Below are 115,343 nucleotides of genomic sequence, written 5' to 3'. Positions count from 1 at the left end.
GAAGGCGACGCAGCAGGTTTCCCCATGCCGCGCGCGAGGTGCAGGTAGTCATACTTTTCCTTTTTAAGGCAAAAAGTTATCGATATTTTTTATTGGGAAAAAGCAGACTGCCGCGGCGGCGCGCGGGTATCAGGGTAAAGCCAGGGGAAGAAGTGCCAGTGGTTGACCGCCTGACGCGGCGGCTTAACGCGAAGCCTCTGCAGCACCACACTGAGCAGGACGATGAGCGCCAGCATCACGCCAGGGACATGCGCTAACAGCACGCAGTAGCCGCACGCTTCCGCATGGTCGACAGGCATCGTGTGCGGCATATCGCCGTGATGCTCGTCCATCGACATCATGCTCATGTCATGATGCATGCCCGGCATGGCGCTCATGGGATCTTTCTGCAACGAGACGGAGATAAGGGGTGCTACCACGATCAGCAGGATCGCGAACAGCGCGGTCAAAGCCGCTGCGCGTTTCCGGTCAGGCTGATGCAGTACGTTATCCACGTCCCCTCCATTCAAGAGGCAAGCATTGTAAATGATTTATGACGAAAGGGTTAACGCGAGAGGTGCGATAGGATAAAAAAAGGGCCAGCCTTTCGGCCAGCCCTTTCTAACAGGATGTCGCTTAAGCGAATCTTAGTTCAGACGCTCTTTAATACGAGCAGACTTACCAGTACGCTCACGCAGGTAGTACAGTTTAGCTTTACGTACAGCACCACGACGTTTAACAGCAATGCTGTCAACTACCGGAGAGTGAGTCTGGAAGACACGCTCAACGCCTTCGCCGTTGGAAATTTTACGAACAGTGAATGCAGAGTGCAGACCGCGGTTACGAATAGCGATAACCACGCCCTCGAATGCCTGCAGACGTTTTTTGGAACCTTCAACAACCCATACTTTCACTTCCACGGTGTCACCTGGACGGAAGGAAGGTACGTCCTGCTTCATCTGCTCTTGTTCAAGTTGCTTAATAATGTTGCTCATAATTTAATCTCTTATCCTGGGTAAACTGATATTCGGGAGCGTATTACGCATTCCCATCATGTTCATGCTGCTGTTGCGCGTGTTCAGTTTTGAACTCGGCCAGCAACTTTGCTTGCTCTTCAGTCAGAGCCAGGTTTTCCAGAAGTTCAGGTCTTCTAAGCCAGGTTCGGCCCAGCGACTGCTTCAAACGCCAGCGACGTATCTCGGCATGGTTTCCAGACAGTAACACTGCCGGGACCTCCATCCCTTCTAACACTTCAGGACGAGTATAGTGTGGACAGTCCAGCAACCCATCGGCAAAGGAATCTTCCGTTGCCGAAGCTTCATGGCCCAGAACACCCGGAATAAACCGGGCGACGGAGTCAATCAGCGTCATTGCCGGTAACTCACCACCGCTGAGAACGTAATCGCCGATAGACCATTCTTCGTCAATCTCGGTTTGAATTACGCGCTCATCTATCCCTTCGTAGCGCCCACAGACCAGAATCAGCTTTTGATTCGTCGCCAGTTCGCTCACGCCCGCTTGATCAAGCTTGCGTCCCTGAGGTGACAGATAAATCACCTTTGCGCCTTCACCTGCCGCGGCTTTTGCTGTGTGAATGGCGTCCCGTAAGGGTTGCACCATCATTAGCATCCCCGGTCCGCCGCCGTAAGGACGATCGTCCACGGTACGGTGCCGGTCATGAGTAAAGTCACGAGGACTCCAGCTCTGGATGCTCAGCAGGCCATTCTTTACTGCCCGGCCAGTTACCCCGTAATCGGTAATCGCGCGGAACATTTCAGGAAACAGGCTAATTATGCCAATCCACATAGCGCCGTCTTTTACCGTTTATCCGGAGAATTTAAAAACCAGGATCCCAATCTACTTCAATGGTTTGAGTAGTGAGATCGACTTTCTTGATAACCTGTCCATCGAGGAACGGGACCAACCGCTCCTTGATGCCAAATGCATCTTTCAGGTTTGCCTTAATGACGAGAACGTCATTCGACCCGGTTTCCATCATATCGATGACTTTCCCCAGGCTGTAGCCTTCGGTAGTGACTACCTGGCAACCCATAAGGTCTTTCCAGTAGTAGTCGCCCTCTTCCAGCTGTGGCAACTGCGACGAATCCACGACAATTTCACAATTAGTCAGCGCATTCGCGGCATCACGATCGTCAACGCCTTTCAGCTTGATGATGATGTCCTGATTGTGGTGACGCCAGCTTTCCAGCTCGACCTCTTCCCACTTACCGCCTTTCTGGATAAACCAGGGCTGGTAATCAAAAATGCTATCAGCGTCTTCAGTGGAGGAAAACACTCTGAGCCAACCACGGATACCGTAGCAAGAACCCATTTTTCCCAATACGATCGGTTCAACAGGTGCTTTATTGCTCATCATGACCACCGTGACAGATTAAGCTGCTTTGTTTGCTGCTTTGATCAGCGTAGCAACGCGATCGGAAACAGTAGCGCCCTGGCCAACCCAGTGAGCGATACGATCCAGATCCAGACGAGTTTCTTCTTCTGCGCCAGCGGCCAGTGGGTTGAAGAAACCAACGCGCTCGATGAAGCGACCGTTGCGTGCATTACGGCTGTCAGTCACAACAACCTGGTAGAACGGACGCTTTTTAGCGCCGTGACGTGCTAAACGAATAGTTACCATAACATCCTCTTGTGTGAATAAAACAACCGGGCCCCATCGAGGAACGGAGCCCGGGTGTCATATTAAAAGCCCGAAAATTTTACTCATTTTCGGGCAAAAAGCAATCTCAAAAGCGATTAACGCCCTGGAAAACCGGGAGGCATCATCCCTTTCATGCCGCGCATCATCTTCGCCATGCCGCCTTTCTTCATTTTCTTCATCATGCGCTGCATGTCGTCGAACTGTTTCAGAAGGCGGTTAACGTCCTGCACCTGCATGCCGCAACCGGCTGCAATACGGCGTTTACGGGAACCTTTGATGATGTCCGGGTTAGCGCGTTCTTTCAGCGTCATCGAGTTGATGATCGCCTCCATACGCACCAGCACCTTGTCATCCATCTGCGCTTTCACGTTGTCAGGGATCTGGCCCATGCCCGGCAGTTTGCCCATCAGGCTGGCCATACCGCCCATGTTTTTCATCTGACGCAGCTGCTCAAGGAAGTCGGTGAGATCGAAACCGTCGCCTTTTTTCAGCTTGCTGGCCAGCTTCTCGGCCTGCGCGCGGTCAACCTTGCTCTCGATATCTTCGATCAGCGACAGCACGTCGCCCATGCCGAGGATACGGGAGGCAATACGATCCGGGTGGAACGGCTCCAGCGCTTCGGTTTTCTCGCCCACGCCGAGGAATTTGATCGGCTTGCCGGTGATGTGACGAATGGAAAGGGCCGCACCGCCGCGGGCGTCACCGTCCACCTTGGTCAGCACCACGCCGGTTAACGGCAGCGCTTCGTTAAACGCTTTCGCGGTATTCGCCGCATCCTGACCGGTCATGGCGTCGACAACAAACAGGGTCTCTACCGGGTTGATAGAGGCATGCACCTGCTTGATCTCGTCCATCATCGCTTCGTCAACGTGCAGACGACCGGCGGTATCCACCAGCAGCACGTCGTAGAATTTCAGCTTCGCCTCTTTCAGCGCGGCGTTAACGATGTCGACAGGCTTCTGTGCCACGTCGGACGGGAAGAAATCCACGCCAACCTGCTCGGCCAGGGTTTCCAGCTGCTTGATCGCCGCCGGGCGATAGACGTCCGCAGAGACCACCAGCACTTTCTTTTTGTGCTTTTCGCGCAGGAATTTACCCAGCTTACCGACGCTGGTGGTTTTACCCGCACCCTGCAGGCCCGCCATCAGCACCACGGCCGGTGGCTGAGCGGCCAGGTTAAGCACCTGGTTCTCTTCGCCCATCGCCGAAACCAGTTCATTACGAACGATTTTGACGAACTCCTGACCCGGGGTCAGGCTCTTGTTAACTTCATGACCAACCGCCTTCTCTTTTACGCGGTTGATAAAATCACGAACAACCGGCAACGCGACGTCTGCTTCCAGCAGCGCCATGCGCACTTCGCGCAGCGTTTCCTTGATGTTCTCTTCAGTAAGGCGTCCGCGGCCGCTGATGTTGCGCAGCGTGCGCGACAAACGATCGGTTAAATTATCAAACATTGTCTCTCGCCTGAGTAGAAACGTTGGGCCGCCATGAGCGACACATACACAGAATTTTGCCGGAGTATAACATGAAGGCGCCTTTGTTGTTATGCAACGGTTGGAGCAGGCGTCACGTAACGTTATACTGCTTCTCTTTCTTATTAAGACAACTGTCGATGCCTATATGCCTGTTTTCGCACTGATCGCCCTTGTTGCCTACTCTGTCAGCCTCGCGCTGATCGTTCCCGGACTGCTGCAAAAAAACAGCGGCTGGCGGCGCATGGCTATTCTTTCTGCGGTCATCGCACTGATTAGCCACGCCTTTGCGCTGGAATCACGCATCATCCCCGGCGACGGCAGCGTGCAAAACCTGAGCGTCCTCAACGTCGGCTCGCTGGTCAGCCTGATGATCTGTACGGTAATGACCATCGTCGCGTCTAAAAATCGCGGCTGGCTACTGCTGCCGATTGTCTACACCTTCGCGCTGATCAATCTGGCCCTCGCCACCTTTATGCCTAATGAGTTCATTACGCATCTGGAGGCGACGCCGGGGATGCTGGTGCATATCGGCCTTTCGCTCTTTGCCTACGCGACGCTGATTATCGCCGCGCTTTACGCCATGCAGCTCGCCTGGATTGACTACCAGCTGAAAAACAAAAAGCTGGCCTTTAACCATGAAATGCCGCCGCTGATGGTCATTGAGCGTAAGATGTTCCATATCACCCAGGTGGGGGTGGTGCTGCTGACGCTCACGCTCTGCACGGGCCTGTTTTACATGAAGAACCTGTTCAGCGTGGAGAATATCGATAAAGCGGTGCTCTCCATCATCGCGTGGTTTGTCTATATTGTCCTGTTATGGGGCCATTATCATGAAGGCTGGCGCGGTCGTCGCGTGGTCTGGTTCAACGTCGCGGGTGCGGGCATTCTCACCCTTGCCTATTTTGGCAGCCGCTTCATACAGCAATTTGCTGGCTAAGAAACAAAGGAGTTCCCCCTGGAACACATCTCTACCACCACGCTGATCGTTACGCTGATCGTCATGGTGGTCATCTCCGCCTATTTCTCCGGCTCGGAAACCGGCATGATGACCTTAAACCGTTACCGGTTACGGCATCGTGCTAAACAGGGTAACCGTGCCGCCCGTCGCGTTGAAAAGCTGCTCCGCAAGCCGGATCGCCTGATAAGCCTGGTGCTCATCGGCAACAACCTCGTCAACATTCTGGCCTCTGCCCTCGGCACCATTGTCGGGATGCGCCTGTACGGTAACGCCGGGGTGGCGATTGCCACCGGCGTGCTGACGTTCGTGGTGCTGGTGTTTGCCGAAGTGCTGCCGAAAACCATCGCCGCGCTTTACCCGGAGAAGGTCGCCTACCCGAGCAGCTTCCTGCTGGCACCGCTGCAGATCCTGATGATGCCGCTGGTCTGGCTGCTGAACATGGTGACGCGCGTCCTGATGCGGATGGTGGGAATCAAAGCCGACGTCACTATCAGCAGCGCACTCAGCAAAGAGGAGCTGCGCACTATCGTGAATGAATCCCGCTCGCAGATCTCCCGGCGCAATCAGGACATGCTCCTGTCGGTGCTGGATCTGGAAAAGGTGAGCGTGAACGACATCATGGTGCCGCGTAACGAAATCGTCGGTATCGACATCAATGACGACTGGAAAGCCATCGTTCGCCAGCTGACGCACTCTCCGCACGGGCGCATTGTGCTGTACCGCGACTCGCTGGATGACGCCATCAGCATGCTGCGCGTGCGCGAAGCCTACCGTCTGATGACCGAGAAAAAAGAGTTCACCAAAGAGGTGATGCTGCGCGCCGCCGACGAAATTTACTACGTGCCGGAAGGAACGCCGCTCAGCACGCAGCTGGTGAAATTCCAGCGCAACAAGAAGAAGGTCGGCCTGGTGGTCAACGAGTACGGCGATATCCAGGGGCTGGTGACGGTCGAAGATATTCTGGAAGAGATTGTCGGGGACTTTACCACCTCAATGTCTCCTTCCCTTGCGGAAGAGGTCACCCCGCAAAACGATGGCTCGGTGCTGATTGACGGAAGCGCAAACATTCGTGAACTCAACAAAGCCTTTAACTGGCATTTGCCGGAAGATGAGGCTCGCACCATTAACGGGATGATTCTGGAAGCGCTGGAAGAGATTCCGGCCGCGGGCACGCGGGTGCGCATTGAGCAGTACGATATTGATATCCTGGACGTGCAGGACAATATGATCAAGCAGGTGAAAGTCCTGCCCGTTAAACCCCTGCGCGAAAGTATCGCGGAGTAAGGTTATAGGCCGGGTAAGGCGAACGCCGCTACCCGGCACTACGGATAGCGAATTACGCTTTCGCTTTCGCCACGGTTACCATCGCCGCGCGAATGGTACGGCCGTTCAGGGTGTAACCTTTCTGCATTACGCCCAGCACTTTACCGGCTTCAATCTCTTCAGATTCAACCATTGCAATCGCCTGGTGAACGTTTGGATCCAGAGGAACGTCAGTATCGGCAATCACTTCCACGCCAAACTTACGCACCACGTCGAGCATGGATTTCAGCGTCAGTTCGATACCTTCGATCATTGCGGCGTTGTCCGGATTCGCTTTGTCAGCCACTTCCAGCGCACGATCGAGGCTATCGATCACCGGCAGCAGTTCGTTGACGAATTTCTCCAGCGCAAATTTATGCGCCTTCTCAACGTCCTGCTCGGTACGGCGACGCAGGTTTTCCATCTCCGCCTTGATGCGCAGAACACTGTCGCGTTCGCGATTCTGTGCTTCTACCAGCTGGGCTTCCAGATTCGCAATTTTTTCATCGCGCGGGTCCACCTGCTCAGCAGATGCGTCTGGCTCTACAGCCTCAACTTCATCGTGCTGTTCCGTGATAATTTCTTCAGGGGCTTGCCCCTCAGGCGTTTTCTGTTCTTTACTACTCATGAATTTCTCCGCGTTTTTCTGCATTCATCTCGCTAACTTCGCTTATTATGGGGATCAGTTTCCGGGATTCAAGGGAACAAGACAGATTGTCATCATTCATCAGGCACAAGGACCTCCAGAAAATGAATAATCATTTCAGGTGTATTGGGATCGTCGGGCATCCGCGTCACCCTACCGCACTAACGACACATGAAATGTTGTATCGCTGGTTGTGTAGCAAAGGCTATGAAGTGATGGTCGAGCAGCAGATTGCTCAGGAGCTGCAGCTGAAGAGCGTCAAAACCGGCACGCTGGCGGAAATTGGCCAACAGGCCGATCTCGCCGTGGTGGTGGGCGGCGACGGCAACATGCTCGGCGCTGCCCGCACGCTGGCGCGTTATGACATCAAGGTCATCGGTATCAACCGTGGCAATCTCGGTTTTTTAACCGACCTCGACCCGGACAATGCGCAGCAGCAACTGGCCGACGTGCTGGAAGGCCACTATATCAGTGAAAAACGCTTTTTACTGGAAGCGCAGGTGTGCCAGCAGGACTGCCAGAAGCGCATCAGCACCGCGATTAACGAGGTAGTTCTTCACCCCGGTAAAGTGGCGCACATGATTGAGTTCGAAGTCTATATCGACGAAATCTTTGCCTTCTCCCAGCGTTCTGACGGGCTGATTATCTCGACACCGACCGGTTCAACCGCCTACTCGCTATCTGCCGGCGGCCCGATCCTGACCCCCTCTCTGGACGCCATAACCCTGGTGCCGATGTTCCCGCACACGCTCTCCGCCCGCCCGCTGGTGATCAACGGCGACAGCACGATCCGTCTGCGCTTCTCGCACCGCCGAAACGACCTGGAGATCAGCTGCGACAGCCAGATTGCGCTTCCGATCCAGGAAGGTGAAGATGTGCTTATTCGCCGGTGTGATTACCACCTGAATTTGATTCATCCGAAAGATTACAGCTATTTCAATACATTAAGTTCGAAGCTTGGCTGGTCAAAAAAATTGTTCTGATTTTGCATCCAGGACTTTACTGTATATAAAACCAGTTTATACTGTATGAAAACACAGTTATGGTTTTTCATACAGGAAAACAATTATGCTGGCACAACTGACCATCAGCAACTTTGCCATTGTTCGTGAGCTTGAGATCGATTTCCACAGCGGCATGACGGCGATCACCGGGGAAACCGGTGCGGGTAAATCCATTGCCATTGATGCCCTCGGCTTGTGCCTTGGTGGCCGCGCCGAGGGCGACATGGTGCGCATGGGCGCAAACCGTGCCGACCTGTGCGCCCGCTTCTCCCTGAAAGACACCCCTGCAGCCCAGCGCTGGCTGGAGCAGAACCAGCTTGAAGATGGACGTGAGTGTTTACTTCGCCGCGTGATCAGCAGCGACGGTCGCTCACGCGGCTTTATCAACGGCACGGCGGTCCCGCTCTCCCAGCTCCGTGAACTCGGTCAGCTGCTTATCCAGATCCACGGTCAGCACGCGCATCAGCAACTCGTCAAACCCGAACAGCAGAAAGCGCTGCTGGATGGCTATGCGGGTGAGTACGCGCTTACTCAACTTATGGCGGAGCACTATCGCCAGTGGCATCAGAGCTGCCGCGAGCTCGCTCAGCACCAGCAGCAAAGCCAGGAGCGCGCCGCCCGTACGGAGCTGCTGGAATACCAGCTCAAAGAGCTGAACGAATTTAACCCGCAGGCGGGTGAGTTTGAGCAAATCGACGAAGAGTACAAGCGCCTGGCGAACAGCGGGCATCTGCTCTCAACCAGCCAGAATGCGCTCAACCTGCTGGCGGATGGCGAAGACGTGAACCTGCAGAGCCAGCTGTATAACGTCCGTCAGCTGCTTACCGAACTGGTCGGCATGGACAGCAAACTGTCTGGCGTCCTGGATATGCTGGAAGAGGCGGCCATTCAGATCTCTGAAGCTGGTGACGAACTGCGCCACTACTGTGAGCGTCTGGATCTCGACCCGAACCGTCTGTTTGAGCTGGAACAGCGTATCTCCCGTCAGATCTCGCTGGCGCGCAAGCACCACGTTACGCCGGAAGAGCTCCCGGGCTACTATCAGTCTCTGCTGGACGAGCAGCAGCAGCTTGACGATCAGGCTGACTCGCTGGAAACCCTCTCTCTGGCGGTGAGCCTGCACCATGAACAGGCGCTGGCGACAGCGCAAAAGCTGCATGAAATTCGTCAGCACTATGCTCAGGAGTTAAGCCAGCACATTACCGACAGCATGCACACGCTGGCGATGCCGCATGGCGTCTTCACCATTGACGTTCGCTTTGAAGAGAATCACCTGACGGCGGAAGGTGCGGATCGCATCGAATTCCGCGTCACCACCAACCCGGGGCAGCCGCTGCAGGCGATTTCCAAAGTGGCCTCCGGCGGTGAACTGTCACGTATTGCACTGGCGATTCAGGTGATCACCGCGCGTAAAATGGACACCCCGGCGCTGATTTTCGATGAAGTGGATGTCGGCATCAGCGGCCCGACGGCGGCGGTGGTGGGTAAACTGCTGCGCCAGCTCGGCGAATCCACGCAGGTGATGTGTGTCACCCACCTGCCGCAGGTCGCGGGCTGCGGTCATCATCACTTTATCGTCAGCAAAGAAACCGACGGTGAAATGACCGAAACGCACATGAAGCCGCTGGATAAACGTGCGCGTCTGCAGGAGCTGGCACGCCTGCTCGGCGGCAGCGAAGTCACACGTAACACGCTCGCGAACGCGAAAGAACTGCTGGCGGCATAAACTTTTTCGGGATCTCATGGTCATACAGAACAACAAAAACGCCGCCAGACCGGTTTCAAAGTGGGGCAAGGTCTATTATCATCGGCATATTACATATGAGCCGCGTTCTGCTCGGGCCCGAAAAGGAATCAAATCACTATGCGTTGTAAAATGCTGACCGCTGCCGCAGCGGTTCTTCTGATGTTGACCGCAGGCTGTTCCACTCTGGAGAAAGTGGTTTACCGTCCTGACATCAACCAGGGGAACTACCTTACCCCTAACGATGTGTCCAAAATCCGCGTGGGGATGACACAACAGCAGGTCGCTTATGCACTGGGAACCCCGATGATGTCCGATCCGTTCGGCACTAACACCTGGTTCTATGTATTCCGTCAGAAGCCGGGCCATGAAGATGCGACCCAGCAGACCCTGACGCTGACCTTCAGCAGCGCCGGTGTGTTGACCAACATCGACAACAAGCCTGCCCTGACCAAATAATCCGGTGTCAGAAAAGCAAAAAGGTGCTCATTGAGCACCTTTTTTGTATCTGAGTTCTTACGAAGAATCGTAGCCCCGGTAAGCGCAGCGCCACCGGGGAAGAAAGCGCTACTTACTGGCCTTCTCCGCGCGCTGACGACGCAGCTCTTTCGGGTCGGCAATCAGCGGACGATAAATCTCCACTCGGTCGCCCTCTTTCAGCACATCGCCGAGCTTCACCGGACGGCTGTAAATCCCGACCTTGTTCTTCGTCAGGTCGATATCGCTGCGAAGCTCAAGTATGCCGGAAGCACGGATGGCCGCCTCAACGGACGCCCCCTCTTCCAGCGTCACGCGCTGCAGATACTGCTTCTCCGGCAGCGCGTACACCACTTCTACAGCAATCTTATGCGACACTGTAAACCTCTTTGGCGCGGGTGGTGAACGCCTGAACCATATTCGATGCCAGCTCTTTAAAGATGCGGCCAAACGCCAGCTCAATCAGCTTATTGGTAAACTCGAAGTCCAGATGGAACTCAATGCGGCAGGCGTCAGCGCTCAGCGGCGTAAACTTCCAGCCCCCCATCAGGGTCTTAAACGGACCATCCACCAGATGCATCAAAATACTCTGATTGCTCGTCAGCGTATTACGGGTGGTGAACGTCTTGCTGATCCCCGCTTTGGAGACATCCACCGCCGCGGTCATCTGCGTCGGGCCGGACTCCAGAACGCGACTCCCGGTGCATCCCGGAATAAATTCTGGATAAGACTGAACATCGTTCACTAACTGATACATTTGTTCCGCGCTGTAAGGCACAAGCGCAGTACGGCTAATCTGAGGCATAGCATTTCCCATGGTCACACAACGGACAAATAATAACATTTATCACCTGTTAAAAAAACGCTAAGCCTCATCTCGTGCTAAGATAGCGCGTTAGACCTCACAGGACGCAATGAGGTGACTTTTTGAAATCAGATTACCGACGGCTTTACGACACTTATGACGAAGAAAAAAGCACATAAACCAGGCTCGGCGACCATTGCGCTCAACAAGCGTGCTCGCCACGAGTATTTCATTGAAGAAGAATTCGAAGCTGGCCTTGCGTTGCAGGGCTGGGAAGTAAAATCGCTGCGCGCCGGGAAAGCCAACATCGGCGATAGCTACGTGATCCTGAAAGATGGCGAAGCCTTCCTGTTCGGCGCGAACTTTACGCCGCTGACCGTCGCCTCTTCACACTACGTGTGTGACCCAACGCGCACGCGCAAATTGCTGCTGAACAAGCGTGAGCTGGAATCCCTCTACGGACGCATCAACCGCGAAGGTTTCACCGTGGTCGCCCTGTCGCTGTACTGGAAAAACGCCTGGTGCAAAGTGAAAATTGGCGTCGCGAAGGGTAAAAAACAGCACGACAAACGTACTGACCTGAAAGAGCGCGAATGGCAGTTGGACAAAGCGCGCATTATGAAAAACGCAGGACGTTGATTCTGCACACTTATTGTACTATTCAATAAGTTAGCGTTCCGGGCTGGTATCCAGGAAGTGAAATCTGGTATACTCAGTTCAACACTATTGGGGCTGATTCTGGATTCGACGGGATTTGCGAAACCCAAGGTGCATGCCGAGGGGCGGTTTGCCTCGTTAAAAGCCGCAAAAAAATAGTCGCAAACGACGAAAACTACGCTTTAGCAGCTTAATAACCTGCTCTGAGCCCTCTCTCCCTAGCTTCCGCTCTTAAGACGGGGATCAAAGAGAGGTCAAACCCAAAAGAGATCGCGTGGAAACCCTGCCTGGGGTTGAAGCGTTAAAACTAATCAGGCTAGTTCGTTAGTGGCGTGTCTGTCCGCAGCTGGCGTGCGAATGTAAAGACAAACTAAGCATGTAGTACCGAGGATGTAGAAATTTCGGACGCGGGTTCAACTCCCGCCAGCTCCACCAAACATTCATTCATGATGCATCATGAACCTTAAAAAAGCCTGTAACTTCAACGAGTTGCAGGCTTTTTTGTTGCATGTGTGGTCATGATCTCTGTATGAATCTTGAGCTTTTGGCACCACGCTTTTTTAGCACCACGGTATCGTGGGGCTAAAAAAGCGTGGTGCTAAAACATGCCTAAGCAACTGAAACCCTTAACAAATGTGGAGATCGCTGGCGCGAAGCCCCGTAGCACAGACTATGAGCTACGGGACGGTGAAGGCCTGTACTTGCTGGTTAAGACTTCAGGGAGGAAGGCCTGGCATTTCGAGTATTATCATCCCGTCACCAAAAAGCGCACCAAAACCAGCCTTGGCCCTTACCCGGTCGTTACACTGGCGATGGCCCGCGAAACTCGCACGAAATACAGACGACTGCTCTATCAGGGCATCGATCCCCGTCAACACTTAGCAGGAATAGCCGAAGAAAAACGCATCCAGAATGAATGCACACTGGAAAAAGTTGCGGAACAGTGGCTCAAAGAGAAGAAACGGACCAGCGACCTTAGCGAAGATCACGCCAAAGATGTCTGGCGCTCGCTGGAGATGCACGTCTTCCCTTCTCTGGGTAACATGCCCGTCACTGAGATCCGCCCGAAGATGCTCAAGGAACACCTCACGCCACTGGAAGAACAGGGCATACTGAAAACGCTGCGGCGGGTGATCTCACGGCTTAATGAAATCTTTCGCTTCGCCATCTCCGAAGAACTCATCGAGTTCAATCCGGCTGACAACCTGGTCGCCCGCTTCAAGAAACCGAAAAAGCAGAATATGCCCGCCCTTCACCCCAGCGAGCTGGGCAGACTGATGCTGGCGTTACAGAACGCCTCTATCCGCAAGGAAACCCGCTGCCTTATCGAATGGGAGCTACTGACCTGGGTTCGCCCCGGCGAAGCCGTCAGCGCCCGCTGGTGCGACATCGACATGAAAAAAGCGGAATGGCGCATCCCTGACACCTTTATGAAGATGAACCGTTCGCACACGGTGCCGCTCAGCAAACAGGCGCTGCGCGTTCTTCAGGTTATGGAACCCGTCAGCAGCCATCGCCCGTGGGTTTTCCCCAGCATCCGCAAACCACTGGAGCATATGCACCAGCAAACCGCGAACGCCGCACTTATCCGAATGGGGTTTGGCGGCGAGCTGGTCGCCCACGGCATGCGCAGCATCGCCAGAACGGCGGGGGCAGGTCATTTTCCCCGTGAAGTACTGGAATCTGCGCTGGCGCATCAGAAAGAAGACGAGATCGAAGCGGCCTACAACCGCAGCGACTATCTGGAACAAAGGCGACCGCTGATGCAGTGGTGGGGAAACTACGTTGATGCTGCCAGACGGCAGGCGCTGCTCGGTGCAGAAGAACCACTGCAGATCGTGGAAGGAGAATAATGTGACCAGTCCCATTCGTCAGAATCTGTTTGAACGGGAATGTGATATGCCGCTGCTGGAAGCGCGGCATCTCGCCCTTCTGCTTCTCGGCCTCGATGCTTCCCAACCTGCAAACGCCCTGCCGGAAGAACATCAGGAGAATTACCGTATCCTGCACGACGCTATCAGCCGCACCATCAAAGCAACGGGCATGGTCAGCGCCCCGGCGAACAAACGCATGTTCTATGCCGATGAGATGTTCGCACTGGCCTGGCGGCTTATTGATGACGAACTTACGCCGCCAGAAATTAAGGCCCGCAGCCAGAAGGCGGTGATGAAACTGTCGCGTAACAGCCGTGGCCGCAAGTGGCTGAAAACGCTCGGTGACGACGCGCTACCAGATCTCACTACTTCAGCACAACCTTCCCAGCGTGGGATGCATAAACGCGACAAGGCACGTGAGAATACTGCCCGACTCTGCTGGCTATTGGTTCAGCTTCTGGTTGAGGAGACTGACGGACGGTATGGGACGTCTGATAAACCGGCTTCGGATCGGATACTTCGAAAGCTGAAGATGCTGGCTCAGGAGCGGGGATTGTCGTTTGATGGGCTTGGGCGAGGGACGTTTTATGAGGTGTTGAAGATGGGGCGTTAAACATCATACATGACCACAGCCCGTAAAAGGCACATTGTTGCTGCATCAGTTTTTGATGGCATTAACCGAGCCATTCAGCGCTAATGGTGGTACTCCCGAAGACTAAAGCAACCTCCAGCGCAGCCTCTGCTCGGCATACCTTTCGTGGTGAAACAAAGAAACCTGACTTTATTGATTTCCCTATGATTTACCACCTATCAAAACCATCTACTTGAAACTAAAAAAAGAGTTTTACAGTTCTAAACAACTAATATACTGTATATACATACAGCACCAAGATTGATAGGTAGAAGTCAAAGGGGAAATGCAGGATTACATACATCACATAGTGTACGGGGGACGATGTTACAGATTCAAATGCTCCTTATAGCCTGACCCAGTCAGTTCTAGCAGGATTTTTCGTATCTCAAGCGACTATAAGAAAACCAGTACTTAAAGCGTGCAGGCACGGTGAGAATAACGAGGACGCATTATATTGTATTTGAAGGGTTGTTAAAGATGCCGTTTCACAATTAGAATTGTCCTTAAAATCATTCAATTGGAGGCATCATGGAATATTTAAGCGAAATCATTAGCTTTTTAGCTGGCGCGGGCATTAGTTGGGTAGCCACGTTTACTGTATATAGTTTCAAATTGAAACAAATAAATATGAATCAAAGCACTCCCACACAGAATAACAACACAGTAACGAACGGAAGCGTAGTCGGACGAGATCAGACTAATTCTCACTGAGGGAGTGATTGATGTGTTTAGCAAACAAGAACAATCTGGTAACAGGGTTAATGGAGGGAGTATTGTTGGCGGGGACCAAAAAAATTACATAACTAATATTGCTCGCAGCAGTAATCGAACTCTGGATCGCCTGTACCAAAAACTTTCACAAGAGGATGGGGTAAGTAGTGGACAGGATTTTTGTGATAAATTAAAACATTATTTAGCAACAGACACTAACCCTGACATCAGAGATTTAGAAACAAAACTAACAGACAGTGACAGAACCGAACTTATATATTTCGCAACGGACCTTAAAGAAAAGGCGTTTAAGGCGATATTGAAGTGTCAGTCCTCCAAAACTGCACAAGAAATTTATGCGCTAATATTGGATAAAATTCACACTGACTTTATGTTGAAGATCACACCGCTTATACAAGGTGAAGAAGATAGGGTAGTTGTCGATGAGAAAACATCATTAATATTAGAGAATATTAGTGAAATGTTAGGTGATAACTTGTTAGATTTATCAGAAAAAGATCTCTTAGGATTATTATATTTTTTAGGTGGAAATTGTCATATAAGGTGGGATAAATGTTAGTTTATCATCCAGCGTATGATGCCTATCATTGTCTTTTTAGAATGATGGCAATTATCGAAAGAACTGGTGAAGTTGAAATAGACAAGCTTAAAATTTTGGATTTTTATGTTTTGTTTCCATTTTTATTAAGCAATGTAAAAATGCCTCGCCAACATGTAAAAATAAAAAAGACTGCCGAACGGATTTATAATGAATATCATGACCCACTGAATCCAGAGATAATTTTTAAAGAAATGCGACATATTCAGGATGCGGCAATAAAATGTATGCTGGCAGCAGGTTATATTGGCTCCGATGAGCTAAATACAGGTTATGTTGTAAGGACAGATAAGAAATTACCACAAAAACTGGCCTTGGAAATGAAGGAATTCCTGGACAACAAAGAACCTTTTTCATCCTTCATTATCCAAAGCATGGCTAAATTTCATTTGATTGGACCAGATGGACTCAAGTCTAGAACTAAACTCATGGAGCATAGATATGACATTCATTAAGCCAACCCTTATTGTAAATAGACTAACAGTATTTCAGAATGGACATCGTGCATTTGATTGCGAATTTCACAAAGGTGTAAACATTATCCGTGGAAGAAATAGCTCCGGCAAAACCACTATCATGGATATGTTGGCTTTTTCATTAGGCGCGGAAAATATCAGATGGAAACCGCAAGCATTGAAATGTACAAGTACCATTGTTGAGGTATTTTTAAATAATGAGAAAGCATGTTTTAAGCGCGAAATATCGACAGATCCAATGCGCCCTCTGTATATTTACTGGGGGCCAATAGCTAAGGCTCTAGAGGCTGGCGTACATGAGTGGGAGTTATATCCATTCAAACGTTCTGAAAGTAAAATAAGCTTCACTCAGGCTGTTTTCACTGCACTTTCCATGCCGCTGGCGCAAGGGGCTGGCTCATCAAATCTTACGTTGCATCAGGTTTTGCGTGTTTTATACGCTGATCAACCTTCTGTGCATAGTCCAATTTTCCGATTTGATAGATTTGACAATGCACTGACACGTGAAACTGTAGGGGGATACCTATGTGGGGTTTATAACGATGAATTGTACAATGCACAACTCTCTCTCAGAGATGTAGAAACAGAGTTAACAAAGAAAGTTGCCGAATTAAAAAGCATTTTTAACGTTTTAGGCCGTTCTGGTCAAGCTCCTGATATGCAAGGTATTGATGAAAAAATAAAAGACCTGAACGAACTACGAACAATTGAAAATAAAAAGCTTACAGATGGGACAGCATTTTTATCTAATGATAAAGTTGACTCAGAAAAACGTGTAAATTCGTTACGAGATGAACTAAACCATGCTAAAGGCAAAACAGCCAAACTGAAAAACAAAATTCAGTCATTAGAGTTTGAGATTTCAGACTCTGAAATGTTTATATCAGAACTACAAGACAGACTGAAAAATTTGGAACAGTCCGGAGAAACCCGAGGCATATTTGATAGCATGAACTTTGAATTTTGCCCAAGTTGCCTCACGAAAATCGATACTATTAACAGTAGTCATACATGTCATTTATGTAAATCAGAACAATCAGATGATAAAGCGACAAATCAGTTGCTGAGAATGAAAAATGAACTTACGCTTCAAATAAAAGAATCTCTTCAACTGATGAGTAGAAGAAGAGATGAATTAGCTCGGTTAAAGCGAGAAGTTCCTTTAGCAGATAGTGAACTAAAAAGACTTGAACAAGAATTTTTCAAGGAGTCGAACTATTGGGCATCCCCTCAAGAAGCAGCTATAGGTGAAATATATAGGGCAATCGGACGACTAGACGAAGAAATAAAAAGAGCTTACGAGGATAAGAAACTTATTGTCGTAATTAATGAATTACAAGAACGACGTGATGAATTACAGGCTGAAAAAAACAGACTAGATGATCTTATAGATTTATATGAAAAAGCTGAAGAGCGACTTAAAGATAAAATCTATGACTCTGTAAGCACCATCGCACAAGAATTATTACAAGAAGATTTACCTTTACAAAAAGAGTTTATCACACCCGAAAGCGTAGAATTCAGTTTTACCGATAACAGTGTTTATGTCAATGGTAGCAAAAATTTCTCCGAAAGCTCGGCAGTGGTTCTTAGACATATTTTCCATTTAGCACTTCTTTCTGCAAGTATGGAAAATCATTCAATGAGACTCCCAAGATTCATGATGCTAGATGGAATAGATGATGGCGGCATGGAAAAAAATAGAAGTCATAATTTACAAGAGATAATAATCAATGAGTGTTCTCATTATGAACATGATTATCAATTAATATTTGCAACATCTGAGATTAACCCTAAATTCACTGAAAGCGAATTTGTGGTCGGAGAGTATTATTCCCCGAACAATTACTCATTAAAAATAATTGAGTGATCAGAAGTGTGGCTGTGTTTAAGCAGCCACACATAATATCTCTTAAATGCCTGCTGTCATTACTACCAAGTGGTAGGGTACAACTTGATTGCGCCAGTGATTGTAAGATGCTCGAAGTCGTGCGTAGCCATCCATGGACCTGAAGATATTTGAATCCGACAGATTCAAATCGCAATTAAACCATTTATTTTCAATAAATTAATCTAACACCATCAGTTTTGATGGCAAAGAATATCCTCTCGGACTCATTACTTTCTTTCTGGACTTAAGTTTTTCACCCGGACCTATACCTCCCCTTCCCGTTCCGCGCTATAACCGCTCCGACACTCTGTTCCCGTGAGGTGCAATCATGAAAACCCGTGCTGACATCAACGATGCTTTTCCCGAAAGCGGCAATGTGCGTATGCGGCAGGTGGTCCAGTTTCTGGCGATGAGCGAATCGTCGGTTTACCGCCTGATTAAAAACACCGACTTTCCCCGCCCCGTCCACCTCTCTTCCCGACTGGTGGTCTTCGATGCTGCTGAAATCCGCCAGTGGCAACAGCGCCGCGCCGCTATTCGTTAATCCACGCTCAGGGATGAGCCGACCGATACCTCATCATGAAACGCGCCCCTTTTCTCAACAAGCAGTCTCCCGACCGCACACTCGAAGTGGTGATCCTCGCCGGAAGCCTGGCATGGGAGACCTCACGCGCCTGTCGAAAAGATCCCGACCGGGAAGATGATGTTCCCCCGGTGGTACTCGGCCCGGATGAACTGGCCGATCTGAGCAATCTGACCATTATCAGGCCCGACACACTCTACGCCCGGGTACTTCGCACCGGCGATATCCGCGAAGAAGATCTGCTGAAAATCGCCGTAAAACTGGCGCACGCGGGTGTGCAGATGGCCCGGCTGATGAGCCACGACGGTGAGTTACTGGAGAACTGGAGCGGTCAGCTTGCACGCCTGCGGCAGGAAAGGCCTTCTGACATCCTGCCGGATCACTTCCGCCTCGATGAAGAAGCACTGTGGTTTGACAAGCTCACCGAACGCCGCGACGGGGAAAGCGACGTCCAGCCCCAGCGCATCTGCTCCCCTCTGTGCATCACCGCCATCACCTGCGACAGCCATGACGGCAGCTATGGCCGCCTGCTGGAATGGCACACCACCACCGGGCAATTGCGGCGCTGGGCTATGCCGATGGCGATGCTTAGCGGCAACGGCGAGGAGCTGCGGCGCATCCTGCTGGAGAACGGCCTGACCTACATCGCCACTCGCCCCGCCCTGCGCAGCCTGCTGTGCGAGTACATCTCACGGTCACTCCCCGGACGCCGGGTCACCTGCGTGGAGAAAACCGGCTGGCACAACGGCGTGTACGTGCTGCCGGATGAGGTTATCGGTCCCGGTAGCGACAATGTCATCCTTCAGGGCAGCCACTACCTGACTGGCGGCTTTGCACAATCCGGTACGCTGGCGGAATGGCAGGAGCAGGTCGCCGCACTCTGTGCAGGCAACTCACGTCTGCTCTTTGCCGTCTGCTGCGCGCTGGCCGCCCCGCTGCTGCGCCTGACCGGAACGGGCGGCGGAGGCTTTCATCTGCGTGGTGAGTCCACTGACGGTAAAACCACGGTGATGAAAGTGGCCGCTTCCGTGTGTGGCGGTACCGACTACTGGCACTCCTGGCGAGCCACCGGGAATGCGCTGGAGGGGATTGCCAGTCGCCACAACGATGCCCTGCTGCCGCTCGATGAACTGCGCGAAGTGGACCCGCGGGAAGCCGGAATGATTGCCTATATGCTGGCGAACGGCCAGGGCAAGGGGCGCGCCCGCACCGACGGCGAAGTACGCAACCGCAGGCACTGGACACTGCTGCTCTTCTCCACCGGGGAGCTGTCGCTGGCGGAACACACCGAACGCGCCGGAGAACGCCTCTACGCCGGGATGGACGTGCGCATGGTACAAATCCCCAGCGACACCGGGCAGCATGGCGCGTTTGAGCAGCTACACGGCTTTGCCAGCGGCCAGCAGTTCGCCGATGCCCTCTGCGACCGGGTCGCCCGCTTCCACGGCACCGCCTTTCGTGCCTGGCTGGCCTTCCTCACCCATCACATGGATGCCAGCACCACGCTGGCGAGAGAGTTACTTCGCCGCTACCAGACCGCCCTGATGCCGGAGCATGCCGGAAACCAGGTGCAGCGCATCGTGGCCCGTTTTGCCCTGCTGGCGGTGGCCGGAGAGATGGCAACGTTGCACGGCATCACGGGCTGGCAGAAAGGCACGGCGTATGAGGCAGTGCAGATCTGCCTGCATGCCTGGCTGAACGAACGCGGCCATATTGCCAACCAGGAGGATGAAGGCGTGCTGGCGCAGATCAAACGGTTCATCACCGCACACCAGTACAGCCGCTTTGCCTCGTGGGATGGCCCGGACCGCCCGCTGAATATGGTGGGCTTTCGCCGGGTGGAAAAAGATCCGCTGACGGGCGAGGAGCACACGCTGTTTCACATCCTGCCGGAGGGCTGGCGGGAAATGTGCCGGGGATTCAGTCCCGCCAGAGCGGCCAGATTATGTCTGGAAGCGGAATGCCTGCTGCCCGGCAGCGACGGGAAATACCAGTCGCAGGTTCGCCTGCCGGAGATCGGCAAAACCAGGGTCTACCGGCTCACCTCCCGCATCCTCAGTATCTGAGTGCCATCTCGCGTGTCTTAAAAAAAGGTGGTACAGGGTGGGACAAGTGGTACACGCAGGGCTGGCGCGGGTTTCAGCGTCCCACCTTAGAGAATTTGGTTTAAAAAAAGTGGTACAAGGTGGGACAGCCGTTGCTGAATCTGTCCCACTTTTCCGACTGGTATTTTTCAGGTGGTACAGCGCAAAGCCACGGCTGGCGCGGTTGTACCACTTGTCCCACCTGTACCACCTCAAAAACAGAAGAACTGAAAATGGCGAAAAGGGGCTGAAACGGCAAAGGCTGAAAGGAAGGGAGAATAAGGGGAACGGGCCTGCCCTTTAAAAGGGGGAAGTTCATATCATATAACAAAAAATATAACTGCGCTAAAAGCAAAAAACTCAAATCAACATTAATACTCTCACATAATGTAAGAGCATTAATGTTATAAAAATGAGGTATTTTATCTTTCTATTAAATTAGTTTTCAATTCATTCAGTAGTGACATTAATCTTTCTTCGTTTTCATCTTTAGGTTCTTCAATTAAAATCCTATCAATATCACCAATTAATACGTCAATAGATTGATTGATACTTCTTAATGTCGTCGAGTATTCTAAATTTTTAAGCTTTAACAAATCATAAGTATTACTTCCTAAATGATCTATTTTAGAAAAATTCAAAGATAGGATCACTTCATTACCATGTATATTCATTTCCAAATGATTTTTATAATGAAAGCCAACTGAATTTGGGTTTATTATATCACTAAACCTGTTAGGTTTATCCACTCCTGAAGCTTTCCTATAATTACAATCTACACATGCAAGGGTGAAGTTTTCAAGCAGAAAAGTAGCATTACGATGATGTTGCTTACATTTTATATGTTCAATATGCCAACTCCAGCCATAATTCCCCATAGGCCTTTTGCAATAAGAACATCTATTTAAACATATTTTTGCAAGGTATTTAGTCAGTTTTACTTTGGCACTTGCAAGAGAATCTTTTTCTATTTTACTAAAAGTGATATCATGTTTATTTCCTAAATCGTCAGATATTTTTCGTGATAATTCTGGCCGAGAAAAGCAACTCCATATATCTGATGTTTTATGAGTGGGATTATTAGTAACATAATCAACTAATCTTTTAATCACGCCTCTCTCATTAGAGTTCAATCCAAGAAGGTTAGTTGTATTCATATCCTTTACTCCCCCTTAATTAAGTTAACGCTAAGTTTTGATATAAGGTTGATTGCCTCATCTATAAGGGTAATTTTATTTTGTATCCCTTTGACGTTCTTTTTTAAACTTTCCAATTTAGAAATAGAATCATCTACACTTTCAGTTTCATTTTTGAAACTTGTGATAATCCTTGCTATTTCTTCATCTATAGCTATTGATCGATATGTTGCAGTATTAAAAAAATCCAAGACAATGTTTTCAAAATTAGCATTTGAACTCTGTTGAACATTTAAATATTCATGATTTCTCCCTTGCCCGCCTAATATAATTATAGTACTTACATTTTTATCCTTATAAGCTTCTGATACAAGTATAGGTGAATGGGAGGCGATGAAAATCGAAACGCCTTTGTAGGAGGATATCAATCCATTAAGAAAAGCATGAAAATCTATTTGCCAATGCAAATGAAGACTAATCTCAGGTTCATCAATAACAATAACACATTTATTATCTATATTAGACAAAACCTTTGATGACAGAAGAATTCTATTCTGTTCACCAGAACTCAAATCTTCAAATAGGAACTTACCATTATCTTTTTTCACCTTTAGCTTAATGCTATTAGGATTTAAGGGTAGAAATTTCTCTAAAGTTACAATTTGCTCTTCATTAAGTTCTTTAAAATTAATTTCATGCCCAATCATATCTAGGAATATGGTTATTTCTCGTTCAGAGAGTATATCTGATATATGCTTATTCTTTGTTTTCCTTTTATCATAATATGATCCTATATCATTTATTTTCTTTCCACTTTCGAACACGATGGAAAATTTCATGTTTAAGTTTTTTTCCAGCTTGTTTAGCGTATTTTTATTAATGCAATGTAACAGAAAGCCACATAATGTTCGCTCAACAACACTAAAAAAAATCGCATTATTTACTGTACGCAATCCTAAGTATATAGCCTTATCATTTTCAAGTTTAAACTTATCATATAGCGTATTAGAAATACATAATACTTTATTTACCGTTTTATCTTGACTGGCTTTATTTGCAATTTCATTTAGAAGCATGCTTTTACCAGTTCCGTTATTCCCTATAATATAAAAAATCTTTTTTCCATCATTTTTAGTTGTGGTAGAAATTTCTTGCATCAGTTCGTTAATTAGCATTTATAGTTCCATTGTAAAAAAAAATTGCATGTGCAATATAACATCATAGGTTCTTTTTTAATTATTCCTTTTGTGTATATAGCATATATAATTGTAATATTTTTTCTGCAAAGCCATCATCAACAGTATAAAAATAACACTCCGGTACATCAAGCACTCGCGCAAACTCACACACCAACTCAAATGTCGGCTTATGCGTACCATTCTCATAATGCGACAACCGCGAGTAAGCCGTAGCCTCTTCTATACCTGCAAGTACACCAAGCTTTTCCTGGGTCAGCTTTGCTCGCAAACGAGCTTCCTTCAGTCTTTTGGGGATCATACCGTGCACCTTATAGGGATTTCACGGTAATCTTTAGCATTGCTCAAGTTCTTTTATCTTTAGACTTCATAAAGATAGAAACCATAACATTAAAGGAAGTACTAACACGACCAATTAACTTATTATGCACCTTTTCCACTGCACCCGCTTTCCCCCATATAGCTTCAGCATTGCATCTGCAAAGCTGTCATCCAGCGTGTAGAAGTAACCTTCAGGCAAATTGAGAACTTCAGCAAATCGACAAACCAGTTCGAATTTAGGTTTATGCCTCCCATTTTCGTAATGGGACATTCGCGAATAACCCGTTTCTTCTGAAATGCCTGCTGCAATAGCCAATTCCTCTTGCGACATATCGGCTAACTCTCTCGCAATCCTAAGACGCTTCGGAACCATAACCCTGTCCTATTAGTGGTTATATTGACAGCATCTTTAGCATTCCTTAAGATGAGTTATCTTTAAACTTCCTAAATAATAGGTAAGGGATTGTCTTGACTGGTTTTAGACCTGAGAGAGGTAAACGGAATGACTAAAAAAGACTGGCACCCCGCCGACATCGTCGCCGCTTTACACAAGCGCGGTACCAGTCTGGCGAAACTGTCGCGGGAAGCAGGCCTGGCCTCGTCGACGCTGGCGAATGCCCTGAACCGCCCGTGGCCGAAAGGTGAGTGGCTGATTGCCATCGCGCTGGACGTGCATCCATCAGAGATCTGGCCCGCTCGTTACCTCAATGCCAGTAACAAACGTGAACCCCGAAAACCGCTTCACCCGATGACAACAACCGACAACTCCGGGACATAACGACCCGCGCTTTGAGTGGCAGGACGCATTAACCAACGATACCTGACAGGAGAGTTGTTTATGCACACCGAACCACAACCATGCACCATCGCACTGAGTACAGGAGGCCGCCATGTTTCTGGTCTCCCTGGCTGAAGGTTTTATCCACCTGTTCCAGGCCGCAGGCAAAATCTTCCTCGACATGATGACCGGGCTAATCCCGATGCTCATCTGTCTGCTGCTGGCCATCAACTTCCTGATGAAGCTGGTCGGCACCGTCAGAATGGAGAAAGTCGCCGCCCTGCTGGGCCGCTCGCGCATCCTCACCTACGGCGTGCTGCCCGTACTCGGCTGGTTCTTTATGAGCAGCCCCGGCGCACTGACGCTTGGCAAGCTCCTTCCCGAAAAGAGCAAGCCCGGCTATGAGGATGCCCTCGGCACCACCGCCCATCCTCTCACCAGCCTGTTCCCCCATGTGGTGCCGTCGGAGCTGTTCGTCTGGCTCGGCGTCGCCGCCGGGGTTAAGGCGCTCGGTCTGCCCGTCACCTCGCTGGCGCTGCGCTATATTGCCGCCGCCATGCTGATTGGTTTAATCCGCGGGATTATCACCGAGTACCTGTTCCTGCGGCTCAGCAGGCGGGGGAACGAACCATGATGACCTACTGCGCGCGTATCGCCGCCATCGGCCTGTTTGTCGCCGACGGCCTCACCGACAAAATACTCATCACCTTCGACAGCAACGGGCCGAAGGACTGTCTGGACTACTCCCTGTCACTGGAACCGAACATACGGGAAGAAAATCTGTTCATTCTGCCGGGCGATACCCTGTTACTGGCCGGATACAGCTACCTCATTACGGCTGTGGGCAGAGAAGCACAGCAGTCGCTGTTTGAACTCGGCCATCTGACGATAAAATTTGACGGCAGCCTGAATGCCTTCCATCCCGGCGTGGTCCATCTCTCCGGCCCGGTGCCTTTACTTTCCGCCCTGCACGGCGAACTGATGATTGCGGAGGGACGCCCATGAACACGGTGCTTATTCCTCCCGGTCCCGGTGGCTACGGTAAAGGGCTGTGGCTGCCCATAGGGAGCGGCAAAAAGGTGCTCTCACTGACCGGACGCGAGATTCATCCCATCGCCATTGAAATCGGTGCACTGACCGAATCGGAAATCGTCAACGGCTTCTCAGACATTCCGCCGGATAACGACATCCTGTGCGTGGTGATTAACTGCGCCGGGTCCCTGCGCTGCGGCCTGTACCCGCAGAAAGGCATCCCGACCGTCAACGTGCTGCCCACCTGGCGCTCCGGACCGCTGGCGCAGTTTATTACCGAGGATAACTACGTTTCCGGCGTGACGATGGAGCAGCTGGTACTGGTGGATACTGCCGAAGCCCCGGACGGTGAACCGGAATCCGTGCCTGTCGCTACACCACGGGTTATCACCACGCCACCGCCTCCACATGGCGCGGAGAAACTGGTGCGCATGGTCGAGCAGACCGGCACTACCGTCGGACACGTTATCGCCCTGCTGTTCGGCGCCAGCCGTGAAGCGGTGGACGTGTCGCTGCGCAACGTTATCCCGTTTATGGCCTTTGTCTCACTGCTGATAGCCCTGGTGCAGGAAACTGCGCTCGGCAGCCTGATTGCCCACGCCCTGACGCCGCTGGCGAACTCGCTGTGGGGACTGGTGCTGCTGTCGCTCATCTGCGGCATTCCGTTTCTCTCCCCGGTGCTCGGGCCGGGGGCAGCCATCTCGCAGGTCATCGGCGTAATGATTGGCACCCAGATTGGCGCAGGGGCGATATCTCCGGCCTTCGCCCTGCCCGCGCTGTTCGCCATCAACGTGCAGGTGGGCTGCGACTTCGTACCGGTTGGTCTTTCGATGCAGGAGGCAAAGCCGGAGACCATCGCGAAAGGTGTCCCCGCCTTTCTGCTCTCACGTCAGTTAACCGGGCCGCTGGCGGTAATAGTCGGCTGGTTGTTTTCCCTGGGCTTATTCTGAGGACTCAACGATGAACAAAATCAGAGCCGCCGTGGTCGGCGCGGGTATCTACGGCAAACACCATATGAACGCATACCGCCATAATCTGGACACGGTGCTGGTCGCCATCTGCGACACCGACGCAGAACGCTGCGACGACCTTGCCATGGCGTACGGCGTAATCGGCTATACCCGGCTGGAAACGCTGCTGGAAGAGGAAGCTATCGATGTGGTCTCCGTAGCAACACCGGACCCGTACCACACCGAATCCATCCTCACCGCCCTGCGCCACGGTAAGCATGTGCTGGCCGAAAAGCCGCTCGCCACCTCAGTACGCGAGTGTGAGCTTATCGTGGAGATGGCGCAGCAGCGGGACCTGCTGGTCGGCGTCGATTTCCACAAACGCTGGGACCCGGCGGTGATGCGCATTAAGGCTGAACTGGAGAAGCCGGAAGCCGGGCGCATACTGCGGGGGCATATCAGTATGGACGACGTGATTAGTGTCCCGACGGAGTGGCTGAACTGGGCGGGCGCAAGCTCCCCGGTGTGGTTTCTCGGCTCACACTGCTTTGACCTGGTGCGCCATCTTTCCGGGCAGGAGGTGGTATCGGTGTACGCCGTCGGACAGAAGCGGCTGATGGTCGAATGCGGCCTCGACACCTTCGACAGCGTGCAGAGCTTGCTGACAATGGCCGACGGCAGTTCGTGGGTGGTGGAAAACTCATGGGTGCTGCCGGAGGGCTTTCCGAAGGACAACGACGGACGTATCGATATTCTCTGCGAGGCAACGTATATCCGCAGCACTTCACAGCATCGCGGGCTGGAAATCACTACGCCGGGCATGACGCTCACGCCCAACAGCTATTTCATCAACTACCGCAACGGCGTCGCCAGCGGTTTTGGTATCAACCCGATCAATGACTTTGTGCGGGCGGTCAGGAACCGGTCTCCGTACCCGGTGACGGCAGAGGACGGGCTGGCGGTAAGCCGGATTTGCGAAGCGGTGCATCGCAGTCTGGAGAGCGGTAAACCTGAATGCCCATAATGCCATAACTTTAAGGGCGGTACCTTTCTGCTACGTCAGATTGGTAAAGCCCTTAACCCAGCAAACCAGTCAAAGCACAGGAATGATTAGAAAGCATGGTCAGCTTTGAGCGAAGAGCTGACATAGATACTTATATACGCTAGCCATTGGAAGCATACTAACGAGAGATGAGCTATATCTTTATGTGTATTTCTACTATGATGGTAAACCGAGAGTTAAGAAATGATTTTTTATAACTTTCGTCTCTTTACGACGAGATTCATTTTTCACCAAGTCTAAAACTGCTTCAACACTTGGTTGCATTCCCCCGGAAAGCATACCGCCGAATAATGTCATAAAGAAAGTTGTTTTCAAATCTCCAGTTACTATTCCTGATAACGCACCTGAAACAGCGCCAATGCTTATATTTTTACCAGTGTTAATCAATGATGAATTAGAGAATGCCTTACTTAATCGATTATTTACTCTCATTTCTAAATTAGAAAACTCACTCCTCACCTCAGATAAAAACTCATTATCCAGATCAGTGTAGTCAGAAGAATGGTTGTATAGTTCCCTAAATGTGGAGTTTAAGAAACCTCTCCATTCCGAAAATAGCTCTTCTTGCTTTCTCATGTAACAAATATCTTTAATCGAAATGTTGTTCATATTCAATAAAGAAATGCTACCGATAACATTAGTTCCAAAAGGTGTTATAATCTCATTGCGAGTAAATTTTTCTTGCTGAATCTTCATTATTTCTTTAAGGACACTAACATGCTCGAAACTTGGGTAAAATGAATCTATATTATTATGAAACTGTTTTTTCCTAAATTGTTCTCTTAAAACAAATGCAGCAAGTTGGGGGATTGTGTCATTTTTATCGATTATTCTTTTACTTAACTCTTTTAACAAGCTATCTTCTGGATAAGGTACTTCATTATCCGAGTATTGGGGTTCAGAAACTGGGAAAACAATGCCAGACCTTATTAAATCGGAAATATCACTGTACTCCAGAAGCAACGAATTTATCGCTGGCAGCCTCGCTAATGCATGCTGATTGTTAGAACTACCGGGTCTAAAATAGTCTAAAAGATAAACCAAAGGGTCTTCTATCACTAAACCGTGACAATATAGTAAATACTTTTTTAGTTCTCCTGTGAACGCACCTTGGAACTGAGAGACATCATGTATACGACTAACATAGTTGAAACCCAAATCGTATATTGTGTCAAGTCTTGGCGATATAGAAGGCCTCAAATCAGTTTCTTTTTTAATTGGTAGCTTATATTGATTATTAAAATCATTAAGAGCCATGCCAAGATTTTCTAATTCTTTACTTCCCACAGGTCTTTTAAGTAGCTCTTTTTTTAACAGTGGTCTACCGATAGTATTTTCAATTACGTCTATAAAATTAGTTGAAAGTTTAGTGTCCATCATCCTTCCCCGTATAGCTATAAAGCATTTATCGTTAATTCTTCATCATTTAGCAATTATCAGAATAGTGCAATACGTCAAACAACGTCTTTAGACAAAAAATGCGTGAACAGCCTCACACACATTACTTGTTATGAAGTTTGATACGTCCGCTCCTGGCATGGAACGGACAAGCTAACTTAGCCAAAGGTCCGCTGTGGGTGAGGAGCGGACATTAACACCTCGCGCATGCGCATCTATGTAGTGTAGCGAAGCCGCAACGAAAATTTCTCAGCAGGACGACGTTGTCATTTAACATGTCTGAAAAAGTCATGATGGCTCCTTGTGTAAATTGACGCTTGTAGTTGCTGCAGGTACGGAGCACAGCGTAGTACTTATCCGACAACCTGCACTTGTTAGGCTACCAATATGGATACGTATAATGAGGGTTTGCAAGTACTTGAGCCCCTTTAGATGTGTTACACGATTCACATGTGAGTTGAAAATTTGTCGGATCGTTGGTTCCTGATGCATTTAACGGAACCATATGATCTATGTGTCTAGACTCTGTTGGCACTAAAATATTAGTGAGATCACAACCACAGAGTTGGCACCTTCCTTTGTCACGATGAAATACTGCGTTTTTTAACCATACGGGGAAGTATGATCTCTTGATAACTCCCAGGCTAGCAATGCATTGATGCTCATTGGGCTGTAGCCGAGCAATAAATGGCTGAATAAACAGACTAAATTCATATAAAAATGTTCTATCTGCAAATAGCAATTGGAAGGCTGCTTCAGTAATTGTTTCGGTGGCAGTCTCCATGATTTCTCTCAATTCAGGTATATGATCGCTAACATCTTGTTCCGTAAACCATGTTGGGCGTGGAATGTTTGCCCCATCAAGTAATGCTCCATAGTCAGATATGATGATTTCCGCATCAACCTTTCCGAGGTAGTGCTGTATTCCGAATCCATTTACGCTGGAAATAAAGGTATGAAGCAATGTGTATTTTTTTGGCTTCTCAATTTGCTCAAAAAAATTCAGGGTTCGAAACTCAAAGAAATCAGCAATTATGTCACCTGTTCCAATTCCTGATGGGTTCCGCACAGCAGAAACAACAGTATCAGCAAAAGAATAGGCAGCTGAGTAATTAATTTGTTTTATATTCAATAGCTACTACTCCGTGAATGATGCCTTATTGAGCCGACACGTTTTATCTGGCTCTACCAGATTAACATCCGACGTTAATTTATTGAAATTCAAAAAACCACTGTTAACTCCTGTCCAAAGCATGCTGGCACATTATTACTTTTGTTTGGCCTATAATTTTAAGTCAGTCCACCCTAAGCTTCTAAACTAGAATATTTTTTCTTTTTTAGCAACAGATAAATGCTCCTGTTAATTTGCTCAAAGTGTACCTATTTTATGGTGAAAGCAAATAACACTGTATATTTGCCCAGACGTACAACCAATGTCCGCTTTTGGCACTAAGCAGTCGGTCATTCTGGTCTACTATAGTACGTAACATCAGGGCATGTTCCTGCAAACGGTCGTAGAAAGTGCGGACTCAGCCGTTACCTGGCCGAGGCCGGTCTCGGTTAGTTCTTCTGGCTGCTCGAGTACAAATGCGCCTAGCGCGAGATGAAGCTATTAAAAGTGGGCAGGTGAGTAAACGCTGCTGTTCTTGCGGTGAATTCAATGCTGAGTTGACATTGGCCATGCGAACATGGGCATACACCCCAGCTGCGGCTCCGGGTTTCACTGATAGCCTTGGGCATATCCGGGAATCCTTGTCGGGTATGTAGGTTGAGTAAAACCACCGGCGTGGTTGCGTTCTTTGTCGTCATAGCAACAACGTTGGGAAATTGAAGCGTTGTTGAATTTGACTTATTAGATGGCCTTGCTTCGATATTCAATTTCTAATATCGCCTTTGTCATTGCCGCAATAGCTATAGCATCTGCCATAGTCAATTCAGGCTTGTCTAGGCTTCCATGTCCAGCAGTAGGTAATTTGTTACGCAAATCATAAATATCTTTAATCGCAACAATAAGGTTATTAGATAGGTTTGACTTTTTCTTGAACTGTTCAAAAAAACCACCCAATGATTGATTTGATACATTTGGGTTTTGAGAAATATCTTTCGCCATTGTTTCTAAAATATTAGAGGCGGCGTGCAACGCTCCTGCCGGGTCATTGGAATCTAAACAATTATTCATTCTACTTATTTGCTGAACAATATTGGGGTGCAATCTTTTTAAGTAATCATTCCCCAAAGTTTCATTGAACTGTTTAACATGACTAAAGACATCGCAATCCAAATAAAACCTAGGAGTAACGGTCATCCATGAATACTTCCAGTCATTTTTTATATTATCTTTTTTCGCAATACGCACACCTGTATCCTGATCTATTTCATCGACATATTTACACATGTAATCAGCATAATAGTAAAAATACTTATATGATATTTCAGGGCAAAAATTACTGATCGATGAAACACCTCCGTTTTTATTTGAACAAACTGAGGGTAATTCTTCATCACATAAAGATGAAAATTTGGTTCTTTCCCAATACTCACTCAACTCCTCTTCTTTTGTATCCGTTATGCCCGCTATCATTTTGCTACGTTTAAGCAGAACTACACTGTCATGGTATCGAGGGCAGCTATGCGAATTCGCGTATGGGCATACAGTTGCTGCATTTCGATTATGACTCTCGTTATCCCACCAATTTTTATCAGGAATAATTCTTTGCATAATTTGACTGTTATCTCGCGATTAAATGAATTTTGAACTCTATACATAGCTTATCAGCTCTACCATACCTGCCGCCACTGTACGTATCCCTGCAAAAAGAACCATCAACTTTTAGAGAGTCTCTGGCCCTCCAACTTCCACTGTTGGCACTCTGCCGACATTTGAAATTTACCCTCTCTCGTACACCTGAACCTGGCTTTAGCATGGATTGCAGTCGCTAAATAGCGATATCCACCTCGGGATTTGGCTATTGCCTGCCTCTCCGATGATACTTTTACTCCGGCCGTGTAAGCGACCGGAGCATAAATTTAACCCCTGTCAGAATACTCTTTCAACATGGTAAGAACCGCCCATCGTGCCGCATCATCTGCGATATTTTCAGGCAAAGCATCAGCCCGCAGATTGATATAAGCGTCAACAGCCATTCTGATGGCAACACCGGCGGAGTCACGATCGTGCGTTGCCAACGTGGAAGTCAGCAGACCATCAGGATCAATGCCGTAGAATTCAATGCGGCGAACCCCACGTTGCGGTAGATTTGCGCGACGGTACAGCATTGGTCCCAGCACCTGCTCCCGGAAGAATGCCAGCATACCAATCGCCTCAAAGAGTTCGCCCCTTCCCAGTTTAACCACTGCGTAATGAAGCCAGATCCAGGCTCGGGACTCAAACCACTCCGGCGTCATGTTGGGCCAGTGAGCACTAAATTTTGCCAGTTGTCGCTTCAGAGCAGTGTTATCACGGGTAAATAACACCGCTGGCTCCTCAACGCGTTGAGTGAGCATGTCCAGGGTGACAAATTTCAGATCGACATGGAGGAGTTCAGGGCCATACAGGCATATAAGCAGGCGAGGCTCTCCCACATGTTCCCCGGTGAAAGCATGCAGCAGATGGCCTAATGTTCCGGCAAGTTCCCTACGCTGCGTCATAATTTCGTCATAGTAGAGAGGATCTACGACAACGACAAAAACCAGATCGGAGTATTTATCAAATCCGCCATGAATCATCGAGCCGCCAGCAAGAAGGGAATGAATTCGCGAATCTGACTGAAATTTAAGTTTGAGTTGCTCTGCAAAACTTCTGTGTAAATCGGGTAACGTACTCAGCATACTTTTTCCTGTTCACAAAAAATACAAAGCATTTCAGAATATCGAGTAGTTTATATTCAGCCAGATATTTTTTGCAGGAACAGTTATGCCCTTAGAAAATTTACTCACTTAACCGCATGTCCACTATTGGTCGACATCTGGCACACAGTCGCGCCAGATGCCGTTCTGTTCGTCTAATCTCAGTGATGCTGCAACAACACCTGTGAAATCTGCCTCGCTTCACCTGCCGGATCCGCCGAATGCGTGATCGCCGCCCCCACAATCACCACATCCGGGCCTAACAACGCATAGTCCTTCACCGTCTGGCTGCTGATGCCGCCTGCCACGGCAATCTGGGCTTTCCGGCGCGCCTTAAGCATCGTTATCAAATCATCAATCGGCTTGCGCCCTGCTGCCTGCTGGTCGGTGCCGGTATGTACCGCCAGCATATCCGCCCCCGCCTCTTCCAGCAGGCGAACCCGCGCGGGCAGTTCGTCGACGCAGATCATATCCACCACCACCTGCTTTCCGGCCTCTTTTGCCGCGAGGATGCAGGACTTGATTGTCAGCACATCGGTCACGCCTAATACCGTGACATAGTCTGCCCCGGCGTCGAAAAGCAGCTGCGACTCAAAATGGCCGCCATCCATAATTTTCGCATCCGCCAGCACTTCCTTATGCGGGTATTTCTCTTTAATGGCTTTAATTGCATTCACGCCTTCCCGAATAAGAAAAGGTGTACCCACTTCAATAATATCAACGTCGTCAACCACCTTATCAATAAATGCCAGCGCTTCAGGCAGGGTTAACTCGTCCAGGGCAAGCTGTAATTTCATGTTGGTTTCCTTGTGTCGAATGACTATTCGAGGTTGGCGTGCAGCGCAAAGCCTTTGGTTAAGTGATATCCCGTCGACTGCGCCAGACTCACAATCATGGCATCGCCCAGCACCATGACGGCCTCTTCAAACAGGCTGCCGCCGGGCAGAATACCTTTCACGTTATCGGGTCCATCCGGCAGTTTGTCGGTATAGGCCGGGATCCTGACCACCACCTCCGCCAGATTCCCCAGCGTGGACTCGGGGAAAATGGTCAGCAGGGCCACTGTGCCACCCAGTTGCTTCGCTTTCGTAGCCACATTCACCAGCGAAGCCGTTTCGCCCGATGCGCTAGCCAGCAGCAGCAGGTCGCCTTTTTGCAGCGCAGGCGTCACCACATCGCCGACAACATGCACCTTCAGGCCGATATGCATCAGGCGCATCGCAAAAGCTTTTAGCATCAACAGCGAACGGCCTGCGCCAAAAACAAATATCGCGTTCGCGTCAGCAATGGCCTGCTCCAGACACGCCAGCGCAGCGCCATCAATCCGCGACATCGCCTGATTCAGGTCGCTACAGGCAACGCCTGCAACAGATTGCGTTTCCATCATGCGTCCTCCTGACAGAGCGGGAATAAATCATCCTGATACTCGAGCATCCCCATGATTTCCCGGACATAGTTATCGACATGCCCCAGAAAGTGAAAACGTTCCGGCGCGGCGCGGTAGCGCTGGTAAAGCGGCGTATCGAAGGTGATGCCAAGATGCGGATTCTCTTTGACGGTGGCGAATTTGATGTGCGGAATATGCGGATAGTAGTGATTTTTGCGCACGCACAGTTGCCCGTTCTCTTCCACGATGTAGCAGGCCATACCGTGGTAAAACTGCACCGTGTCGTAGTGAACCGCACAGGGTTTATACGCCAGGTTGCTGAACACCAGCGGCCCGACGCCGATATTGATGGAGCAATGGCCGTAATTCGGCGGCACGATAATGCTCTGCCCCTCCTTCACGACGGCCACGATAAGATCGTCCACCAGCAGATCTTTTGGCGCGACGGCAAAATCCGGCGACTTTTGCAGGATATACGCCGCTGTCCCCTTAATCACTTCGTACACTTCCGGATGGGTGTTGCGCCGCGTGTCGTTATAGCCGTGATAGTGACCGCTGGTTTTCTTGCGCTCATGGCCAATCGTCCCCGGCATGATGATGGTGATGTCGTACTGGTACTGGTCAGCGGCAAGCCGTTCCTGATCCTCCGCAAAGCTGAGCCCGCGGTAAACATCGTAAGCCGGTTCATCACGCTGCACTTCGGTGAATTCCGGTAAAACCACCGCCATCTGCCCGGCGCTTTTGCGGCCAAAACCGAGATAGTTTAGCGGGGGTTTCAGCGCCATCACGCCGTCGTCATCGAGATACAGCGGCAGGCCGCTGTGGTGTAGCTGTTTCATTTTGCCTCCTGTATACACGTCATACTTCAAGTTGTTGCTGCGTTGGCTGCGCGCCTTCATCCCGGTCACATAGTTATCTATGCTCCCGGGAACTCACGCGCTTGCCGCCTTGCTACAACTCGAATTATTTAGTGTATGGGTTCACAATGTCCGGAAACCGGATGCGCTTTAATCGCGCGGATCGCCTCTTTCAGCCGATCGGATTTCATGCCAAATACGCTCTGGATGTTGTTCCCGACCTCGACGACGCCCGCCGCGCCAAGCTGTTTCAGCAGCGCCTTGTCCACCAGCGTCTTATCCGTCACGTCAATGCGCAGACGTGACATGCACGCTTCGATGCTGGTCATATTCCCCAGCCCGCCATAGGCCAGAATGATGCCGCTCACCAGGTCGTTGTGTTCGCTTTCCTGCACCACAGTGCTTTCTTCGACTTCACGCCCCGGCGTCAGCAAATTCCAGCGACGAATAGCAAAGGTAAACAGGGCGTAGTACAGCGCGCCCATCACCAGCCCGACCGGGAACACCATGTACCAGTGAGGCGCGCGCGGCAGGACGCCAAAGAACAGATAGTCGATAAGCCCGCCGGAGAAAGAGAGCCCGATATGCACGCTGAACCACTCCATCAGCAGGAACACCAGCCCCGCCAGGACGGCGTGAATGCCATACAGCACGGGCGCAACAAACAGGAAGGAGAACTCAATCGGCTCGGTGATACCGCAGACAATGGAGGTGATCGCGCCAGAGAGCATAATGCCCTTCACCCGCGCTCTGTTTTCCGGGCTGGCGCAGCGGTAGATCGCCAGCGCAATCGCCGGAATACAGAACATCTTGATGGGCGTCAGCCCGGCCATAAAGGTTCCGGCGGTAATCGGCACCTGATCTTTCAACTGGGCAAAGAAGATAAGCTGGTCGCCATGCACCACCTGCCCGGCTTTGTTCACGTACTCGCCAAACTGCAGCCAGAACGTCGGCCACCAGACATGGTTAAGACCAAACGGGATCAGCAGTCGCTCGACAAAACCGAACAGGAAGGCGGACACGCCCGGCCCCTGCACCGTCATGGTATTCGACAGGCCATTAATCAGATGCTGAACCGGCGGCCAGACCACCGCCATCACCAGCCCGACAAACAGCGCGGCGAAGGAGGTCACTATCGGCACAAATCGCTTGCCTGAGAAGAACTCCAGCCACGAAGGAAGCTGGATGCGGTAATAGCGTTTATACAGCCAGGCGGCAATAATCCCGATAATGATGCCGCCAAACACGCCGGTCTGCAGCGAAGGGATGCCCAGCACCATCGTGTAGTCACGCACCTGCGCCACCGACTCGGGCGTGATCCCCAGAAACTGGCCGATGGTGACGTTCATAATCAGAAACCCGGCGATCGCCGACAGCCCGGCAATCCCCTGATCGTCACTGAGTCCTACCGCCACGCCGACCGCAAACAGCAGCGGCAGGTTAGCGAAAATCGCACTGCCCGCTTCCGCCATCAGCTTCAGCACGTGAACCAGCCAGTCAGCGCCGAGAAACGGCAGGCTGGCGACAATATTGGGATCCTGAAAGCTGACGCCGAAGGCCAGCAAAATACCGGCGGCAGGCAGCATGGCAATGGGGATCATTAACGATCGCCCGATGCTTTGTAACATTTGCAGAAGGTTGAATCTTTTCATCTCGATCTCCTGAGCGCGTCTTTATGACAGGGATTCGCACAACAGCAGGTTCTGCTCCGAACACCTTCAGTATCCGAACCGGAGATGATTAAAAAAACAGCAACCGACGACGAAAGTTATTTCCGGTTTTCGCTTAAAACCGGAAAATTTATGAGGGCAATCACGCCGGAAACCGTCAGAAAGGGATAAAAGAGGAAATCGCGTTCGGCGGGAGGCCATCATATGAGTATCTTCGAGGCGCATTTTCGCAGGCTGTACGCCCGCTACGGCGCAGGCCAGACGCACGAATTACAGATGCAGGAGATCGCCGCCATCTTCGGCTGTTCAGTGCGTAATTGCCGGAATGCGCTGAAAAAGATGCATCAGGAAAAATGGCTCGACTGGCAGCCCCAGCGCGGGCGCGGCAAGCGCTCACGGCTCCACCTGTTAACCTCACCGGAAAAGCTGTTCAGCCAGAACGTCAATAAGCTGCTGGAGAAGCAGGATTACGGCAACGTGCTGCGCTTTATCGGTAACGACAAGTATCTGCTGGATCGCCTGAGCCTGTGGCGCTTTGGGGTACAGGATAAAAGCAGCGAAACGCGGGTGCGCATCCCCTACTACCGCAATCTGGATCCGCTTAACCCGCTCGTTCCCCTGCGGCGAACCGAACGCCACCTCCTGCGCCAGTGCCTGAGCGGGTTGACGCGCTATGACGCCGTTCAGGGCAAGATCGTCCCCGATATCGCCCACTACTGGACCCACAGCGAGGACTTTACCCGCTGGGAGTTCTGGCTGAAATCCACCGCCCGCTTTGCCGATGGCGGCGAGCTGGATGCCAGTGCTGTTGAGCGCTGCCTGCTCGCCGCCAGCCAGAGCCCGCAATTCGCCCCGCTTTTCAGCCCAATCAAAACCATCACCGCTGACGCCCCCTGGCATCTGGTGATTGAAACGCATCACCCGGTCAGACGGCTCGACTGTCTGCTCGCCACCCAGCCGACGATGCTGTTTGATTACCAGCGCGGACACATCCGCTGTACCGGCGCTTTCCACCTGCAGGAGCACAGCGACAACTTTATGGTCCTGCGGCGCAATCAACACTGGCACCAGGCGCGGCCCGGACTGGATGAAATCACCATTTTCACCTGGGCGCCAGAACATATCAGCATGAGCTTTATTCCCCTGCTGCGGGGCGAGGAGGCGCAGGATGACCGCCCACTCAACGAGCGCAGTCTGGAGCAGGGCTGCTGCTTTGTGCTGCTCGACAATGACGGGGCCTTTGCGGATGAAGCCGGAAGACGGTTTATCAATTACCTGCTGCAACCTGTCGAACTCCTCAGCCAGACGCAGCTTCCCGACGAATATGCGCGCATCCTTTCGGTTGCTCAGGGCATGCTGCCGCAGTGGAACCACCGCCCGGTGGATTTCGGCGGGATCACCGCGCCGTTTAACCTGCGTCAGCCGGTTATCATCAGCACCTTTCAGCAGCCGGAACTGGTGGAACTTGCCGGGGCGATTCGCATCTTGCTTGAGCGCTGGCATATTCGCGCCGAAATACGGATCGACCCATTTGACCACTTCAACAGCCAGCCGCGCCCTCCTGCGGATATCTGGCTCAGCAACTTTATGCTCGATACCCTTTCGGTTCCGGCGTTTCTGGAATGGCTGGCTTCCACCACGCTGTTTACGCGCTTGCCTGAAGCCCAGCGACGAAACCTGAACGCGCTGCTGCCGACGATTCTTAACAGCAACGATGAACAGGCATTCGCAACCATTGCCGCCTTTTTCCATGAGATTACCCACCAGCGATATGTCATTCCTTTGCTGCATCACTGGATGGAATTTGCGACCGAGAAGTCATTTACCTGGCGGGATTTAAATACGCTAGGATGGCCGGATTTTAGCCAACTTTGGCTCGAATAATGCACGCCCGCAAAAGCTCGCTAAAGGGCCTTTAAAGGCCTTTAAGGGTAAGGGAGGGAAGTGCGGGATTTGGGTTCGGAGAACGTTTGGTCATCTGCATTGGCTACGTCCTCACGACGGAGACTGTTCAAAGGCCTCTGTACTGACGCCCCAAGAAAACTTTACCTCCAGCTCCGATTGCTGAACAGGTCAATGTCATCGAAGATATCTGCACGATCCAGATCCTGGGTTTTGTAGGCCCGTTTTCTGATGACTGCTTTTTCAGTGAACTGAAGCAAGGTCGTGGGGCATGCTCTCGCTGTAGCGGAGGTCACCACTGTGCTTAGATTCAGCTTATGACGTCAGTCGATAGTGCGATTGCACCAGACCTGAAGGGAAGCTGCGGCTGGATAATAGCGTCAGATCGATATCATGGGGCAGTACTCCGAACAGCGGTTTTCCCGAACCGAGCAGGACAGGAACGGTAGTGATAACGATATCGGCGACCAGACCCTCGCGCAGGAACGACTGTATTAACTGCCCACCATCGATATAGACCCTGTGCACGTTTTTCTCCATCAGGTCAGCAAGAGCCTCCCCTGGCGTGCGGCATGAAAACTGCACTTTGCCCTTCAGCGCCTCTGGCACGGGAATATCGGTTAGCTGTCGGGAAAGCACCAGCACAGGTTGATCATAAGGCCATTCGTCAAAAGTCAGCACTTTCTCATAGCTGCCTCGCCCCATAATGATCCAATCTTTGTCCGCGATGAATGCGGCATAGCCATGATCTTCTGTCGGGTCATCGCGCTTCAACAGCCAGTCGATATCGCCATCCTGTCGAGCGATATAACCATCAAGACTGACCGCGATGAAAACATGTGTGGTAATCATCAAGTGCTCCGTATTCAGGTTGCATATATCTCGTTGAGTTTAGCAATGTAAACGATATTGATATGCTCCGATAAAGCCACATCATAATGTTCTCAACGTCCGTTCTAGGCACGAAGCAAGCAAGTTATCTAAGCTGAAGGTCCGCTGTGAGCGAGAAGCAGACATTGTGTTCATGTGGAAAACCGGAAGATTTAGCATCCGGTTTTCCGCACTCTTGGATTACATTAATGATCTCCAGCATCTCGTGCTGGCACCGCAGCAGCTTGTCGCACTTGACGACGCTGATTTCTTTTTTCCCACTTTGCTCGTAACCATTCGCTATATGCCGGCATGTTAAGGTATAACTGCTGTGTCATATCGGCCAGAACGCGAAGATTATCTGTATAGCCGAAGTGTCCCTTTCCCATTTCAGCATGGCGGCCACCTGCAGCATCCCAGGCTTGAGAAAGCGAATATGGTGCGAACAGCTCTAGACCAGTTAAGAGTATTACAGGAGCCCTTGTTTGTCGGCGCTCGTGGATGTATTCACGCCCCCAAGACGCGAGTTTTGTAATTCGCTGAATTTCGGCCGGGGAAAGATCTCCTGCCTGCTTCATGGTTGCAAAAACCAAAATTGCGCCAGGGAAGCGGATAGCAAGTTGTTTCATTCTTTCTACATCTTCAACTTCAAATGCATCAGCAACAGCTTTTTTCTCTTCGGAATTCTCGCCCCTAAAGCTTTTTGCCTCTCCAAATACGAGTTCTGCGTGGTGATCCAGCTCATTGAAAACTTTGCGTCGGTGCCAGAGTATTAGGTCAGCTTCAATATATTGTTTTGGGGCCAATGTCAGTATTTGGCCAGTTGACCATGTAATCGTGGCATCATGATTTCCAAATGTGTTGGCGAGAAATCTTAGCGTTAGGGATGCGGCGTATCCCCCACGAGCATAATCGGGAAGTGCAAAGGGGCCTATCAACCTGTAAGCCCAACGGGACAATTGACTCGAACTTGGATCGATCATTGGAAAGCTAAACTTATTTAGGCAAAGGCCGCATGCTACTACAAGATCCAGTTCGCGTAGCGCGTGCCATCCCCAAGTAGAGCATTTTGCACACTTTAACTCCAAGCCAAGCTCAACAGCACCAAGCTCAACTAAAGTTTCAGCATTTTTATTTCGCCATATATCACCCTTCACCACATTATTAATTTTGTTCTGAAATTCTTGGTGTTGAATTGAGGGTGAAATGGGCCGTCGAGAAATTTTATTGAGAAGTTTCACTATCTCTGCATGAGCAAAACTACTAATTCCCCTGAAACCTCCGAGCGTATTAATAATTTGCTGTGTAGCTTGTCCTGCATCGGAGATTTGGCTTTCAACTCCATTGTTTTTTAGCCATTCACTTATCGCCGTTGTGCCGTCACTCAAACGCCAGAGATCGGACATATTATGGAAACGGCAAAATACAACAAAACCTTCAGTTGTAGATAAGATGCTTCTCTGTATTGACTGGAAACGTGGCATCTTGGGCGACCTGTAATTACAAGGATAAACGGTTGCAGCCCGACTGGTATTTGACCAATTTTTTAATTTCACTACGTTCACCCAGCGAGCATCATTGGCACCATATCTTTCAGTGAATTCTGGATGGAGATAATCAAATCGAACTTCGGTTCGGTCACCTTCGATTTGTGTGTCAAACGTTTTTTCTGCACAGGATAGAGTAGGTCGAGTACTGCGAACTGTAAAACCAGATGATGGTCGCCAAATCGGTGGATACCAATCTTGACGCCTATTTGCCTCATCTTGATTAACCCGCAAATAGTCGGCGTAAAGTTGTTCGATATTCGCAGTAGGGATAGATCTTGCAAACATTACGGTAGCATGAGTCATTAAGCCAAATTGATTCCCTCGAACGGGGCGATGGCAATCTTCAATGTATTCTCTGCAGTATGGGGAAAGCGCATCAATCCATTGGAGTGGAATTGGTCGGACATATTTCCGCATAGCGCGAAGGTTCCAGAAGTCAATAAGATCGCGCGAGTCATGTGCATCCATGACAAAGAGCGTTGGATCCGCATTGTCATGATAATTAACCTCAATATTCGAGTGACCGATTTGTAGTGCTGAATTAAATCCATCCTTGTACAGGTCTACTAGAGCTTCTGGGGATAATTCAACCTGTTTGGGATCAAAAGCATCACAGAACCCTTGGCCAAAATATTTAAGGTCTTCATCCTCAGGGAAGCTGCCAGATAGGCAAGCACAGAACGACTTCAATGCATTCGTCCGAGGTATGAGTTCCACGATATTGTGCTCATGTCGACGCACGAATTGAAATTGTTTCTTATACAGATCTTTATATAGGTCGAAGACATCAAGCCCAGCTTGACCCCGCAGTTCATCAGATCGCCTTAGCATGGCTGAAAGTTGCAGTACTCGGTCTGGGTCATAGCCAAACCCTTTAGCCAGCCCTGCTTCAGCTTCTACAAGGAAATCAGGTTCGAAAGCATCAAGATAGCCATTGACGATCTGCAAAGCGCTCTCAGGTTTGTAGTCATCCCTATCCCACCATTTAGGCACATGGCCAAAAATTGGAATGATAGGGTTAAATTTACCGCCCCAAAGGCATGTGTTTATTTGGAAGATTTCCAGTAACCGTTTACTGTCATTAGGTTTAACGAGGAATGCGAATCGAATTGGTCGTAGGGTTACGACGGCGCTGATATGAGCCATAATTCTTCCTGTCAGAATGTAGTACGTTCACTTTGAGGTTGCATAACCGATTTGTCACGCACCGCGTAACTGAGCGTTTACAAGCATTCTACTTTGATTTACCTGCCGTTTAAAAATGGTTTAAGCATTATGTTGTGTGGAAAAAGAGGCTATTGATCTACACCTAAAATTAAATCTACGTTCAGTTAATAACGTCCGCTCTTGGCACAATGCTGACGGGACATGAGCACTCTCGGAGTTCGGACCAGAAATGGAATGGCCTGAATAAGAAGGGTAAGTCTTATAACGAAAAGGCCGCGAAAGCGGCCTTTTTTTAGTCCGATGCAACCTAACTAGACTGTTGAAACGGCAGGCTTTGAAGTAATCTCACGCAAGACGTTAATCAGCTCGCGGCCACATTTTAAGTGCGGCATTACCTAGCAACACACCACGGGAGAGAATTTGTTCCTCATCCCATCTGTCTTTAACGGTCAGAGGCACGTTCAAACGCAGGCTGGTATGGGCAAGAAAAGCATCGCGTTTCTTTAGAAAATCTGAGTGTTGGAGGGATCGATTCACGCTGAGGTTAAGTAACGTAAGATTTCCCAAAGTTGCAATTACTTGCTGCCGTTTCCGCACCAGTTCCTGATCAGGCGTCAGCTCCGCCCCTGCAAGAACTATCTGAGCAACCGCTGATGCTTCTGTATCCGTAACAGATTGCCCATTTTCGAGAGGCCAGTGAGAGAACCACTGTTGAGGCATAAGGTGATCGATATCAAGGCTGGAAAGTTTAGGAACATCTGGTTCCTCTGTTTTAACCTGACGGCGCAGTTCCCCTTCAAGCTCTGTCAGCATCATACGCATCTTCGGCGTATCAAGCCTGCCAGGATAAAGCTGTGCGGTGATACAGGCATTAAGGAATTCTGAGTCAGTCGGCCAGCGAGAAGCCTCGCCATTCAGATTCTTAAGGCTGTAGCGTAGCTCAATACTAGAAACGGCAGTTTTAGCCAGGTGCCGTAAGACAGCCATGAATACGTTATTGTAGTTCTTAGGTGTCAACCCACACACGGCTCTTCGTACAACATATGAGACTAGATCATTAAACATGATTGTCTTTTCGGTATCAGAGATATCAGTGACTGAAATCAGGAGCGCAAGAGGATGAATAGTCGTCACGTCATAGGCTGCAATACGACGGCCAAAGCGCGCGACAGGAGTCGTACCACTATCTCCGATCAGTTCTTTATATTGATTAGCATAGCGAGTGAGAAGCGCGACCTGCTGATCGGCGCGGCGCGCAGGCATATCCTTAGTCACAAAGTCCCGGAATTCATTGTAAAGGCGCGACAAATCCACCTCACTGCGTTTTTCAGCCTGTAGCGTGGCGTGAATTAACCATTCCAGTCGGGGTTTATAAATACGACCACGGCGTTGATTTTCAGTCCAGTAGGGATCTTCAAAAGGCTTCCAGTCATTCTCATACAACATCGCAGCATCAATATCGTCACTTACAGCGCGCATAAAGATGTAATTGCGAATGAGATCAGTTGCATGAAGTTCTGCCCCACGGCCATTTAACGTTTCAAAAATGATTTGAGCATCATCTCCTTCCTCCAGGGTGATGTTGATCATTTTGAGGTCAGTCAGGACTGCATTAATCAAAGCCTCTGCATTTGAGGCTACAGGGTGCCCTTCCGCGTTGATGAACTGAATAAAAGCGTCACTAAAGAACCATAATGCTTCCAGTGAGGGTGGGTGGCTGAAATACTTACGCAGGGTCCCGTGTTGTGTGAAGTTTTCCGGATAGACCTCGCGAAGAGCTTCGACTGAGTCAACGTTGAGACTTTTAATAAAGTCTTTTTGATCACGGAATGTCGGCCAAAGTTTGAAACGTTCAACGTCTACATTACGCATAGTCTCTTCGTTTATGTTGCGTAAACAAGGCAATACGATCTTCTCCAGGCCGGAAAGTCCTGTTGCCCGAAGAGCAAGACGGATGGAAGCAAGAACATACTGAAGTGTGGTGAGTCGCTGCTGGCCATCAATGATGTGTGACGTATCCACCCCCAATAGGCTGTCTTTGGATTGTGGTTCGAGCACGATGGCCCCGAGGAAGTGAGGCGTTGGTTTTGTTTTAGAAAGTCTGCTCTCAGCCTTATCGATAATATCTTCTAATAAAGCTGACCATTGGTCTCTTAGTGTCCATACATAGGCTCGTTGATAAAATGGAACGCAATACTGCCGACGATTCTGGAAGAGTTGATTGACGGTAAGCGGCTCTGATTTCATGGGGTTCCTATAATAACGTTAAGTATTTTAAGAGCTTAAGAAACGTAAGGTTGCCACCACCTATTCAGGTAACAAGCTCCTGTAGAAGTCAGTTAAGATATCGAAGATTATTGGTAAGCGTAAAGTGATAGCCGCATTGACGGCTATCACTTTACGCTTACCCTGTATCGCCGTCGATTATTAGTATGTATTTGATGAGCATGGTCTACAGGCCAGAAAATTAAAGAGAGTGAATTATCCGACAGAAACGCTCACTTTCGGAAACGAACGACAAGCCTATAGCGTCCACCAGAGCCTAAACTAGCACGGAAAATCCCGCTCCCAACAATCAAATTAAAAATCAAACAGATACAAAAACCCCTTCCATATCAACACCATCGCCACTCTTTTTGCGCCTTCCCTTTCTCGCAAAAAATCAAAATCTCCAACAAACTCAACCACCTCCCCCACCAATTACAAGGACGCCAGCCACCAAAATTCTCCATCGGTGATTACCAGAGTCATCCGATGAAGTCCTAAGAGCCCGCACGGCGCAAGCCCTGCGGGCTTTTTTGTGCCCTCAATTTGTCCCGCGAAGTCCGAAGAGAACTAATTAAATCCGAACCTTTTAGGCCCATTGATAGGCCCAACGAAAAGCTCTATTGTTTTCGTTGGGCCTAAACGCATGGAGACTCCCCATGGCAAGAAAAACTAAGCCGTTAACCGATACGGAAATCAAAGCAGCTAAACCTAAAGATGCCGATTACCAGCTGTATCACGGCGACGGGCTTACTCTGCTAATCAAGGCCAGCGGTAGTAAGCTCTGGCAGTTCCGTTACTATCGCCCTCTGACCAAGCAGCGAACCAAACAGAGCTTCGGTGCCTACCCTGCCGTCTCGCTTTCTGATGCACGTAAACTCAGAGCTGAATCTCGAGTTTTATTGGCGAAAGACATTGATCCTCAGGAACATCAGAAAGAACAGATTAGAAATTCTCAAGAAGCCAAAATTGAATCGCCACAGGTTTAACAGACACCTCAGAGTCATTTAAGATGACTTAAAAAGAGGTGCAGCAGTAAGCGTTATCCCGAAGAGTTTAAAATTGAAACAGTCAAACAGGTTGTTGATCGTGGTTATTCTGTTTCCAGCGTTGCAACACGTCTTGATAACACCACCCACAGCCTTTACGCCTGGATAAAGATGTAGCGGGGGTTACAGGCCATCCCTCGGTGAGTGAGGACCGCCAGCACGTTGCAATGCGGACAGGTGGTGTCCGGTATTAACAACGTGGCAACATGAAACGCTTACTGCAGCTGCGTGAGCATCGCTTCCGCCATCACCCATAGTGCCCGGTTAAGTTTCACGTCCCCGTCAATACCGCGAACGGCACGGGTATATGACCGTCCTCCTTTGGCGTTACGCCCACTGAGACCGCCCTTAATCAGGTTCTCCTGAATACGCTGGTACGTAGCCCACAGGTCATTGCTCTCATCCTGCCAGCGGCGTGGGGAGAGTATCTGAGGTGCTGTCACCGGCTGGTGGTCCTCACCGAAACGGTACGTCAGTGCAGCCTGTGACAGAGCTTGTTGTGTAGGCGGGGGCAGCATCAGCGACTGCATGGCATCCCGTTTTTCTTCCACACGGTCAAAGATCCCCAATACTTTATACGCCCCCTCAATCACCTGACTCACGACATCTCCTTTGTGCGGCACCCGCACCTCGCCAAACGACTCACCACAGACGAGCCCGTTCTGACAAACCGCACGAAATAAACCCGGCAACATCTGGTACGAACTGGTGCCATCGTGAGAGTTGAGCAGGATAATTTCCGGCGCCTGTTTACCGGTAATCTGCCCCTCACGCCGCAGCGCAGCATATGCTTTGTATGTTCACGACGACCGGGGTCACGCACGCGGGTCTGACAGGCAAAGAATGGCTGGAAGCCTTCTCGCTGTAGGCTGTCCAGCAAAGAGATGGTGGGTATATAGGTATAACGCTCACTGCGGGATTCATATTTGTCTTCGCAGAATACACTGGGCACCACGCGAAACAGCTCCTCGCGGGTTAACGGACGGTCACGACGGATAATGTTTGCAGCGCCAAAGCGCGAAGCCAGACGGGCCATAAGCAGACTCCTCATAATGGGAAAACAAATAAAAGAAAGCCCCGTAGCATCGGCGACAGGGTCAGGGAAATAACAGGGATGGGTTAAATACTCAGAAGAAGAAATCCCAGACGGCACGGGCCACTGACACCACGGTGGTGCGCACGGCCTGAATGACGGCCCGCACCGGAGCCGGCATGAGTGGGAAAGCACTTACCGTGTCCAGTACCGCGCCGACCGTTCCACCAAAATCGTCACGCGCTTTTTTCTGGACTACCGTCGTGCGAAAGGAAGGCTGGAGTTGCGACGCCACCGGGCTGGTGGCTTCACGTGGCAGGCTCTTAATCATTCGTTCAGCCATCACCCGCAGCCCCCACTGCAGGCGGACAGACACGGCGCATACCGGATGTACGGGCTGGAAAAGCTCATGCAGCAGACAAATTTTGCGGCTGATATTCTGCTTCTGCTCTGTGGACAATGGCCCCCCACCGCTGGTGGGCTCGGCCTTATCCGACTGGCTGATAACAAACAGCACCTTATGCCGGAATGCCTCACCAATCACCTGATGATAAAAGTGTTCATCCGCTGCCAGCGCCCGGTCATCGGCCTTAATCAGCCACAGCACTAGGTCAAGCCGGGGAAGCTGTTCGCGGTACAGCGCAGCATATTCGTTATCGCGAGCGCCACTTTCGCCCACGCCGGGCAGGTCCACCAGCGTCATATGGCGGTCGCCAACCTGCAGACGAAAGCGTAAAGGTTCACGGGTGCAGGCCGCCACATCGCTGACTGGTGATACCTCACTGGCAAACAGTGCATTACACAGGCTGGATTTCCCGGCTCCGGATTTACCCATAACGCCAATAACTGGCTCGTAGTTTGTTAACTGGTTTATTTGCTGCAGAATCCGCTCTGATACCCACTGTGGCAGACCAGCAAGCGATTGCTGAAACGACTTCAAACCTTCAGAATAGTTCATTACTACTCCTCTGAAAAATAATAAAAAATGGCAGAATCGTGAGATTCCACCGTTAATCGTGTATGTTCAGAGGAATGATATATATCTGAATACTTTTATAATGCTGGCAGCCCGTTCTGCGCCAGATATAGTCATTCGAACCCTGAGAGTTACACTTTTAAGTGATTCAGGGTATGCGCTTACTGGTTACGAATATTGTGCCAGAATCATGTGATTTGATGATTGCCGCTTTGCTTTCGAGCCAGTAAGTGCCCCACGTTCGCTAACAAATACTCAGCGCATGCAGAAAACTGCTGGCTATATTTCTTTCGAAGAACGTCCACTTATCTCGTCCTGCGGAAATCATCCACTAGCAAACAACAAAATGGTAAGCTAGCGTAATCCAATCAGAGTGGGCACTTAACCAGTACCAAGCGAGCCCCTCGCTTATCAATACGAGACATCGTTGATAGTGCCGTCTGCGGTGCGCCACGCCACTATCATTCTCATCAAACAGGGTACGGCTGCAAAGGCCTGATAACAGGCTTACAGCCTTTGTCATCACTTCCAGCGAGTCTTTTGCTCTATGTCCCTTTCCCAGCACACCAGCACAGCACCCGACCTATCAGATACTCTTAAAGGGGAAAATGCCGCCCGACTTATCATTGATAATGATCCTGCAGCAGCACATATTCACGATCCCCGAACCACTGAGTTTGCGAACGCCATGATGGATACTGCGGCCAGCGAACTTAAAAATGCGGCCGGCATATTTAAAGATCTGGTTGAACGCGCAACAGCAGGCGCAGAAGATCTTGCCGTGGCCACCTTTCAGGGGATCATCGAAGTGATACAGAACGCCGATGATGTCAGGGCCACACAGGTATGGTTTGCACTCAGGCAGACGAAAACAGGTAAACAACTTTTGCTAGTTCACGACGGTGCCCCGGTTACCTGTCTTAATGTGCTCGGCATGGTCCTCCCCTATCAGACTTCCAAGACTAATCGAACCGATCAGCGCGGGCGTTTTGGTATCGGTATGAAAACCCTTCTCCGTATTGCCGACACGCTTGCAGTGCACTCTGCCCCGTATCATTTCTCCTGTAATCAGTTAGATTTTGACCGCCTGCCACCAGAACCGGCCCTTCCCGGATTTTACGACCCGATGCAGCATACGCTTATTGTTGCGGACCTGAATTCTGCCTTTGATGAGTCAGAGCTCACCGCATGGTTTGATTCATGGCGCCACGACGGGTTGCTGTTTCTGGCTTCGGTAAGCCAGTTAACATGGTGCGAGCTCGATGGCAGCATAAAAAGCCAGCGTGCACTGACTTTTTCAGACTGGACAGATACGGGCTATACATTACACCACTCAGGAATGCACAAACTCCAGTGTAGATTCACCAAAGCACAAGAGAATGACTGGACCATCTGGCGAGCATCAGTCGCAGTTCCTGAACATTTACATCCAGCGCATAAAGCGCGCAGCGAAGTTACCGATATTTCCATTGCTATTTCGTCACAGCGAACCCAATCCGGGGTCTATATTGGTTTTCGTACTGACATTCCCACAACCCTCACCTTTTCACTGGATGCGCAGTTCGATCCAAGTACCTCCCGCGAATCTATTATAGAAAACGACTGGAACCGATGGCTCATTGAGCGCACCGCCGAAGTGGTGGGAAATATTGCAGCGGGAATGCTCGCTACCGTCCCGAAAAGCGCCTGGCGCCTCATCCCGCTCACTACCGAGCTTGTCGATCCAGAGCGTAACTCGGTACTTAACCGCTGCTTTTCAACTGCACTGAATAAAACCCGTACCTGGTTAGCTCAGCATGCTGTAGTCCAGTTACCCTCTGGCCATTACCCTTTTTCAGCACTGAGTTATGAAGCGCAAACGTTGAAAGCATTTCTTAGCGAGGACGATGTCGAACGTATCCATCAAGGACAGCATGCTCTGCACAGAAGTGTCCGGGATACTCAGGACCGCTGGCGCGAAGTCATTAAAGAACTAAACGTCTCAAGTCTAGTCAGCACAGATGAGTTACTTGACTCCCTGGAGAATAAACTCTTCAATTTTAAACCTGCACCATGGTGGGTCCGGGCGGGCGCACTCTTGGTGGAACATCATGAAGAGAGTGAATTATTTGACCGCGCTTTCTTACTCTCGCATCTTAATGAGCCGATTTCTTGTAGCTCTGATGATGTAACCGACATTCCCCTGGTGCTGAACCCACCTTCTGAATTTGCGCAACGCTGGCAACTTATACAGCGCCTGCATGTGGCATACGAGGATGGGGATGCAGGCGAACAGGTTACCACCTGGTTGGATGCTAATGCCGCCTTTGTCAGTCAAGCTAACACGGTGATTGAGCTCTCAGCCTTTGCTGAAAAATTTGAACAAGACAGCATCGAAATATCAGAAGACGATCTTCGCTCGCTGCGGGACATGTTTGATAAACTGCGGGATACAGAAGCAAAAGCTTTAGGTATCAAAATAGGCGCGATTCTTAAGCTGGATGGTTATGTCTATAAAAACGGCAAGATCGTACGGCAAAAAGTGCGGCTTTCAGAAAGCTACCTGTGTAAAACTCTGGATAGCGAAAACTCTACCTGGCCTGATGCAGCAGACAACACGCCGGGTATCCAGTGGGTTGGAGCAAAATACGAAGCCATTTTAAAAACCAACATAACTAGAGGAGCGAAGCGCAAGCGCGAGGATGGAACACAATCTCGTGGTGCCAGAAAGTTCCTGTTACTACTTGGGGTTGAATATTCGCCTCGGGTACAAAAAATTGATGAACATCGTTACGGAGTAACTGAACGTCGGAGAGCAGAACTTCGGGCTAATGGTGCCGAACTGGTTTATTACGACTTCGAATCCCCGGATCTCGAACGCGTGATTCAAAGCATCAAAGCAACAAGCAAACAACACGCAAAACGGCGGAGTCCTGCCCTACTCACGACTCTCACCAAAAACTGGCAACGCCTGTATGTTCCAACCTCATCGGTTCCTTCCGCACACAAAGCCATTAAATACTTTTATCCTAAAGCGAATGTAACCGCAGCGTGGCTGAATACGTTAAGAGATGTAAGTTGGGTTGCAGTCGGTAAAGGGGAAACGGTTTTACCCCATTCCGCCGTGCTGAAAACACCTGAAACTCAGACGCTTTATCAGACCTTCATCTGCGGCGTGAATGCAAAAGACCTCGATAAGGAATTTTTACGTGTTTTAAATATTATTACGGATGTCAGGATTGGGGACTTGTTGACCGCACTGGAAACGATACGAACGAACGAAGAAATTGTTATTCAGGCACAGACACAGCAAATATACAGGGCCATTGCAAAGCACTGCCCCGCAACGATTACCTTCGCAACACGAGTCGGCGAATTGAGTATCCAAGAACTCAGGACCCGATTTCTTGAGGGGAGCGGGTTAATCTATGTTTCTGGCAGAGGCTGGTCCAGACCCAATGAATTGTTCAGAGGACTCGATATTTTCCATGGAAAGCGGCCATTTGTACCTGGAGGTACGACATCGCATTGCCAGAACCTTTGGTATGCCCTGAATATTCCCGAACCGAGTCTTGCTGATTGTATTCAGTACTGCCGTGAACTGTCTCACAAGCCGTATAGCACCGAAACAGAATCCCAACTGATGGACGTTTATCGTTACATGGAGACACGGCTCGAGAAGGAGGAGCGAGACCCAAAAGATAAATTACGCACGTTACCACTCTTCTGCTCTTCAGGCTGGGTGACACAGCGGCCCATTTACTCGCTTGATAACCCAGAACTCAGAGAGCAATTAGGCAAAGCGCTTCCCGACCTCCAGTGCTGGGTGCCTCCTTGCGATATCCAGTATTTTCCAAGACTGGTTAAAGCACTACGTGTTGTGGAACTGAATCCCAAGCTTCAGAGTGTCAACGATAATACCGACTCGAAAGAGCGTGGAGAGCAGGAAAGATTGCGCTTTGGCCACGCAATTGAGCATCTTTCAAATGAACTAGCAAAAAGTATGCCTGATCTGCGTGATAAGCTGCCTATCAGTTGGGATAAGTTCAAAAATACAACGCTCTATATTTACGATTCACCCGCCACCATCCGCGCTTTAGCACCAGAATTCCCAGGCGGATTTGTTGACCTTTCGCTCAAAGCCGTGAGTTTAGATAATTCTCAGGCTTTCCATTTTTATCAGGATGCTATTGGTGACCGCGATTTCGGTGGCCGAGTCATCGCTTCACTGTTTCCATCGAAAGAACGTCGACGCATTGATGCGGAGTGGACTATCGCATGGAAAAAGAGTCTCGATTCAGTCGCTGAGCCAATCCGGCTGGCAAGTGATGAGGCACGTACTGAAGCCATGGAAGATATCGCTACAAATATTAATGCCGCATTAAAACACAAAATTAACGTTACGGCCCCCAAAAGTCGTTCTGCACAAGTACAACCAAGAACACTGAAACCATCAGTTGGTGCGATGGTCCGTGCCTCTGTAAAAACAGGTACAGGAACGGCTAAGACAACCACCACCAGCAAAGGCGCTCGTGGACTGAAAACGACACCGCCTCCGGTAAAATCAGGAACCAACACGTCAATTTCCACTCCAGTGGCTTATACCAATGCAGATCTTGAGCAGAGAGGTTGGGAGCTACTTTCCCAGGCACTGGACACGACCAACGACCAGAGGATTATTGACTTCCGGCGCAATCATGGTGTCGGCGCCGATGGCGTTATTGACTGGAAACTGTTCATCGAAATGAAAGCCACTGGGCGTGGTCCTCAGAGTCAGATAGAGATGTCTAACAATGAGTATCAGCGAGCAAAAGAACGGGGTAATAATTTCATTCTCGCCCTGGTATCAGGGCTTGAAACCGGCCAGACCGATGAAATCAGGCTCATTTTTGATCCGGTTAATTGTGCCAATGTCATCCCTACCAATGGGATCAGGTTAGGTGGATTGCTTGAAGCGCCGTCCGTTGTCATACAGTTTGAGACTGATGTGAATGAATAAACCCAAGAGACTTACATAAGGATATTTATGTATTTAGGTAGACTAAAAATTTCGCGGTTTCGGTCTTGTGATGATGTGACTGTTAGTCTCCGCCCAGATTTGACTGTATTGGTCGGTGAAAACAATGGTGGAAAATCCAATGTTTGAATCGCCACGGATAATCTAGACACTTCCGAGCCGTTGATAATACTGGTTTTCATATTCAGTCGGTGGCATCTAATCACTCGAACCATGCCGACACTTACTGTTATAAAACATTTCAATGTAATCAAAAATATCGCTGCGAGCTTCTTCCCGCGTTCCGTAGAACTTTTTCTTTATCCGTTCACGCTTCAGCAACTGGAAAAAGCTTTCTGCAACCGCATTATCGTGGCAGTTACCGCGACGGCTCATGCTGCCCTCCAGGGCGTGTGATTTCAGGAACGACTGCCACTCATGGCTTGTGTACTGACTGCCCTGATCAGAGTGAACCAGCACCTGTTTTTGGGGATTACGCCGCCATACAGCCATCAGCAATGCATTCAGGACAATGTCCTTTGACATCCGGGATTGCATTGACCAGCCGATAATTTTGCGTGAGAACAGATCAACAACCACGGCAAGATACAGCCAGCCTTCGTGGGTCCTGATGTAGGTTATGTCCGTTACCCAACGCTCATCCGGAGCATCCGGATTGAACTGTCGCTGGAGCCTGTTGGACGATACGATACTGACCTCGCCTTTACGTGCCCGCGGGCTCCGGTATCCGACCTGAGCCTTTATCCCGGCACGTTTCATCAGTCGCCAGACTCTGTTGATTCCGCACTGTTGCCCGCTATCCCGCAGATCCAGATGGATCTTGCGATAACCATAGGCGCATCCCGATTCCAGCCAGAACTGTTTAATCTGTCCTGTCAGTCTCAGTTCTACCTGATGGCGTTGTGAATGCGGCTGCTGAAGCCAAGAATAAAAGCCACTGGGATGAACATCCAGCACCCGACAGAGCAGGCGAACAGGCCAGCAGCAGGTGTTGTTACGGATAAAGGCGTACCTCAGTTGGACAGTTTTGCGAAGTACGCCGCTGCTTTTTTTAATATGTCCCGTTCGTCGGTAACCCGCTTCAGCTCTTTCTGGAGACGGCGGATCTCAGCCTGAGCATCTGACTGTTCTTTATTAGTGGAAGCATCCGGACCGTACTTCTTTATCCAGGCGTAAAGGCTGTGGGTGGTGATATCAAGACGTGTTGCAACGCTGGAAACAGAATAACCACGATCAACAACCTGTTTGACTGCTTCAATTCTAAACTCTTCGGGATAACGCTTACTGCTGCACCTTCTTAAATGACTCTGAGGTGTCTGTTAAACCTGTGGCGATTCACACATCACTAAACTGCTTTTTAAATTCATCGAGAATAAGCCAGTAAAATAGCTCCTCTTTGTCGACGCTCATTCCCTCAAAGAAGTATGTTCCGTTTAACTGTTCGGTCGTATCCATAGTCTTTCCCTGTATAAGCTAACGAACTAAATCCTAATACTGGCCTTAGATATCGTCCAGAACATACACCACAACGTTATCCTAAATTTGGATTTAGATGTTGCCGCTACAAGGAATGTTGGGGAAGGATGCAAACCAAGTTCCCGTTATGAACAACTTTGCGCGTCTTCAGGCTTCAATGGATACCAGAAATTGCCAGACGGCCTTATCATTCAATAGGAGGCGTTGGCACAAGTGGTACTACTGGTACGGTTGGCACAACTATCGGTGGCTTCGTCGGCGGCGCGCTTGCCGCATGGGAAAGAGGACGTTTGTGGAATTGATTATGCAACAGGTTAATTCAATAACATTGGTTAAGGTTAGTGAAGCTACCGATGTATCCCAGGCTCAATCTGACGTTGTGCTCAATGGTAAAAGCACCGGCATTATTGTACCGGGGCAAGTGCTTGAAGCAGCGGTCCAGGTTAATGAGCAGCGTTACATCCTGTTTCTGACGGATGACATTATTTTTGAAGAATCCCTGACAATTGTCCTTATTGACGTTCATTACGGGCTTAAAGAAATTGTTCGTTTGGGCAATGAGTACTCTACAGGAACTTTTGCAGATCTCCAGGTCACTGACGATAGCGTGGATTTCAGGTTTATTGGGAATTATATCTGGACACTAAAAGTATCCGATTCACCTCGCTTACGGCTTCCTTTCGTTTCCGATCCCAAAGGGGTTAAACGGGAGTCTGGTCTGAAAAAGTACATAACGATATCTGCCGCACCGGCGTCGGAAAACGTAAGCTGAAGTCACTATTTATCAGAATGAAAAGGCTTTCCGCTGAGCTGGATAAATGCTCCTGAGAAGTATGCAGACTTCGCATCCGATGAAGTCCTGAAAGCCCGCATGGCGCAAGCCCTGCGGGCTTTTTTGTACCCTCAACATGTCCCGCGAAGTCCGTAAATTTTCCCGGCGACACAGCAACTTCACGCCATTAAACATTGTTTTTCTCATGCTCAATAAGCCATTCTTTGCGTGAAATCCCCCCTCCATAACCTGTCATCGTCCCATCTTTTCCAATTATCCTGTGACAGGGGATCACAATCGCAATCCGGTTGGCACCGTTAGCGGCAGCGACGGCGCGCACGGCATTGGGCTTATTAAGCCGTAGTGAAATGGCCTGATAGTGTGAGGTCTGTCCATAGGGAACAGCACGCAAAGCATGCCAGACGGATTGTTGAAAATCACTGCCCGGAGCATCTAAAGCCAGATCAAACTGTCGGCGCGTTCCGGCAAAATACTCGCCGATCTCTTTTACTGTCTGCCGGGTATGGCTGTTTTCGCCGGTGACGATTCTGGCGTTAAATAAACGCTGGATATCGCGGAATTCTGTTTCCAACATCCGGCGATCGGTAAACTCCAGCAGACAGACTCCCCGCTCTGTCGCGCAGACAAACATCGGTCCAAGCGTCGTGGTAAACCGGTGAATGACTATCACCTGGGTTGCCTGAGTCGGCGCTGCGCCAGTAAGCCGCTTGTAGGTATAACCAAAGCCGCTAAGCGATTCATAGCCATTGTCCAGCGCAACGTCAGTCGCCGGTCGTCCACTTTTTAGCTCCTGCAGGGCAACGTTCACCCGCTGCATTCGCTGGAAAGCCTGAAAAGTGATGCCGTGATGTTGCAGGAACCAGCGCCTTACCCGCTCCGGGCTGATGCCATGCTGACGAAGCTCCGCGTCTGCTACACGGGATTTGATATCGCGCCTGACAAGCGCAAGCGCCTGCTCAACGAATAATGGCGCGCTGTGCGCATTTTCCGCAGGTCTGCAGACTTTACAGGGACGAAAGCCGTCCGCCAGGGCAGATTTGGCATCTTTATAAAATTCAACATTTTCGCGCTTGGGCTTTCGCGCCCGGCATACCGAAATGCAGAATACGCCAGTGGTTTTGACGCCAACAAAAAACACGCCAGTGTAGTCTGAAGCACGTTCAAGTAATGCCTGATACCAGATATCACACAGATTTTTATCGGTTATTTTCATCGCCAAAAAGTCCTTCAAACGTCTGACGAGATCGGATCGCATGCATGATATCAGTCAGCGTTGACTGCATCGCTGAATGAACAAAATTGCCCATTGAAATACGGCTTACCCCTGCCCATTTCAGCCTGTCGAATGACGGAAGATCGGGCATACACATGACATTCAAAGGCAATCCCGTTGCCTCTGCAATGAGGCTGATGTCTTTCTCTGACGTCAGGCAGGGAACAAAAAGGCCGTCAGCACCTGCAGCTTTATAGCGTTGACCCCGTAATATCGTCTCCTGCAACGCGTCTTCATGCCCGAGCAGGTAAGTGTCAGTCCGGATGTTCAGAAACAGGCTGTAATTTTCGCTTCTCAGCGTATCGCATACTGTTCTAAGGTTACGGGAAAAATCAGAGGCATCGTCAAGCTGACGAACCCCGTTTATGACTCGGCTGTCTTCGAGGTTAACGCCTGCGACGCCTGTCTGAGCAAGACGCCGCAGATTGTCTGCTATCTCTTCGGCTGAATCACCATACCCTGCTTCCATGTCAACGCTCAATGGCAGGCTGCTGGCAGCCCGGATCCGGGTGACCATATAAAATAACTCATCAAACGGCACTCCCTGCCCGTCATCATATCCCAGTGTGGACGCTATAGCTGCACTGGACGTTCCCAGAACCTGGTAGCCTGCTTTTTGCGCTGCGACAGCACTGGCGGCATCCCAGACGTTGGCGATAAGAAGAGGCTCATGCTGATAGTGGCGTTCTGCAAAGTTCATATTCATATCCTCTCGATAGATTGAAAATGAATCTAAGCACTCAGGAAGAACCTCACAACCGAAATTCAGACGACCATTTTTTAGCAAACGTCGTCTGAACATGGGTGCGGAACAGACCAAACCTTTTAAGGTCAGGTTCTGGCTTCGAGCATGGCAATAACCACCCAACGTGCCGCATCGTCTGCGATATTTTCCGGCAGCGCATCAGCCCGCAGAGTGATATAAGCATCAACAGCCTTTCTGATGGCCATGCTAACGGAATCACGATCGTGCGTTGCCAGCGTCGAAGTCAGCAGGGCATCAGGATCAATGCTGAGGAATTCGATGCGGCGAACCCCACGTTGCGGTAGATTTGCTCGACGGTATAGCATCGGCCCCAGCACTTGCTCCCGGAAGAATGCCAGCATGCCTATCGCTTCAAAGAGTTCTCCCCTTTCCAGCTTCAAGACCGCGTAATGAAGCCAGATCCAGGCTCGGGACTCAAACCACTCCGGCGTCATGTTGGGCCAGTGAGCGCTAAATTTTGCCAGCTGGCGCTCCAGAGCCAGGTTATCACGGGTAAATAACACCGCTGGCTCCTCGACGCGTTGAGTGAGCATTTCGAGGGTGACAAATTTCAGATCGACATGAAGAAGTTCGGGGCCATACAGGCAGATAAGCAGACGAGGCTCTCCCACATGTTCCCCGGTGAAAGCATGGAGCAGGTGACCCAATGTTCCGGCGAACACAATACGCTGAGCCATGATTTCGTCATAATAGAGAGGGTCTACCACAACGACAAAATCGAGATCGGAGTATTTATCGAACCCGCCATGAACAAGCGAGCCGCCAGCGAGAAGGGAGTGAATCCGCGAATCAGCCTGAAATTTAAGCTTGAGTTGCTCTGCAAAACTTCTGTGTAAATCGGGTAACGTACTAAGCATACTTTTTCCTATTCACAAAAAAGACAAAGCATTACAGAGTATCGCGCTGTTTATAGGCAGGCCAGATATTTTTTGCAGGAACAATAATGTCCTGAGAGGGTTCTCCCGATGCGTTATATTGCCCTGTAAACTCGGAGAAATTTCTTACCATCGTCGATTACTCGGATATCTGACTAACATAGTCGTACCAGTAAAGGTAACAAAGCAGTCCTTATGAGATTATGACACGGCCCTCTGCGTAGCCCTTGCTCTGCAAGAACATATGCAAACGAGTAAACATTGTTATATGCTTTTGGCCGGTGCTGGCATAACGCGTTCATGAGGATATATATGGACATTTCACTGCTTACAGGACAACAGACAAACGCATGGTCAGCGACCATGATTAATCTGGAAGCACGTAAACTCATTAATACCGCAAATAGGGTAGCTGCTGACCATCTCAAAGATGGGCTCACCAGAATTCAGTTTATGGAAGACATTAAGTCTTTTATCACTGAGCAATTTTCTCTTGCCCGCAGAGCGACATCCGACGAAGAAGGGATTTCCTATATAAAAAATCTCAGGGCAGAGAACGAAAATCTTCTTGAACAAGATCGCCTGCTCAGAACAAAAGCAGCGCAGCTTTATGCAAGGGTTGAGTTCATTAAGGAAAACAATAAAATTGTTGGCTATGTCATTTCCGCTGTACAGGTTGTTTTTGCTGGGTTACAAGCCGCAGGTGGATTACTCCTTGCGAGCTCGATGACGCCTGTCGGTGTGTTGTTAGGTGCCACACTGGTGATTGATGCGGCTAATACCGTATCCAGAGAAGTGAATAATCAATTACTGAACAAACCTGATTCGCAGGGATTTGTTGCTGACACAGCAATGTCGGTTGCAGAGTTTATGGGATTTCGCGGTGAGACTGGTCTGGCTGCGTATAAAACGGTAAGCCTTGCTGCAAATGCGTACAGCGTATTCGGCTTACTTCGCAAACCGGGTTCCTGGCGTCTTTTTTATTTTATGCGCTCAGATTTTTACAGAAAAATGGACTCTATGAGTCGGCCAAAACTCACCATGAAAATCATCGGATATGGCATAAACGCAAAAATTGTTTTTGACTTGCTGTCTATTGATAATAATCCTGCTTAAAACGCCAGGCTTTATACGTTAATTTGAGGGGAGTCATCCAACAGAAGATACCAAAGATAAATACTACAGCAATGCCTGATGAGATGATATTTTCTCGGGAAGAAAAGCATACCGCCAGGATGAACAGAACCGTAAGTACGACGGAAAGAATGATTGTCCCTTTAAACCGATTTGAAAGCGCAGGAAGCAAAATATCCAGCGTCGAATGCTGAGTATCCACATAACGTTTAAGCTTTTGCAGCTCTTCTTTTGTGAAACCCGACCTAAGCAACGCTTCTTCTGTTATCGCCATGACATTCCTCTCCTTCTAATCAGAGCAAGTATACCGTGATCTTTGCAAAAAAAAACCGACCTACGGGCCAGTAGTTGTATTGTTAACCCCATGACATTGACAAATATCAACACCCTCTTCCTCCCTCCTGTGCAAAATTACCCACACCACCCCGCGCTACGGAATAGCCTCTCAACCCGGAAGGAATCCCACCATGTACAGACCCATAACCGTCATCATATTCATTCTTCTGACGCTCGCCGCCCTCGCGGAAATAGGCGTTTTATCCTTTGGATAATCCTCAGGCTAAATACCTCTCATCTGGGCATGTTGATCTCATTACAGTTTTTTCCTAAAGCCATCCCGTTTCGCCTGTGCCATGCTGAATCACGCTCATAACCGATAACGTTAAATGAGGATATTATGAAAAAAACAATTATCGCATTATCTGCCGTTCTGCTGGCTTCCCCAGTATTTGCTGCGACCACACATGCAACTGACGATACCGTCGCGGCGGCGAACGCAAACGCCAACGAGGCGAAGCAAAAACTGCACGAAGAGCAGAACAAAGGTGAAGAGTTGAAGCTGAAACAGAAGCATGCTGCGGAAGGCAAGAGCGAGAGCCTGGGCAGCAAGGTCAGCGAAGATTCCCAGAAAGCCTGGCATAAAACCAAAGAAGGCACCGAGAAAGGGTGGGATGCCACCAAAGAAGGCGCTGTGAAAGGCTGGAACAAAACCAAAGAAGGTGCCAGCGAGCTGGAAAAGAAAGTCACTGAGTAATTAGTTATACTCACGAAAAGGTCGCGCTTGCGGCCTTTTTTATTTCTTCGAATATAATTAGCACCTCAGGCGTTTACGCAGTGCGCACTTATCGGAGAAACCACTATGTACCGCCTTTTGGCCTTTCTGACCGTTCTGCTGTTGTGCCCTTCCCTGCATGCTGCCCCGAAAAGCTACCTTATCGATACCGATAACACCGCCATTCGGCTCTCGTGGCATGCCTTCGGCGGCATCCTCTCCTGGGCAACGTTCAGCGGCGTAACGGGTGCCGTGACGCTCAATCCGGATAACGACGTTGACGACCACATCCACGTCACCATTCCTGTGGCAACCCTGGTGGCCTCAAACAAGCTGCTCACCTGGCAATTAAAAAGCGACATGTTTTTTGATGCGGAGCACTATCCGACCATCGAGTTCATCAGCTCTCGCGTGGTCGCCCAGGGCGCCGGACGGTTCAGGGTGTTCGGCACGCTGACCGTACGAAATATTGCCCGGCCGGTGATCCTGGAGGCCGTGGTGAAAGACCCGCATGCGCAGGCCCCCACGCTGGACGCCACCACGGCGATCTCGCGCGCGTCCTATGGGATGGATAAGTTTGCCCTGGTCGTGGACGATCGTATTGCCATCGCCATTGCGATTCAGACGAACAAGGTGCCGTCACCCTGAGATCAGGCGCTGTAGCTGCTCCGCGTGTTCCCGCAGATAGGACGGCGGGTTGCGGCCAATCAGGACAAACTGGTAGCCTGCCTCCTGCCACCACGCCAGGTTCATGCTGTGCCGCTGCTCCTGTTGGAGCGAGGCCGTCGCCTTCTCATCAACAGGCGAAATACAGAGGGCCATCGGGCCGTAGTCGGCGCTGATCCAGGCAATCTGCGCGATAGACGTCGTTTCATAGCGCAGCATGCGCACCATTTTAAGCTCTGCCCCCTGCAGGGTAAGCTGCGACAGGTTTAGCGTCATGCCGATGTCCTGCGCGGCCCGTTCCAGCCCGCGCTGCAGAACCGGCGTTGCGCTGTCCATATCCAGCAGCGTCTCGACGCTGTACAGGGACATATATTGCGCTTCGAGGTCGCGGATATGGGCATTCTCATCCTCTGGTGCAGCAGCAGGCCGCAGCAGGTAGCCCAGCCCGGAGCCGACCAGCAAGAAACTGACCGAGGCGGCGATCAGCGCCCGTCGGCTGACGCCAGTCGGCGTGGCGGACTGCGGGTCGGGAAGTGCCGCAAGACGCGCCTGCATCGTCTCAAGAGGCGCGTCATCCAGCAGGGAGGCAAACGCCCCGGCGTAATCCTGGCTGCTTTTCATCAGTTCATCGGTTCGTCCGGCGAGGCGTTCGTCACACTTTAACTGTTCTTCAAACTGCTGCGCGTCGGCGCGACACATCTCGCCATCTATCCAGGCCACGATGGCGTCGTCGTTATAGGGCGGTGTAAAACGGTGCGCGTTCAAGAGCGGTTCTCCTTTACCGGAGGGAGTGCGTCAGCGGATCTGGCAAGCCGAGCCCTCGCCGTCGCCAGCCGGCTCATCACGGTACCGATCGGCACCGCCAGGGTCTCCGCCGCCTCCTGGTAGGTAAAGCCTTCGACATAAACCAAAAATACCGCGTTGCGCTGGGCTTCAGGCAGCGCGTTAACGCGCTGCATTACCTGAAGGTAATGCAGGCGCGTCTCATTCTGTTCGTGGGTGTCCGGCGCCAGCAGCTCGTCGCTGGGAAAAAATCCCTGCCCCTGTCGAACGTGTCGTGCCCGAAGCTCAGAGATCCAGATGGAGTGCAGGATCGCGAACAGCCACCTGTCGATGCGCGTGCCCGGCGTATACTGGCTGCTTCTTTCAAGCGCACGCACGCAGGTGGACTGAACCAGCTCTTCGGCGATATCCCTGTTTCGCGACAGCACCAGCCCATAGCGCCAGAGACGCGGCAGGAGTGCGGCGAGCTGTTGACGAACCTCACGGGTTGCGATGGGTTTTCCCTCCACGAGAAGATCAGGATTCGGGGTGTCCATTGATGGCGGCCTGCAGGTCACGGTACTCCTCGCAGGACTGGCCACAGATACCGGCAATCACCTTCAGCTGTTCTTTCGCGAGGTCCGGGCGTCCTTTCACCATCCATGCTTCACCGAGATACTCCCGGGCTTTGGCATAATCCGGCGCGATAGCCAGCGCGCGCTGGTAGTAACCAATCCCTTCGTCCGTGCGGCCCAGTTTGCGCGTGGCGAACCCGCGATAGTTCCACGCTTCAGCCGTATTGCCATTTTTCAGCGAATCAAGCAGATTCAGCGCCGCCTGGTACTCCCCTTTCTTCGCGAGATGGTACGCGTAGTTGGTTTTGTCCTGGTCGCTGAGGCTGCTGCTCTTGTCCGGCACGCATTTCTGCGTGGCGCTGTCATACACCTGTCCGGAAGGACAATCAGGCGTTTTGCTCTCGGTACTATTATTGCCCATGGCCAGCGCCAGTGGAGACAGCAGGGAAAAAATCAGCACCGGGATCAAACGAAACGAGGTCGTGTTCATACAAAACTCCAGGGTAAGTGGGGAGTGACGTCAGTAAACGTCCGGCTGACGATTTTTATTCATTCTTCGGTGAATTTTTTTACTGTCCTGAAGTCCTGCCCGCGCCTCAGTCCCAAAGAAAATAAATCAGCATATTTTCTCTTTGCTTGCCCGTTATTATTGCTTACGCGTGATAGCAGAGTTTTAACCCTGTACAAGAATATATTTTATTACCTCAATGACATAATATATCTTACATCAAAAACGTTACCCTAACTTAAACACACGTTAAGCCCGCTTAAACAATAACGCTTAACATGTTATTTAAAATGCTCCCTACCAATTATCATACTGGGTCGTAAACGTTAAATAACAGAGTCATTACATTAAATAAAAATCATTCAAAAACAAAAAGATAACAAATATGAATTATAAAACACATCAATAGATTAATGCCACCTTCATTGTTTCCGCCTTTATTTACGAAAGCTTAATTTGCACAACACGCATTTTCTGTCTATATCATTTTTATATTCCAGAAACCAATTCCTCTATTAATTACAGGGTTTTATAAAATACAAAACACCCATTAAAACGTTTTTTCATCAGTCATTAGATTCGCTCTGATGTTGCCACTCTGACGCATGGCGGGCATCGTGCGCGCTGAATTCTACGGTGAGAGCTGCTTTATAACAGCAACTGCGCCGGGGGCGCCCTTTACCTTCAGCAGAGATGGCTCGTCTTGCTCGCCGTTCATGACACTTCTGCTGGAGTAATAACAAAATGAGCCAAATCTCTGTTATTTCAAAACTTACTGGCGTAGAAACGACCCTGGAAGGTACACAGGTTACGCTGAACCATTCCTCTGTCGTTGAGCTTCACGTCGAGCGAGCGAGCGTCTCCCACTTCGCGCGAAGCGGTAACGACCTGCTGGTGACACTGCACTCCGGCGAAGTGATCACCCTTAAAAATTTCTACGTCGCGGATGCGCAGGGCGTGAGCCAACTGGTTCTGCAGGACAGCAACGGCGCGTTATGGTGGATTGAAGATCCGGCTGGTGCCGCCACGTACGAATCTATCGCGTCCACGGATGTGCTGCTTGCAGCGTCAGGAAGTGATGCCGGTGGCGCCGCCATCTGGCCGTGGGCTCTGGGCGGTATTGCGGCTGCGGGCGGCATCGCGGCCGCGGCAAGTACTGGCGGAGGAGGTGGTGGTGGCGATGACGGTAATAACAACAGCACCAACCCCAACCCCCCTGTCGACCCCGCCGATCCGGATACGACACCGCCGAATGCGCCATCCAGCCTTCGTTTCTCGTCAGACGGTAAAACCGTCACCGGTTCCGCGGAACCCGGCAGCACCATCACGCTGAAAGACGCGAACGGCAACGTCATTGGTACAGGAAAAACGGGCAGCGACGGCAACTTTAGCGTCTCCCTCGGGACACCGTTGACCAACGGCGAGCAGGTAACTGCCACCGCAACGGATAGCGCCGGGAATACCAGCCAGGGTTCAAGCGTCACCGCACCGGATCTCACCGCACCCGATGCACCAACGATTGGCAGCGTAATCGACGATATCGCCCCTCAGACGGGGACGGTGACCAACGGCGGCAGCACCAACGATCAGCGACCGCAGCTCTCCGGCACCGCCGAAGCGGGCTCCACCGTGACGATTTATGACGGCGGAATAGCCATTGGCACCGCGGTCGTCGCCAGCAATGGCACATGGACATTCACCCCGTCCGTCGACCTGAATGAAAGCACCCACCAGATTACCGTACGGGCAACCGACGCCGCCGGCAACACCGGACCAGCCTCACCGGTATTCACCCTCACCGTCGATCTCACCCCTCCGACAGCGCCCACCGCGATTGTGCTGCTCGACGATACGGGCATTATCCGAGGAACAATCACGTCGGGCGTGCCTACCGATGCCTCGCAGCCGATTCTGGCGGGAACGGGCGAGCCCGGTGGAACCATCACTATTTACGATAACGGCGTGGCGATTGGCACAACGACGGTGCTGCCTAACGGTACCTGGAGCGTTACCCCAGGGGGCCCGCTTCCGGACGGTACGCATTCGATCACCGTCACTGAAACCGATGCCGCCGGAAACCAGAGTACGGCCTCTGAACCCATCACCTTTACCGTGGATACCACGCCGCCGTCTGCCCCAGGAAACCTCGTGGTGTCAAATGATGGCGGTACCATCAGCGGTATCGGAGAAGCAGGCAGCACGGTGACCATCCGTGAAGGCGATTTCACCCTTGGCACAGTGGTTGTTGATAGCCAGGGGAACTTCAGCCTGACGCTGAGCCCGCCGAGGATCAACGGCGAAATCCTGACCGCTGACGCCACCGACACGGCGGGCAACACCAGTCCAACCACCTCCGCAGCGGCACCGGACATTACCCCGCCGCAGACCCCGGTCATCCTGTCGGTGATTGATGACGTGCAGGCCACCACCGGCCCCGTGGCCCAGAATGGGCTGACCAACGACCGGGCACCGACCCTGAACGGCACAGGCGAGGCAGGCTCGACCATCACGATTTATAACGGCAGCGATGCCCTCGGTACGGTGGTTGTTCCCTCCTCCGGCCAGTGGAGCTTTACGCCGCCCACACCGCTGACCGATGGCACCTGGGTGCTGACCGCGAAGGCGACGGATCCCGCCGGTAACCCGAGCGGGATATCAAATGCGTGGACAATTAACGTTGACGGGACGGCGCCTACCGCCCCGGTGATTTTACAGGTTGCAAACGATATCCCAGGGCAGGCCGGCGCGATCGACTTGAACGGGACCACCAACGACGCCACCCCGACGCTCAGCGGTACCGCTGAAGCAAACGCGACGATCAGCCTGCGCGTGGACGGTGTTGAAATTGGTACAACCGTTGCCAATGGCCTCGGCGTATGGAGCTTTACCCCTTCCTCCTCAATCGGTGAAGGCCCCCACGCCCTGACCGCCGTCGCAACCGATGCGGCAGGCAACCCCAGCCCCATCTCCAACACCTGGACCCTGACGGTTGACAGCGTCGCGCCTGCGGCGCCGGTCATTACCCAGGTGCTGGATGATGTGCCGGAGCGCCTCGGCGCGCTCAACCCCAACGACAGCACCAACGACACCACGCCAACGCTCAACGGCACGGCTGAACCGGGCTCAACCGTTACCATCCGCCTGGATGGTGCCGATCTTATTACGATCCCGGTCGACGGCAGCGGCACCTGGACCTATACCCTTACCACGCCGCTTGACGAAGGTCCTCATACCTTTAGCGTCGTCGCCACCGACGCGGCGGGTAACACCAGCCAGCCGTCAGACGACTTCACCCTGAACGTCGATATCACTGCGCCAGCGGCGGCCACCATCGCCACCGTGATCGACGATGTCGGCAGCGTACAGGGTTCGCTCAACAGCGGCGATACCACGGATGACACTCGCCCCCTGCTGCAGGGCACTGCCCCTGCAGACACGGTGATCACCGTCTATGACGGCACGACTCTGCTTGGCACCGCCATCCTCAACGGCAGCGGCAGCTGGAGCTTCACGCCCGTGCCCCCGCTCACCGACGGTCCGCATTCCCTGACGGTGCACGCCACGGACGCCGCGGGCAATACCACCATCTCAACGCCATTTGAACTGACGGTGGATACCGTTGCGCCTGCCACGCCGGATATCCCGGCCATTACCGTCAATCCTGACGGCACAGCAACGCCGCTGAACCCGGGCGAAATCACCCGCGACACCACGCCGACCCTGAGCGGTACCGGCAATCCGGGTGATACCGTGACGATCTACAACAACGGCGTCAAAATCGGCGACGCTGTCGTGGACAATACCGGCAACTGGACCTGGACACCGCCATCCCCCCTGGCTGGCGGCACCTATGACATCACCCTGACCGTCACCAACGTGGACGGCACGGGCAACGAAAGCGCCCCGTCGCAGCCAGTCACCATCACCATTGACACCGAGGCGCCGGCTACGCCTGCAGCACCGGTCATTACTGACAGCGTCACCCAGATCACTGGCCCCGTTCCCGATGGCGGCACCACAAACGATCCGCGCCCGGTGCTGAGCGGCACCGGTACGCCGAACGACGTTATCAACATCACTGACACGGTTAACGGCGGCACGCCAACTATCGTTGGTACCGTCACGGTAGACAGCAACGGCAACTGGAGCTGGCGCCCTGACAGTAATATTGCGGAGGGCAGCCACGTCTATACCGCCACCGCCACCGATGAAGCGGGCAACGTCTCTGACGCTTCCCCGGCGATCGCGATCACCGTTGATACCGTGGCACCGGCTACGCCAGCGATCAGCGCCGTGGGCGGTGAACCGAACGGGGGCTACATCACGGATACCACGCCGATAGTGGGCGGAACCGGCGTTAACGGTGAGACGGTGATCGTCTACAACAACGGCGTCGAGCTGGGCCGTGTCGCGGTGGTGAACGGAGAATGGAGCCTGACGCTTCCAGCGCAAACGGACGGCCCGCTGAACATTACCGTGGCGGGCGTGGACACAGCGGGCAACGTCAGCGCGCCGAGTTCGGTCTTTACCGTCACGCTCGATACCGTTGCGCCAGGGATCCCGCAGATCAGTGCCGTCTCAGACAGCCAGCTCACCAACAACGTGCTCTACACCCGCGACGGCACGCCGACCCTTACCGGGACAAGCGAACCCGGCACCACCGTGATTGTCTCCGTCGACGGTATCCCGTCAGGGGTGCCGGTCACGATCCAGCCGGACGGCAGCTGGAGCTGGACCGCAGGCACCACGCTCTCAGAGGGTCCGCATACCTTCACTGTCTCCGCTACCGATCCTGCGGGTAACGCTTCAGGAAGTTCAGCCCCGCTGAACGTGACGGTGGACACCCTCACCCCGGACGCCCCTGACAATCTGAACCTGGCACCAGAAGGTACGCCACTAACCGGTAGTGCCGAAGCGGGAAGCCTCATCACGGTGAAAGACAGTAATGGCAACGTCATTGGTACCGGGGTTGCCACCGGCGGCAACTTCTCCATCGCTGTCAGCCCCGCTCAGCAGGATGGCGCGACCCTGACCGTGACCGCGACAGATGCTGCCGGGCATGAAAGTCCCGTTGCGAATTACACCGTCACCGGTACGGAGCCGAATCTTCCTGATGTACCCGTCATCACGGCAATCAACGATGACGTCGACCCAATCATTGGCGATGTGAAAGGCAAAACCACCAACGACACCACCCCAACCCTCACCGGTACGGCTCAGGCGGGGAGCCAGATCGCTATCTACCTGGACGGTAGCGCGACGCCATTGACGACGGTCACCGCTGACGGCAGCGGCAACTGGAGCTACACGCCAGCCGCGCTTGGCGAAGGGCTGCACACCTTTGAGGTGACCGCCACCCTCAACGGTCAGACCAGCGGTCGCTCTCCGGCGGCCAGCGTCACCGTTGACCTTACCGCGCCGGGCACGCCGACCATCGGCGCCGTGATTGACGACGTTGGTCCGGGCACCGGCCCGCTGACCAGCGGCCAGACCACCAACGACAACCAGCCGACCCTCACCGGCACTGGTGCGGTGGGTGATACTATCTCCATCTACAACAACGGCGTGTTGCTGGGGACCGCAGAGGTCGGCATCACCGGCACCTGGAGCTACACCACGCCTGTCCTGGCAGAGGGCAATCACGTCCTGACCATCCGCGAGACCGATCCGGCAGGGAACCAGAGCGGTCCTTCGGCGGGCTTCACCGTCGTGGTGGATTCCGTTTCCGCCACGCCGGTCATCACCAACGTCACGGATAATGTGGGCAATGCCGCCACCACGGTGGTCAGCGGTGGTCTCACCAACGACGCCACGCCAACCCTTTCGGGGACAGCTGACGCAAACAGCGTGGTGACCCTTTTCGACGGCGGCACGCAGATTGCCGTAGTGACAGCTGACAGTACCGGCGCATGGACGTTTACTCCTGATACCGCCCTCGGCGAAGGCTCGCACAGCTTCACCGTCCAGGCGACCGACCCGCAGGGCAACCTCAGCGCGGTCTCCGCACCCTGGAGCGTGGTGATTGACCTGACGGCACCGACGGTTCCAACGCTGGATACGGTAAATGACAACGTCCCAGGCGGTGTCCAGGGCAACCTCACCAGCGGGCAGGTGACCAACGACAACACCCCTACGATTGGCGGCACCGGGCAGGCAGGCAGCACTGTTCACATCATGAACAACGGGACGCAGATTGGTACTGCAACCGTTGACGGAAGCGGGAACTGGTCCTTTACCCCAACCACGCCGCTGGGCGACGGCAGCTACGCCCTTCGCGTTTATGCAACGGATGCGGCAGGCAATGCCTCGGCTAACTCATCGGTCTTCGCCTTTACCGTGGATACCGCAGCCCCTGGCGTACCAGTAGTCACCAGCGTGGTTGACGATGTCGGTCCGGTCACCGGGACGCTCACGTCGGGCAACAGCACTAACGACGCGCGTCCGACCTTCAACGGCACGGGCGACGTCGGTGCCACAGTGCACGTGATTGTCGACGGGAACGAAATAGGTACGGCGGTGGTGAATGCCCAGGGCAACTGGACCTTCACCCCGGGCACCGATCTGGGCGACGGGTCCCATACGATCACCTTCAACGCTACCGATGCGGCAGGCAACACCGGCACCACAACGGCACCGTTTAACCTGACGGTGGATACGGGCGTGCCGTCGGCACCGGTCATTTCGACCGCGGGTGACAACGTGGGCAGTATTCAAACCCCGCTCTCTTCCGGGCAGAGCACCGACGACACCACGCCGACCCTGAACGGCACCGCCAGCGCCAACGCCACGGTCACCGTATATGAAAACGGACAGCCGGTCGGCACCGTGCTAGCGGACGGCAGCGGCAACTGGAGCTTCACGCCGTCAACGCCGCTGTCCAGCGGCAGCCACACCTGGACCGCCACGGTCACCGATGCAGCGGGCAACGTCAGCCCGGCGTCGCCAAACTTTACCCTGATTGTCGATACCACAGCACCGAATGCGCCGGTTATCAGCCAGGCAATCGACGACGTGGGCAGCCTCACCGGACCGCTCACGTCCGGGCAGACGACCGACGACACCTTACCGCGGCTTGTTGGAACCAGCGAGCCGTTTGCCACCGTGAAGATCTATGAGGGAACCACCCTGGTCGGAACGGGCACCGCGGACGGCAGCGGGAGCTGGAGTATCTTGCTCACCACCACGCTGGCGAGTGGCCCGCACAGCTTCACCGCGCAGGCCACGGATGCGGCAGGCAACACCAGCGTGTCGTCGACCAGCTTCAGCCTCACCGTCGATACCACGCCGCCTGCGCTGCCGGTGCTGACCAGTATTCTGGATGATGTGGGCAACGCGGCGACGCCGGTTGCCAACGGCGGGTTCACCAACGACGCGCAGCCGACGCTCAGCGGCACGGCGGAAGCGGGGTCGACGGTGAAAATCTTTGATAACGGGGTCCAGATCGGCAGCGTGACGGCGACCGGCGGCGCGTGGAGCTTTACGCCATCTCCGGCGCTGAGCAACGGCGCGCACACGTTGACCTTTACCGCCACCGATGCGGTGGGCAACGCCAGCGCGCCCACCGCCGGGTACGTGATTAACGTCGATACCCTCCCGCCAGCCGCGCCGGTCATCAGTTCGGTCATTGATGATGTCGGCAGCGTCACCGGCCCCGTGACCGGTACGAACCCGACTAACGACACCCGCCCAACGCTGAGCGGGACCGCCGAAGCGAATGCCACGGTCCGGATCTACGACGGCATCACGCTGGTGGGTACGGTCACCGCCGATGGCAGCGGCAACTGGACCCTGCCACAAACCACCACCACGCTGACGCAGGGCACGCATAACTTCACCGCCACAGCCACCGATGCGGCGGGCAACACCAGCGTGGCGTCAGCCGTGACGACGATTATCGTCGATACGACCGCGCCAACGGCACCGACCGGGACCTTCAACGCCGACGGTAGCGTCCTGACCGGGAGCGCAGAGGCGGGCAGCACCGTCACAATCCGCCTTGCGGACGGTTCAACGGTGACCGCCATTGCGGGCAGCAACGGCACCTACAGCTACACCTTCACGAACAAGCAGATCGAAGGCCAGACGCTGCAGATCACCGCTACCGACGTCGCGGGCAACACCTCCCTGCCGGGCTCCGCCCTTGCGCCGGTGGTGCCGCTCTCCGCCAGCAATAACGTTGAGGAGCTGAACCTCAGCACCACGGCGACCGTGACCAACAGCCAGTACAGCGACTACGGCTTCCTGCTGGTCGGCGCCGTGGGCAACGTCCTGACGCTGATCGGTAATGACACCGCGCAGGTGAACTTCACGGTAGGCAACGGCGGCAGCGCGGATATTGTGGTCAATGCCAACGCCACAGGGGCGGTGCTCTCTCTGCTCAATACCCTTGAGCTGGTGGTGCAGCACTACGTCAACGGTGTCTGGACAACCGTGGTGGATACCGGCCAGCCGCAGTTTGCCGATCTCCTGACCCTCGGCGCTACCGGCGTCTCGCTGAACCTGACCGGGCTGGCCGACGGCAACTACCGCGTACTCAGCTATAACACCAACCTGCTGGCGACCGGCTCCTACACCAGCCTCGACGTGGCGGTGAAAGAGACCGGTCCGGGTACGGTCACGGGCGATACCAGCCTCAACGGCAACGTGATCCTCGATACGGACCCGACCGCCGGCAGCGACAATGCCCCGGCCGGAACCACCATTTCCACGGTCACTAACGCGCAGGGCGTGACCACCAGCGTGAACGCCGACGGCACGGTGATCCAGGGCAAATACGGTACGCTGACCATCAACCGCGACGGCAGCTACACCTACAACCTGACCGACACCAGCGCCGCGGTCATTGGCCGGACGGAGAGCTTCACCTACACCATCACCCATAACGGCGTCAGCGCGTCGGCGAACCTGGTACTGTCTCTGGGTGCCGGTACGGTACTCAACGGCATTGTGGCGGTGGACGACACGGCCTCGCTGACCTTTGACACCACCGTAAGTGAGATTAATAACGGTGCCTCGTCTCAGGGTGGCTTTACCGTGGTGGGCATTAATCTTGGCAGCACGCTGGGGCTTAACCTGCTGGACGACATGACCAACCCGATCATCTACAACGTGGAGGAAGGCACGACCCGTACCATGACCATCCAGGCCTCCGTGGGCGGCGTGGCGCTTGCGTCGGTGTTCGATCTGTACGTCTATAAGTTCAACAACGCGACCCAGACCTTCGAGCAGGTCCGCGTCGAGTCGGGCTGGCTGCGCGCGCCGCTGCTGGGGGGAACGTCACCACAGCTGACGCTGAACCTGCCTGCCGGGGAGTACCTGTTCCTGCTGAATACCGCGTCCGGGATCGCTGTACTGACGGGTTACACGCTGAGCGTCCTGCAGGATCATGTCTACAGCGTGGCAAGCATCAGCGAAACGACCACGGGCGACGTGCTGGCGAATGATCCGGTTCCGGCGGGCACGCTGGTCACCGAAGTGAACGGCGTGGCGGTCAACAGCAGCGGCACCACCACCATTCAGGGGGAATACGGCACGCTGACCATCAATGCGTCCGGTCAGTACACCTATACCCTGAGGAGCGGCGTGGGCGCGGACCATATCAGCACGCCGGATACGTTCGTCTACACCGTTACCGCGCCTGACGGCTCGAAGGATACGGCATCGCTCAACATCACTCCAACCGCGCAGGCAATGAATGCGGTCAACGATGTCAGCGCCACGATGGACCTCACCTCGGTGCACCACACGTCGGCGTACTCGGATACCACCGTGGGCACCGCCAGCTGGACGACAGCCCTGTTCTCATCAACCCAGGGCAGCGGCAGCGGAACCTTCGTTGTCGACCCGAATACCGCGCTGCACAACGCGTCGCTGCACTTTAACGTGGCCTCGCTGCTGTCCCTGGGCGGGCTGACGGTGAACTGGTCCATCAGCGACGGCTCGAGCGTGATCCGCAGCGGCTCCTTCAGCGGCGCCTCCCTGCTGGGCGGCAGTATCGACATCGCGCTGACCGGGCTGGATCTCAACGCCGGGACCTATACGCTGAACTTTACCGGTAGCGTCCCGGGGCTCAGCGTCGGGACCATCACCATCACGCCAAGCGTAAACGGCACCACCTACTCGCTGAGTAATTTCGACGTCACCGGCAGCCACACCGTCAACGGCAATATCTTTGACGGTACCGACTCTGGCGGCGTGCTGGATCAGCTCCACTCGGTGGATACCCGTCTGAGCGTAACCGGCTACAACGGCGTGACCACCACGCTGGATCCGTATACCGGCAGCGCAACGGTGAACATTGTCGGCCACTACGGCACGCTGGCGATCGGCGCTGACGGCCATTACACCTATACCCTCAACAGCGGGGTATCGCTCTCAACCATGACCTCGAAGGAGACCTTCAACTACACCCTGACCGACTCTGCCGGAAGAACGGACAGCGCCACGCTGACCATCAATATGGCGCCGCAGTTCATCAGCTCGGAACATAACGACGCCATAACCGGTACAGCCTACGGCGATACGCTGATTTACCAGGTGCTGAACAGTACGGTGGGAAATGCCACGGCGGGTAACACCAGCAGCGCCGGAGGCGATCACTGGACCGGGTTCTCGCTGGCGCAGGGGGACAAGATCGACATCGGCGATCTGCTGGTGGGCTGGGACGGAAATACCGCCTCGTTGGGGAATTATATCCATGTCACACAAAGCGGTAGCAACACTGTGATCTCCATCGACCGTGATGGTGCAGGGTCCACCTACACTAATACTGCACTCGTTACGCTTGATAACGTTCAGACCACGTACGACGAGCTCGTTAACCAGCAACACATCATTACCTGATAGCACCTGCAAGAGATGACCCGGGCGCACAGCGCCCGGGCATTAATAATAAAGCTGTACTTTTTTATTAGGGACATGACATGGGAATGAAGATGCCTTACTGGTGGCTCTCGTGCTGCCTGATATCTGTGCCCGCTTTCTGCGCAAATCCGGCGGCAACCATCAATACCGGACAGCTTCGCGAAACGCAGGAACTCCCCTCACTCAACGGCCGCGTGGCCCCGGTGGCTGGCAACGCCGCTCCCGGTTCATTACAGCTTGGCGAAGCCGTTAACCGTGCCGTCACGTGGCACCCGGCCATCAGCGAAGCCGTGGGCAAACTCTACCAGCAGAGCGAAGAGGTGGACGTCGCGAAGTCAAAATACTATCCGCAGATTAATGCCGGCGTGGACAACGGGTATTCCCACGACGGCGACCAGAATGGCTTTACGCCGTCGCTGGTGCTTTCTCTCTCTCAAATGCTCTATGACTTCGGCAAAGTGGCCAGCCAGGTGCGCGCCGAGAGCGCTGGCGTTGCCCAGCAGCAGGCCAACGTGCTGGTGAGTATCGACACCATCGCCCACGATACCGCCGTCGCCATGGTACAGGTGCAGACCTGGCAGCAGATGGTCGACACCGCCAAAGAGCAGCTTGAGGCCCTCTCCTCCATCGGCACGCTGACCCGCCAGCGTAACGACGAGGGCGCCACGTCGCTCTCTGACGTGGTACAGACCGATGCCCGTATCGAAGGCGCGCGCGCCCAACTGATGCAGTACCAGGCCAGCCTGGAGAGCGCACGCGCGACGCTGATGAGCTTTCTCGGCTGGAACAGCCTGAACGCGATCAGCAACGACTTTCCGCAAAAGCTGGCCCGCAGCTGCGATGTCGCCGAGCCGGACGACCGCCTGGTTCCTGCGGTGCTCGCCGCCTGGGCGCAGGCTAACGTCGCCCAGGCTAACCTCGACTACGCCGACGCGCAGATGACGCCAACCGTCTCGCTGGAGCCGGAGGTGCGCCATTACATGAACGATCGCTACGCGGGCAGCGACACGCGGGATCGCACCCAGTATTCCGCATGGGTGAAAGTGCAGATGCCGCTCTATCAGGGCGGCGGCCTCACCGCCCGGCGTAACGCCGCCGGACACGCGGTGGAAGCGGCACAGTCCACCATTCAGCGCACGCGCCTGGATGTCCGCCAGAAACTGCTGGAAGCCCGCAGTCAGGTGATGAGCCTGCAAAGCACGCTGCAAATTCAGGGCCGTCAGGAGGCGCTCAGCGCCCGCACCCGCGAACTGTACCAGCAGCAGTATCTTGACCTCGGCTCGCGCCCGCTGCTCGACGTGCTCAACGCCGAACAGGAGGTTTATCAGGCGCGCTTCACCCAGCAGCAGACCCTCGGTCAGTTGCACCAGCTGCAGCTCAACTGCCTGTATAACACCGGGCAATTGCGTCATGCGTTCGACCTTGATAACCGCACCATCCAGACCGTGGAGATCCAGCCATGAAGCAGCGTGATATCCCGCAAGGTGAAAACATGACGGATGAGGCGCTGGCCCAGTGGGCGCAGGCCTTTGGCTTTATCGCCACGCGCTACCGCGTCGCCTGCTCGCCCGGCGCGCTGATCGCAGGCGCACCGTGGCTGAAAGGCAAACCGATGGTGCCCGCCCTCACCCAGTTGGCGCGTGAGGCGGGGCTGTCGTTTCAACTGCTCACCGCTGACCAGCAGTCGATCAACAGCTGGCGTCTGCCGGTGGTGGTGGCGCTGAATGACGGCCGGGTCGGTGCGATCGAGCACTTCGACGGCGACGACACGCTGGAAGTCAGCTTCTTCGACGACCAGACCTACACTAACCGGCTGTCGATGACGGCCATGCTGCCCGCCATCCGCCACGTCATTGCCCTGCGACCACTCGCCGCGCTCAAGGACAGCCGCGTGGATGCCTATATCTCAAAATATCGCCCGGACTGGCTCTACCGGCTGGTGATGCGCGATCTCCGCCCCTACAGTTGGGTAATGCTGGCCGCGCTGTTTATCAACGTGCTGTCGCTTTCCGGGATCGTCTTTTCCATGCAGGTGTATGACCGGGTGATCCCCGCCCAGTCCTACCCGACGCTGTACGTCCTGACCATTGGGGTGCTGATCGCCACCCTGTTTGGCTTCGTACTGCGCGTGGCGCGCGGCCACATTATGGATCTGCTCGGTAAGCGCTCGGATATGCGCGTCTCGGATCGCGTCTTCGGCCACGCGCTGCGGCTGCGCAACAGTGCGATTCCCCGCTCCACCGGCAGCTTTATCTCACAGCTGCGCGAGCTGGAGCAGATCCGCGAGATGGTCACCTCGTCCACCATCTCAACGATTGTCGACCTGCCCTTCTTTTTACTGTTCGTGGTGGTGCTGGCGATCATCGCCCCACAGCTGGCGTGGATCGCCCCGGTCGCGGCGGTGATCATGGTCCTGCCCGGCCTGCTGCTGCAGAAAAAGCTGGCGGAGCTGGCAAAGCAGTCGGCGCATGAATCAACCCTGCGCAACGCGGTACTGGTGGAGAGCGTGCAGGGGCTGGAGGACATCAAGCTGATGCAGGCGGAAAACCGCTTTTTGCAGCAGTGGAACAGCTATATCCAGATCACCGCCGAATCCGGCCTGCGCACCCGCGAGCTGACGCAGAACCTGATCAGCTGGGGGATGACCATCCAGAGCCTGGTTTACGCCGCCGTGATTGTGGTCGGCGCGCCGATGGTGATCGACGGCACCCTGACCACCGGCTCGGTGGTCGCCGCCTCGATGCTGGCCTCCCGCATGATCGCCCCGATGGCGACGCTGTGCGGCGTGCTGGCCCGCTGGCAGCAGGTCAAAGCGGCAAAAGAGGGGCTGGACAGCATCATGCAGCTCCCCACCGAAAACCAGCGCGAGGAGACGCCGATCCGCCAGGACGTGCTGCGCGGTCACTACCTCTTTGAACAGGCGCAGTTCCGCTATCAGCCGGACGATCCGCGCATGGCGCTGCGCATTAACCGCCTCGAGATCGTGCCGGGTGAGAAAGTGGCGATCCTCGGGCGCAACGGCGCGGGCAAATCGACCCTGCTGCAGGCGATGGCGGGCGGGATGGATCTGGCGGCGGGCGAGCTGCGGCTCGACGGCTTCAGCCTGCCGCATCTCGACGTGGCGGACGTGCGGCGCAACGTCGGCTTTATGACCCAGAACGCGCGGCTGTTTTACGGCACCCTGCGCGAGAACATCACCCTCGGCATGCCGCGCGCCACCGACGAAGAGATCTTTGAAGCGCTGGAACTGACCTGCGCGGCAAGTTTCGTGCAGAAGCTGCCCAAGGGGCTGGACTACCCGATCATGGAAAACGGCGTGGGGCTCTCCGGCGGGCAGCGTCAGTCGATTCTGCTGGCGCGAATGCTGCTGCGCGATCCGAATATCGTGCTGATGGATGAACCCACCGCCTCGCTGGACGAGCACACCGAGCGGGAATTTATCCAGCGGCTGGGCGACTGGCTCGGGCACCGCACCCTGATCGTCGCCACCCATCGCGTACCGGTGCTGGAGCTGGTGGAGCGCGTGGTCGTGTTGAAAGATGGGATGCTGGTGATGGACGCGCCAAAAGCCCAGGCGCTGAGCAACAGCCGTATGCAGCAGCAACAACAGCAGGCAGCAACCGGACGGGAGTGGAAAAATGAAAATCAGTCAGCGTGACGTGGCGGCAATGGACGATCTGGATAATGCCCTCGACTCCGAAAGCGGCTACACCGGCGCGCGTCGGATCGTGATCTTCTCGCTGCTGATGTTTGTGGTGCTGGGCATCTGGGCGTGGTTTGGCGTGCTGGATGAGGTGTCAACCGGATCGGGGAAAGTGATCCCCAGCTCGCGTGAGCAAGTTTTACAGTCGCTGGACGGGGGGATCCTCACCGAGCTGAACGTCCACGAGGGCGATCAGGTGCAGGCCGGACAGGTGCTGGCGCGGCTTGACCCTACCCGTTCCGAATCAAACGTCGGCGAAAGCGCGGCGCGCTACCGCGCGTCTCTGGCCTCCAGCGCCCGCCTGTATGCCGAGGTGAACGATCTGCCGCTGAAGTTCCCTCCTTCGCTGGCGAAATGGCCGGATCTGATTGCCGACGAAACGCGGCTGTACAACTCGCGCCGCGCTCAGCTGGAGGATACCCAGCGGGAGCTTCGCGCCGCGTTAGATCTGGCGAATAAAGAGCTGGCCATTACCCAGAGGCTGGTGAAGACCGGGGCCGCCAGCCACGTGGAGGTGCTGCGCCTGCAGCGGCAGAAAAGCGATCTGGAACTGAAGCTCACCGACGTGCGTTCGCAGTATTACGTCCAGGCCCGCGAGGCGCTCTCCAAGGCCAACGCGGAGGTGGATATGGTTTCGGCGATCCTCAAGGGCCGTCAGGATTCCGTCACCCGTCTGACGGTAAAATCCCCGGTGCGCGGGATCGTCAAAAACATCAAGGTCACCACCATCGGCGGCGTGATCCCGCCCAACGGCGAGCTGATGGAGATTGTGCCGGTGGACGATCATCTGCTGATTGAAACCCGCCTGTCGCCCCGTGATATCGCCTTTATCCACCCGAATCAGGAGGCGCTGGTGAAGATCACCGCCTACGATTACGCCATTTACGGCGGGCTGCACGGGGTCGTGGAGACGATTTCGCCGGACACTATTCAGGACGAGGCCAAGCCGGAGGTGTTTTACTACCGGGTATTTATCCGCACCAGCCAGGATTACCTGGTCAATAAGGCGGGCAGGCATTTCTCGATTGTGCCGGGGATGATTGCCACGGTGGACATTAAGACCGGAGAAAAAACGGTGCTGGATTATCTGATTAAGCCGTTTAACCGGGCGAAAGAGGCGCTGAGGGAGCGGTAGTCAATCGCCGGGTGGCGGCTTCGCCTTACCCGGCCTACATTGTGAAGCTCAGCGGGACGTGGGGAGGGCATCAGACCGCAACATCGCCCACTGCCCCGGTGTTTTACCGGTCCATGCTCTGAAAACCTCAATAAATGCGCTGACGCTGCTGTAGCCGCAGGACAGCGCAATCCACCCTACCGGCTTCCCCGCCGCCAGCCACTCCATTGCCTGCATGACGCGCGCCAGCTGCCGCCAGTTAACAAAGTTCATTCCAGTCTGGGCACTAAACCGACGATTGAACGTACGCACGCTCATCCCAGCATGAATAGCATGACTCTCGACCGTCTGGTTATCATCGACAAACTGCAGCAAATGGCTGACCACGTTCTTCAGACGCGGATCCGTCGGCACGGGCAGAGAAAAGTGAACCTGGGGCGTCAGGGCAAGCTCATCCAGCAGCAAAGTCAGCTTTCGCGGATCGTACTCGTTCTCTGCACCACATAAACGGGAAAACAGTGCATGAGTGAGATCGTCGGGCTCGAACAGCGCGGGCGCATCGGGAAGCCCTGCACAGCAGGCGGGGTCAAGATAGATGGCGCAGCCTTCTATTGCGCTTTCAGAAAAGGCGGCATGCTGCTGACCTGGCGGGATCCAGCCGATGTGTTTTGCCGGTACGACCGAGCGCGCCTGCTGCGTCTCAATGACCAGCAGACCCGTTGCAATGCGCCACAGCTGGCCGGTGCGATGACTGTGCCACGGTGTTCGATACCCGCCGGGATGACGGAGCGTTTCAAAACTGACCATCTCATTTTGACCGAAAATCGTTATTCATCGACCTATTACAGAAACCACGTCTTCAGCTGTCAAGGATAATGGGGACTCAACCACATAAGGAGCCCGTATGAGCATTATCACCTCCCTGGTAGCCCAGCCTGACAACGCCGCGCAGCGCGAAAAAATGGCGTGCCTGTTAACCCGCTTATTCAACGGCGATATCGATCCGGCAGAGGTATTTACGCCCGATTACCAGCAGTTTACGGACGGTCACGCCCTTGACTACCGGGGTTTTATTCAGCACCTGAACCACGTTCGCTCGCAGATCCGCGCGATCGCCTTTAGCGTGGCGGAGATAGCCTGTCATGACGAACTTCTGGCTGACCGGCATATCGTGACGGTCACGTATCCTGATGGTCGTCAGGCAGAGATAGAGGTTTATCTGTTTGCCGCGCTGCGTGAAGGGAAAATCTGGCGGATCCATGAAGTCACGCGAGCCCTCAGCGGCGATGCTTCAGATCGCACCCTGGCACACGCGACAGAATAACGTCACTCCGCCGGGCGCGGCGCGGTACGGCTAAACACCTCAACATACCGCGTAAACTTGCCGATAAACACCCCGGCAAACAGCCCGCCGGAGACAATCGCAAGGGCGCTGATGGCGGGCTGCTGCAGCGTCTGCGGCGCGATGGCGCTCATTACCCCCAGCACGTATTTCACCGCGAACGCCAGCATCATAAACGGCAGCGCGGTGTAATCCGCCTGGCGGCAAAGGGTACGCGGCGCGGCGGCGCGAGTTACCGCCGTCGGGCGAATCAATGCGTAACCCAGCGCAGCGCCAGCCAGAATGCCCGCAAGCCACATCGACAGCGTCGCGACGCTGAGGGTGCGGTACATCACCAGATCGTAAATATCCCATAGCAGAAAAATGGCCGGGATTATCGCCAGTTTTTCCAGCGTGACCGTGGCGGGCCGGCGGGCCCGGAGCCCACGAGAAACCAGAAACACAAACAGCACCCAGACCCAGATGGGGGTGTGCGTCAGAATACCAGTCAGTTGTTCGAACATAGCTGTTTACCGTGGGTATCACGCGGCCGTTATCGCGCGGGATTAGTATTACGCAAAATAGCCCGCGCGCAATCCCCACTTTTGTTACTTGAACGTCACGGTAAAGGTGGCTGTCGCACTGTAATCCCCAAGCTTCGGCGTCGTGGTCGTCCATATAAACCCTGCGTGATAATCATGCGTGAGCCGATCTCCACCGATCGTTCCTATCTCCTGAGGCGTGTTCAGCGCAATGCGCGGCTCCATCAGGCTGCTGGCGGAAATGATAAACCCAAAGCCGCTGTCTGCCGCGGGCATGATGATTGCCCCGTCTTTGACCGTATTCGTCGAGCTTAACGTCATCAGCAACGTCTCCCCCGTGCAGGTTTTACCGCTGGCTTCACGCGTCAAATCGACCTGTAGCGTAAAGGGTTTTGTTTTTTCAATCTTACCGGGCGTCGCCCAGCTGCCGTTGATGACGCCAAAGTCGAGGGTATCGGGTACCAGCAGCACTTTTGGCGTGCAGGCCAGAAAGGTGATTTTATCCAGCCCGGTAATGGTCAGGTTAAAGTTACCGTCCTGAGTCACCGTGCCGCCTCGCAGACCGCCCACGCCATCTACCTGAAAGAGCGACAGGCTGACATCCCCCATCACTTTGCCATTGGTGGCCGCCGGAAGGCCGGTGGTTTTGATGTAAACCTGATAGGTGAGCGTGAACGTCTGCGGGGCCGCCGGGGAGAGACAGCCTTTGTTGCCGTTAGGGCGGCACACGGTACCTGGTCCAATTTCTATTTTATCGCCCTTCTTCAGCTTGTAATCGACGTTCCTGAAGGTGATGCCAATCTCCAGAGAGTTGTGCACGTTTTTCACCGCATCTTTCGGATCGAGCCATAAATAGGCGCTCTCGCCGTTTGGATAGGCGTCCGTGTCAGAGCAGGTAAACGTCGCCGTGATCGGTGACGATACCCATATTTTGGTGTTGGTGCCGAAGTCGCCGATTGACGCTTTGATGATGCTGTTAATGGCAACGTACTGGCTCACCGAGCCCTGGGCTTTACAGGTCAGCGCCATAACGGTGGAAGAAAACAGGCCGAAGCAAAAAATCACCGCGGCGTACAGCATATGTCGTCCCTGAAATTGCATTGTCCTCTCCTTTATCGACAAATTGCGCTGATCTCGCGATAGCCCGCGGTATCCTGTTCACGCCGTTCCTCATCCGGAAGCTGGATGCGACACTGTTCGTCATCCCCCTCCCCCCAGCGAATGGCGATCGCTTCGCCCGGCAGCACGCCTGAAACAAAAATATCCCCGTCAGGCCCGACAATGCCGTTGTTACGCTCGCCCCGGCTGTAGGCCTGCGCGCCAACCGGCGGCACGCTGTTGTCGGGTCGTTTGCTGTGAATCAGCACGCTGTCGCCCCGATATGTTTCAAACGTCACGCGCGTAATCGCGCCGCGGGTAGGGACGTTATTCTGGGTGGCAACAGGCACGTCGAGCCCCTCCGGGAAGTCCTGGGTGTTCAACGACCAGGTATTGTTGCGATAAGGAATCGCATGCGGGGCAACGGCATAGCCCGCAGCGTCGATCCGCACTCCGGCCTGATTCTCTACCCTCACCCCCTGCGCATCCTGAGCCTCAATCAGGGTAAAGGTACTGCCCGGTGGCTGGGACAGCGTCACGCCGCCAGCGTGAGCAAGGATACCGCCGCTGAGGTTCATGCTGCTTTGCTGCACATCTTCCGCTCTGGAATAGCCCAGCCACAGATTTCCGGCGCCCCCCTTGTAGCCCATGCTCAGATCGCCCGCCGTCCCCTCAGCATCGTTTTGCTGCACCTGCATGGCGTAGCTAAGGCGGTTATCCTCAAGCAGGGAGCCACTCAGCCCCGCGGAGGAGGACACGTTTCCGGCACGATCGGCGTGAAGGCCTGTCGTCGCCGTCGCCGGGTGGCTGCCAAAACTGAGCGGCAGGGACAGGCGCAGGTTAATGCTGCTGTCATGTGCAATGTAGTGGTTGCGCGTATTCTGGTAGTACAGACTCCAGGTCACATTGCCCAGCCGTGAGGTAAAGCCAGACTGAACCGTGGTATCAGAACCGGCATCCTGCCAGTAGCTTTGCTTGCTGAAGGTGAGATAAAGCTGGCTGATCTCACCTATCTGCTGGCTCATTGAGATATCCAGCCGCGCTTTTTTGGTTGCGTAGCGGCTGTCGTAATGGATTTCAGGCTTTGACGCGACCCAGTCAGGGTTATCCTGATCGGCGTCATCCCAGTAATAGGTTTTATATCGGCCATTATCCCAGCGGCGACGTTCCTGAACCGACTCCTGGAAATCGTAATAACCGGACGAGGAGTAACGATAGCCCGCCACCTGGAAATCGGTGCGGGAATCGAGAAAGGATTTCGCGTACAGGAAGCGAGCGCTCCCCCCTTGCTCATCGTCGCCCCGCGCCAGCCGCGTGTCGGATAACGCCAGATCGACGGACACCGCGCCAAAATGCCCCATGTTTTTGCCCACGCCCATCGCCGCGCTGCGGTAGTGTTCCGCCGAAAGCAGGCCGCCCGACAGGGTCACCGTATCGCTCATCCCTCTGGCGAGCTGGCTTTCAACAAACGCAGGGGCATAGCCGTCGGCACCGTCATGATATTTTGCGGCCGTGATTTCATAGTTCCACTGCCCCTTGCGAACCAGTCCCGGGAGCACGGTATAGGGGATCACCAGATTGGTTTTCCGTCCGTCGGTTTCAATGATGGTGACAAACAGATCCCCGCTCTGACTGACCGGCACAATGTCATCAAACGCGAACGGTCCCGGCGGCACGTTGGTGGAGTAGATCAGATACTTATTCTGTCGAACCTCCACGCGGGCATTGCTTTCCGCCACGCCTCTGACGACAGGGGCATAGCGCGACTGGCTGTCTGCACGCATCATGGGCTCCGAGGCCAGCTGCACCCCACGAAACGGAATACTGTCGTAGAGGGTTGTTCCGGTACTCCCTTGTCCCAGCAGCAGACGACTCCTGAGTGACGGAAGCGCCCTTTCAGCCCACGACGAGACATTTTTCCAGTGGCCCGTTTCCCCATCCCGCTTTGTCAGGTTCGCCATCTGGCGCAAGCGCCACGCCCCTATATTGATGCCGTTATTCAGGTAAAGGTAGGCGTACTGGCTGTTTTGCCCGTAGCTTCTGATGGTGTTCGCCGCCAGGTTGTAGTTCACAAAAGCGGCATTGATGCCCTCGTCGTAACGCGTGGCGGGTACCGTTCCGCGCGGTTGCGTCAGCATATTGAGCTGGGGAACCTGAATATCCAGCCGGTGCTCGGTCATCGTAACGTTCATGGACGCCCCCGCAATCCGGCGCTCGAGGGGATAGCACGACTCGTCATCGTCAGCGGGAAGAGCGACGGACCACGCGCGTAGCCGATCGGCGCTAATGCACGGGTGCAGCGCGCTGTCGGGCTTATCGCGGACGATCTCAACGTCACGCTGTTCAACGAGCTTTCGGTTAACGTAAACATCGAGGGAATAGGTTCCGGGAATAATGCCGGAATCAGGGTCGATCAAATTAATGAACGATTGCTCGCCCGTTCCATGAAAAAATGCGGTGTTATATTCACTTTGCGCCAGACATTCGCTGCCGGAAACCAGTAAAGAGGTAAGCGCGCACAGGGGGATCCATGTTCGTTGCATAATGATTCATCCATGACATTATTTAATAATCTGCAACGGTGGGCTTAGTGCATTTTCACGTCGGCAACGCCGCCGTAATCGTTAATGTACGTTAAGCCAACCACCCGCGAGCCTTTGGGAAAAGGAATCGTTTCGCTGCCAAAGGGAGCGATCATCGGGGCCGTTATTTTTTGTTCTTTTCCCTGCGGGGTTTTAATAATTAACTGGCTCAGGCTAATATGCAGAGGCCCCGGATTGCTGACGACCAGTGCCTCACTGCTTTTCGTCAGCGTTAACTGACCTATCTGCTCGTCCAGTTTTGCCTTCATCCCAACCGGGCGATAAAAAAGCTTAAGGCGCGTTCGAATCGCCAGCTGCATCACATTAGGCTCGCTGGCCCGGGGCGGTATTTCCTGAACGTTAATCCAGTAAACGCTTTCTCTGTCGGTCGGTAATCCTTTACCGGAATAGATAAAACGTAACACGGCGGATTGATCGGGTTTCACCTTCATAATAGGCGGCGTCACCACCATCTCTTTTCCGGGCTTGTCTGAATCTTCGTCCAGCCAGGTCTGGATAATATAATTTTTTTGCGACGCGTTATGCAGCGTTAACGAGGCCGATTTATTCTCACCGGAATAAATCACCCGTGAACTTTCAATCTGAATAGCTGAAATAGCCGATGCGGAGTACAGCGCGAATAGCGCAATAATAAGTGACTTCATCATACCACCTTAAAAGCAGGCCCGAAGGCCTGCTCCTGTTATTGTTGAACAATGGTGAAGGTGGCCGTTGCGTTTGCTTCCCCGGTGGTGACCGCATCTTTGTTATAGGCGTAATAGTTCGCTTTCAGGAAGAACGTCCCGCTGCCCGAGGTGTCGCCTTCAGCAATGGTGATGCTGGCATCGGATTTATCAAGGGTTTTGGATAAGGTAATGTTCTGGTCGGAGATATCTTTAATCTGAATCCCCACCCCTTTTGCCGTGGTGCTGGCGGTCGCGTTATCCAGGTCCAGCACGTTCGGCTGACCGGACGGGCTGACGCCGTCAAGAACCAGATAATAGGTGCCCGGCTGACAGCCCGTCAGGTTAATGGCAAAGCCCACCTCCGGACCGTTAGCATCTTGTTTTAAGGTTTCCATCGGAATAGTTCCCATCGGAACCGTAATTTCGGCAGTGCTTTCCCCGGAGAGCTTGCAGGATGATGAGCCAATTTGCCCTACAAATTTTAACTTACCGTCTGCCGCATGGGCAAAAGAGGTAAAAAGCCCCAGGGCAACCATCGCCGCGCAAAGAGATTTCAATTTCATATACAGCTCCTTCTGTTTATACAACATATTATGAATAACAGTGCATCGTTTCTGCCTGAATACTACACCCGCATAAAACGCTTCATTTCCCGGCGAACGTTATGTAACCTTTATATCCGTTGTCAGATAATGATAAAGCCCGGTAAGACTCTCAACCTGGAGTTTGGAATAAATGTTACGCCGGTGAATACTGACCATCTTCTCACTAATATCGACCTGCCGGGAGATCTCTTTATTACCTTTCCCTGTAATAAAAAACGGCATCAGGTCTAATTCCCGGTGGGTGAGATTTGAATTTTTCTTAATCATCGCCCAGGTTTTATTGGTCACGGATTTTGAAATAATCTGGCCAGCCTTATCTTTGACCATAAAAGTGCTGAGTTTATCAAATGATTCGCTGTTATCAATTAAGATATCCGCAACCGAGTCCAGCAAAATATTTTCAGTCACTTCCACAATTCGCGCATTAGTCGTAATAATAAGTATATTGTCAAAAACATTCTGGCGCTTCATCTTTAACAGTAACAACAGTAAACCGTGGTCAGCAATATAATAGTCAATGATTATCGTGACCGGTGATCTCATTACCATCGTGCTCAGCGTTACGCTGGCTTTTTCAAATGCTAAAAACTTCAGTTCCTGCTTATCTCTCTGGCAATTTTGTATGATTTCACTCAACCCAATTCTGAACCAGACATTATCAGATACACAAATAATCATCATCCGTAACCTTATACTGATCCATGTATAACATTCCGGGAATAGAGCCTGTGAAGTGATTTAACCCTGAGCGAACGCTAAAAAATCATCCAACGACTGCGCTTATTCCATGAGACATTATTCAGATCAAAATGAATGAGATGCAAATAAGAATATGGGCAACAAGTGTAAGAGCAATCCGAAAAAGGATAATACAAAAAATGCTTTTCTTAGAAGAAAAGCATTAATAATTAATGAGTTAGATAATGTTAATTTTGGTATTACTTTTCGAATACAATCCAAAAACATGGCCCGGGTATGATCCTGCGCAAGTTAACGTGAAGTTCCTGATCTGCATTTTCAGCTTCACCGCTTAAATAACGTCCAGAATCATACCCCACCATTCTGTTATAAAGAGGCTTTCAGGCGTCGAACGGCCTCTTTCAGCTCTTCATCCGTTGGCGTGACAAACGACATGCGCAGCGTCGCTGGGTCCGGCTCATTGCAGTAGAAAAATTCGCCCGGCACAAATACCACGCCGTTACTTAACGTTTTTTCCAGCCAGCGGGTGGTGTTCATGCCGTTGTTCATTTTCGCCCACAGGAACATGCCGCCCTTCGGCTTGTGGAACGACATCACGTCGCCCAGCTCGGCTTCCAGTTCCGTGGCGAACGTCTGGTATTTCTGACGATAGGCTTCGCGGATCGTTTTAATCTGATCGGCCAGACGGCCGGTCTTCAGGTACTCATACGTCATCAGCTGCGACAGCGTGCTGGTGTGCAGATCGGTGGTTTGCTTCAGGTTCACCACCGCGCGCTTCAACCATTCCGGCACCACCACCCAGCCTACGCGCGTGCCCGGCGCAAGGATTTTAGAGAAGGTGGAGGTATACACCACATTCTCTTCGTTGCCGATATCTTTGGCATGGGCAATTAACGGGCGGAAGACTTCATCGGTATAATTAATTTCGCTGTACGGATCGTCTTCAATGATCACGAAGTCATAGCGCTTCGAGAGTTCCACCAGCTGCTTACGGCGCGCTTCGGAAAGCGTGACGCCGCCGGGGTTACCAAACGTTGGAACGATATACACCGCTTTAATGGCTTTTTTGGCCACCAGCGCTTCGAGCTCATCCACCTTCATGCCGTCGCCGTCGGTGCCAACGGATTCAAAATTCGCCTGCGCCAGGCCGAATACCTGCAGGGCGGCGAGATAGGTTGGACGCTCGACGACAACAATATCGCCCGGGTTAATTAACGCGCGCGCCAGCACGTCGAGGGACTGCTGTGAACCGGAGGTCACGACCACGTCATCGGCCTTACAGCGAATGCCACGCCCCTCGCAAATGCGCTGAATCTCTTCCCGCAGTCCCAGTACGCCTTCGGTCAGGCCATACTGAAACGCCTCGCCAAAATGCTGAGATAATACGGCATCAGCAGCGATTTTCAGCCCTTCGCGATCGAACAGATCGGGATTAGGAATACCCCCGCCCAGCGAAATGACGCCGGCCATTTTGCTGTGTTTTAATAATTCACGGATGGCAGATGATTGCAGGCCCTGCGCGCTGCTGGCGAGTTTACTCACGGACATTCTTTGCTTACCTTCTGTTTTTATAGTGTGCTCAATCTTAGCAGAATATGGGCGATAAATTCCGTCAGCTTAGGCAGTGGCCGCAAATCCTGGCGCCACAGTAGATGCACAGGCCTTGGCGCGGGCGTGAACGGTTCCATTACCCGCACCAGTCTGCCGCTTGCCAGTTCTTCCGCCACCAGCACTTCCGGTTGCAGCAACAGCCCCGCCCCGGCTCGCGCCGCCATGCGTAAGCCGTAGCCGTCGTTACACCGTAATACGGCATCCCGTTTCCAGCGCACCTCCCCTTCCACGCCCGGCAGCCGCCACTCGTTGCGTGCCGTCCACACCGTGTGCGAAAGACAGAGATGATCCACCAGATCGTCTGGCATTTGCGGCGTGCCGTGTCGCGCTAAATAGTCCGGCGCGGCGCAGATCACCATGTTGTAGGGGCACAGGTATTTCGCCACCAGATCGTCGTTGCGAACGTCGCCAATGCGAATGGCCAGATCGACGCCCTCCTCCACCAGATCGACCATTCGGTTGGTGAGATCCAACTCGATGCGTACCTCCGGGTAGCGCTGTAAAAAGGTGGCCGTCAGCGGGGCGATCACGCAGCCGCCAAACGACGTGGGCGCCGTGACGCGCAACGTTCCGGCAGGTGCAGCACGGAGCCGCTCGACTGCATTCTCAGCAATGGAGACCTGCTCCAGCACCCGCTTCGCCTCGTCGAAATAGACGCGTCCGGCATCCGTCAGGCTCTGGCGGCGCGTGTTACGCTCCAGCAGGCGGGTGCCAAGCTGGGATTCCAGCAGCGCAACGTACTTCCCCACCATTACCGCCGAAATCTCCAGCCGCGCCGCCGCACCGGTGAAGCTGCCGCTTTCCACCACGGCAATAAACGTCTCCATGCTGCGGAGCTTATCCATATTCCAAACCTCTGGTTAGCAATCTTCTAACTTTAGCCCAGTTTATCCGCATTTTAATTTATTAAAGAATGAAGGCTCACAACATAAGGAGTCGGCTATGAAAATCGTCATTATTGGTGCCAGCGGTACGGTCGGTCGTGCGGTAACGGAAGAGCTGAGTCGTCGCCACGAGGTCATCCGCGTCGGTCGCACGCAGGGCGACGAGCAGGTGGATATCACCTCGCAGTCAAGCGTTCAGGCGCTGTTCGAGAAAATCGGCCAGGTGGATGCGATTGTGTCCGCCAGCGGTGGCCTCTACTTCGGCCCGCTCGCGACCATGAAAGACAGCGACTTTAACCAGGGGCTGCAGGATAAGCTGCTGGGGCAGGTGCGCCTGGCGCTGACCGGCCAGCACTACCTGAATGAAGGCGGCTCGATTACGTTGATAAGCGGGATCGTGGCACACGAGCCGATTGCGCAGGGCGTGAACGCCACCACGGTGAATGCCGCGCTGGAAGGGTTTGTTCGCGCGGCAGCCTGCGAACTGCCGCGCGGGATCCGCATCAACCTGATCAGCCCGACGGTGCTTACCGAATCGGTCGACACGTACGATGGCTTCTTCCCGGGCTTCGAAAGCGTGCCTGCCGCCACGGTGGCGCAAGCCTATCGTCGCAGCGTGGAAGGCGTGCAGACCGGGCGCGTATACAAGGTCGGCTACTGATCCTTGCGGGCGGCGATCAGCACCAGCATCGGGCGCTCCGCCTCCTCGGCCAGCGCGGGCCAGGCGTCAATCTGCGCCTGCGTTGGTCCCCACTCGTTGACGTTGCTTATCGTTAATCCGGCCTTGATCAGCGCGTTAAGCGTGGTGCCCAGCGTGCGGTGGTATTTGATCACCCCGTCCGCCAGCCAGTTGCTGACGCGCTGGCCTTCGTCCTGATAATGATTCACGCCCCAGAACCTCTCGCCGTTATCGTCGGTCAGCCAGCCCTGACGCGAGGCGCAGGTATATATCGGGTGCTCCATCGAAAAGACCAGGCTGCCGCCGGGCTTAAGCGCGCGCTGAGCCTCGGCAAATACCGTGTCCAGTTCCGGCAGATAGTGCAGCGCCAGCGAGCTGTAGACCAGATCGACGCTGTTTTCGTCGAGGCTGAGAGAGTCCAGATCGCTACGCTGATAGTGAATCAGTGGGTCCGCGGTAAGCTCCGCTGCGCGGGCGAGCATCTTTTCTGAGATATCGATCCCCGTGACGTGAGCAGCACCCAACTCGCGCGCGGCGCGGCAGAACCAGCCGTAGCCGCAGCCGAGATCGACAACCGATTTGCCGGTTAAATCGGGCAGCAGGCTTTTCAGCGCGGGCCACTCCGGCGCGCCGTCCAGCCCCTGCACCGAACGCGGAAGCTGGGCGTAGCCTTCAAAAAACGCCGGGTTGTCGTAGATGTTTTGTGCCATGGCAGATCCCTCTTTAAGAATGTGCACAGCAGTATACTGCATTGTCGGGTGGCGGCTTCGCCTTACCCGACCTACAAAATCTCCGAACCGTAGGCCGGGTAAGCGCAGCGCCACCCGGCAACCCATTAGCCCACCGTACCCCAGACCAGATTTCCTTTATGGAACGTTGCGGTACGCGGGGAAATGCGCGCCACGGCTTCGGCGGAACAGGAGGCGTCCACCAGCACAAAGCTGGCGTCATCCTGCACTTTCGGCCACACGCGTTCGCCTTTGTCGTTCAGCGGCAGCACGTCGCCGGTCGCAATCCCCAGCGCACGGGAGAGCGTTTGCTCGTTCGGGCGAATATAGAGCTGGGCATAGAGATTGGCTTTCTCCAGCATGTCCCCCAGACCGTACGGCGACCAGTGGTCGATCACGCTGTCGGTGCCGGTCATCACAAACACGCCCTTGTCCCGCAGCTGCTTCAGCGGCATATGCAGGGTGCCAATCGGCACGGTGGAGGCGATGGTTACCTGCTGCGCCGCCATGCGGGTGGCAATCTCATCCACCTGCTGTTCGTTGAGCGTCGCCAGCGCGAAGGCGTGGCTGATGGTGAGTTTCCCCTTCAACGCCGGCGTTTTCTCCACGGTTTCGACCATGTAGTTCACCGCCGCCACGCCCGCCGGGCTGGTTTCGTGCAGGTGAATGTCCACCCCTTTGTCGTAGTCCAGCGCAATCTGGAACATCAGATCGAGAGATTTCTCCATCGCGCCGTCGACGTTGGTCGGGTCCAGCCCGCCAACGTAGTGCGCCCCGGCCTGCATCGCCTCGCGCATCAGCTTTTCAGAATTCGACAGCAGCAGCCCGTGCTGCGGGAAGGCGACGATTTCGCAGTCAAAACCAGGTTTGCGGCGCGCCAGGACCGCCTGCAAATTTTCCAGGTTTTTCAGGCCGGAAACCGGCTCAATGTTGCAGTGGCTGCGGGCGATGGTGGAGCCTTTCGACTGGATCAGGTCGATCAGCTTTTCCGCACGCTCCTGGGTGTAGGGCTGCAGCTCAGGCAGCAGCTTCTGTTCCAGGCGGATCATATCCTGAATCGTGGTGCCCGCCGGGCGGTTGAGCGATCGCCACGGGCCGCCGTAGAAGGTTTTATCCAGGTGGATGTGCATGTCGCGCATTGCCGGGAGCATCAGCTTGTTGCCCGCATCATAGTGCGGCAGCGTGGCGTCGGCGTGGCGCTTGTTGTCGTGCAGGGCGACGATCTTCTCGTCCTTGATCTCCAGCGTTTTCAGCTCGGTACGGGTGCTCGTCGCCACACCGCCGTCGAAGTTAAACCCGGCTTCGAGCAGCACGTTGTCCAGATAGTAATGTTTCGCGGTGATATTCATAGGCTTACCGGTCTCGCAGAGTGGCTTTGCGGAGTCAGCAGCATACGCGACGGATCCGGTCGCGCCAAACAGCGCGCAGGCGGTCACCATTTTGCCGCTCTGGCTGATAAATTCACGGCGGCTTTTGTTTTCACTCATCTTATCTTCCTTCATTCACAATATGGGTACCGGTTTCCCCGCGCAGCGCGGCGGGCAGGCAGTCTGGCGAGGTGATGATCACCCGCTTGCCGCCGTGGTGTAAAAATTCCAGCGAGGCGACGATTTTGGGCAGCATGCTGCCCGCCGGGAAGTGGCCTTCTTCCCTGTAGCGCGTCATCTCCGCTACGTTGACGGTGTCCAGCGCCTGCTGGTTTGGCTTGCCGAAGTTGACGCACACCTTCTCCACGCCGGTGGTAATCACCAGCACGTCGGCGCGGATCTCGCGCGCCAGCAGCGCGGTGGAGAGATCTTTATCAATCACCGCGTCGACGCTCTGGTAATCGCCCTGCTCAGTGCGCACCACCGGAATACCGCCGCCGCCCGCGCCGATCACCACAAACCCTTTTTGCGTCAGGGTCTTGATCGCATCGGCCTCTACAATGCGCAGCGGCTGCGGCGAGGCCACCACGCGACGATATCCCCGGCCCGAGTCCTCAACAAAGTGCCAGTCCGGGTGCGCGCGCTGCAGTTCGTCGCGCTGCGCCTCGCTGAAGAACGCGCCGATCGGTTTCGTCGGGTGCGTAAAACCAGGATCGTTTTTATCCACTTCCACCTGCGTGACGACCGTGACCGCTTTTTGCTCCCCGCGTGCGGCCAGGCGGTTGTTCAGCGCCTGCTGGATCAGGTAGCCAATGCCGCCCTGGGTGTCCGCCACGCAGTTTGCCAGCGGCGTGAGGGGAAGCCCCTCCCGCTCGTGGGCAATTTCAGCCCGGCGCAGATCCAGCCCCACCTGAGGGCCGTTGCCGTGGGTAAGCACGATGTCATAGTCGGAGGCCAGCATTTCGAGCACTGACTCTGCCACCGCTTTAACCGCCTGCGCCTGATGTTCAACCGACTGGCTGGCGTTGTCTTTGATAATGCTGTTGCCGCCAATGGCGACGACCATAAGCTCTTTCATACGTGCTCCTTCGCAACAGTACCCGGCTCAGCGCTCGCCGCTTCGCGGCTATCCAGCACATGCTTCACCACAAACATGCCGCCCATCATCAGATACGCGGTGACGAACATCAGCGAACGGCCTTCGGCAAAGCCCACGACCGGAGCGTGGATCACCCCGAACAGCGCCAGCAGCGCCCCGCCCGCCGCAGCCACGGCACCGCGCAGCGGTTTGTTGATGATGGCGAAAATGGCGATACATCCCCACAGCATGCTGGCGAGCGGTGCCCCGTTCCCCAGATGGACTAATCCTTCGTAGTAGATCCCTTTGCTGTGCAGCACGTCGGTGCCGATTTTGGCGGCATTCGTGCCCGCCGCGCCCATCACGCTGTTCATCATGGTCAGCGCCCAGTTGGCGATCCACGGGAACAGGCAGATGAAGATCACGGGCACTTCCACCTTCGGCGTTTCCCTCACCACCTGGTTGGCGGTGACCACGCCGATAAACACCAGAATCGGCACGATGGCAGTCATCGGAATGATGGCGAGCATAAACGCCCCCAGCCCGAACAGCGGCACGATGAACATGGTCACGCCGGAGGCCAGCGTGTAGCCGATGCTCGCACCCATCGCTTTCCAGCCGGGATGGCCGACGTAGACCGTCACCGGGAACGGGTTGCCCATCAGGCAGCCGAGCATGGAGGCCAGACCGTTCGCCAGCATGACTTTACGCGTCGGGTATTCATCCCCCGCCGCGTGGGCGCTTTCGATGTTCTCCAGGTCAAAGATGTAGTTCGCCAGACCCAGCGGTACGGCAGAGGCAAGATACGGTAGCGCGTGCGGCAGCCCCTGCAGGAAACCTTCCACGTGCACCTGCGGCGGGTTAAAGCCGAAGGATGACATGGAAGCTTTAATCGCCTCCGGGCTCTGCAGGCCGGAGATCCACGCCAGGGCCGTACCGGCAATCAGCAGCAGAAGACCGGTCGGGATGCGGGCAAAGATCGGTTTTTTACCGAACCAGTTGATGAAAATCAGCAGCAGCACGATAAACGACACGGTCGGCGCCTCGAACGCCTGCAGCATCGGGTTCATCGCCAGCAGCAGCAGACCCAAACCGGACAGGCACGACAGCAGCACGGTACGCGGGATCATCTTGCGGATGGTTTCCCCTAAAAACGAGCCACCCGCCAGGATCATCGCCTCCACGAAGCACCACACCAGGCCAATCTGGATAGCGAACTCCGCATCACCGGTCTGCTGATAGACCGGCATCAGCACCAGGAAGGTTACGGTAAAAATAGACGGCGCGCTGGGGCCGGACGGCAGCGCGGTGACGTCCGTGCGCCCGGTCTGGCGCGCCATCTGCATGCCAAACCAGGCGTAGCAAATACTCGCGGTCAGCACCGCCAGCCCGAAGGCTGGCGCAATGCGTCCATAAACAATCTCCTTCGGGATGCCGACGACAAAAATGAGCAACCCCATCATGGTCAGCGAATTGGTCAGGTTGTTGGTCATCAACCCGAAATACGCCGCCCAGTCACCTCTTTTCCACTCCAGTTTCATGTTTTTCATGGATGCATGCCTTATAAAAAGTAGCGATCGCGGAAGGTCAACAGCGCCTTTTCAAAACAGCTAAACGGCGGGTGAACGATGCCCGCCCCAATCATGCCGATGCCCGCATCTTTATGCGCAATAGCGGTGTTAATTACCGGGAGAATGCCGCTGCCGGCGACTCTGGTGATGTCGATGGCGGTCGGGATCCCCATAAACGAGAGCAACGGAATAGTGACGTTCGGGTTTTCGCCGAGGGTGATTTCGCGCATCTGACGGGAGAAGTCGATAGCTTCCTCCACCGTGCCGCCCACCAGCGCAACGATCGCCGGGGCCGTCGCCATCGCAAAGCCGCCGATGCCGTAGGTTTCGGTGATGGCGCTGTCGCCGATATCCAGCCCGGAGTCTTCCGGCTTATAGCCCGCGAACATCGGGCCGATCACCTGCTGCGCCGGGCCGGTGAACCACTGCCCCGGAAGGCCGGAAACGCGCAGGCCGAACTCGTAGCCGTTGCGCGCCATGGTGGTAACCACGGTGCTGTATTCAATGCCGTGAGCGGCATCCAGGGCGGCTTTACACATCGCCATCCACGTCGGGCCGGAGAAGTAGTCGCTGCTGGCGACAAACTCGAACACCTCGCGCTGCTGCTCAACCGGATAGCCCGCCTGGATCAGCCCCGGGGTCAGCGCCTGGATCAGCAGCGTGGTGCCCGCATTGTTGCGGTTGTGGCACTCATCGCCCATGTGCAGCGCCTGGGCCAGCATCAGGCGCAGGTCGATTTCGCCGATAATCTTCATCGCGTCGCGCAGCATCGGACCGAGAACGTCGCGCATCCAGTTCAGGCGGTCGATGACGCTCTGGTCGTTGGCGCCCATGCGCAGGATCTTCGCCATCTGCTCGCTGAGGTTGGTGAAGGCGCGGTTGCCGTAGGTTTTGTTCTCAACAATGTGCATAAACATCGACGCAGAGGTAACGCCCGCCATGGAGCCCACGCAGTCATGCTCGTGGCACGGCGAGAAGGTGATCTCGCCGGAGGCGGCAAGCCGTGCCGCGTCGTCCAGATCTTTCGCCAGCCCTTCAAACACCAGCGCACCGGTGACCGCGCCTTTCATCGCGCCACACATGTTTTCCCAGGAGACTGGCGGACCAGCGTGCAGAATGGTGGTGCGGGTCATCCCCGGCACGACGTTAATCGCCTGGTCATAGCCCACCAGCACCGGATGGGACTGAATAATGCGCTCAAGGGCGATTTGGTTGGCGGCGGCGATCTTCTCCGCCAGCGGTTTTTCCGCCAGCTGATCCAGCGCTTCAACCACCTGCATATTGCCCTGCCCCGGCGGCGTCCAGTCGAGCTGGGTCACGGGAACGTGCTGCTTTTTAAGATCGTCGCTGAACATCGCGATACCCACGTTAATGACGTTCAGCGGCTGGTTAAATAAGGTGGTCATTATGCGTTCTCTCCTTTGCAGACAAATTCGCGTGCCAGTAATCCGGTATTGGTGCTGCTGCTGGCCCAGATGACGCCTGCGTCGGTCAGCATCTGGCACTGCTGCGCCAGCGACTGCGGATCCTGATCGGTGCCGAGCACGTATCCGAGGATCTCAAGCGGACGGTTATCGGCCTTCGCGATGGCCTGCGCCTCTTTGATCGCCTCGATCATCACCCCCACCGGATCCTCGTGCGCGCCGAAGCCCAGCACAAAGTCCATCACGATGACGCCCACTTCCGGATCGCGCGCCTCCTGAAGCAGTCGGCTGATGCGGTTGGTCGGGTCGATCATCGGATGCGGCTTGCCGTTGGTGAAATCGTCGTCGCCAAAGTCGAGGAAGGTGTGAGCTTTACTGACGCTGACGTCCGGCAGGCGTTTAGCGGGATCCGGCTGGATATTGCTGTACACGTCGTCGAACTTCTCCAGCGCGGCAAACATCGCTTCGTCGCACAGAGTGCCGCCGCAGAACAGGCCGCGAATGTACTTCTGCTGCGGGGTCAGGCGGGCGCGCACCTCTTCAATCAATGGCCAGTTGAGCGGGTGCAGATCAAGGGACTCTTTTTTGATGCCGGTGAGCAGAACGGCCTTCAGCGCCGCCTCTTTGGTGCCGCGCGCAAACTGCAGTCCGTCCTCATCGGCGGGCGGTTCATTGCGCCCGAGGAAGCAAACAACCACCGGCTTGCGGCAGGCTCTGGCGCGGGCCAGCACCTTTTCTGCCACGGCAGGAGCCGCTGGTTTGGAGATCAGCGCGATAACCTGGGTGCCCTCGTCGGCTTCCAGCATGTCGATGGCGTCCAGCATCATCAGGCCGCCAATTTTCTCGCTGAGATCGCGCCCGCCGGTGCCAATCAGCTGCGACACGCCGCCGCCGAATTCGTGGATGCGCACGCTCAGCTCCTGGCTGCCGGTGCCGGATGCGCCGACGATGCCAATCGGTCCGCGACGCACCGCGTTGGCGAAGCACAGTCCCGCGCCGTTGATGATGGCGGTGCCGCAGTCCGGCCCCATCATCAGCAGTCCTTTCTGGTGCGCCAGCTGCTTCAGCGCCAGCTCGTCGTCGAGCGAGACGTTATCGGAGAAGAGCATTACGTTGAGATCGTTTTCCAGCGCCTGACGCGCCTCGCGGGCGGCGAAGGTGCCATTGACGGAGATCACCGCAAGGTTGCTCTCCGGGCGATGGGTTTTAGCGCTGGCAATCGTCGCGTAGCGCGCTTCATGAGAGCCCGCGCTCTCTTTACGCGTGAACAGCGCTTCAATAGCGGCCAGCGTTTCATCATTCGCCGCGTCACCTTTAATGACGATCATCAGGTCGCCGTTTTTCGCCTCATTTAATTCCGGCGTTAACAGCCCGAGGTTTTTTAATACGCCCTTATTCATTTCCGTTGCCATGGCGACAAAGGCCTGTTCAACGCCCGGCAATTTATTGGCTTTAGTGGAAACGGACATTAATGACACGGAGTCAAAATAGGTGTTCTTTTTTATGACAATTTTCGTTGGCATTATTTTCTCCTGAAAGCGGATAAAAGGGGGCCGCCGTCGTGCACAATGCACGTCGGTAAAAAATGCTTTATTTAATTAGCGGCCAGCCGGGACGGGCTGACCGATTGTTTTACGCGCCCGCCGCCAGCAGCAGGTCGGCAATCTCAGTGAAGCCTTTCTCCCGCGCCAGTTCGAGCGGGGTTTTGCCGTATTTGTCGGTCATATGCGGGTTCGCGCCGTGATCCAGCAACAGCTTCACAATCTCTTGCTGTTTCGCACCGCCGTCGTTTAACACAATGGCTTCCAGCAGCGGCGTCCAGCCGACAAAGTTGGTGTGGTTAACGTTGATATCGGTTTTTTCCAGCAGCTCGCGCACGATCTCCACGTGCCCTTTTTCACTGGCAGGCGTAATGCCCACGCCGCCAAAACGCGTCAGGCGGTCGAGATCCGGATTCGCGGGTAATACCAGCCGCAGGAGGGTTAAATCATTCGTCAGGCAGCTAATGAGGAAAGGGTTAAAGCAGGTCTGATCCTGTTTATCAATATCTGCCCCGGCGGCAATTAAAAATTCTACGCAGGAATAGTGTTTTTTCAGGCTGGCAATCGTAACGGCGGTTCTTTTCTGGCGGTTAGTGGCGTTAATATCCACGCCTTTCTCCAGACAGGCTTTTAGCGCATCGCTATTGCCCTCTTCTGCCGCCAGCAGAAATTCGGTAACCAGTTCAGTTGCAGACATATTCAGACTCCCGATGTTTTTCTTTCTGTTGACCTGAGAATAGCAACAGCCTGGTCATAAAAGAATCCGCTTAAAAATGATTCATCGACAGTCAATTCATTGTTGAGTTAAATTCAACAGTTCGGTCAAAACGTGCGTCTGTGCAACCTTTTTCTTATGTTTAACCGCTTTTTAGCGCATCAAAACGCATTATGCTTATGTCTGATAAAGCCTTATGCACCAGGGCTTTCGGCAAAGCGTCAGAACTGTGATCGGCTTCAAATGCGTTGTAACAGCGTTGTTAAAATATGTTCAAAACTGATGTCTGACGGAGCCGTGATATGAATTCCATCTTTACCGAAGAGAACCTGCTGGCCTTCACCACCGCCGCCCGCTTTGGCAGCTTCAGCAAAGCCGCCGCCGAACTGGGCGTCACCACCTCCGCCATCAGTTACACCATTAAGCGCATGGAGACCGGGCTGGACGTGGTGCTGTTCGTGCGTAACACGCGCAGCATTGAACTGACCGAGTCCGGCTTTTACTTTTACCGCAAAGCCACCGACCTGCTTAACGACTTTCACGCCATCAAGCGCGGGATTGATACCATCTCACAGGGCATCGAGGCGCGGGTGCGCATCTGTATCAACCAGCTGTTGTATACGCCGCGCCATACGGCGCGGCTGCTGCAGGTGCTGAAAAAGCAGTTTCCCACCTGCCAGATCACCGTCACCACCGAGGTCTATAACGGCGTATGGGACTCCATTATCAACAACCAGGCCAATATCGCCATTGGCGCACCGGACACGCTGCTCGACGGCGGCGGAATTGACTACACCGAGATCGGCGCTATCCGCTGGGTGTTTGCCATCGCGCCGGCGCACCCGCTGGCGTTCGTTCCGGAACCGATAGCGGAAAGCCAGCTGCGCCTGTACCCCAACATCATGGTGGAAGATACCGCGCACACCATTAACAAGAAGGTGGGCTGGCTGCTACACGGACAGGAGGCGATTCTGGTGCCGGACTTTAATACCAAATGCCAGTGTCAGATCCTGGGCGAAGGGATAGGTTTTTTACCGGAGTATATGGCGCGGGAAGCGGTGGAAGACGGGCTGCTGGTGACGCGGCGTATCAATAACCCGCGTCAGGATTCGCGCATGCTGCTCGCCACGCAGCATGCCGCGACCGGCCAGGTCACGCGCTGGATCAAACAGCAGTTTGGCCCCCAGGGCGTACTGACCGGGATCTACAGCGACTTACTCTGGCGTGCTTAGCTCTTACTCTGAACCCAGAAAGCGTGGATAAGACCCGGGATGTAGCCCAGCAGCGTCAGAATAATGTTGATAATAAACGCCCAGCCGAAACCTTTGCCCAACAGCACGCCCAGCGGCGGCAACAGGATGGTAAAAACAATACGCCAAAAACCCATATCAAAACTCCGTGCAAGCTAATCCATTGAAAATAATAAAGAGAACTATCTCTAAGCATAGCCAGTTTACCTGTCTGCGCCAGTTCTCTCCCCTGCGTTTACCCTCTTTTACGCTTTTGACGCTGGCGTAATGCGCAGAATTATTTTAGCATTAACTTAATTAAGCAAATACTAAACTATCATGACCGAACTCGAACAGCTTCAGGCCAGCGCAGAGCAGGCCGCAAACCTTTTAAAAGCGATGAGCAATCCGCGTCGCCTGCTGATCCTCTGCATGCTGTGCGGCGCCCCCGGCACCAGCGCGGGGGAACTGGCCCGCGCGACGGGGCTGAGCCCTTCCGCCACGTCGCAGCATCTGGCGCGCATGCGTGAGGAAGGTCTGATTGACAGTACCCGCCAGGCACAGCGCATTCGCTATTTCATTAAAAACGATGCGGTGCATCAGCTCATCAGCACCCTGAAAACCCTTTATTGCCCGTAAGGAGCCGCCATGTCACTTCCCCTTATTTCGCCGCGCGAGGCCAGCGCCCGCATCGCTGAAGGTGCAAAGCTGATTGATATTCGTGATGCCGACGAGTACGCCCGCGAGCATATTCCCGCCGCGCAGTCCATGCCGCTGGATACCTTACCCGGTGGACTTAAAACGCACGCGGGCGAAACGGTGATTTTTCACTGCCAGTCTGGCGCCCGCACCTCAGGCAATGCCGAACGCCTTGCGCAGGCCGCCGCACCCGCTCAGGCACTGGTGGTCGAAGGGGGCATTCAGGGCTGGAAGCAGGCGGGTCTGCAGACTGTCGAAGACAAAACCCAGCCGCTGCCGCTGATGCGTCAGGTGCAAATTGCCGCCGGGCTGCTCATTCTCTGCGGCGTGGTGCTCGGCTATAGCGTCTCCGGCGGCTTTTTCCTGCTCAGCGGCTTCGTAGGAGCCGGGCTGCTGTTCGCCGGTGTGACCGGTTTTTGCGGCATGGCGAGGCTGCTCAAGGTGATGCCCTGGAACCGTCGTACCTCATAAGCAGTAATCGCTGAAATACGCTGTACCCGCCGTCATACGTGGGCTAAGGTGAAGATCGCTAAAACGATGAGGAGGTAATATGTTTTCTGTCGGTGATTATGTACAACCGCGTAAAGGCGGCCCGAAGCTGAAAGTGCTTGAAGTGAATGGTGACAGCGTTGTGGCGGTACAGGCCAGCAATGAGCAAGGCGAGAAATATACCCTGAAAGCGGCCGATCTGGCGCCGTATACTGAAGACGGTGATTTCGGCGTCTGCTGAAAAAATGCCGGGCGGCGTGTTCCGCCCGGTTTACCTGTTTAGATCAGAAAATCTTCCAGTGATTTGCCGTTTGCCAGCGCGCTGGCAATAGGCTTCGGCGTGCGGCCCTGGCCGGTCCACGTTTTCTCTTCACCGTTCTGGTCAATAAAGCGATATTTGGCATCACGCGGCTTGCGCTTTTTCACTGGCTTACCCGCCTGCCCCAGTTCAGAGCCCAGCAGATCGGTCGGTGAAATACCATCGGCTTTCATTCGTTCCAGCAGGGCATTAATTTTCTCCTGCTGTTCAGCCCGCTGCTGCTCTAATTCCGCCAGCTCACTACGTTTCTCTTCAGCAACGACCCTGACCTTTTCCAGCATTTCCTCAAGAACGTCCAGGGATAATTCGCGTGCCATGGCGCGCAGAGTTCGGATATTATTAAGATTCTGTAACGTCAAAGACATATTATTTGAAAACCTTCTCTTTAGGGTAAATAGATAAATCACCGACAGAATAATTCATTTCCGCTGAAATATCTACCCGCGGGGCGTCCCTGCCAATAGCGTAAATATGTTTTACTGCCACCCTTAATATTATCTTATAACGCCTGTGGGATACGCATGGATTCAATCACCCAATCAAAATAAATGGTCATTCTTAATCAAAATTTCAGCATCCTGCGCTTTCCAAAAGCGGGTTGACGCCCTCGTCAGTGCGAAGAGATACAACCCTATGATTTACATTAAAAAATCATCACACGAGACACATTATAACGAAGCGAACAAAAAACCATCAATTTTAGAGAATTTTGTGGACAAAACGCGTTTAAATAAAAATTAATCACTAGTTGTTAGTTCAAACATAGAGATATACGCTATACACGTCAAACAAACCAACCTAAAGCACTAATCGCTTCGGGAAAATCGTTTCTTTTGTGTTCTTCTCAAGGAGTTCAGACATGTTCTCACCGCAATCACGCCTTCGCCATGCCGTGGCGGATACTTTCGCGATGGTTGTCTACTGTTCCGTTGTGAACATGCTGATCGAAATATTCCTCTCCGGAATGACCTTCGAGCAGTCACTTTCTTCTCGTCTGGTGGCGATCCCGGTCAATATTATTATTGCATGGCCTTACGGCTTATACCGCGATGCCGTCATGCGTTTCGCACGTCGTATCAGCCCCGCAGGCTGGGTGAAAAACCTGGCGGACGTTCTGGCCTATGTGACGTTCCAGTCGCCGGTTTACGTGGCTATTCTGCTGACGGTGGGCGCGGACTGGCACCAGATCGCTGCGGCGGTCAGTTCGAATATTGTGATTTCAATGCTGATGGGGGCGGTGTATGGCTATTTCCTCGACTACTGTCGCCGCCTGTTTAAGGTCAGCCAGTACAGCCAGGCAAAAGCGTGATGTGAAGCGACTGGCGCACGCCAGTCGCAAATTTACTGTACGTCGCCAAACAGTCCCTTCAAAAATCGTTCCAGCGCCATACGCGAGCTGAAACCATGCGGAATACCATAATGCTCATGCGTCTCTCCGCCTAAATAGAGCGGAAATTGCTGATAGTGATCGCAGGTTTTAATATCCGAGGCAGGCTCAGCAAATGACAGGCTTCTGTCTTTCAGCGTCGGGTGAATAATGAGAGCGGTACGTCCCATTCTTGCTTCACGATTAACGTAAACATAATTCTCGCCACGGCGATATCCATACGCTTTTGGCGTCACCTCATCCATGGTGAATCCCTCTTTTTCAAGAACGCGCGCCACCTCATCAGGTCGTAAATACATATCTTTTCCTCGTTATCTTTTCCTGCCCGGCAACCTTACAGTATTCAGCATTAGCAGGGCTTTCAGAATAGTCCATAAACTGCCGGATAACGCGTGATGCGCTTCAGATATTAAATTTCTGAACTAAACTGAACGGGAACGCAAAATTACGGAGGATCGTATGTTTAACAGACCGAACCGAAACGATATTAATGACGATGCGCAGGATATTCGTAATGATGTCAGCCAATTAGCGGACACGCTGGAAGAGGTGCTGAAATCCTGGGGAAGTGACGCGAAGGACGAAGCGGATGCCGCAAAACGTAAGGCTCAGTCTCTGCTCCGTGAAACCCGCGCGCGCTTAAACGGCCGCACGCGTACGACACAGGCTGCCTGCGATGCGGTCAGCTGCGCAACGACCTTCGTGCGCGAGAAGCCGCTCTGTACGCTCGGCACGGTAGCGGCAGTCGGTATCTTTGTGGGCGCTCTGCTTAGCCTGCGTAAATAACCCGCTCACGCACCGTTATCTGCCCCGGTGGTCAGTGGCTGCCGGGGCTTTTCTTTGCCTTCTCGCCTGTAAAACCCGTATAGCCTGCCCTGCCCCGCTGAGCTCATCATCGTGACAACATCAATCTGAATTTCCCATATCTTGTATGGTTGAAACTTAAGATAACTACATCTAGTATTCCTTTTAGCAAGACACACACAACCTGACGCGATGATTCGCGCCGTTCTCTCATTTTAAATGGAAATACGAATCATGGGCATTATTATTTACACTCGTAACGATTGTGTTCAGTGCCACGCAACTAAACGGGCGATGGAAAGCCGCGGCGTGGCGTTTGAGATGGTGAATATTGACCAACAGCCCGAGGCCGCCGATACCCTTCGCGCGCAGGGTTTCCGTCAGCTTCCGGTGGTGGTGGCCGGGGAGACCAGCTGGTCTGGCTTCCGCCCGGACATGATCAACCGCATCGCCGCACAGGCCACACGGGCATGAGCAGACTGGTGTTCTTCTCCAGCAGCTCGGAAAACACGCTCCGTTTTATTGAGCGCGTCGGGCTGCCTGCGGTGCGCATTCCGCTTAACGAGCGGGAGCGGATCCGGGTAGAGGAACCTTACATTCTGGTGGTGCCCAGCTATGGCGGAGGCGGCACGGCGGGCGCAGTGCCTCGCCAGGTGATCCGCTTTCTGAACGATCCTCATAACCGGGAGCTGATCCGCGGCGTCATTGCGGCGGGGAATCGCAACTTCGGCGACGCCTTTGGCCGCGCCGGAGATGTCATCTCTCAAAAATGCGGCGTGCCGTATCTCTATCGCTTTGAGCTGATGGGGACACAGCAGGACGTCGAAAACGTGCGTAAAGGAGTGAACGAATTTTGGCAACGACAACCGCAGAACGGGTAATACAGGCGACGCCGGATTACCACGCATTAAACGCGATGCTTAACCTCTATGACCGGGAGGGACGCATTCAGTTTGATAAAGACCGTGAGGCGGTGGACGCCTTTTTTGCCGCCCACGTGCGGCCCAACAGCGTGACCTTTACGAGCCAGGATGAACGTCTCGACCACCTGGTTAACGAGGGTTACTACGATGCGCGCGTCCTCACCCGCTACGAACGCGCCTTCGTCGTGAAGCTGTTTGAACGCGCCCACGCCAGCGGCTTTCGTTTCCAGACATTCCTTGGCGCGTGGAAGTTCTACACCAGCTACACCCTGAAGACCTTTGACGGTAAGCGCTACTTAGAAAGCTTTGAAGATCGCGTGGTGATGGTCGCGCTGACCCTGGCGCAGGGCGATGAAGCGCTGGCGCAACAGCTCACCGACGAGATCCTCTCCGGCCGCTTCCAGCCCGCCACGCCCACCTTTCTCAACTGCGGCAAAGCCCAGCGCGGTGAGCTGGTCTCCTGCTTCCTGCTACGTATCGAAGATAATATGGAGTCGATTGGTCGCGCGGTGAACTCGGCGCTGCAGCTTTCCAAACGCGGCGGCGGCGTGGCGTTTTTGCTCTCTAACCTGCGCGAAGCGGGCGCGCCGATCAAGCGCATCGAAAACCAGTCCTCCGGCGTGATCCCGGTGATGAAGATGCTGGAGGATGCGTTCTCCTATGCTAACCAGCTTGGCGCGCGCCAGGGCGCGGGAGCGGTTTACCTGCACGCGCACCATCCGGACATTCTGCGTTTTCTCGATACCAAGCGCGAAAACGCCGACGAAAAAATCCGTATCAAAACCCTGTCGCTTGGCGTGGTGATCCCGGATATCACCTTTAAACTGGCCAAAGAGAATGCCGAGATGGCGCTCTTCTCGCCGTATGACGTTGAGCGAATCTATGGCAAAGCCTTTGGCGACGTGGCCATCAGCGAACTTTATGACGTGCTGGTAGCCGACGAGCGCATTCGCAAAAAATATATCAACGCCCGCGATTTCTTCCAGACGCTTGCCGAAATTCAGTTTGAGTCCGGCTATCCGTACATCATGTACGAAGATACGGTAAACCGCGCGAACCCGATTGCCGGGCGCATCAACATGAGCAACCTGTGCTCGGAGATTTTGCAGGTCAACAGCGCGTCCGGCTATGACGAGAATCTGGACTATGCGGAGATCGGCAAAGACATCTCCTGCAACCTCGGGTCGCTGAATATCGCCCACACCATGGATTCCCCCGACTTTGGCCGCACGATAGAAACCGCCATTCGCGGGCTGACGGCGGTGTCGGACATGAGCCACATCCGCAGCGTGCCGTCCATCGAAGCGGGCAACGCTGCGTCGCACGCTATCGGGCTGGGGCAGATGAACCTCCACGGCTATCTGGCGCGGGAGGGCATCGCCTACGGCAGTCCGGAAGGGCTGGACTTCACCAACCTCTATTTTTACACCGTCACCTGGCACGCACTGCATACCTCGATGATGCTGGCGCGCGAGCGCAACCAGCGTTTCGCGGGCTTTGAGCAGTCCCGCTACGCCAGCGGGGCGTATTTTAGCCCGTATCTTGAAGGCGACTGGCAGCCGAAAACCGAAAAAGTACGCGAACTGTTTGCTCGCGCCGGAATTGTGTTGCCGACGCGCGCGATGTGGCAGCAGTTGCGTGATGACGTGATGCGCTACGGCATCTACAACCAGAACCTGCAGGCCGTACCGCCAACCGGTTCGATCTCCTACATCAATCACGCCACGTCGAGCATTCACCCGATCGTGTCGAAAATTGAAATTCGCAAAGAAGGCAAAACCGGACGCGTTTACTACCCTGCCCCGTTTATGACCAATGAGAACCTGGCTTTGTACCAGGACGCGTATGAGATCGGCCCGGAAAAAATCATCGATACCTACGCCGAGGCGACGAAACACGTGGATCAGGGACTCTCGCTGACGCTGTTCTTCCCGGATACCGCCACCACGCGGGACATCAACAAAGCGCAGATCTACGCCTGGAAAAAAGGTATCAAGACGCTCTACTACATTCGCCTGCGCCAACTTGCGCTGGAAGGCACCGAAATTGAAGGCTGCGTGTCCTGCGCGCTGTAAGGAGAAAGGATGAAACTGTCACGCGTGAGTGCCGTTAACTGGAACAAAATCCAGGACGATAAAGACCTGGAGGTATGGAACCGCCTGACCAGCAACTTCTGGCTGCCAGAAAAGGTCCCGCTCTCCAACGATATTCCGGCCTGGCAAACCCTGAGCCACGCCGAGCAGCAGCTGACGATCCGCGTCTTTACCGGCCTGACGCTGCTCGACACCATTCAAAATACCGTCGGCGCACCGGCTCTGATGAGTGACGCGCTGACGCCGCACGAAGAGGCGGTGATGTCGAACATCAGCTTTATGGAGGCGGTGCACGCCCGCTCCTACAGCTCGATTTTCTCCACGCTGTGCCAGACCAAAGACGTGGACGCGGCCTACGCATGGAGTGAAGCGAGCGAGTCACTACAGAGAAAGGCGGAGCTGGTGCTGACGTATTATCGGGCCGACGAGCCGCTGAAGAAGAAGATCGCCAGCGTGTTTCTGGAATCCTTCCTCTTCTATTCCGGCTTCTGGCTGCCCATGTACTGGTCGAGCCGGGGCAAGCTCACCAACACCGCCGATTTGATTCGCCTCATCATTCGTGATGAAGCGGTGCACGGGTATTACATTGGCTATAAGTATCAGAAAGGCCTGGAAAAGGTCAGCGACGCGGAGCGAGAGGAGCTCAAAGGGTTTGCGCTTGATTTGCTGATGGATCTGTACGACAACGAGCTGAGCTATACCGAAGAGCTCTACGCTGGTACCGGCTGGGAGGAAGACGTGAAGGCCTTCCTCTGCTACAACGCCAACAAGGCGCTGATGAACCTGGGTTACGAGGCGCTTTTCCCACCGGAGATGGCGGAGGTGAACCCGGCGATTCTGTCCGCGCTGTCGCCCAACGCCGACGAAAACCACGATTTCTTCTCCGGGTCGGGTTCATCGTACGTGATGGGCAAAGCGGTGGAAACCGAGGATGAAGACTGGGATTTTTAATGAACGTTAACGTTCGTTAATTTAATATAAACCCAACAATTTCCTCTCTAATATTTACAAAGCAACTACACTGTCATTTCTGCGTCATATTCGCCTGAATCACCCGATTCAGGCGAAATTCTCCTGCGCCACAGCAAAAAATTGAGAAAAATTCAGATCACGCTCAGCCCTTTACTCATGGGAAATTCAGCCGTTTCGCTTCCCTGAAAATTCACGTCATAAGCAAACCCAGGGTTGTCTCAGATTCTCAGTATGTTAGGGTTATGCCCGTTAACAATTTACCATGGTAATCATATCGACATAAACAAATAACAGGACACTCTCTATTGCATGGCAATTAAATTAGAAGTGAAAAATCTTTATAAAGTATTTGGCGAGCATCCGCAGCGCGCATTCAAATATATTGAGAAAGGCCTTTCGAAAGAGCAAATTCTGGAAAAAACCGGGCTATCACTTGGCGTTAAAGACGCCAGTCTGGCCATTGAAGAAGGCGAGATTTTTGTCATCATGGGATTATCCGGTTCGGGTAAATCCACTATGGTTCGCCTTCTCAATCGCCTGATTGAACCCACCCGCGGACAGGTACTGATTGACGGCGTGGATATCGCCAGAATATCAGACGCCGAGCTTCGCGAGGTGCGCAGAAAGAAGATTGCGATGGTATTCCAGTCATTCGCGCTGATGCCGCACATGACGGTGCTGGATAATACCGCTTTCGGCATGGAATTAGCCGGCACACCCGCGCAGGAACGTCAGGAAAAAGCCCTTGATGCCCTGCGTCAGGTAGGGCTGGAAAATTATGCGCATGCGTACCCGGATGAACTTTCCGGCGGTATGCGTCAGCGCGTGGGATTAGCCCGCGCATTAGCCATTAATCCAGACATTTTATTAATGGACGAAGCTTTCTCCGCCCTCGATCCGTTAATTCGCACCGAGATGCAGGATGAGCTGGTAAAATTACAGGCTAAACATCAGCGAACCATTGTCTTTATTTCCCACGATTTGGATGAAGCCATGCGTATTGGCGACCGTATTGCCATTATGCAAAACGGTGAAGTGGTGCAGGTCGGCACGCCGGATGAAATACTCAATAATCCGGCGAATGATTATGTCCGCACCTTCTTCCGCGGCGTGGATATTAGCCAGGTCTTTAGCGCCAAAGATATTGCCCGTCGAACGCCAAACGGCATTATTCGTAAAACCCCAGGCTTCGGCCCGCGCTCGGCGCTTAAGCTGCTGCAGGACGAAGACCGTGAATACGGTTATCTGGTTGAACGCGGCAATAAATTTGTCGGCGTTGTCTCCATCGACTCTCTGAAAACCGCGCTCAGCGAAAACCAGGGGATCGATGCGGCGTTGATTGACGCTCCGCTTGCCGTGGACGCCGAAACGCCGCTCAGCGAGTTGCTCTCTCACGTAGGGCAGGCGCCGTGCGCCGTGCCGGTCGTGGGTGAGGAACAACAGTACGTCGGCATCATCTCAAAGCGGATGCTGCTGCAGGCTTTAGATCGCGAGGGGGCAAACAATGGCTGACCAAACTAACCCGTGGGGTACCACTGAAGCGGCGGATAACGCTGCACAATCCGCCGACGCGTGGGGTTCCACGCCAGCACCCGCCGACGGCGGCGGCGCGGCAGACTGGCTGAACAGCGCCCCCGCGCCTGCGCCAGAACACTTCAACATCATGGACCCGTTCCATAAAACGCTGATCCCGCTGGACAGCTGGGTCACGGAGGGGATCGACTGGGTGGTGACGCACTTCCGCCCGGTGTTCCAGGGGATCCGCATCCCGGTGGATTACATCCTGAACGGCTTCCAGCAGCTGATGCTGGGCATGCCGGCACCGGTGGCGATTATCCTGTTCTCCCTGATCGCCTGGCAGTTTGGCAGCGCCGGCATGGGTGTCGCCACGCTGATTTCGCTGATTGCCATCGGCGCGATTGGGGCCTGGTCGCAGGCGATGATCACCCTGGCGCTGGTGCTGACCGCCCTGCTCTTTTGCATTGTCATCGGCCTGCCGATGGGGATCTGGCTGGCGCGCAGCCCGCGGGCAGCGAAGATTATCCGTCCGCTGCTGGATGCAATGCAGACCACCCCGGCGTTCGTCTATCTGGTGCCGATTGTGATGCTGTTCGGCATCGGCAACGTGCCGGGTGTGGTGGTCACCATTATCTTTGCCCTGCCGCCGATTATTCGTCTGACCATTCTCGGGATCAACCAGGTGCCTGCGGACCTGATCGAAGCGTCACGCTCGTTCGGTGCCAGCCCGCGCCAGATGCTGTTTAAGGTTCAGCTCCCGCTGGCCATGCCAACCATCATGGCGGGCGTTAACCAGACGCTGATGCTGGCCCTGTCGATGGTGGTGATTGCCTCGATGATCGCCGTTGGCGGTCTCGGTCAGATGGTGCTGCGCGGCATTGGCCGTCTCGACATGGGGCTGGCCACCGTCGGCGGCGTCGGGATTGTCATCCTCGCCATTATTCTTGACCGCCTGACCCAGGCCGTTGGTCGCGATTCACGCAGTCGCGGCAACCGTCGCTGGTATTCCACCGGCCCTGTCGGGTTACTCACCCGCCCCTTTAGAAAATAAGGAACAACGATGCGACATAACGTCCTTTTTGCCACAGCGTTTGCCACCCTTGTCTCCACCAGTACGTTCGCGGCTGATCTGCCAGGCAAAGGCATTACCGTGCAGCCGGTGCAGAGCACCATTTCGGAAGAGAGCTTCCAGACCCTGATCGTCAGCCGCGCGCTGGAAAAACTCGGCTACACGGTTAACACGCCGAGCGAAGTGGATTACAACGTGGGCTATACCTCGATTGCCTCCGGTGACGCCACCTTCACCGCCGTGAACTGGCAGCCGCTGCACGACGACATGTATGCCGCCGCCGGTGGCGACAAGAAATTCTACCGTGAAGGCACATTTGTCACCGGCGCGGCGCAGGGATATCTGATCGACAAGAAAACCGCCGACCAGTACCACATCACCAATATCGAACAGCTGAAGGATCCGAAGATCGCCAAACTGTTCGACACCAACGGTGACGGCAAGGCCGACATGATGGGCTGCTCGCCGGGCTGGGGCTGCGAAGCGGTAATTAACCACCAAAACAAGGCGTTCGATCTGGCGAAAACGGTCGACGTGAGCCACGGCAATTATTCAGCGATGATGGCCGACACCATTGCCCGCTTCAAAGAGGGTAAACCGGTGATTTACTACACCTGGACGCCATACTGGGTGAGCGACGTGCTGAAGCCGGGGAAAGACGTGGTGTGGCTGCAGGTGCCGTTCTCCTCCCTCCCGGGCGAGCAGAAAGATATCGACACCAAACTGCCGAACGGCATGAACTACGGCTTCCCGGTGAACACCATGCATATCGTGGCGAACAAAGCCTGGGCCGATAAAAACCCGGCCGCGGCGAAGCTGTTCTCGGTGATGAAGCTGCCGCTGGCGGACATCAACGCCCAGAACGCGATGATGCACGCGGGTAAATCGTCTGAGGCAGATGTCAAAGGCCACGTCGACGGCTGGATCAAAGCCCACCAGCAGCAGTTTGACGGCTGGGTGAAAGAGGCGCTTGAGGCGCAGAAGTAAAAAACAAAACCCTACCCCTCATCCTCTTCCCAAAGGGGAGAGGATGAGGGGATAACCGCACAAACACACACATAACAATCCCCCAACATTCACAATCATTCGCTATTATGGTTTCCGGAAAAATAATCACTTAACTAACGATTCCTGAAACCAATGACAAAAACAACTCAAGGGCTTAGCCCCGCACTCATTCTTTTAATGTCCGTGGCCACGGGTCTGGCCGTCGCCAGCAACTATTACGCGCAACCTCTTCTCGACACCATCGCCCGCGCGTTTGACCTTTCCGCCAGTTCAGCAGGCTTTATTGTCACCGCAGCCCAGCTCGGTTATGCCGCCGGGCTGCTGTTCCTGGTGCCGCTCGGCGATATGTTTGAACGCCGAATGCTGATCGTCTCCATGACCCTGCTGGCCGCCGGTGGGATGCTGATCACCGCCAGCAGCCAGTCGCTGACGATGATGATTATCGGTACCGCGCTGACGGGGTTGTTCTCCGTGGTCGCGCAAATCCTGGTTCCGCTCGCAGCGACCCTCGCCTCCCCGGAAAAACGCGGCAAGGTGGTGGGCACCATCATGAGCGGCCTGCTGCTGGGGATTTTGCTGGCGCGTACCGTTGCCGGGCTGCTGGCAAGCCTCGGCGGCTGGCGCACCGTATACTGGGTGGCGAGCGTGCTGATGGTCGTCATGGCGCTGGCGCTGTGGCGCGGGCTGCCAAAAGTGAAGCAGGAAAATCACCTGAATTACCCGCAGCTGCTGGCCTCCGTTTTCAGCCTGTTCACCCAGGATAAACTTCTGCGCACCCGCGCCCTGCTGGGCTGCTTTACCTTCGCCAACTTCAGCATTCTGTGGACGTCGATGGCGTTTCTGCTGGCCGCGCCGCCGTTCAATTATTCCGAAGGGGTGATTGGCCTGTTCGGTCTGGCCGGTGCCGCAGGCGCACTGGGCGCGCGTCCCGCAGGCGGGCTGGCCGACAAGGGCAAATCCCACCTGACCACCTCCGCGGGGCTGATATTACTCCTGCTCTCCTGGGCGGCAATCTGGTATGGGCACGTCTCGGTGCTGGCGCTGATCGTCGGAATCCTGGTGCTCGATCTCACCGTGCAGGGCGTTCACATCACCAATCAGACCGTCATCTATCGCGTGAAGCCAGAGGCGCGTAACCGCCTGACGGCCGGGTACATGACCAGCTACTTCATTGGCGGCGCGGCGGGCTCGCTCATTTCCGCCTCGGCATGGCAGCATGCCGGCTGGTCAGGGGTATGTGCGATCGGCGCCATCGTCGCCACGCTTAACCTGCTAGTATGGTGGCTCGGCTACCATCGTCAGGATGCAATTCATTAAGTTTTACATTGCGTTGGCCTCTTAGGGTGTTAAGAGGCCCTTCACTCTGTTAATGTAAACGTAATCATTTATCCCAGAAATTTTAATGTGGGTGACATATTTACAATTGGCATGAATAGTTCAGACCCCCGTCCTCACATCCTCTCTTCAGCGGGTTCACACCCTACGCTTTCTGTGCTCACCGGGTCACGGACTTACCCGGCGCTTTCTGATGGTGACATTAATTTGGCGGATATAACCGCACAAATAATTCATTTACATTATTTGTCACTATCGTTACTATATCGGCTGTAATTAATGAGGTTATGCCCAAATGGATAGTTCGTTTACGCCCATTGAACAAATGCTTAAATTCCGCGCCAGTCGCCATGAGGACTTCCCGTACCAGGAAATCCTGCTGACTCGCCTGTGCATGCACATGCAGGGTAAGCTACTGGAAAACCGTAATAAAATGCTGAAAGCTCAAGGGATTAACGAGACATTGTTTATGGCGTTGATCACGCTGGAGTCTCAGGAAAATCACAGCATTCAGCCTTCCGAGCTGAGCTGCGCGCTGGGCTCCTCCCGTACCAATGCGACCCGAATTGCCGATGAGCTCGAAAAGCGTGGCTGGATTGAGCGCCGTGAAAGCGACAACGATCGCCGCTGCCTGCATCTGCAACTGACCGATAAAGGTCACCAGTTCCTGCGCGAGGTGCTGCCACCTCAGCACAATTGCCTGCACAAACTCTGGTCCGCCCTCAGCACCGCCGAGCGTGACCAGCTTGAGCACATCACTCGCAAGCTGCTCACCCGTCTGGACCAGATGGATGAAGACGGCGCCGTTCTTGAGGCGCTGCGCTAACGCGACGACACGCTCACCATTCCAGATTCATAAGAAAACCGACAGGCCAGCACGTCACACTGCTGGCCTTTCTGACAACAGGTCGGCTCAGCCGATGTGAAAATAAGAAGATCGTGGAGAACAACAATGAGCGCAAATGCGGAGAGCACTACCCCGCAGCAACCGGCCAACAAGAAAGGCAAACGTAAGAGCGCCCTTCTTCTGTTGACCTTGCTCTTTATCATTATTGCCGTGGCATATGGGATCTATTGGTTTTTAGTACTGCGTCATGCTGAAGAGACTGACGACGCGTACGTGGCAGGGAACCAGGTACAAATTATGGCGCAGGTGTCGGGCAGCGTGACGAAAGTCTGGGCTGACAATACCGACTTTGTGCAAAAAGGCGATGTGTTGGTGACTCTCGATCCAACCGACGCCCAGCAGGCGTTTGAAAAAGCACAGACCGCGCTGGCCTCCAGCGTCCGTCAGACCCGCCAGCTGATGATCAACAGCAAGCAGCTGCAGGCCAACATCGACGTGCAGAAAACTGCACTCGCACAGGCGCAGAGCGACCTGAACCGCCGCGTGCCGCTCGGCACCGCCAACCTGATTGGCCGTGAAGAGCTGCAGCACGCCCGCGACGCCGTCGCCAGCGCTCAGGCACAGCTGGATGTGGCCATTCAACAGTACAACGCCAACCAGGCGATGGTGCTGGGCACCAGCCTGGAAAACCAGCCCGCTGTTCAGCAGGCGGCGACCGAAGTGCGCAACGCGTGGCTTGCCCTGCAGCGTACTAAAATCGTCAGCCCAATGACCGGCTATGTCTCCCGTCGTTCCGTTCAGCCAGGGGCGCAGATTAGCCCGACCACGCCGCTGATGGCGGTCGTACCGGCAGACAACCTGTGGGTCGACGCCAACTTTAAAGAGACGCAGCTTGCCCATATGCGTATCGGCCAGACCGCGACGGTTGTCAGCGACATCTATGGCGATGACGTGAAGTACACCGGGAAAGTGGTGGGTCTGGATATGGGGACCGGCAGCGCCTTCTCCCTGCTACCTGCGCAGAACGCCACCGGTAACTGGATCAAAGTCGTACAGCGTCTGCCCGTGCGTATCGAACTGGATGCCAAACAGCTGGCGGATCACCCGCTGCGTATCGGCCTGTCAACGCTGGTGACGGTTGACACCGCCAACCGCGACGGTCAGATCCTGGCAAGCCAGGTGCGTAGCAGCCCGGCTTATGAAAGTAACGCTCGTGAAATTAGCCTCGATCCGGTCAACAAGCTGATCGATGACATCGTGAAGGCAAACGCCGGTTAATCCGAAGGTGAGCGTTATGCAACAGCAAAAGCCGCAAAAACCGCTGGAAGGCGCGCAGCTGGTCATTATGACCATTGCGCTGTCGCTGGCGACATTCATGCAGGTGCTGGACTCCACCATCGCAAACGTGGCGATCCCAACCATCGCCGGTAACCTTGGTTCGTCGCTGAGCCAGGGGACATGGGTCATTACCTCGTTTGGGGTGGCAAACGCCATCTCCATTCCGATCACCGGCTGGCTGGCAAAGCGCGTCGGTGAGGTGAAGCTGTTCCTCTGGTCCACGGTGGCGTTTGTACTGGCCTCGTGGGCGTGCGGCATGTCCAGCAGCCTGACGATGCTGATTTTCTTCCGCGTCATTCAGGGGATTGTCGCGGGGCCGCTGATCCCGCTTTCCCAGAGTTTGCTGCTGAGCAACTACCCTCCCGCAAAACGTTCCGTCGCGCTGGCGCTCTGGTCGATGACCGTTATCGTCGCGCCTATCTGCGGACCGATTCTGGGCGGGTACATCAGCGATAACTACCACTGGGGCTGGATCTTCTTCATCAACGTACCGATTGGCGCCGTCGTGGTATTGATGACGCTGCAGTCGCTGCGGGGACGAGAGACGCGCACCGAACAACGGCGTATCGACAGCATCGGGCTGGCGCTGCTGATCCTGGGTATCGGCAGTCTGCAGATCATGCTCGACCGCGGTAAAGAGCTCGACTGGTTCAACTCGCAGGAAATTATCATCCTGACCATTGTCGCGGTGGTGTCGATCAGCTTCCTGATCGTCTGGGAGCTGACGGACGACAACCCGATAGTCGATCTCTCGCTATTTAAGTCGCGAAACTTCACCATCGGCTGCCTGTGTATCAGCCTCGCCTATATGCTCTACTTCGGCGCGATTGTTTTGCTGCCGCAGCTGTTGCAGGAGGTGTATGGCTATACCGCCACCTGGGCGGGTCTGGCGTCAGCACCCGTTGGGGTGATCCCGGTCCTGCTGTCGCCGATAATTGGCCGCTTCGCCCATAAGCTCGACATGCGTCGGCTGGTGACGTTCAGCTTCATCATGTATGCGGTGTGCTTCTACTGGCGTGCGTATACCTTTGAGCCGGGAATGGACTTTGGCGCCTCGGCGTGGCCGCAGTTCATTCAGGGCTTTGCGGTGGCGTGCTTCTTTATGCCGCTGACTACCATCACGCTCTCTGGCTTACCGCCCGAGCGTCTGGCAGCCGCGTCGAGCCTGTCGAACTTCACCCGTACGCTGGCGGGCTCCATCGGTACGTCGATCACCACCACCCTGTGGACGAACCGCGAATCGATGCACCACGCGCAGCTGACCGAAGCGGTGAACCCGTACAACCCGAATGCTCAGCAGATGTATAGCCAGCTTCAGGGGATGGGAATGACGGAGCAGCAGGCGTCCGGCTGGATTGCCCAGCAGATCACCAACCAGGGGCTGATTATCTCGGCCAACGAGATTTTCTGGATATCGGCAGGGATCTTTATCGTCCTGCTGGGGCTGGTGTGGTTTGCCAGACCGCCGTTTGGTGCCGGTGGCGGCGGTGGCGGCGCGCACTAGTCTTGTGCGCGGGTTGCTCGTTCTGTGCGACGGTTGCCCGGTGGCGCTACGCTTACCGGGCCTACGAACGTAGGCCGGATAAGGCGTAGCCGCCATCCGGCAAAAAACCGCACTGTGTCCAGAACGCGACAGCCATTGTCAGTTCCGATAAAGCAGCGCGCCTGAAATCGATTCACGATAGTGAAAAGACAACAGGAGCGCATCATGCTGAACACACCCGCCGACAAGTACCAACCCTATCCCACCCTTTCCCTGCCCGACCGTCGCTGGCCGGAGCAACGCATTACCCGCGCGCCGCGCTGGCTCTCGACCGACCTGCGCGACGGCAACCAGGCCCTTGCCGAGCCGATGGACAGCGCCCGCAAGCTGCAGTTCTGGGCACTGCTGCTGGGCTGCGGATTCAAAGAGATCGAGGTTGCCTTTCCTTCCGCCTCACAGACGGATTTCAACTTCGTTCGCCAGCTGATTGAAGAGAACCGCATCCCGGATGACGTGACGATTCAGGTGCTCACTCAGGCACGGGAAGATCTCATCCATCGTACTTTTGAATCCCTGCGCGGCGCGAAGCAGGCTACCGTGCATCTGTATAACGCCACCGCTCCGCTTTTCCGCCGCCTGGTCTTCGGCATGGAGAAAGCGCAAATCGTTGAGCTGGCGACGCGCTCGACGCGGCTTATTCGCCAGCTGTGTGAGGAAAATCCCGACACCCGCTGGCAATATGAATACTCCCCGGAAACCTTCTGCTTTACCGAGCCGGAGTTTGCGCTGGAGATTTGTGAAGCCGTGGCGGAAATCTGGCAGCCGTGCGACGAGCGGCCTATGGTGATCAACTTACCTGCCACCGTCGAAGTGAGCACGCCGAACGTCTATGCCGACCAGATCGAGTATTTCTGCCGCCACTTCAGCCGCCGCCGCGATGTCTGCATCAGCGTGCATCCGCATAACGACCGCGGTACCGGCGTTGCCTGCGCGGAGCTGGCCGTAATGGCGGGAGCTGACCGCGTGGAGGGCTGTCTATTCGGTAACGGGGAACGTACGGGTAACGTCTGCCTGGTAACGCTGGCGATGAACCTCTACAGCCAGGGGGTTAGCC

At 53.8% G+C, this 115,343-nt stretch carries 102 protein-coding genes, 1 other RNA gene and 4 pseudogenes (2 of these 107 cut by a window edge); 52 read left to right on the top strand and 55 right to left on the bottom strand.

What is annotated here, in order from left to right; genetic code table 11:
• The 7 genes from BFG58_RS19665 to ffh all read right to left on the bottom strand — a co-directional run.
• A protein-coding gene (locus BFG58_RS19665; RefSeq protein WP_069720407.1) for a PepSY domain-containing protein crosses the window boundary here: on the bottom strand, positions 1-52 show its 5' end (the start). 1,319 nt of this gene lie to the left of the window's left edge; the window shows 52 of its 1,371 coding nt (coding positions 1-52); it begins with the start codon at positions 50-52; its stop codon lies beyond the left edge, outside the window.
• 37 nt (positions 53-89) lie between these two features.
• Positions 90-494: a DUF2946 domain-containing protein gene (locus BFG58_RS19660; protein WP_045909262.1), complete on the bottom strand. Its 405-nt coding sequence runs from the start codon at positions 492-494 to the stop codon at positions 90-92.
• Positions 495-626: 132 nt separating this feature from the next.
• Positions 627-974, bottom strand: coding sequence for a 50S ribosomal protein L19 (gene rplS / locus BFG58_RS19655; protein ID WP_002914145.1), 348 nt, complete (start codon positions 972-974; stop codon positions 627-629).
• Positions 975-1,017: 43 nt separating this feature from the next.
• Positions 1,018-1,785 carry a tRNA (guanosine(37)-N1)-methyltransferase TrmD gene (gene trmD, locus BFG58_RS19650; RefSeq protein WP_008502493.1) on the bottom strand — a complete coding sequence of 256 codons (768 nt, stop codon included), beginning with the start codon at positions 1,783-1,785 and terminating at the stop codon, positions 1,018-1,020.
• A 31-nt stretch (positions 1,786-1,816) separates the two neighbouring features.
• The gene (rimM, locus tag BFG58_RS19645; RefSeq protein ID WP_029741020.1) at positions 1,817-2,356 is read right to left on the bottom strand and encodes a ribosome maturation factor RimM; all 540 of its coding nucleotides are present in this window, start codon (positions 2,354-2,356) and stop codon (positions 1,817-1,819) included.
• A 15-nt stretch (positions 2,357-2,371) separates the two neighbouring features.
• Positions 2,372-2,620 (bottom strand): 30S ribosomal protein S16, encoded by a 249-nt coding sequence (gene rpsP / locus BFG58_RS19640; RefSeq protein WP_003863133.1) that lies wholly within the window; start codon positions 2,618-2,620, stop codon positions 2,372-2,374.
• Between the two features lie 116 nt (positions 2,621-2,736).
• On the bottom strand, positions 2,737-4,098 hold the full coding sequence (gene ffh, locus BFG58_RS19635; RefSeq protein WP_014884878.1) for a signal recognition particle protein: 1,362 nt from the start codon (positions 4,096-4,098) through the stop codon (positions 2,737-2,739).
• Positions 4,099-4,264: 166 nt separating this feature from the next.
• Here ffh and BFG58_RS19630 point away from each other — a divergent pair, with 166 nt between their 5' ends.
• Both BFG58_RS19630 and BFG58_RS19625 read left to right on the top strand, forming a co-directional pair.
• On the top strand, positions 4,265-5,056 hold the full coding sequence (locus BFG58_RS19630) for an inner membrane protein YpjD (protein ID WP_014884879.1): 792 nt from the start codon (positions 4,265-4,267) through the stop codon (positions 5,054-5,056).
• An 18-nt stretch (positions 5,057-5,074) separates the two neighbouring features.
• Complete coding sequence (locus tag BFG58_RS19625) at positions 5,075-6,361, top strand: HlyC/CorC family transporter (protein ID WP_045909263.1); 1,287 nt, start codon at positions 5,075-5,077, stop codon at positions 6,359-6,361.
• A 52-nt stretch (positions 6,362-6,413) separates the two neighbouring features.
• On the opposite strand, the gene grpE is transcribed toward BFG58_RS19625, so the two are convergent.
• On the bottom strand, positions 6,414-7,007 hold the full coding sequence (gene grpE, locus BFG58_RS19620; RefSeq protein ID WP_008502499.1) for a nucleotide exchange factor GrpE: 594 nt from the start codon (positions 7,005-7,007) through the stop codon (positions 6,414-6,416).
• Positions 7,008-7,129: 122 nt separating this feature from the next.
• Between grpE and nadK the strand changes: the two genes are divergently transcribed.
• From nadK to bamE, 3 genes are all read left to right on the top strand, one after another.
• A complete protein-coding gene (gene nadK, locus BFG58_RS19610) occupies positions 7,130-8,008 on the top strand; it encodes an NAD(+) kinase (RefSeq protein WP_008502500.1) in 879 nt (292 codons plus the stop codon).
• 85 nt (positions 8,009-8,093) lie between these two features.
• Complete coding sequence (recN, locus tag BFG58_RS19605; RefSeq protein WP_069720406.1) at positions 8,094-9,755, top strand: DNA repair protein RecN; 1,662 nt, start codon at positions 8,094-8,096, stop codon at positions 9,753-9,755.
• 138 nt (positions 9,756-9,893) lie between these two features.
• Positions 9,894-10,232, top strand: a complete 339-nt coding sequence (gene bamE, locus BFG58_RS19600) for an outer membrane protein assembly factor BamE (RefSeq protein ID WP_008502502.1) — start codon at positions 9,894-9,896, stop codon at positions 10,230-10,232.
• Between the two features lie 108 nt (positions 10,233-10,340).
• On the opposite strand, the gene BFG58_RS19595 is transcribed toward bamE, so the two are convergent.
• Both BFG58_RS19595 and BFG58_RS19590 read right to left on the bottom strand, forming a co-directional pair.
• Entirely contained in the window at positions 10,341-10,628 is a 288-nt protein-coding gene (locus BFG58_RS19595) for an RnfH family protein (RefSeq protein ID WP_069720405.1), read from the bottom strand.
• Positions 10,618-11,055, bottom strand: coding sequence for a type II toxin-antitoxin system RatA family toxin (locus BFG58_RS19590; protein ID WP_014832955.1), 438 nt, complete (start codon positions 11,053-11,055; stop codon positions 10,618-10,620). The genes BFG58_RS19595 and BFG58_RS19590 overlap by 11 nt, the downstream gene beginning before the upstream one ends.
• A 156-nt stretch (positions 11,056-11,211) precedes the next feature.
• Between BFG58_RS19590 and smpB the strand changes: the two genes are divergently transcribed.
• From smpB to BFG58_RS19545, 9 genes are all read left to right on the top strand, one after another.
• On the top strand, positions 11,212-11,694 hold the full coding sequence (gene smpB, locus BFG58_RS19585) for an SsrA-binding protein SmpB (protein WP_024908331.1): 483 nt from the start codon (positions 11,212-11,214) through the stop codon (positions 11,692-11,694).
• Positions 11,695-11,783: 89 nt separating this feature from the next.
• Positions 11,784-12,147, top strand: a transfer-messenger RNA (tmRNA) gene (gene ssrA / locus BFG58_RS19580).
• 170 nt (positions 12,148-12,317) lie between these two features.
• Positions 12,318-13,565 (top strand): integrase domain-containing protein, encoded by a 1,248-nt coding sequence (locus BFG58_RS19575; protein ID WP_069720404.1) that lies wholly within the window; start codon positions 12,318-12,320, stop codon positions 13,563-13,565.
• A gap of 1 nt (position 13,566) precedes the next feature.
• Complete coding sequence (locus BFG58_RS19570) at positions 13,567-14,199, top strand: hypothetical protein (RefSeq protein ID WP_069720403.1); 633 nt, start codon at positions 13,567-13,569, stop codon at positions 14,197-14,199.
• Between the two features lie 745 nt (positions 14,200-14,944).
• Entirely contained in the window at positions 14,945-15,511 is a 567-nt protein-coding gene (locus BFG58_RS19565; protein WP_047353793.1) for an ABC-three component system protein, read from the top strand.
• On the top strand, positions 15,505-16,005 hold the full coding sequence (locus BFG58_RS19560) for an ABC-three component system middle component 5 (protein WP_069720402.1): 501 nt from the start codon (positions 15,505-15,507) through the stop codon (positions 16,003-16,005). Before BFG58_RS19565 ends, BFG58_RS19560 begins: the two co-directional genes overlap by 7 nt.
• The gene (locus tag BFG58_RS19555) at positions 15,992-17,896 is read left to right on the top strand and encodes an ATP-binding protein (protein ID WP_069720401.1); all 1,905 of its coding nucleotides are present in this window, start codon (positions 15,992-15,994) and stop codon (positions 17,894-17,896) included. The genes BFG58_RS19560 and BFG58_RS19555 overlap by 14 nt, the downstream gene beginning before the upstream one ends.
• A 349-nt stretch (positions 17,897-18,245) precedes the next feature.
• Positions 18,246-18,461, top strand: a complete 216-nt coding sequence (locus BFG58_RS19550; RefSeq protein ID WP_069720400.1) for an AlpA family transcriptional regulator — start codon at positions 18,246-18,248, stop codon at positions 18,459-18,461.
• A 35-nt stretch (positions 18,462-18,496) separates the two neighbouring features.
• The gene (locus BFG58_RS19545; RefSeq protein WP_069720399.1) at positions 18,497-20,566 is read left to right on the top strand and encodes a DUF927 domain-containing protein; all 2,070 of its coding nucleotides are present in this window, start codon (positions 18,497-18,499) and stop codon (positions 20,564-20,566) included.
• Between the two features lie 440 nt (positions 20,567-21,006).
• Here the strand turns inward: BFG58_RS19545 and BFG58_RS24005 are convergent, their stop codons facing one another.
• From BFG58_RS24005 to BFG58_RS19530, 4 genes are all read right to left on the bottom strand, one after another.
• Positions 21,007-21,741 (bottom strand): HNH endonuclease, encoded by a 735-nt coding sequence (locus BFG58_RS24005; RefSeq protein ID WP_139125332.1) that lies wholly within the window; start codon positions 21,739-21,741, stop codon positions 21,007-21,009.
• A gap of 5 nt (positions 21,742-21,746) precedes the next feature.
• Entirely contained in the window at positions 21,747-22,895 is a 1,149-nt protein-coding gene (locus BFG58_RS19540; RefSeq protein ID WP_069720398.1) for an AAA family ATPase, read from the bottom strand.
• A gap of 61 nt (positions 22,896-22,956) precedes the next feature.
• The gene (locus BFG58_RS19535; RefSeq protein ID WP_045346123.1) at positions 22,957-23,217 is read right to left on the bottom strand and encodes a helix-turn-helix domain-containing protein; all 261 of its coding nucleotides are present in this window, start codon (positions 23,215-23,217) and stop codon (positions 22,957-22,959) included.
• Between the two features lie 114 nt (positions 23,218-23,331).
• Positions 23,332-23,610 (bottom strand): helix-turn-helix transcriptional regulator, encoded by a 279-nt coding sequence (locus BFG58_RS19530; RefSeq protein WP_069720397.1) that lies wholly within the window; start codon positions 23,608-23,610, stop codon positions 23,332-23,334.
• Between the two features lie 129 nt (positions 23,611-23,739).
• Here BFG58_RS19530 and BFG58_RS19525 point away from each other — a divergent pair, with 129 nt between their 5' ends.
• The 5 genes from BFG58_RS19525 (at position 23,740) to BFG58_RS19505 (ending at position 27,021) form a co-directional block, all read left to right on the top strand.
• Positions 23,740-24,015, top strand: a complete 276-nt coding sequence (locus BFG58_RS19525) for a helix-turn-helix transcriptional regulator (RefSeq protein WP_069720396.1) — start codon at positions 23,740-23,742, stop codon at positions 24,013-24,015.
• Positions 24,016-24,127: 112 nt separating this feature from the next.
• Positions 24,128-24,649, top strand: a complete 522-nt coding sequence (locus tag BFG58_RS19520) for a PTS glucitol/sorbitol transporter subunit IIC (RefSeq protein ID WP_069720395.1) — start codon at positions 24,128-24,130, stop codon at positions 24,647-24,649.
• Positions 24,646-25,020, top strand: a complete 375-nt coding sequence (locus BFG58_RS19515; protein ID WP_083261539.1) for a PTS glucitol/sorbitol transporter subunit IIA — start codon at positions 24,646-24,648, stop codon at positions 25,018-25,020. Before BFG58_RS19520 ends, BFG58_RS19515 begins: the two co-directional genes overlap by 4 nt.
• Complete coding sequence (locus BFG58_RS19510; RefSeq protein ID WP_069720394.1) at positions 25,017-25,997, top strand: PTS glucitol/sorbitol transporter subunit IIB; 981 nt, start codon at positions 25,017-25,019, stop codon at positions 25,995-25,997. The genes BFG58_RS19515 and BFG58_RS19510 overlap by 4 nt, the downstream gene beginning before the upstream one ends.
• Before the next feature lie 10 nt (positions 25,998-26,007).
• The gene (locus BFG58_RS19505) at positions 26,008-27,021 is read left to right on the top strand and encodes a Gfo/Idh/MocA family protein (RefSeq protein WP_069720393.1); all 1,014 of its coding nucleotides are present in this window, start codon (positions 26,008-26,010) and stop codon (positions 27,019-27,021) included.
• Positions 27,022-27,216: 195 nt separating this feature from the next.
• Here the strand turns inward: BFG58_RS19505 and BFG58_RS19500 are convergent, their stop codons facing one another.
• From BFG58_RS19500 to ptsG, 8 genes are all read right to left on the bottom strand, one after another.
• Entirely contained in the window at positions 27,217-28,437 is a 1,221-nt protein-coding gene (locus BFG58_RS19500) for a hypothetical protein (RefSeq protein WP_069720392.1), read from the bottom strand.
• 400 nt (positions 28,438-28,837) lie between these two features.
• Positions 28,838-29,590 carry an HNH endonuclease gene (locus BFG58_RS23560; RefSeq protein ID WP_080330237.1) on the bottom strand — a complete coding sequence of 251 codons (753 nt, stop codon included), beginning with the start codon at positions 29,588-29,590 and terminating at the stop codon, positions 28,838-28,840.
• Between the two features lie 720 nt (positions 29,591-30,310).
• Complete coding sequence (locus BFG58_RS24370; protein ID WP_069720391.1) at positions 30,311-31,177, bottom strand: hypothetical protein; 867 nt, start codon at positions 31,175-31,177, stop codon at positions 30,311-30,313.
• A 308-nt stretch (positions 31,178-31,485) separates the two neighbouring features.
• The gene (locus tag BFG58_RS19490; protein ID WP_069720390.1) at positions 31,486-32,286 is read right to left on the bottom strand and encodes a hypothetical protein; all 801 of its coding nucleotides are present in this window, start codon (positions 32,284-32,286) and stop codon (positions 31,486-31,488) included.
• 179 nt (positions 32,287-32,465) lie between these two features.
• Positions 32,466-33,101 carry a 3-hexulose-6-phosphate synthase gene (gene hxlA, locus BFG58_RS19485; protein WP_069720389.1) on the bottom strand — a complete coding sequence of 212 codons (636 nt, stop codon included), beginning with the start codon at positions 33,099-33,101 and terminating at the stop codon, positions 32,466-32,468.
• A 23-nt stretch (positions 33,102-33,124) separates the two neighbouring features.
• Positions 33,125-33,688, bottom strand: a complete 564-nt coding sequence (gene hxlB / locus BFG58_RS19480) for a 6-phospho-3-hexuloisomerase (RefSeq protein ID WP_069720416.1) — start codon at positions 33,686-33,688, stop codon at positions 33,125-33,127.
• Positions 33,688-34,530 (bottom strand): glucose-6-phosphate isomerase family protein, encoded by an 843-nt coding sequence (locus tag BFG58_RS19475; RefSeq protein WP_069720388.1) that lies wholly within the window; start codon positions 34,528-34,530, stop codon positions 33,688-33,690. Before BFG58_RS19475 ends, hxlB begins: the two co-directional genes overlap by 1 nt.
• 128 nt (positions 34,531-34,658) lie before the next feature.
• Positions 34,659-36,200: a glucose-specific PTS transporter subunit IIBC gene (ptsG, locus tag BFG58_RS19470; protein ID WP_069720387.1), complete on the bottom strand. Its 1,542-nt coding sequence runs from the start codon at positions 36,198-36,200 to the stop codon at positions 34,659-34,661.
• A gap of 222 nt (positions 36,201-36,422) precedes the next feature.
• Here ptsG and BFG58_RS19465 point away from each other — a divergent pair, with 222 nt between their 5' ends.
• Positions 36,423-38,102 (top strand): SgrR family transcriptional regulator, encoded by a 1,680-nt coding sequence (locus tag BFG58_RS19465; protein WP_069720386.1) that lies wholly within the window; start codon positions 36,423-36,425, stop codon positions 38,100-38,102.
• A 333-nt stretch (positions 38,103-38,435) separates the two neighbouring features.
• On the opposite strand, the gene BFG58_RS19460 is transcribed toward BFG58_RS19465, so the two are convergent.
• From BFG58_RS19460 to BFG58_RS19450, 3 genes are all read right to left on the bottom strand, one after another.
• On the bottom strand, positions 38,436-38,972 hold the full coding sequence (locus BFG58_RS19460; RefSeq protein WP_069720385.1) for a dihydrofolate reductase family protein: 537 nt from the start codon (positions 38,970-38,972) through the stop codon (positions 38,436-38,438).
• Between the two features lie 224 nt (positions 38,973-39,196).
• Positions 39,197-41,686: a hypothetical protein gene (locus BFG58_RS19455; protein ID WP_015958839.1), complete on the bottom strand. Its 2,490-nt coding sequence runs from the start codon at positions 41,684-41,686 to the stop codon at positions 39,197-39,199.
• Between the two features lie 378 nt (positions 41,687-42,064).
• Positions 42,065-43,954, bottom strand: coding sequence for a DUF262 domain-containing protein (locus BFG58_RS19450; RefSeq protein ID WP_069720384.1), 1,890 nt, complete (start codon positions 43,952-43,954; stop codon positions 42,065-42,067).
• Between the two features lie 677 nt (positions 43,955-44,631).
• Between BFG58_RS19450 and BFG58_RS19445 the strand changes: the two are divergent.
• A pseudogene (locus BFG58_RS19445) lies at positions 44,632-44,940 on the top strand (integrase arm-type DNA-binding domain-containing protein); the annotation flags it as partial.
• A gap of 63 nt (positions 44,941-45,003) precedes the next feature.
• A pseudogene (locus tag BFG58_RS23555) lies at positions 45,004-45,132 on the top strand (transposase); the annotation flags it as partial.
• 104 nt (positions 45,133-45,236) lie between these two features.
• Here the strand turns inward: BFG58_RS23555 and BFG58_RS19440 are convergent.
• Together BFG58_RS19440 and BFG58_RS19435 are read right to left on the bottom strand one after the other, a co-directional pair.
• Positions 45,237-46,057: pseudogene (locus tag BFG58_RS19440) on the bottom strand (DUF932 domain-containing protein).
• Positions 46,058-46,148: 91 nt separating this feature from the next.
• On the bottom strand, positions 46,149-47,012 hold the full coding sequence (locus BFG58_RS19435) for a GTPase family protein (protein ID WP_069720382.1): 864 nt from the start codon (positions 47,010-47,012) through the stop codon (positions 46,149-46,151).
• Between the two features lie 565 nt (positions 47,013-47,577).
• On the opposite strand from BFG58_RS19435, the gene BFG58_RS19430 reads away from it, so the two are divergent.
• Both BFG58_RS19430 and BFG58_RS24415 read left to right on the top strand, forming a co-directional pair.
• Entirely contained in the window at positions 47,578-52,008 is a 4,431-nt protein-coding gene (locus tag BFG58_RS19430) for a sacsin N-terminal ATP-binding-like domain-containing protein (protein WP_083261537.1), read from the top strand.
• 27 nt (positions 52,009-52,035) lie between these two features.
• Complete coding sequence (locus BFG58_RS24415; RefSeq protein WP_302622434.1) at positions 52,036-52,155, top strand: AAA family ATPase; 120 nt, start codon at positions 52,036-52,038, stop codon at positions 52,153-52,155.
• A gap of 69 nt (positions 52,156-52,224) precedes the next feature.
• Here the strand turns inward: BFG58_RS24415 and BFG58_RS19425 are convergent.
• Together BFG58_RS19425 and BFG58_RS24465 are read right to left on the bottom strand one after the other, a co-directional pair.
• A protein-coding gene (locus BFG58_RS19425; protein WP_139125330.1) for an IS3 family transposase occupies positions 52,225-53,285 on the bottom strand; the annotation gives its coding sequence in 2 pieces (ribosomal slippage) (positions 52,225-53,066 and positions 53,066-53,285; 1,062 coding nt in all).
• A gap of 79 nt (positions 53,286-53,364) precedes the next feature.
• Positions 53,365-53,481, bottom strand: a pseudogene (locus BFG58_RS24465) (STM2901 family protein); the annotation flags it as partial.
• 325 nt (positions 53,482-53,806) lie between these two features.
• On the opposite strand from BFG58_RS24465, the gene BFG58_RS19420 reads away from it, so the two are divergent.
• Complete coding sequence (locus BFG58_RS19420) at positions 53,807-54,274, top strand: hypothetical protein (protein ID WP_069720415.1); 468 nt, start codon at positions 53,807-53,809, stop codon at positions 54,272-54,274.
• A gap of 187 nt (positions 54,275-54,461) precedes the next feature.
• Here BFG58_RS19420 and BFG58_RS19415 read toward each other — a convergent pair whose 3' ends face one another.
• The 3 genes from BFG58_RS19415 to BFG58_RS19405 all read right to left on the bottom strand — a co-directional run bounded on the left by BFG58_RS19415 (position 54,462) and on the right by BFG58_RS19405 (position 57,191).
• Positions 54,462-55,508: a bifunctional transcriptional activator/DNA repair enzyme AdaA gene (locus BFG58_RS19415; protein WP_069720379.1), complete on the bottom strand. Its 1,047-nt coding sequence runs from the start codon at positions 55,506-55,508 to the stop codon at positions 54,462-54,464.
• Positions 55,492-56,268 carry an isocitrate lyase/phosphoenolpyruvate mutase family protein gene (locus BFG58_RS19410; RefSeq protein ID WP_069720378.1) on the bottom strand — a complete coding sequence of 259 codons (777 nt, stop codon included), beginning with the start codon at positions 56,266-56,268 and terminating at the stop codon, positions 55,492-55,494. The genes BFG58_RS19415 and BFG58_RS19410 overlap by 17 nt, the downstream gene beginning before the upstream one ends.
• A 131-nt stretch (positions 56,269-56,399) precedes the next feature.
• Positions 56,400-57,191, bottom strand: coding sequence for a hypothetical protein (locus tag BFG58_RS19405; protein WP_069720377.1), 792 nt, complete (start codon positions 57,189-57,191; stop codon positions 56,400-56,402).
• A 330-nt stretch (positions 57,192-57,521) separates the two neighbouring features.
• On the opposite strand from BFG58_RS19405, the gene BFG58_RS19400 reads away from it, so the two are divergent.
• On the top strand, positions 57,522-58,325 hold the full coding sequence (locus BFG58_RS19400; RefSeq protein ID WP_048226669.1) for a DUF4225 domain-containing protein: 804 nt from the start codon (positions 57,522-57,524) through the stop codon (positions 58,323-58,325).
• Here BFG58_RS19400 and BFG58_RS19395 read toward each other — a convergent pair.
• Entirely contained in the window at positions 58,303-58,617 is a 315-nt protein-coding gene (locus BFG58_RS19395) for a hypothetical protein (protein WP_069720376.1), read from the bottom strand. The two genes, BFG58_RS19400 and BFG58_RS19395, sit on opposite strands and share 23 nt — an antisense overlap.
• Before the next feature lie 402 nt (positions 58,618-59,019).
• On the opposite strand from BFG58_RS19395, the gene BFG58_RS19390 reads away from it, so the two are divergent.
• Both BFG58_RS19390 and BFG58_RS19385 read left to right on the top strand, forming a co-directional pair.
• Entirely contained in the window at positions 59,020-59,376 is a 357-nt protein-coding gene (locus BFG58_RS19390) for a hypothetical protein (RefSeq protein WP_069720375.1), read from the top strand.
• 105 nt (positions 59,377-59,481) lie between these two features.
• Positions 59,482-60,042 (top strand): YceI family protein, encoded by a 561-nt coding sequence (locus BFG58_RS19385; protein ID WP_048226667.1) that lies wholly within the window; start codon positions 59,482-59,484, stop codon positions 60,040-60,042.
• On the opposite strand, the gene BFG58_RS19380 is transcribed toward BFG58_RS19385, so the two are convergent.
• From BFG58_RS19380 to BFG58_RS19370, 3 genes are read right to left on the bottom strand one after another with little or no spacing between them, the layout of a single operon-like run.
• A complete protein-coding gene (locus BFG58_RS19380; protein ID WP_069720374.1) occupies positions 60,034-60,825 on the bottom strand; it encodes an anti-sigma factor in 792 nt (263 codons plus the stop codon). The two genes, BFG58_RS19385 and BFG58_RS19380, sit on opposite strands and share 9 nt — an antisense overlap.
• On the bottom strand, positions 60,822-61,379 hold the full coding sequence (locus BFG58_RS19375; protein WP_069720373.1) for an RNA polymerase sigma factor: 558 nt from the start codon (positions 61,377-61,379) through the stop codon (positions 60,822-60,824). The genes BFG58_RS19380 and BFG58_RS19375 overlap by 4 nt, the downstream gene beginning before the upstream one ends.
• Positions 61,360-61,887, bottom strand: a complete 528-nt coding sequence (locus BFG58_RS19370) for a tetratricopeptide repeat protein (RefSeq protein WP_023294382.1) — start codon at positions 61,885-61,887, stop codon at positions 61,360-61,362. The genes BFG58_RS19375 and BFG58_RS19370 overlap by 20 nt, the downstream gene beginning before the upstream one ends.
• Before the next feature lie 762 nt (positions 61,888-62,649).
• On the opposite strand from BFG58_RS19370, the gene BFG58_RS19365 reads away from it, so the two are divergent.
• From BFG58_RS19365 to BFG58_RS19350, 4 genes are all read left to right on the top strand, one after another.
• Positions 62,650-72,747: a BapA/Bap/LapF family large adhesin gene (locus BFG58_RS19365; RefSeq protein WP_069720372.1), complete on the top strand. Its 10,098-nt coding sequence runs from the start codon at positions 62,650-62,652 to the stop codon at positions 72,745-72,747.
• Positions 72,748-72,827: 80 nt separating this feature from the next.
• Positions 72,828-74,231, top strand: a complete 1,404-nt coding sequence (locus tag BFG58_RS19360; RefSeq protein WP_045909274.1) for a TolC family outer membrane protein — start codon at positions 72,828-72,830, stop codon at positions 74,229-74,231.
• The gene (locus BFG58_RS19355; protein ID WP_069720371.1) at positions 74,228-76,426 is read left to right on the top strand and encodes a type I secretion system permease/ATPase; all 2,199 of its coding nucleotides are present in this window, start codon (positions 74,228-74,230) and stop codon (positions 76,424-76,426) included. Before BFG58_RS19360 ends, BFG58_RS19355 begins: the two co-directional genes overlap by 4 nt.
• Before the next feature lie 10 nt (positions 76,427-76,436).
• Positions 76,437-77,606, top strand: a complete 1,170-nt coding sequence (locus tag BFG58_RS19350) for an HlyD family efflux transporter periplasmic adaptor subunit (protein ID WP_088545052.1) — start codon at positions 76,437-76,439, stop codon at positions 77,604-77,606.
• A gap of 48 nt (positions 77,607-77,654) precedes the next feature.
• On the opposite strand, the gene BFG58_RS19345 is transcribed toward BFG58_RS19350, so the two are convergent.
• Positions 77,655-78,392, bottom strand: coding sequence for a helix-turn-helix domain-containing protein (locus BFG58_RS19345; protein WP_048226659.1), 738 nt, complete (start codon positions 78,390-78,392; stop codon positions 77,655-77,657).
• 97 nt (positions 78,393-78,489) lie between these two features.
• Here BFG58_RS19345 and BFG58_RS19340 point away from each other — a divergent pair, with 97 nt between their 5' ends.
• On the top strand, positions 78,490-78,909 hold the full coding sequence (locus BFG58_RS19340; RefSeq protein ID WP_048226657.1) for a nuclear transport factor 2 family protein: 420 nt from the start codon (positions 78,490-78,492) through the stop codon (positions 78,907-78,909).
• A 2-nt stretch (positions 78,910-78,911) separates the two neighbouring features.
• Here the strand turns inward: BFG58_RS19340 and BFG58_RS19335 are convergent, their stop codons facing one another.
• From BFG58_RS19335 to BFG58_RS19300, 8 genes are all read right to left on the bottom strand, one after another.
• Complete coding sequence (locus BFG58_RS19335) at positions 78,912-79,430, bottom strand: DUF6622 family protein (RefSeq protein WP_069720370.1); 519 nt, start codon at positions 79,428-79,430, stop codon at positions 78,912-78,914.
• Positions 79,431-79,514: 84 nt separating this feature from the next.
• Entirely contained in the window at positions 79,515-80,549 is a 1,035-nt protein-coding gene (locus BFG58_RS19330) for a fimbrial protein (RefSeq protein WP_080474238.1), read from the bottom strand.
• A gap of 11 nt (positions 80,550-80,560) precedes the next feature.
• Positions 80,561-83,089, bottom strand: a complete 2,529-nt coding sequence (locus BFG58_RS19325; protein WP_083261536.1) for a fimbria/pilus outer membrane usher protein — start codon at positions 83,087-83,089, stop codon at positions 80,561-80,563.
• A gap of 44 nt (positions 83,090-83,133) precedes the next feature.
• A complete protein-coding gene (locus tag BFG58_RS19320; protein ID WP_053076387.1) occupies positions 83,134-83,796 on the bottom strand; it encodes a molecular chaperone in 663 nt (220 codons plus the stop codon).
• Between the two features lie 35 nt (positions 83,797-83,831).
• Complete coding sequence (locus tag BFG58_RS19315) at positions 83,832-84,377, bottom strand: fimbrial protein (RefSeq protein ID WP_045909280.1); 546 nt, start codon at positions 84,375-84,377, stop codon at positions 83,832-83,834.
• A 99-nt stretch (positions 84,378-84,476) separates the two neighbouring features.
• Positions 84,477-85,100, bottom strand: coding sequence for a LuxR C-terminal-related transcriptional regulator (locus BFG58_RS19310; RefSeq protein WP_063622322.1), 624 nt, complete (start codon positions 85,098-85,100; stop codon positions 84,477-84,479).
• Positions 85,101-85,484: 384 nt separating this feature from the next.
• Positions 85,485-86,666, bottom strand: a complete 1,182-nt coding sequence (locus BFG58_RS19305) for a PLP-dependent aminotransferase family protein (RefSeq protein WP_069720369.1) — start codon at positions 86,664-86,666, stop codon at positions 85,485-85,487.
• 20 nt (positions 86,667-86,686) lie between these two features.
• A complete protein-coding gene (locus tag BFG58_RS19300; RefSeq protein WP_069720368.1) occupies positions 86,687-87,574 on the bottom strand; it encodes a LysR family transcriptional regulator in 888 nt (295 codons plus the stop codon).
• 97 nt (positions 87,575-87,671) lie between these two features.
• Here BFG58_RS19300 and BFG58_RS19295 point away from each other — a divergent pair, with 97 nt between their 5' ends.
• Entirely contained in the window at positions 87,672-88,274 is a 603-nt protein-coding gene (locus tag BFG58_RS19295) for a short chain dehydrogenase (protein WP_069720367.1), read from the top strand.
• On the opposite strand, the gene BFG58_RS19290 is transcribed toward BFG58_RS19295, so the two are convergent.
• The 7 genes from BFG58_RS19290 to BFG58_RS19260 form a co-directional block, all read right to left on the bottom strand.
• Positions 88,268-89,002, bottom strand: a complete 735-nt coding sequence (locus tag BFG58_RS19290; RefSeq protein ID WP_069720366.1) for a bifunctional 2-polyprenyl-6-hydroxyphenol methylase/3-demethylubiquinol 3-O-methyltransferase UbiG — start codon at positions 89,000-89,002, stop codon at positions 88,268-88,270. The genes BFG58_RS19295 and BFG58_RS19290 overlap by 7 nt on opposite strands.
• Positions 89,003-89,127: 125 nt before the next feature.
• On the bottom strand, positions 89,128-90,507 hold the full coding sequence (locus tag BFG58_RS19285) for an amidohydrolase family protein (protein WP_069720365.1): 1,380 nt from the start codon (positions 90,505-90,507) through the stop codon (positions 89,128-89,130).
• A 1-nt stretch (position 90,508) separates the two neighbouring features.
• Positions 90,509-91,465: a carbamate kinase family protein gene (locus BFG58_RS19280; protein WP_069720364.1), complete on the bottom strand. Its 957-nt coding sequence runs from the start codon at positions 91,463-91,465 to the stop codon at positions 90,509-90,511.
• Complete coding sequence (locus BFG58_RS19275) at positions 91,462-93,015, bottom strand: xanthine permease (protein ID WP_069720363.1); 1,554 nt, start codon at positions 93,013-93,015, stop codon at positions 91,462-91,464. Before BFG58_RS19275 ends, BFG58_RS19280 begins: the two co-directional genes overlap by 4 nt.
• A gap of 11 nt (positions 93,016-93,026) precedes the next feature.
• Entirely contained in the window at positions 93,027-94,442 is a 1,416-nt protein-coding gene (locus BFG58_RS19270) for a DUF1116 domain-containing protein (RefSeq protein ID WP_069720362.1), read from the bottom strand.
• Positions 94,442-95,983 carry an acyl-CoA synthetase FdrA gene (fdrA, locus tag BFG58_RS19265; RefSeq protein WP_063622330.1) on the bottom strand — a complete coding sequence of 514 codons (1,542 nt, stop codon included), beginning with the start codon at positions 95,981-95,983 and terminating at the stop codon, positions 94,442-94,444. The genes BFG58_RS19270 and fdrA overlap by 1 nt, the downstream gene beginning before the upstream one ends.
• A gap of 109 nt (positions 95,984-96,092) precedes the next feature.
• Positions 96,093-96,698 (bottom strand): ankyrin repeat domain-containing protein, encoded by a 606-nt coding sequence (locus tag BFG58_RS19260; RefSeq protein ID WP_048029257.1) that lies wholly within the window; start codon positions 96,696-96,698, stop codon positions 96,093-96,095.
• 320 nt (positions 96,699-97,018) lie between these two features.
• On the opposite strand from BFG58_RS19260, the gene BFG58_RS19255 reads away from it, so the two are divergent.
• A complete protein-coding gene (locus BFG58_RS19255; protein WP_045909292.1) occupies positions 97,019-97,948 on the top strand; it encodes a LysR substrate-binding domain-containing protein in 930 nt (309 codons plus the stop codon).
• Here the strand turns inward: BFG58_RS19255 and BFG58_RS19250 are convergent.
• On the bottom strand, positions 97,945-98,103 hold the full coding sequence (locus tag BFG58_RS19250; RefSeq protein WP_045909293.1) for a YqaE/Pmp3 family membrane protein: 159 nt from the start codon (positions 98,101-98,103) through the stop codon (positions 97,945-97,947). The two genes, BFG58_RS19255 and BFG58_RS19250, sit on opposite strands and share 4 nt — an antisense overlap.
• 181 nt (positions 98,104-98,284) lie before the next feature.
• Between BFG58_RS19250 and BFG58_RS19245 the strand changes: the two genes are divergently transcribed.
• From BFG58_RS19245 to BFG58_RS19235, 3 genes are all read left to right on the top strand, one after another.
• Positions 98,285-98,584 carry a helix-turn-helix transcriptional regulator gene (locus BFG58_RS19245; protein ID WP_069720361.1) on the top strand — a complete coding sequence of 100 codons (300 nt, stop codon included), beginning with the start codon at positions 98,285-98,287 and terminating at the stop codon, positions 98,582-98,584.
• 9 nt (positions 98,585-98,593) lie between these two features.
• Positions 98,594-99,115, top strand: coding sequence for a rhodanese family protein (locus BFG58_RS19240; RefSeq protein ID WP_069720360.1), 522 nt, complete (start codon positions 98,594-98,596; stop codon positions 99,113-99,115).
• A 79-nt stretch (positions 99,116-99,194) separates the two neighbouring features.
• Complete coding sequence (locus BFG58_RS19235; protein WP_048029253.1) at positions 99,195-99,374, top strand: hypothetical protein; 180 nt, start codon at positions 99,195-99,197, stop codon at positions 99,372-99,374.
• A gap of 38 nt (positions 99,375-99,412) precedes the next feature.
• Here BFG58_RS19235 and stpA read toward each other — a convergent pair whose 3' ends face one another.
• The gene (stpA, locus tag BFG58_RS19230) at positions 99,413-99,817 is read right to left on the bottom strand and encodes a DNA-binding protein StpA (RefSeq protein WP_048029252.1); all 405 of its coding nucleotides are present in this window, start codon (positions 99,815-99,817) and stop codon (positions 99,413-99,415) included.
• A gap of 494 nt (positions 99,818-100,311) precedes the next feature.
• On the opposite strand from stpA, the gene alaE reads away from it, so the two are divergent.
• Entirely contained in the window at positions 100,312-100,761 is a 450-nt protein-coding gene (gene alaE, locus BFG58_RS19225; RefSeq protein ID WP_023617655.1) for an L-alanine exporter AlaE, read from the top strand.
• A gap of 32 nt (positions 100,762-100,793) precedes the next feature.
• Here the strand turns inward: alaE and BFG58_RS19220 are convergent, their stop codons facing one another.
• The gene (locus BFG58_RS19220; protein WP_008502568.1) at positions 100,794-101,138 is read right to left on the bottom strand and encodes a DUF2002 family protein; all 345 of its coding nucleotides are present in this window, start codon (positions 101,136-101,138) and stop codon (positions 100,794-100,796) included.
• Between the two features lie 160 nt (positions 101,139-101,298).
• Between BFG58_RS19220 and BFG58_RS19215 the strand changes: the two genes are divergently transcribed.
• The 13 genes from BFG58_RS19215 to leuA form a co-directional block, all read left to right on the top strand.
• Positions 101,299-101,625 carry a DUF883 domain-containing protein gene (locus BFG58_RS19215; protein ID WP_008502569.1) on the top strand — a complete coding sequence of 109 codons (327 nt, stop codon included), beginning with the start codon at positions 101,299-101,301 and terminating at the stop codon, positions 101,623-101,625.
• 252 nt (positions 101,626-101,877) lie between these two features.
• A complete protein-coding gene (gene nrdH / locus BFG58_RS19210; RefSeq protein WP_069720359.1) occupies positions 101,878-102,117 on the top strand; it encodes a glutaredoxin-like protein NrdH in 240 nt (79 codons plus the stop codon).
• Complete coding sequence (gene nrdI / locus BFG58_RS19205; RefSeq protein WP_024907682.1) at positions 102,114-102,524, top strand: class Ib ribonucleoside-diphosphate reductase assembly flavoprotein NrdI; 411 nt, start codon at positions 102,114-102,116, stop codon at positions 102,522-102,524. The genes nrdH and nrdI overlap by 4 nt, the downstream gene beginning before the upstream one ends.
• On the top strand, positions 102,497-104,641 hold the full coding sequence (nrdE, locus tag BFG58_RS19200; protein ID WP_069720358.1) for a class 1b ribonucleoside-diphosphate reductase subunit alpha: 2,145 nt from the start codon (positions 102,497-102,499) through the stop codon (positions 104,639-104,641). The genes nrdI and nrdE overlap by 28 nt, the downstream gene beginning before the upstream one ends.
• Positions 104,642-104,650: 9 nt before the next feature.
• Positions 104,651-105,610, top strand: coding sequence for a class 1b ribonucleoside-diphosphate reductase subunit beta (nrdF, locus tag BFG58_RS19195; RefSeq protein ID WP_069720357.1), 960 nt, complete (start codon positions 104,651-104,653; stop codon positions 105,608-105,610).
• Positions 105,611-105,940: 330 nt separating this feature from the next.
• Positions 105,941-107,143, top strand: coding sequence for a glycine betaine/L-proline ABC transporter ATP-binding protein ProV (proV, locus tag BFG58_RS19190; protein WP_008502574.1), 1,203 nt, complete (start codon positions 105,941-105,943; stop codon positions 107,141-107,143).
• Positions 107,136-108,200 carry a glycine betaine/L-proline ABC transporter permease ProW gene (gene proW, locus BFG58_RS19185; protein WP_008502575.1) on the top strand — a complete coding sequence of 355 codons (1,065 nt, stop codon included), beginning with the start codon at positions 107,136-107,138 and terminating at the stop codon, positions 108,198-108,200. The genes proV and proW overlap by 8 nt, the downstream gene beginning before the upstream one ends.
• A 9-nt stretch (positions 108,201-108,209) precedes the next feature.
• Complete coding sequence (gene proX, locus BFG58_RS19180; protein ID WP_069720356.1) at positions 108,210-109,205, top strand: glycine betaine/L-proline ABC transporter substrate-binding protein ProX; 996 nt, start codon at positions 108,210-108,212, stop codon at positions 109,203-109,205.
• Between the two features lie 153 nt (positions 109,206-109,358).
• Positions 109,359-110,543: an MFS transporter gene (locus BFG58_RS19175; protein WP_069720355.1), complete on the top strand. Its 1,185-nt coding sequence runs from the start codon at positions 109,359-109,361 to the stop codon at positions 110,541-110,543.
• A gap of 313 nt (positions 110,544-110,856) precedes the next feature.
• Positions 110,857-111,387 (top strand): transcriptional repressor MprA, encoded by a 531-nt coding sequence (mprA, locus tag BFG58_RS19170; RefSeq protein WP_023308933.1) that lies wholly within the window; start codon positions 110,857-110,859, stop codon positions 111,385-111,387.
• A gap of 126 nt (positions 111,388-111,513) precedes the next feature.
• On the top strand, positions 111,514-112,686 hold the full coding sequence (emrA, locus tag BFG58_RS19165) for a multidrug efflux MFS transporter periplasmic adaptor subunit EmrA (protein ID WP_045909303.1): 1,173 nt from the start codon (positions 111,514-111,516) through the stop codon (positions 112,684-112,686).
• A gap of 16 nt (positions 112,687-112,702) precedes the next feature.
• Entirely contained in the window at positions 112,703-114,250 is a 1,548-nt protein-coding gene (gene emrB, locus BFG58_RS19160) for a multidrug efflux MFS transporter permease subunit EmrB (RefSeq protein ID WP_028014182.1), read from the top strand.
• 204 nt (positions 114,251-114,454) lie between these two features.
• Positions 114,455-115,343, top strand: partial view of a 2-isopropylmalate synthase gene (gene leuA / locus BFG58_RS19155; protein ID WP_069720354.1) — the 5' portion only. The gene runs 767 nt beyond the window's last position; the window shows 889 of its 1,656 coding nt (coding positions 1-889); it begins with the start codon at positions 114,455-114,457; the stop codon falls past the right edge of the window.

It is taken from the genome of Enterobacter sp. ku-bf2 (assembly GCF_001742765.1).
Lineage (GTDB): Bacteria > Pseudomonadota > Gammaproteobacteria > Enterobacterales > Enterobacteriaceae > Enterobacter > Enterobacter quasiroggenkampii.
This window is presented reverse-complemented; position numbering and strand designations above follow the sequence as displayed.

Coding starts and splice junctions, on each gene's coding strand:
- BFG58_RS19520 (WP_069720395.1), top strand. CDS start 24,128: ATGTTTCTGGTCTCCCTGGCTGAAGGTTTTATCCACCTGTTCCAGGCC.
- mprA (WP_023308933.1), top strand. CDS start 110,857: ATGGATAGTTCGTTTACGCCCATTGAACAAATGCTTAAATTCCGCGCC.
- BFG58_RS19345 (WP_048226659.1), bottom strand. CDS start 78,392: ATGGTCAGTTTTGAAACGCTCCGTCATCCCGGCGGGTATCGAACACCG.
- BFG58_RS19320 (WP_053076387.1), bottom strand. CDS start 83,796: ATGATGAAGTCACTTATTATTGCGCTATTCGCGCTGTACTCCGCATCG.
- hxlA (WP_069720389.1), bottom strand. CDS start 33,101: ATGAAATTACAGCTTGCCCTGGACGAGTTAACCCTGCCTGAAGCGCTG.
- ffh (WP_014884878.1), bottom strand. CDS start 4,098: ATGTTTGATAATTTAACCGATCGTTTGTCGCGCACGCTGCGCAACATC.
- BFG58_RS19175 (WP_069720355.1), top strand. CDS start 109,359: ATGACAAAAACAACTCAAGGGCTTAGCCCCGCACTCATTCTTTTAATG.
- BFG58_RS19250 (WP_045909293.1), bottom strand. CDS start 98,103: ATGGGTTTTTGGCGTATTGTTTTTACCATCCTGTTGCCGCCGCTGGGC.
- BFG58_RS19450 (WP_069720384.1), bottom strand. CDS start 43,954: ATGAAATCAGAGCCGCTTACCGTCAATCAACTCTTCCAGAATCGTCGG.
- BFG58_RS19500 (WP_069720392.1), bottom strand. CDS start 28,437: ATGGACACTAAACTTTCAACTAATTTTATAGACGTAATTGAAAATACT.
- BFG58_RS19350 (WP_088545052.1), top strand. CDS start 76,437: ATGGACGATCTGGATAATGCCCTCGACTCCGAAAGCGGCTACACCGGC.
- recN (WP_069720406.1), top strand. CDS start 8,094: ATGCTGGCACAACTGACCATCAGCAACTTTGCCATTGTTCGTGAGCTT.
- smpB (WP_024908331.1), top strand. CDS start 11,212: ATGACGAAGAAAAAAGCACATAAACCAGGCTCGGCGACCATTGCGCTC.
- fdrA (WP_063622330.1), bottom strand. CDS start 95,983: ATGCCAACGAAAATTGTCATAAAAAAGAACACCTATTTTGACTCCGTG.
- BFG58_RS19305 (WP_069720369.1), bottom strand. CDS start 86,666: ATGTCCGTGAGTAAACTCGCCAGCAGCGCGCAGGGCCTGCAATCATCT.
- BFG58_RS19340 (WP_048226657.1), top strand. CDS start 78,490: ATGAGCATTATCACCTCCCTGGTAGCCCAGCCTGACAACGCCGCGCAG.
- BFG58_RS19460 (WP_069720385.1), bottom strand. CDS start 38,972: ATGATTACCACACATGTTTTCATCGCGGTCAGTCTTGATGGTTATATC.
- BFG58_RS19490 (WP_069720390.1), bottom strand. CDS start 32,286: ATGCTGAGTACGTTACCCGATTTACACAGAAGTTTTGCAGAGCAACTC.
- BFG58_RS19375 (WP_069720373.1), bottom strand. CDS start 61,379: ATGGACACCCCGAATCCTGATCTTCTCGTGGAGGGAAAACCCATCGCA.
- BFG58_RS24005 (WP_139125332.1), bottom strand. CDS start 21,741: ATGAATACAACTAACCTTCTTGGATTGAACTCTAATGAGAGAGGCGTG.
- rplS (WP_002914145.1), bottom strand. CDS start 974: ATGAGCAACATTATTAAGCAACTTGAACAAGAGCAGATGAAGCAGGAC.
- BFG58_RS19455 (WP_015958839.1), bottom strand. CDS start 41,686: ATGGCTCATATCAGCGCCGTCGTAACCCTACGACCAATTCGATTCGCA.
- BFG58_RS19560 (WP_069720402.1), top strand. CDS start 15,505: ATGTTAGTTTATCATCCAGCGTATGATGCCTATCATTGTCTTTTTAGA.
- hxlB (WP_069720416.1), bottom strand. CDS start 33,688: ATGGAAACGCAATCTGTTGCAGGCGTTGCCTGTAGCGACCTGAATCAG.
- BFG58_RS19420 (WP_069720415.1), top strand. CDS start 53,807: ATGCAACAGGTTAATTCAATAACATTGGTTAAGGTTAGTGAAGCTACC.
- BFG58_RS19300 (WP_069720368.1), bottom strand. CDS start 87,574: ATGGATAAGCTCCGCAGCATGGAGACGTTTATTGCCGTGGTGGAAAGC.
- BFG58_RS19465 (WP_069720386.1), top strand. CDS start 36,423: ATGAGTATCTTCGAGGCGCATTTTCGCAGGCTGTACGCCCGCTACGGC.
- BFG58_RS19515 (WP_083261539.1), top strand. CDS start 24,646: ATGATGACCTACTGCGCGCGTATCGCCGCCATCGGCCTGTTTGTCGCC.
- stpA (WP_048029252.1), bottom strand. CDS start 99,817: ATGTCTTTGACGTTACAGAATCTTAATAATATCCGAACTCTGCGCGCC.
- BFG58_RS19365 (WP_069720372.1), top strand. CDS start 62,650: ATGAGCCAAATCTCTGTTATTTCAAAACTTACTGGCGTAGAAACGACC.
- BFG58_RS19400 (WP_048226669.1), top strand. CDS start 57,522: ATGGACATTTCACTGCTTACAGGACAACAGACAAACGCATGGTCAGCG.
- BFG58_RS19270 (WP_069720362.1), bottom strand. CDS start 94,442: ATGACCACCTTATTTAACCAGCCGCTGAACGTCATTAACGTGGGTATC.
- BFG58_RS19505 (WP_069720393.1), top strand. CDS start 26,008: ATGAACAAAATCAGAGCCGCCGTGGTCGGCGCGGGTATCTACGGCAAA.
- BFG58_RS19330 (WP_080474238.1), bottom strand. CDS start 80,549: ATGCAATTTCAGGGACGACATATGCTGTACGCCGCGGTGATTTTTTGC.
- nrdH (WP_069720359.1), top strand. CDS start 101,878: ATGGGCATTATTATTTACACTCGTAACGATTGTGTTCAGTGCCACGCA.
- BFG58_RS19405 (WP_069720377.1), bottom strand. CDS start 57,191: ATGCTTAGTACGTTACCCGATTTACACAGAAGTTTTGCAGAGCAACTC.
- bamE (WP_008502502.1), top strand. CDS start 9,894: ATGCGTTGTAAAATGCTGACCGCTGCCGCAGCGGTTCTTCTGATGTTG.
- BFG58_RS19630 (WP_014884879.1), top strand. CDS start 4,265: ATGCCTGTTTTCGCACTGATCGCCCTTGTTGCCTACTCTGTCAGCCTC.
- BFG58_RS19540 (WP_069720398.1), bottom strand. CDS start 22,895: ATGCTAATTAACGAACTGATGCAAGAAATTTCTACCACAACTAAAAAT.
- BFG58_RS19535 (WP_045346123.1), bottom strand. CDS start 23,217: ATGATCCCCAAAAGACTGAAGGAAGCTCGTTTGCGAGCAAAGCTGACC.
- proW (WP_008502575.1), top strand. CDS start 107,136: ATGGCTGACCAAACTAACCCGTGGGGTACCACTGAAGCGGCGGATAAC.
- BFG58_RS19215 (WP_008502569.1), top strand. CDS start 101,299: ATGTTTAACAGACCGAACCGAAACGATATTAATGACGATGCGCAGGAT.
- BFG58_RS19525 (WP_069720396.1), top strand. CDS start 23,740: ATGACTAAAAAAGACTGGCACCCCGCCGACATCGTCGCCGCTTTACAC.
- BFG58_RS19415 (WP_069720379.1), bottom strand. CDS start 55,508: ATGAAAATAACCGATAAAAATCTGTGTGATATCTGGTATCAGGCATTA.
- BFG58_RS19555 (WP_069720401.1), top strand. CDS start 15,992: ATGACATTCATTAAGCCAACCCTTATTGTAAATAGACTAACAGTATTT.
- BFG58_RS19590 (WP_014832955.1), bottom strand. CDS start 11,055: ATGCCTCAGATTAGCCGTACTGCGCTTGTGCCTTACAGCGCGGAACAA.
- BFG58_RS19335 (WP_069720370.1), bottom strand. CDS start 79,430: ATGTTCGAACAACTGACTGGTATTCTGACGCACACCCCCATCTGGGTC.
- BFG58_RS19475 (WP_069720388.1), bottom strand. CDS start 34,530: ATGAAACAGCTACACCACAGCGGCCTGCCGCTGTATCTCGATGACGAC.
- BFG58_RS19395 (WP_069720376.1), bottom strand. CDS start 58,617: ATGGCGATAACAGAAGAAGCGTTGCTTAGGTCGGGTTTCACAAAAGAA.
- BFG58_RS19545 (WP_069720399.1), top strand. CDS start 18,497: ATGAAACGCGCCCCTTTTCTCAACAAGCAGTCTCCCGACCGCACACTC.
- BFG58_RS19435 (WP_069720382.1), bottom strand. CDS start 47,012: ATGAACTATTCTGAAGGTTTGAAGTCGTTTCAGCAATCGCTTGCTGGT.
- BFG58_RS19235 (WP_048029253.1), top strand. CDS start 99,195: ATGTTTTCTGTCGGTGATTATGTACAACCGCGTAAAGGCGGCCCGAAG.
- alaE (WP_023617655.1), top strand. CDS start 100,312: ATGTTCTCACCGCAATCACGCCTTCGCCATGCCGTGGCGGATACTTTC.
- proX (WP_069720356.1), top strand. CDS start 108,210: ATGCGACATAACGTCCTTTTTGCCACAGCGTTTGCCACCCTTGTCTCC.
- BFG58_RS19220 (WP_008502568.1), bottom strand. CDS start 101,138: ATGTATTTACGACCTGATGAGGTGGCGCGCGTTCTTGAAAAAGAGGGA.
- grpE (WP_008502499.1), bottom strand. CDS start 7,007: ATGAGTAGTAAAGAACAGAAAACGCCTGAGGGGCAAGCCCCTGAAGAA.
- BFG58_RS19315 (WP_045909280.1), bottom strand. CDS start 84,377: ATGAAATTGAAATCTCTTTGCGCGGCGATGGTTGCCCTGGGGCTTTTT.
- trmD (WP_008502493.1), bottom strand. CDS start 1,785: ATGTGGATTGGCATAATTAGCCTGTTTCCTGAAATGTTCCGCGCGATT.
- BFG58_RS19260 (WP_048029257.1), bottom strand. CDS start 96,698: ATGTCTGCAACTGAACTGGTTACCGAATTTCTGCTGGCGGCAGAAGAG.
- BFG58_RS19280 (WP_069720364.1), bottom strand. CDS start 91,465: ATGAAAGAGCTTATGGTCGTCGCCATTGGCGGCAACAGCATTATCAAA.
- BFG58_RS19410 (WP_069720378.1), bottom strand. CDS start 56,268: ATGAACTTTGCAGAACGCCACTATCAGCATGAGCCTCTTCTTATCGCC.
- BFG58_RS24370 (WP_069720391.1), bottom strand. CDS start 31,177: ATGCAAAGAATTATTCCTGATAAAAATTGGTGGGATAACGAGAGTCAT.
- BFG58_RS19295 (WP_069720367.1), top strand. CDS start 87,672: ATGAAAATCGTCATTATTGGTGCCAGCGGTACGGTCGGTCGTGCGGTA.
- BFG58_RS19285 (WP_069720365.1), bottom strand. CDS start 90,507: ATGAGTGAAAACAAAAGCCGCCGTGAATTTATCAGCCAGAGCGGCAAA.
- BFG58_RS24415 (WP_302622434.1), top strand. CDS start 52,036: ATGTATTTAGGTAGACTAAAAATTTCGCGGTTTCGGTCTTGTGATGAT.
- BFG58_RS19510 (WP_069720394.1), top strand. CDS start 25,017: ATGAACACGGTGCTTATTCCTCCCGGTCCCGGTGGCTACGGTAAAGGG.
- rpsP (WP_003863133.1), bottom strand. CDS start 2,620: ATGGTAACTATTCGTTTAGCACGTCACGGCGCTAAAAAGCGTCCGTTC.
- BFG58_RS19360 (WP_045909274.1), top strand. CDS start 72,828: ATGGGAATGAAGATGCCTTACTGGTGGCTCTCGTGCTGCCTGATATCT.
- emrA (WP_045909303.1), top strand. CDS start 111,514: ATGAGCGCAAATGCGGAGAGCACTACCCCGCAGCAACCGGCCAACAAG.
- BFG58_RS19325 (WP_083261536.1), bottom strand. CDS start 83,089: ATGCAACGAACATGGATCCCCCTGTGCGCGCTTACCTCTTTACTGGTT.
- emrB (WP_028014182.1), top strand. CDS start 112,703: ATGCAACAGCAAAAGCCGCAAAAACCGCTGGAAGGCGCGCAGCTGGTC.
- rimM (WP_029741020.1), bottom strand. CDS start 2,356: ATGATGAGCAATAAAGCACCTGTTGAACCGATCGTATTGGGAAAAATG.
- BFG58_RS19255 (WP_045909292.1), top strand. CDS start 97,019: ATGAATTCCATCTTTACCGAAGAGAACCTGCTGGCCTTCACCACCGCC.
- nadK (WP_008502500.1), top strand. CDS start 7,130: ATGAATAATCATTTCAGGTGTATTGGGATCGTCGGGCATCCGCGTCAC.
- BFG58_RS19275 (WP_069720363.1), bottom strand. CDS start 93,015: ATGAAAAACATGAAACTGGAGTGGAAAAGAGGTGACTGGGCGGCGTAT.
- BFG58_RS19355 (WP_069720371.1), top strand. CDS start 74,228: ATGAAGCAGCGTGATATCCCGCAAGGTGAAAACATGACGGATGAGGCG.
- ptsG (WP_069720387.1), bottom strand. CDS start 36,200: ATGAAAAGATTCAACCTTCTGCAAATGTTACAAAGCATCGGGCGATCG.
- BFG58_RS19390 (WP_069720375.1), top strand. CDS start 59,020: ATGAAAAAAACAATTATCGCATTATCTGCCGTTCTGCTGGCTTCCCCA.
- nrdI (WP_024907682.1), top strand. CDS start 102,114: ATGAGCAGACTGGTGTTCTTCTCCAGCAGCTCGGAAAACACGCTCCGT.
- BFG58_RS19550 (WP_069720400.1), top strand. CDS start 18,246: ATGAAAACCCGTGCTGACATCAACGATGCTTTTCCCGAAAGCGGCAAT.
- BFG58_RS19385 (WP_048226667.1), top strand. CDS start 59,482: ATGTACCGCCTTTTGGCCTTTCTGACCGTTCTGCTGTTGTGCCCTTCC.
- BFG58_RS19370 (WP_023294382.1), bottom strand. CDS start 61,887: ATGAACACGACCTCGTTTCGTTTGATCCCGGTGCTGATTTTTTCCCTG.
- BFG58_RS19530 (WP_069720397.1), bottom strand. CDS start 23,610: ATGGTTCCGAAGCGTCTTAGGATTGCGAGAGAGTTAGCCGATATGTCG.
- BFG58_RS19240 (WP_069720360.1), top strand. CDS start 98,594: ATGTCACTTCCCCTTATTTCGCCGCGCGAGGCCAGCGCCCGCATCGCT.
- proV (WP_008502574.1), top strand. CDS start 105,941: ATGGCAATTAAATTAGAAGTGAAAAATCTTTATAAAGTATTTGGCGAG.
- BFG58_RS19575 (WP_069720404.1), top strand. CDS start 12,318: ATGCCTAAGCAACTGAAACCCTTAACAAATGTGGAGATCGCTGGCGCG.
- BFG58_RS19245 (WP_069720361.1), top strand. CDS start 98,285: ATGACCGAACTCGAACAGCTTCAGGCCAGCGCAGAGCAGGCCGCAAAC.
- BFG58_RS19430 (WP_083261537.1), top strand. CDS start 47,578: ATGTCCCTTTCCCAGCACACCAGCACAGCACCCGACCTATCAGATACT.
- BFG58_RS19310 (WP_063622322.1), bottom strand. CDS start 85,100: ATGATGATTATTTGTGTATCTGATAATGTCTGGTTCAGAATTGGGTTG.
- BFG58_RS19290 (WP_069720366.1), bottom strand. CDS start 89,002: ATGGCACAAAACATCTACGACAACCCGGCGTTTTTTGAAGGCTACGCC.
- nrdF (WP_069720357.1), top strand. CDS start 104,651: ATGAAACTGTCACGCGTGAGTGCCGTTAACTGGAACAAAATCCAGGAC.